The 114824-nt window shown below is 70.0% G+C and carries 95 protein-coding genes and 7 pseudogenes (1 of these 102 running past the window's edge); 59 read left to right on the top strand and 43 right to left on the bottom strand.

The genetic code is table 11. The features are described 5' to 3' along the window. Window positions 1-1158: cytochrome P450 (locus tag M8I34_RS19880; RefSeq protein WP_250050777.1), on the bottom strand; the 1158-nt coding region annotated here is incomplete at its 3' end. Window positions 1159-1374: 216 nt separating this feature from the next. On the opposite strand from M8I34_RS19880, the gene M8I34_RS19885 reads away from it, so the two are divergent. From M8I34_RS19885 to M8I34_RS19900, 4 genes and pseudogenes are all read left to right on the top strand, one after another. Continuing rightward, on the top strand, window positions 1375-1620 hold the full coding sequence (locus tag M8I34_RS19885) for a helix-turn-helix domain-containing protein (protein ID WP_250050778.1): 246 nt from the start codon (window positions 1375-1377) through the stop codon (window positions 1618-1620). Between the two features lie 76 nt (window positions 1621-1696). After that, window positions 1697-2546, top strand: a pseudogene (locus M8I34_RS19890) (IS5 family transposase). Window positions 2547-2968: 422 nt separating this feature from the next. Further along, window positions 2969-3682, top strand: a complete 714-nt coding sequence (locus M8I34_RS19895; protein WP_250050779.1) for a hypothetical protein — start codon at window positions 2969-2971, stop codon at window positions 3680-3682. A 365-nt stretch (window positions 3683-4047) separates the two neighbouring features. Further along, window positions 4048-4722, top strand: coding sequence for an IS5 family transposase (locus tag M8I34_RS19900; protein ID WP_250050780.1), 675 nt, complete (start codon window positions 4048-4050; stop codon window positions 4720-4722). 20 nt (window positions 4723-4742) lie between these two features. Here M8I34_RS19900 and M8I34_RS19905 read toward each other — a convergent pair. Next, window positions 4743-4922 (bottom strand): annotated as a pseudogene (locus M8I34_RS19905) (IS5/IS1182 family transposase); the annotation flags it as partial. Window positions 4923-4960: 38 nt separating this feature from the next. On the opposite strand from M8I34_RS19905, the gene M8I34_RS19910 reads away from it, so the two are divergent. Continuing rightward, window positions 4961-5506: a GNAT family N-acetyltransferase gene (locus M8I34_RS19910; RefSeq protein WP_250050781.1), complete on the top strand. Its 546-nt coding sequence runs from the start codon at window positions 4961-4963 to the stop codon at window positions 5504-5506. A gap of 314 nt (window positions 5507-5820) precedes the next feature. On the opposite strand, the gene M8I34_RS19915 is transcribed toward M8I34_RS19910, so the two are convergent. The 3 genes from M8I34_RS19915 to M8I34_RS19925 form a co-directional block, all read right to left on the bottom strand. After that, window positions 5821-7101: an FAD-dependent oxidoreductase gene (locus M8I34_RS19915; protein ID WP_284050551.1), complete on the bottom strand. Its 1281-nt coding sequence runs from the start codon at window positions 7099-7101 to the stop codon at window positions 5821-5823. A gap of 75 nt (window positions 7102-7176) precedes the next feature. Continuing rightward, window positions 7177-8568: an MFS transporter gene (locus M8I34_RS19920; RefSeq protein ID WP_250050782.1), complete on the bottom strand. Its 1392-nt coding sequence runs from the start codon at window positions 8566-8568 to the stop codon at window positions 7177-7179. 227 nt (window positions 8569-8795) lie between these two features. After that, window positions 8796-9737, bottom strand: coding sequence for an ornithine cyclodeaminase family protein (locus M8I34_RS19925; protein ID WP_250050783.1), 942 nt, complete (start codon window positions 9735-9737; stop codon window positions 8796-8798). Between the two features lie 241 nt (window positions 9738-9978). Here M8I34_RS19925 and M8I34_RS19930 point away from each other — a divergent pair, with 241 nt between their 5' ends. Further along, the gene (locus tag M8I34_RS19930; protein ID WP_250050784.1) at window positions 9979-10638 is read left to right on the top strand and encodes a GntR family transcriptional regulator; all 660 of its coding nucleotides are present in this window, start codon (window positions 9979-9981) and stop codon (window positions 10636-10638) included. Between the two features lie 346 nt (window positions 10639-10984). Here the strand turns inward: M8I34_RS19930 and M8I34_RS19935 are convergent, their stop codons facing one another. From M8I34_RS19935 to M8I34_RS19980, 10 genes and pseudogenes are all read right to left on the bottom strand, one after another. Next, window positions 10985-13561, bottom strand: coding sequence for an ABC transporter permease (locus tag M8I34_RS19935; RefSeq protein ID WP_250050785.1), 2577 nt, complete (start codon window positions 13559-13561; stop codon window positions 10985-10987). A 100-nt stretch (window positions 13562-13661) separates the two neighbouring features. Continuing rightward, the gene (locus M8I34_RS19940; RefSeq protein WP_250050786.1) at window positions 13662-14444 is read right to left on the bottom strand and encodes an ABC transporter ATP-binding protein; all 783 of its coding nucleotides are present in this window, start codon (window positions 14442-14444) and stop codon (window positions 13662-13664) included. Window positions 14445-14621: 177 nt separating this feature from the next. Next, a complete protein-coding gene (locus M8I34_RS19945) occupies window positions 14622-15320 on the bottom strand; it encodes a response regulator transcription factor (protein ID WP_284050552.1) in 699 nt (232 codons plus the stop codon). After that, a complete protein-coding gene (locus M8I34_RS19950) occupies window positions 15313-17025 on the bottom strand; it encodes a sensor histidine kinase (protein WP_250050787.1) in 1713 nt (570 codons plus the stop codon). Before M8I34_RS19950 ends, M8I34_RS19945 begins: the two co-directional genes overlap by 8 nt. An 11-nt stretch (window positions 17026-17036) precedes the next feature. Further along, the gene (locus M8I34_RS19955; RefSeq protein WP_250050788.1) at window positions 17037-17594 is read right to left on the bottom strand and encodes a recombinase family protein; all 558 of its coding nucleotides are present in this window, start codon (window positions 17592-17594) and stop codon (window positions 17037-17039) included. A gap of 458 nt (window positions 17595-18052) precedes the next feature. Next, window positions 18053-19140: pseudogene (locus tag M8I34_RS19960) on the bottom strand (amidohydrolase family protein). Then, window positions 19137-19385: pseudogene (locus M8I34_RS19965) on the bottom strand (2-polyprenyl-6-methoxyphenol hydroxylase); the annotation flags it as partial. The pseudogenes M8I34_RS19960 and M8I34_RS19965, both read right to left, overlap by 4 nt. Before the next feature lie 109 nt (window positions 19386-19494). Next, complete coding sequence (locus M8I34_RS19970) at window positions 19495-19818, bottom strand: hypothetical protein (protein WP_250050789.1); 324 nt, start codon at window positions 19816-19818, stop codon at window positions 19495-19497. Window positions 19819-20240: 422 nt separating this feature from the next. Continuing rightward, entirely contained in the window at window positions 20241-20681 is a 441-nt protein-coding gene (locus tag M8I34_RS19975; protein WP_250050790.1) for a hypothetical protein, read from the bottom strand. Beyond that, window positions 20678-24220 (bottom strand): ALF repeat-containing protein, encoded by a 3543-nt coding sequence (locus tag M8I34_RS19980; protein WP_308372459.1) that lies wholly within the window; start codon window positions 24218-24220, stop codon window positions 20678-20680. The genes M8I34_RS19975 and M8I34_RS19980 overlap by 4 nt, the downstream gene beginning before the upstream one ends. A 346-nt stretch (window positions 24221-24566) precedes the next feature. On the opposite strand from M8I34_RS19980, the gene M8I34_RS19985 reads away from it, so the two are divergent. After that, window positions 24567-25085: a hypothetical protein gene (locus tag M8I34_RS19985; protein WP_250050792.1), complete on the top strand. Its 519-nt coding sequence runs from the start codon at window positions 24567-24569 to the stop codon at window positions 25083-25085. A 117-nt stretch (window positions 25086-25202) separates the two neighbouring features. Here the strand turns inward: M8I34_RS19985 and M8I34_RS19990 are convergent, their stop codons facing one another. Beyond that, the gene (locus tag M8I34_RS19990) at window positions 25203-25457 is read right to left on the bottom strand and encodes a hypothetical protein (protein ID WP_250050793.1); all 255 of its coding nucleotides are present in this window, start codon (window positions 25455-25457) and stop codon (window positions 25203-25205) included. Window positions 25458-25584: 127 nt separating this feature from the next. On the opposite strand from M8I34_RS19990, the gene M8I34_RS19995 reads away from it, so the two are divergent. From M8I34_RS19995 to M8I34_RS20005, 3 genes and pseudogenes are all read left to right on the top strand, one after another. Beyond that, complete coding sequence (locus tag M8I34_RS19995) at window positions 25585-27126, top strand: FG-GAP-like repeat-containing protein (RefSeq protein WP_284050559.1); 1542 nt, start codon at window positions 25585-25587, stop codon at window positions 27124-27126. A gap of 214 nt (window positions 27127-27340) precedes the next feature. Then, window positions 27341-27505 carry a hypothetical protein gene (locus M8I34_RS20000; RefSeq protein ID WP_250050795.1) on the top strand — a complete coding sequence of 55 codons (165 nt, stop codon included), beginning with the start codon at window positions 27341-27343 and terminating at the stop codon, window positions 27503-27505. A 29-nt stretch (window positions 27506-27534) separates the two neighbouring features. Next, a pseudogene (locus tag M8I34_RS20005) lies at window positions 27535-28313 on the top strand (IS5 family transposase); the annotation flags it as partial. Here M8I34_RS20005 and M8I34_RS20010 read toward each other — a convergent pair. From M8I34_RS20010 to M8I34_RS20020, 3 genes and pseudogenes are all read right to left on the bottom strand, one after another. Then, window positions 28220-28732, bottom strand: a pseudogene (locus M8I34_RS20010) (transposase); the annotation flags it as partial. The pseudogenes M8I34_RS20005 and M8I34_RS20010 sit on opposite strands and share 94 nt — an antisense overlap. Further along, a complete protein-coding gene (locus M8I34_RS20015) occupies window positions 28663-29307 on the bottom strand; it encodes an SDR family NAD(P)-dependent oxidoreductase (protein ID WP_250050796.1) in 645 nt (214 codons plus the stop codon). The pseudogene M8I34_RS20010 and the gene M8I34_RS20015, both read right to left, overlap by 70 nt. Next, window positions 29304-30206: an NAD(P)H-binding protein gene (locus M8I34_RS20020; RefSeq protein ID WP_250050797.1), complete on the bottom strand. Its 903-nt coding sequence runs from the start codon at window positions 30204-30206 to the stop codon at window positions 29304-29306. The genes M8I34_RS20015 and M8I34_RS20020 overlap by 4 nt, the downstream gene beginning before the upstream one ends. A gap of 69 nt (window positions 30207-30275) precedes the next feature. Between M8I34_RS20020 and M8I34_RS20025 the strand changes: the two genes are divergently transcribed. Both M8I34_RS20025 and M8I34_RS20030 read left to right on the top strand, forming a co-directional pair. After that, window positions 30276-31085: a LysR family transcriptional regulator gene (locus M8I34_RS20025; RefSeq protein ID WP_168482629.1), complete on the top strand. Its 810-nt coding sequence runs from the start codon at window positions 30276-30278 to the stop codon at window positions 31083-31085. Between the two features lie 141 nt (window positions 31086-31226). Then, the gene (locus tag M8I34_RS20030; RefSeq protein WP_168482628.1) at window positions 31227-31454 is read left to right on the top strand and encodes an IPT/TIG domain-containing protein; all 228 of its coding nucleotides are present in this window, start codon (window positions 31227-31229) and stop codon (window positions 31452-31454) included. 392 nt (window positions 31455-31846) lie between these two features. Here the strand turns inward: M8I34_RS20030 and M8I34_RS20035 are convergent, their stop codons facing one another. Both M8I34_RS20035 and M8I34_RS20040 read right to left on the bottom strand, forming a co-directional pair. Beyond that, complete coding sequence (locus tag M8I34_RS20035; RefSeq protein WP_168482627.1) at window positions 31847-32065, bottom strand: hypothetical protein; 219 nt, start codon at window positions 32063-32065, stop codon at window positions 31847-31849. A 677-nt stretch (window positions 32066-32742) separates the two neighbouring features. Next, a complete protein-coding gene (locus M8I34_RS20040; protein ID WP_250050798.1) occupies window positions 32743-33348 on the bottom strand; it encodes a hypothetical protein in 606 nt (201 codons plus the stop codon). A 155-nt stretch (window positions 33349-33503) separates the two neighbouring features. Here M8I34_RS20040 and M8I34_RS41345 point away from each other — a divergent pair. The 4 genes and pseudogenes from M8I34_RS41345 to M8I34_RS41350 all read left to right on the top strand — a co-directional run. Next, a pseudogene (locus tag M8I34_RS41345) lies at window positions 33504-33716 on the top strand (protein-L-isoaspartate O-methyltransferase); the annotation flags it as partial. 233 nt (window positions 33717-33949) lie between these two features. Next, window positions 33950-34156, top strand: coding sequence for a hypothetical protein (locus M8I34_RS20045; RefSeq protein WP_250050799.1), 207 nt, complete (start codon window positions 33950-33952; stop codon window positions 34154-34156). A 170-nt stretch (window positions 34157-34326) separates the two neighbouring features. Further along, the gene (locus M8I34_RS20050) at window positions 34327-34920 is read left to right on the top strand and encodes a hypothetical protein (RefSeq protein ID WP_250050800.1); all 594 of its coding nucleotides are present in this window, start codon (window positions 34327-34329) and stop codon (window positions 34918-34920) included. A 371-nt stretch (window positions 34921-35291) separates the two neighbouring features. Beyond that, window positions 35292-35417: a hypothetical protein gene (locus tag M8I34_RS41350; RefSeq protein ID WP_258572997.1), complete on the top strand. Its 126-nt coding sequence runs from the start codon at window positions 35292-35294 to the stop codon at window positions 35415-35417. A gap of 230 nt (window positions 35418-35647) precedes the next feature. Here M8I34_RS41350 and M8I34_RS20055 read toward each other — a convergent pair whose 3' ends face one another. From M8I34_RS20055 to M8I34_RS20065, 3 genes are all read right to left on the bottom strand, one after another. Continuing rightward, entirely contained in the window at window positions 35648-36256 is a 609-nt protein-coding gene (locus M8I34_RS20055; RefSeq protein ID WP_030992798.1) for a hypothetical protein, read from the bottom strand. 602 nt (window positions 36257-36858) lie between these two features. Further along, the gene (locus M8I34_RS20060) at window positions 36859-37728 is read right to left on the bottom strand and encodes a recombinase family protein (RefSeq protein WP_250050801.1); all 870 of its coding nucleotides are present in this window, start codon (window positions 37726-37728) and stop codon (window positions 36859-36861) included. Window positions 37729-37812: 84 nt separating this feature from the next. Next, on the bottom strand, window positions 37813-38235 hold the full coding sequence (locus tag M8I34_RS20065) for a YjbQ family protein (RefSeq protein WP_250050802.1): 423 nt from the start codon (window positions 38233-38235) through the stop codon (window positions 37813-37815). A 145-nt stretch (window positions 38236-38380) separates the two neighbouring features. Between M8I34_RS20065 and M8I34_RS41940 the strand changes: the two genes are divergently transcribed. The 6 genes from M8I34_RS41940 to M8I34_RS20090 all read left to right on the top strand — a co-directional run bounded on the left by M8I34_RS41940 (window position 38381) and on the right by M8I34_RS20090 (window position 44867). Next, on the top strand, window positions 38381-38473 hold the full coding sequence (locus M8I34_RS41940) for a putative leader peptide (RefSeq protein WP_340488909.1): 93 nt from the start codon (window positions 38381-38383) through the stop codon (window positions 38471-38473). 572 nt (window positions 38474-39045) lie between these two features. Continuing rightward, on the top strand, window positions 39046-39972 hold the full coding sequence (locus tag M8I34_RS20070) for an ABC transporter permease (protein ID WP_250050803.1): 927 nt from the start codon (window positions 39046-39048) through the stop codon (window positions 39970-39972). Next, window positions 39945-40799, top strand: coding sequence for an ABC transporter ATP-binding protein (locus tag M8I34_RS20075; RefSeq protein ID WP_250050804.1), 855 nt, complete (start codon window positions 39945-39947; stop codon window positions 40797-40799). The genes M8I34_RS20070 and M8I34_RS20075 overlap by 28 nt, the downstream gene beginning before the upstream one ends. A 294-nt stretch (window positions 40800-41093) precedes the next feature. Further along, the gene (locus M8I34_RS20080; RefSeq protein ID WP_250050805.1) at window positions 41094-42140 is read left to right on the top strand and encodes an ABC transporter substrate-binding protein; all 1047 of its coding nucleotides are present in this window, start codon (window positions 41094-41096) and stop codon (window positions 42138-42140) included. Window position 42141: 1 nt separating this feature from the next. Beyond that, window positions 42142-43347: an LLM class flavin-dependent oxidoreductase gene (locus tag M8I34_RS20085; RefSeq protein ID WP_250050806.1), complete on the top strand. Its 1206-nt coding sequence runs from the start codon at window positions 42142-42144 to the stop codon at window positions 43345-43347. A gap of 281 nt (window positions 43348-43628) precedes the next feature. Further along, complete coding sequence (locus M8I34_RS20090) at window positions 43629-44867, top strand: NAD(P)-binding domain-containing protein (RefSeq protein ID WP_250050807.1); 1239 nt, start codon at window positions 43629-43631, stop codon at window positions 44865-44867. A gap of 635 nt (window positions 44868-45502) precedes the next feature. Here the strand turns inward: M8I34_RS20090 and M8I34_RS20095 are convergent. Next, the gene (locus M8I34_RS20095) at window positions 45503-46807 is read right to left on the bottom strand and encodes an MFS transporter (RefSeq protein WP_250050909.1); all 1305 of its coding nucleotides are present in this window, start codon (window positions 46805-46807) and stop codon (window positions 45503-45505) included. A 123-nt stretch (window positions 46808-46930) separates the two neighbouring features. On the opposite strand from M8I34_RS20095, the gene M8I34_RS20100 reads away from it, so the two are divergent. The 5 genes from M8I34_RS20100 (at window position 46931) to M8I34_RS20120 (ending at window position 52576) form a co-directional block, all read left to right on the top strand. After that, window positions 46931-47683: a (Fe-S)-binding protein gene (locus tag M8I34_RS20100; protein WP_250050808.1), complete on the top strand. Its 753-nt coding sequence runs from the start codon at window positions 46931-46933 to the stop codon at window positions 47681-47683. After that, window positions 47680-49260, top strand: coding sequence for a lactate utilization protein B (locus tag M8I34_RS20105; RefSeq protein WP_250050809.1), 1581 nt, complete (start codon window positions 47680-47682; stop codon window positions 49258-49260). Before M8I34_RS20100 ends, M8I34_RS20105 begins: the two co-directional genes overlap by 4 nt. Next, the gene (locus tag M8I34_RS20110) at window positions 49257-49967 is read left to right on the top strand and encodes a lactate utilization protein C (protein WP_250050810.1); all 711 of its coding nucleotides are present in this window, start codon (window positions 49257-49259) and stop codon (window positions 49965-49967) included. Before M8I34_RS20105 ends, M8I34_RS20110 begins: the two co-directional genes overlap by 4 nt. Before the next feature lie 75 nt (window positions 49968-50042). Next, window positions 50043-51500: a hypothetical protein gene (locus tag M8I34_RS20115; protein ID WP_250050811.1), complete on the top strand. Its 1458-nt coding sequence runs from the start codon at window positions 50043-50045 to the stop codon at window positions 51498-51500. A gap of 272 nt (window positions 51501-51772) precedes the next feature. After that, window positions 51773-52576: a hypothetical protein gene (locus M8I34_RS20120; RefSeq protein WP_250050812.1), complete on the top strand. Its 804-nt coding sequence runs from the start codon at window positions 51773-51775 to the stop codon at window positions 52574-52576. Here the strand turns inward: M8I34_RS20120 and M8I34_RS20125 are convergent. Next, window positions 52470-53054, bottom strand: a complete 585-nt coding sequence (locus M8I34_RS20125) for an NUDIX hydrolase (RefSeq protein ID WP_308372464.1) — start codon at window positions 53052-53054, stop codon at window positions 52470-52472. The genes M8I34_RS20120 and M8I34_RS20125 overlap by 107 nt on opposite strands. A 115-nt stretch (window positions 53055-53169) precedes the next feature. Further along, window positions 53170-53610 carry an Lrp/AsnC family transcriptional regulator gene (locus tag M8I34_RS20130; RefSeq protein WP_250050813.1) on the bottom strand — a complete coding sequence of 147 codons (441 nt, stop codon included), beginning with the start codon at window positions 53608-53610 and terminating at the stop codon, window positions 53170-53172. A gap of 77 nt (window positions 53611-53687) precedes the next feature. On the opposite strand from M8I34_RS20130, the gene M8I34_RS20135 reads away from it, so the two are divergent. From M8I34_RS20135 to M8I34_RS20145, 3 genes are all read left to right on the top strand, one after another. Further along, on the top strand, window positions 53688-54620 hold the full coding sequence (locus tag M8I34_RS20135) for an SMP-30/gluconolactonase/LRE family protein (RefSeq protein ID WP_374210945.1): 933 nt from the start codon (window positions 53688-53690) through the stop codon (window positions 54618-54620). A gap of 99 nt (window positions 54621-54719) precedes the next feature. Next, the gene (locus M8I34_RS20140) at window positions 54720-55538 is read left to right on the top strand and encodes an SDR family NAD(P)-dependent oxidoreductase (protein ID WP_250050814.1); all 819 of its coding nucleotides are present in this window, start codon (window positions 54720-54722) and stop codon (window positions 55536-55538) included. 226 nt (window positions 55539-55764) lie between these two features. Beyond that, on the top strand, window positions 55765-56955 hold the full coding sequence (locus M8I34_RS20145) for a GDSL-type esterase/lipase family protein (protein ID WP_250050815.1): 1191 nt from the start codon (window positions 55765-55767) through the stop codon (window positions 56953-56955). A gap of 71 nt (window positions 56956-57026) precedes the next feature. On the opposite strand, the gene M8I34_RS20150 is transcribed toward M8I34_RS20145, so the two are convergent. From M8I34_RS20150 to M8I34_RS20160, 3 genes are all read right to left on the bottom strand, one after another. Continuing rightward, window positions 57027-57482 carry an ASCH domain-containing protein gene (locus tag M8I34_RS20150; RefSeq protein WP_250050816.1) on the bottom strand — a complete coding sequence of 152 codons (456 nt, stop codon included), beginning with the start codon at window positions 57480-57482 and terminating at the stop codon, window positions 57027-57029. A gap of 17 nt (window positions 57483-57499) precedes the next feature. Next, a complete protein-coding gene (locus M8I34_RS20155) occupies window positions 57500-57895 on the bottom strand; it encodes a hypothetical protein (RefSeq protein ID WP_250050818.1) in 396 nt (131 codons plus the stop codon). A gap of 146 nt (window positions 57896-58041) precedes the next feature. After that, entirely contained in the window at window positions 58042-59859 is a 1818-nt protein-coding gene (locus tag M8I34_RS20160) for an ABC transporter ATP-binding protein (RefSeq protein ID WP_053210434.1), read from the bottom strand. Window positions 59860-59995: 136 nt separating this feature from the next. On the opposite strand from M8I34_RS20160, the gene M8I34_RS20165 reads away from it, so the two are divergent. Together M8I34_RS20165 and M8I34_RS20170 are read left to right on the top strand one after the other, a co-directional pair. Further along, window positions 59996-60472 (top strand): MarR family winged helix-turn-helix transcriptional regulator, encoded by a 477-nt coding sequence (locus M8I34_RS20165; protein ID WP_250050820.1) that lies wholly within the window; start codon window positions 59996-59998, stop codon window positions 60470-60472. 31 nt (window positions 60473-60503) lie between these two features. Next, window positions 60504-63467 (top strand): FAD-binding and (Fe-S)-binding domain-containing protein, encoded by a 2964-nt coding sequence (locus tag M8I34_RS20170; RefSeq protein WP_250050821.1) that lies wholly within the window; start codon window positions 60504-60506, stop codon window positions 63465-63467. Here the strand turns inward: M8I34_RS20170 and M8I34_RS20175 are convergent. Further along, entirely contained in the window at window positions 63457-64827 is a 1371-nt protein-coding gene (locus M8I34_RS20175) for an alpha-amylase family protein (RefSeq protein WP_250050823.1), read from the bottom strand. The genes M8I34_RS20170 and M8I34_RS20175 overlap by 11 nt on opposite strands. Window positions 64828-65158: 331 nt before the next feature. On the opposite strand from M8I34_RS20175, the gene M8I34_RS20180 reads away from it, so the two are divergent. Further along, window positions 65159-66592 carry a Gfo/Idh/MocA family protein gene (locus tag M8I34_RS20180; protein ID WP_250050825.1) on the top strand — a complete coding sequence of 478 codons (1434 nt, stop codon included), beginning with the start codon at window positions 65159-65161 and terminating at the stop codon, window positions 66590-66592. 55 nt (window positions 66593-66647) lie between these two features. Here the strand turns inward: M8I34_RS20180 and M8I34_RS20185 are convergent, their stop codons facing one another. Together M8I34_RS20185 and M8I34_RS20190 are read right to left on the bottom strand one after the other, a co-directional pair. Then, window positions 66648-68069 carry a cation:dicarboxylate symporter family transporter gene (locus M8I34_RS20185; RefSeq protein ID WP_250050827.1) on the bottom strand — a complete coding sequence of 474 codons (1422 nt, stop codon included), beginning with the start codon at window positions 68067-68069 and terminating at the stop codon, window positions 66648-66650. A gap of 294 nt (window positions 68070-68363) precedes the next feature. Next, entirely contained in the window at window positions 68364-69122 is a 759-nt protein-coding gene (locus M8I34_RS20190) for a hypothetical protein (protein ID WP_250050829.1), read from the bottom strand. Window positions 69123-69355: 233 nt separating this feature from the next. On the opposite strand from M8I34_RS20190, the gene M8I34_RS20195 reads away from it, so the two are divergent. Both M8I34_RS20195 and M8I34_RS20200 read left to right on the top strand, forming a co-directional pair. Next, on the top strand, window positions 69356-71158 hold the full coding sequence (locus M8I34_RS20195) for an ABC transporter ATP-binding protein (RefSeq protein WP_250050912.1): 1803 nt from the start codon (window positions 69356-69358) through the stop codon (window positions 71156-71158). Next, a complete protein-coding gene (locus M8I34_RS20200) occupies window positions 71155-72936 on the top strand; it encodes an ABC transporter ATP-binding protein (protein ID WP_250050831.1) in 1782 nt (593 codons plus the stop codon). The genes M8I34_RS20195 and M8I34_RS20200 overlap by 4 nt, the downstream gene beginning before the upstream one ends. A 222-nt stretch (window positions 72937-73158) precedes the next feature. On the opposite strand, the gene M8I34_RS20205 is transcribed toward M8I34_RS20200, so the two are convergent. After that, window positions 73159-73950, bottom strand: coding sequence for a metal-dependent hydrolase (locus tag M8I34_RS20205; protein ID WP_250050833.1), 792 nt, complete (start codon window positions 73948-73950; stop codon window positions 73159-73161). A 1004-nt stretch (window positions 73951-74954) separates the two neighbouring features. Here M8I34_RS20205 and M8I34_RS20210 point away from each other — a divergent pair. Together M8I34_RS20210 and M8I34_RS20215 are read left to right on the top strand one after the other, a co-directional pair. After that, window positions 74955-77468 carry a DEAD/DEAH box helicase gene (locus M8I34_RS20210; RefSeq protein ID WP_250050835.1) on the top strand — a complete coding sequence of 838 codons (2514 nt, stop codon included), beginning with the start codon at window positions 74955-74957 and terminating at the stop codon, window positions 77466-77468. A 52-nt stretch (window positions 77469-77520) separates the two neighbouring features. Continuing rightward, window positions 77521-78390 carry an acyl-CoA thioesterase II gene (locus tag M8I34_RS20215; RefSeq protein WP_250050838.1) on the top strand — a complete coding sequence of 290 codons (870 nt, stop codon included), beginning with the start codon at window positions 77521-77523 and terminating at the stop codon, window positions 78388-78390. Here the strand turns inward: M8I34_RS20215 and M8I34_RS20220 are convergent. Beyond that, the gene (locus M8I34_RS20220; protein WP_250050914.1) at window positions 78321-79208 is read right to left on the bottom strand and encodes a DUF6397 family protein; all 888 of its coding nucleotides are present in this window, start codon (window positions 79206-79208) and stop codon (window positions 78321-78323) included. The genes M8I34_RS20215 and M8I34_RS20220 overlap by 70 nt on opposite strands. 88 nt (window positions 79209-79296) lie before the next feature. Further along, window positions 79297-79704, bottom strand: coding sequence for a roadblock/LC7 domain-containing protein (locus tag M8I34_RS20225; RefSeq protein WP_030988108.1), 408 nt, complete (start codon window positions 79702-79704; stop codon window positions 79297-79299). A gap of 169 nt (window positions 79705-79873) precedes the next feature. On the opposite strand from M8I34_RS20225, the gene M8I34_RS20230 reads away from it, so the two are divergent. Next, window positions 79874-80302 (top strand): PPOX class F420-dependent oxidoreductase, encoded by a 429-nt coding sequence (locus tag M8I34_RS20230; RefSeq protein ID WP_250050840.1) that lies wholly within the window; start codon window positions 79874-79876, stop codon window positions 80300-80302. A 137-nt stretch (window positions 80303-80439) separates the two neighbouring features. Here M8I34_RS20230 and M8I34_RS20235 read toward each other — a convergent pair whose 3' ends face one another. Further along, window positions 80440-81054: an ATP/GTP-binding protein gene (locus M8I34_RS20235; RefSeq protein WP_244417624.1), complete on the bottom strand. Its 615-nt coding sequence runs from the start codon at window positions 81052-81054 to the stop codon at window positions 80440-80442. Window positions 81055-81362: 308 nt separating this feature from the next. Here M8I34_RS20235 and M8I34_RS20240 point away from each other — a divergent pair, with 308 nt between their 5' ends. Then, a complete protein-coding gene (locus M8I34_RS20240; RefSeq protein WP_250050842.1) occupies window positions 81363-82850 on the top strand; it encodes a cytosine permease in 1488 nt (495 codons plus the stop codon). Then, window positions 82847-83470: a class I SAM-dependent methyltransferase gene (locus M8I34_RS20245; RefSeq protein WP_250050844.1), complete on the top strand. Its 624-nt coding sequence runs from the start codon at window positions 82847-82849 to the stop codon at window positions 83468-83470. The genes M8I34_RS20240 and M8I34_RS20245 overlap by 4 nt, the downstream gene beginning before the upstream one ends. A gap of 77 nt (window positions 83471-83547) precedes the next feature. On the opposite strand, the gene M8I34_RS20250 is transcribed toward M8I34_RS20245, so the two are convergent. Beyond that, window positions 83548-84444 carry an oxygenase MpaB family protein gene (locus M8I34_RS20250; RefSeq protein WP_250050846.1) on the bottom strand — a complete coding sequence of 299 codons (897 nt, stop codon included), beginning with the start codon at window positions 84442-84444 and terminating at the stop codon, window positions 83548-83550. 142 nt (window positions 84445-84586) lie between these two features. After that, window positions 84587-85024 carry a hypothetical protein gene (locus M8I34_RS20255; RefSeq protein WP_250050848.1) on the bottom strand — a complete coding sequence of 146 codons (438 nt, stop codon included), beginning with the start codon at window positions 85022-85024 and terminating at the stop codon, window positions 84587-84589. 89 nt (window positions 85025-85113) lie between these two features. On the opposite strand from M8I34_RS20255, the gene M8I34_RS20260 reads away from it, so the two are divergent. After that, window positions 85114-85896 (top strand): hypothetical protein, encoded by a 783-nt coding sequence (locus tag M8I34_RS20260; protein WP_250050850.1) that lies wholly within the window; start codon window positions 85114-85116, stop codon window positions 85894-85896. 751 nt (window positions 85897-86647) lie between these two features. On the opposite strand, the gene M8I34_RS20265 is transcribed toward M8I34_RS20260, so the two are convergent. Then, a complete protein-coding gene (locus M8I34_RS20265) occupies window positions 86648-86830 on the bottom strand; it encodes a hypothetical protein (protein ID WP_030077786.1) in 183 nt (60 codons plus the stop codon). A gap of 148 nt (window positions 86831-86978) precedes the next feature. On the opposite strand from M8I34_RS20265, the gene M8I34_RS20270 reads away from it, so the two are divergent. Both M8I34_RS20270 and M8I34_RS20275 read left to right on the top strand, forming a co-directional pair. Further along, window positions 86979-89969, top strand: a complete 2991-nt coding sequence (locus tag M8I34_RS20270; RefSeq protein WP_250050852.1) for a DEAD/DEAH box helicase — start codon at window positions 86979-86981, stop codon at window positions 89967-89969. A 23-nt stretch (window positions 89970-89992) separates the two neighbouring features. Continuing rightward, entirely contained in the window at window positions 89993-91315 is a 1323-nt protein-coding gene (locus M8I34_RS20275; RefSeq protein ID WP_250050917.1) for an SWF or SNF family helicase, read from the top strand. 53 nt (window positions 91316-91368) lie between these two features. Here M8I34_RS20275 and M8I34_RS20280 read toward each other — a convergent pair whose 3' ends face one another. Beyond that, on the bottom strand, window positions 91369-92289 hold the full coding sequence (locus tag M8I34_RS20280; RefSeq protein WP_250050854.1) for a LysR family transcriptional regulator: 921 nt from the start codon (window positions 92287-92289) through the stop codon (window positions 91369-91371). 251 nt (window positions 92290-92540) lie between these two features. Here M8I34_RS20280 and M8I34_RS41945 point away from each other — a divergent pair, with 251 nt between their 5' ends. The 11 genes from M8I34_RS41945 (at window position 92541) to M8I34_RS20330 (ending at window position 105720) form a co-directional block, all read left to right on the top strand. Next, on the top strand, window positions 92541-92636 hold the full coding sequence (locus M8I34_RS41945) for a putative leader peptide (protein WP_324608891.1): 96 nt from the start codon (window positions 92541-92543) through the stop codon (window positions 92634-92636). Between the two features lie 364 nt (window positions 92637-93000). Then, entirely contained in the window at window positions 93001-94179 is a 1179-nt protein-coding gene (sfnG, locus tag M8I34_RS20285) for a dimethylsulfone monooxygenase SfnG (RefSeq protein ID WP_250050918.1), read from the top strand. A gap of 124 nt (window positions 94180-94303) precedes the next feature. Next, window positions 94304-95521, top strand: a complete 1218-nt coding sequence (locus tag M8I34_RS20290; protein ID WP_250050855.1) for an acyl-CoA dehydrogenase family protein — start codon at window positions 94304-94306, stop codon at window positions 95519-95521. Window positions 95522-95643: 122 nt separating this feature from the next. After that, the gene (gene ssuE / locus M8I34_RS20295) at window positions 95644-96198 is read left to right on the top strand and encodes an NADPH-dependent FMN reductase (RefSeq protein WP_250050857.1); all 555 of its coding nucleotides are present in this window, start codon (window positions 95644-95646) and stop codon (window positions 96196-96198) included. Window positions 96199-96254: 56 nt separating this feature from the next. Further along, complete coding sequence (locus M8I34_RS20300) at window positions 96255-97460, top strand: SfnB family sulfur acquisition oxidoreductase (protein ID WP_250050859.1); 1206 nt, start codon at window positions 96255-96257, stop codon at window positions 97458-97460. A gap of 93 nt (window positions 97461-97553) precedes the next feature. Next, on the top strand, window positions 97554-98717 hold the full coding sequence (locus M8I34_RS20305) for an LLM class flavin-dependent oxidoreductase (RefSeq protein ID WP_250050861.1): 1164 nt from the start codon (window positions 97554-97556) through the stop codon (window positions 98715-98717). Window positions 98718-98870: 153 nt separating this feature from the next. Continuing rightward, the gene (locus M8I34_RS20310; RefSeq protein ID WP_250050863.1) at window positions 98871-101954 is read left to right on the top strand and encodes a glycoside hydrolase family 2 TIM barrel-domain containing protein; all 3084 of its coding nucleotides are present in this window, start codon (window positions 98871-98873) and stop codon (window positions 101952-101954) included. 198 nt (window positions 101955-102152) lie between these two features. Then, a complete protein-coding gene (gene mmuM, locus M8I34_RS20315) occupies window positions 102153-103073 on the top strand; it encodes a homocysteine S-methyltransferase (protein WP_250050864.1) in 921 nt (306 codons plus the stop codon). Window positions 103074-103289: 216 nt separating this feature from the next. Then, a complete protein-coding gene (locus M8I34_RS20320; protein WP_250050866.1) occupies window positions 103290-104087 on the top strand; it encodes a transporter substrate-binding domain-containing protein in 798 nt (265 codons plus the stop codon). Window positions 104088-104098: 11 nt separating this feature from the next. After that, complete coding sequence (locus M8I34_RS20325) at window positions 104099-104884, top strand: amino acid ABC transporter permease (protein WP_250050868.1); 786 nt, start codon at window positions 104099-104101, stop codon at window positions 104882-104884. Continuing rightward, on the top strand, window positions 104881-105720 hold the full coding sequence (locus M8I34_RS20330) for an amino acid ABC transporter ATP-binding protein (protein ID WP_308372469.1): 840 nt from the start codon (window positions 104881-104883) through the stop codon (window positions 105718-105720). The genes M8I34_RS20325 and M8I34_RS20330 overlap by 4 nt, the downstream gene beginning before the upstream one ends. A gap of 187 nt (window positions 105721-105907) precedes the next feature. Here M8I34_RS20330 and M8I34_RS20335 read toward each other — a convergent pair whose 3' ends face one another. Then, a complete protein-coding gene (locus M8I34_RS20335; RefSeq protein ID WP_250050870.1) occupies window positions 105908-106759 on the bottom strand; it encodes a hypothetical protein in 852 nt (283 codons plus the stop codon). 135 nt (window positions 106760-106894) lie between these two features. On the opposite strand from M8I34_RS20335, the gene M8I34_RS20340 reads away from it, so the two are divergent. Then, a complete protein-coding gene (locus M8I34_RS20340) occupies window positions 106895-107860 on the top strand; it encodes an acetylxylan esterase (RefSeq protein WP_250050872.1) in 966 nt (321 codons plus the stop codon). 28 nt (window positions 107861-107888) lie between these two features. Here the strand turns inward: M8I34_RS20340 and xylA are convergent, their stop codons facing one another. Further along, complete coding sequence (gene xylA / locus M8I34_RS20345; RefSeq protein ID WP_250050873.1) at window positions 107889-109052, bottom strand: xylose isomerase; 1164 nt, start codon at window positions 109050-109052, stop codon at window positions 107889-107891. Between the two features lie 130 nt (window positions 109053-109182). Between xylA and xylB the strand changes: the two genes are divergently transcribed. The 4 genes from xylB to M8I34_RS20365 form a co-directional block, all read left to right on the top strand. Next, window positions 109183-110613 (top strand): xylulokinase, encoded by a 1431-nt coding sequence (xylB, locus tag M8I34_RS20350; RefSeq protein ID WP_250050874.1) that lies wholly within the window; start codon window positions 109183-109185, stop codon window positions 110611-110613. A gap of 67 nt (window positions 110614-110680) precedes the next feature. Continuing rightward, complete coding sequence (locus M8I34_RS20355; RefSeq protein WP_250050877.1) at window positions 110681-111958, top strand: ROK family protein; 1278 nt, start codon at window positions 110681-110683, stop codon at window positions 111956-111958. Between the two features lie 166 nt (window positions 111959-112124). Further along, window positions 112125-113537, top strand: a complete 1413-nt coding sequence (locus M8I34_RS20360) for a family 2B encapsulin nanocompartment shell protein (protein ID WP_250050922.1) — start codon at window positions 112125-112127, stop codon at window positions 113535-113537. A gap of 142 nt (window positions 113538-113679) precedes the next feature. Further along, window positions 113680-114824, top strand: the 5' portion of a protein-coding gene (locus M8I34_RS20365; RefSeq protein ID WP_250050879.1) for a family 2B encapsulin nanocompartment shell protein. The gene runs 271 nt beyond the window's last position; the window shows 1145 of its 1416 coding nt (coding positions 1-1145); its start codon is at window positions 113680-113682; its stop codon lies beyond the right edge, outside the window.

The raw sequence follows: 114824 nt of genomic DNA on the forward strand, positions 1-114824 counted from the left end.
TGGATTGTCGCCCCAGACCGGGTCGCGGTGCAGCATCGGCGTGAGCACCATGACCGGTTCCCCGGCCTTCAGCGGATAGCGGCCGCCGAGCAGGGTGTCCTCGCGGGCCTGCCGGAAGAAGGCGCCGGCGGTGGGCCACAGCCGCAGCGTCTCGTTGAGGACCTGCCGGGTGAACGGCAGCCGGCCGATGTCCTCGAACGAGGGGTCGGGGTCGGCCTGGTCGCCCCACAGCTCGTCGGCCTCGCGCTGGACCATGCGCAGCGCGAGCGGGTCCTTGAGCAGGTAGTAGAGGGCGAAGGAGAGCGCGCCCGAGGTGGTCTCGTGACCGGCGATCAGGAACGTGATGACCTGGTTGCGGATGTTGGCGAGGTCCAGGGCGGGTCCGTCACCCGCCGCACCGCCCTCCTGCCCCCGGGCGCCGAGCATCAGGCCCAGCAGATCGTCGTCGCCGCTCTCACCGCTCGCCGTGCGGGCGGCGATGACCTCGTCGACGACCGAGGCGAGGTAGTCGGCGTCGGTCCGGAAGGCCGCGTCCGCCGCGGAGTGGTCCGCGTCGGGGTCGCGGGAAATCTTCGTCAGGCTCCATTCGAGGCAGCGCACCATCGCCTCGACGAACGGATGCTCGGTGTCGCCGCGGGAGAAGGACTCGAAGTCGAAGCCGAACCCGGCCAGCCCGATGGTGTCCAGCGTCATCCGGGTCATGTCCTCGGCCACCTGGACGGGCGTGCCGTCGGCCACCCGCCGGTCCCAGGCGGCCATGACCCGGCGCACGGCCTTGAGCATCGCCGGGTGGTAGGTGCGCATCGAGCCGAGCGCGAAGGCCGGCATCAGGACCTCATGTGCCTTGGCCCAGTTCGGCTCGTCGTTGTAGGCGGTGAACAGACCGTCACCGGTGAACTCTCTGACGTTCTCCAGGACGACCGACTTGGCCTTGCTGAAGCGGGACTCGTCGGCGAGCTCGGTGACCAGGTCGAGCGAGGCGAGGAACAGCGTCTCGTGGTCGCCGAACTTGCGCTTGAAGACCGGGCCGTGGATCCGGGCCAGATCCATGAACTGCTGGATGGGCGTGTGGATGGGCCCGGCCTCCGTCAGGTCGGCCACCGGAATGCCGTCATCGGCGGCGCGTTCGTCGCTGTGGAGCGCGATGGTGTCGGTCATGTCTCCAGCGTGAGGGCCCCCACGTGCAGGTCACGCCCGGACAACTGCATGATTGTGCAGTGGTTTTTCGCCGCTCACGGTTGCACGCAAGCCCATGATGGGGCATGTACACAGCGCCAAGCCGACACCTCCCCCGCTTTGACACAGTGATTACTGTCCCGATGGCCTTGCGGGGTGCCTGGGTCCTGGCCTTGGCCTCTGCCCTACAACGAGAAGATGCCCCGCGCCAAGCGCCTGACCAGGGCAGAGGCCAAGGCCAGAACCCGTGAACTGCCGCTTGATGCCGCAGCCGAAACGTTCGCGAGGAAGGGCTACGACGGGGCTTCCGTTGAGGAGAACGCGGATAGCGCGGGATACTCGATCGGCGCGCTCTACTTCAACTTCGGTGGCAAGAGCAACTGTTCCTGGAGCTCCTGGGTACACGTGCCACCGGTCGCGTCGCCGAGGCAGCGCGCGGAATAAGAGGGCATCTGATCTGGGTAGCGGGTAGTTCGGGATGATTTTGTGACTGGTGGCGTTGGCGGTCGTTGCTCGGTGTGTGAGTACTCGTCGTCCGTACCGCGGTGACGTGTCCGATGCCCGCTGGGCCTTGATCGAGCCGGTCTTCACCGCCTGGCGGGAGAAACGGACCGGACCCGGCACGGCAGCCCGGGTGCACGACCTGCGGGAGATCGTCAACGCGATCCTCTACGTCAACCGCACCGGCATCCCGTGGAAGTCCTGCCGCACGACTTCCCTCCGTACAAGACCGTGTACGACTACTACGCCAAGTGGGAAGCGGATGGCACCACCGAGCTGGTCCACGAAGTATTACGGGACAAGACCCGCCGGATCCACGGCCGCGGCACGGAGCCGACCGCGGCCGTGGTGGACGCGCAGAGCGTGAAGACCTCGGGCAACGTCGCCGAGGCCAGCCAGGGCATCGACGCCGGCAAGAAGATCAAAGTACGCAAGCGGCACCTGATCACCGACACCCTCGGCCTGGCCTTGACCGTCCTCGTCACCGCCGCCTCGGTCCACGACTCCACCGGCGGCAAGCAGTTGCTGACCGAGCTGGCCGCTACCCACCCGGGCGCGAGCAAGGTCTGGGCGGACGGTGGCTACTCGGCCAGCGTCCTCCAGCATGGTGCCGACGTCGGTATCGACGTAGAGGTCGTGCAGCGGCCGCGGGTGAAGGGCTTCCAGCCGTTGCCGAAGCGCTGGGTGATGAACGGACCTTCGGCTGGCTGATGCAGCACCGCCGCCTGGTACGGGACAACGAAACGTCGCCGCAGAGGTCCCGGGCGATGATCCACTGGGCAATGGCTAACAGAACGAGCCGCGAGCTCACAGGAGAATCAACACCAACCTGGCGAATCGAAACGGACATCCCACCCACAACCACCTAGACATTGATCAGATGCCCTCTAAGAAGTCGCCTCATGCGGCGGGTCCGCGGCAGGAGATGGAGCGCCCCGCCGAGGCGGGCGTCGCGAGGGCCACCGGCAGAGCGCCTACGATCAGGGTCCGGGATGCGGCGGCAGCCGTACGACGCAGCACTCCGCCCCCGCGGTTCGTGCGCTTCTTGTCACGCATGGAGAGGGCCACCAGCCCCGGTTCCAAGAGCCCGCCGTCGAACTGCTCGATTGCCTTTCGCCTGTGACAGCTGACAGAAGGCCGCCGCCGGTGCTCGCCAGAGGGCGTCCTGCGGATCAGGCCGGCGGCGCCGCATGAGCGTGCTGTGAGCCGATCGTGAGCGACCTGGCCGAGTCTTCTCCTATGCCGGTCGCGGAGGCAGTCCGCACCTCAGGTGGAAGGTAAGGGAAGCGAAATGAACAGCGGAATACGCAGTTGGCGGGTGAAGGCGGCCGCGGTGGGATCAGCGACCGTCGTGGCGGCGCTGTGCCTGACCATCACCCCGGCGCAGGCGGACTCGGTTGGCCGTGGCGGCAGGATCATGCCGGACCCTGGGGTGGGAGTCGGAGCCGTCCCCCAGGACACCGACGACGTGAGCACTCCCGAGGGGCTCGCCAAGTACCTCTCTGGCTGCCCCGGTGATACGTGCACCTTCGTGCCCCTCGAAAAGATCGGGGAGCCGAGTTACGGTACGGCGACGAGGGTGGGGACGCCCAGCCAGAACTGCTCCACCGAACCGGCTACACAGAAGTTCGAAGAGGCTGAGACCATCGGCGAAACGACCACAGTCGGCTTGTCGATCGCAGGCTTCGGGGCGACGGCGAAGGTCGATCAGAGCTGGTTCAAGCAGAACACCGTGACCAATGCGCTCACCGGCACACTGGCCTCCCATCAAACTGGCTGGTTCGAGTCGGTCCCCGTCACCCAGAAGGCGAAGGGGACCTGGAAGATCGCGGGCGTCAGTGGGACAAACCCCTTCGCTACGACGGTGAACAAGTACACCGCCGGTGGGCCGCGCGAATTCAATGACGTCGAGTCGGACGTCACTTACAAGCTCATCAGGTTCCAGTCCAAGGACATGACTGCCGACGAAGTCAAGAATCTGTGCGGCAAGGACGGTCCGGTCTAGTTCGGCCGGCGCACGGAGTGTGGTGACCACCGAATCTCCGTGAGCGGCCCGAAACGGGACGAGGGCCTTCTGGCCCGGTGCGGATCGCGAGATCTGCAACCGGTGACCAGGAGGCCCTCACTGCCTCTCCGAACCTAAGGGACAGCCCTTAGAGGAGCTAACAGAAAGGGCTCGTTGGGCCATGTCCCGTTTCGCGGCGTCTCGTTGAACAAGCTGTGGGGGAAGGGACGGGGCCCGCCGTGGCTGGTAACGGATGACCTGTGGGTGCGGGTTGAGCCGTTGCTGCCGGTGCGGCCCCGGCGAAGTAGGAATCCGGGCCGGTTGCCGCTGGATGACCGCAAGTGCCTGCGCAGGGGATCTTGTTCGTGCTGCATACCGGCATCCAGTGGGAGTGGCTGCCGCAGGAGCTCGGCTTCGGCTCGGGAATGACCTGCTGGCGCCGGGCTGCGGGACTGGCACGAGGCCGGGGTGTGGGACCAGCTGCACCAGGTCCTGCTGACCGAGCTGCACCGGGCCGGGAAGCTCGACTGGTCGCGGGCGGTGATCGATGGCTCGCATCGCCAGGCACGTCGGGGCGGCCCAAAACCGGTCCGAGCCCGGTCGACCGCGCCAGACCGGGCTCGAAGCACCATGTGATCACTGACTCGCGCGGTACTCCGCTGGCCATCACGCTGACTGGTGGCAACCGGCACGATGTCACCCAGCTGTTGCCCCTGCTCGATGCGATACCCCGCGTCAAGGGCCGCACCGGCAGGCCGCGTCACCGGCTGCGGCAGCTGTTCGCCGACCGTGGCTACGACTACGACAAGTACCGCCGCCTGCTGTGGAAACGCGGGATCAAGCCGGTCATTGCAGGACGCGGAGTACCGCACGGTTCCGGGCTCGGAACCGTGCGCTGGGTGGTAGAGCACAGGAACGCTTGGATCCACGGCTTCCGCCGCCTGCGGATCCGCTGGGGCATCCGTGACGACATCCACGAAGCATTCCTCAAGCTGGCCTGCTGCGTGATCACCTACCGGCGCATCCGAGCATTGTGTTAGCTCCTCTAAAGGAGAAGGACACCGACGATGCGGGCACCGGCCGCATGCTGATGAGCCCGCACGATGGTGGAGTCGACCGAGGTGTCCCCATCGACCTCGCCTGCCGCGTCGGCCGCGGCCTGGACCTGGTGGAGCAGACGTTCCCGCGTTCCGTCGGCCGGCCACAGCCGGTGGCGTTCATAGACGGTCTTCCACGGACCGAGCTGGACAGACCCCAGAAGTGCGCTTGACTGCGCAGATGAACATCAGCTCGGCGGAAGTAAGGTCGTCAGAAACCGTGCAGGTCAGGCGATTCGGCACCGTTGATTCGGTGGAACAGCTGACTCTCCTGCTCCACCGCGCCTACGCAGATCACACCGCTGCCGGGCGGGTCTTCTTCGCCTCCTACCAAAGTCCGCAGGACACACAGCACCGCCTGAGCAAAGGCGAGTGCTGGGTCACGATGAACGGGAACGCACTGGTCGGCACCGTTACCGTGTCAGCTCCTCACACCACTCCGGCTGGATACCCGGCGCCGGCAGGAGGGGGCTCGTTCTGGCAACTGGCTGTCGAGCCAACACAACGAGGCACTGGCCTCGGACAGCGACTGCTGGCTCTGGCAGAGTCACGTATCGCTGCTCTCGGATCGACGCAGGTCGTCATCGATACCTCCTCACAGGCGACAGACCTCGTCGACTGGTACCGCCGACGTGGCTACGCGCCGATCGGCACTTGGCGGTGGGACGTCACCAATTACGACAGCGTCGTTCTCATGAAGAACCTGCCGACGACAGCTCCTTCGTGATCGCCCGGACAAGTCCTGGGCGATCGCCACACCACATGCCTGGCAGGCGGCAGCAGAATGCAATGCGTTCCATCTGGGCACCTCGCTGTGGAGCCACCGGCTCGGCGCGGGCGGACTGGAGGAGGTACGACACTGGCTGGGCCGGGCCTTGGTACAAGCCCTGGAGCCCAGCCCCGTGCGCGCCAAGGCGCTGTGAATCGGTGGGTTGCCGGCTCACATGCACGGCGACACCGTCGCCGCGAGGACCCGGCCGGCCGACTGCCGGGACCTCGCCGAGACGCTGGGCGACGGTCCGGCATGTCAGAGGTCAGCGGTTAGCAGACCGTTTTCCCGTGGCCTCGTCGGGCGAAGCGCTGGGGAGAGAAGGGACGTGCCGTGTTTGCGATGTCCGAATCACGCTCCTCTCCCTTTACCTGTGCGGCGATGATTTCCGCTGTCATCGGGGCCAGGGTGACCCCGAGCATGCCGTGTCCACTGGCGACGAATACGTTCTCCTTGCCTGGCAGCGGCCCGATGACGGGCAGCCCGTCAGGCGTCATCGGACGCAGTCCCGTCCAGGCGTGCTGCTGCGGTGCGGGCGGGAAGTCCGGCAGGTATTCGCCGGCGGACCGGATGATTCCGCGCACACGATGTGGTGCGACCGTGGAGTCGGAGCTGCCGAACTCCATCGTTCCGGCGAACCGGAGCCGGCCTGACAGCGGTGTGATGGCCACCTTCGCTTCGCCCAGGTACACCGAGTGCCGCAGCTTCACCGAGCCACTGGTGTCGTCGAACCCGTACCCCTTGCCCGGCTGGATGGGCAGGGGGAATCCGGCCAGCCGCGACAGCGCGCCGGAGTGCACTCCTGCTGCGAGGACGAACAGGTCCCCGCTGATCTCCTCGTCCCCCGCCAGTACGGAGGTCGTCAGGGCGCCCTCGGAACGGATGCCGGTGACATGCCTGCCGTGGAGGAAGCGCACCCCGAGGTCCCGACAGCGCTGCTCAAGGCCCTCGATCAGCGTGGCGGGGTCCACATGCCGTTCCTGGGTGCACTGGAGACCTGCCTGTACGTATGGGCCGAGCGCGGGCTCCAGATCCCGGACCTCGTCACCGGAGAGCGGGACGGCGGTGTGGCCGATCCGCTCCATCGGAGCGAAATCGGCCCGGTGCGCGTGCATGGCATCGCGAGTGCGGAAGACCAGGAGATGACCCGTGCGGTGGTATTCGAAGCGCACTCCGTCCTGCTGGTACCCGTCAAACAGGGAGATGGTTCGTTCATTGAGCGCCGCGAGAGCTTCAATGCCGTGCTGGTAATCCCTGCTATTGCAGTGACGCAGCATGCTTGCCATGAAGCGCACATGGTCAGGGCGCAAGGACGGTCGGATATGGAGGGGACTGTCCTTTCGGGCCATCCACCGCAGTGCCTTACCCACCATCCCGGGTGCGGGGACGGGAGCCGACATGACTGGAACGATCCACCCGGCATTGCGAGTTGAGGCGCCGGCTCCGCTCCGACCCGTATCCACGACCGTGACGTCCAGTCCGTCCCGGGCCAGTCGGTAGGCGGTGGCGAGTCCGACCATGCCCGCGCCGACGATCACTGCTTTCTCTGTCATCCTGCACTTCCTCGGGTCGACATCTTCGTCGGTGTGGTGACCGCTCGGGCGAGCACGGCGCCCGGCGCTGTGCTCTCAGGGTTGGGTGGGGTGGCTGGGGAAGGGCGCAGGGTGCGAAGCCGGTGCCTGGGCCGGTGTACTGCCACTGGCGTCTGCCAGTCGGCGGCCGCGGGTCTCCGGTGCCAGCGCGAAACAGACCACGAATCCGAGAACAGTGACGACGGCCATGATCAGCATGATGGGCCCCACCCCCATGCTTTCCAGGCCGATCGGCAGCAAGTAGGTCCCGATGGCCGCCCCGATGCGGCTGACCGCGGTGCCGATGCCGACCGCCGTCGCGCGTATCTCCGTCGGGAACAGCTCTGTGGGATAGATGAATTCGAGGATGCTCGGGCCGCCGGAGAAGAACGCGTAAGCGCAGAAGCACGCGAGAACCACGGCGATGGGCGCGCCGGGAGCCAGTCCCAAAATCGCGAGCGGGACGACCATGAGTGCGAACGACCAGACGATCAGCGGACGTCGGCCCCGGGTGTCGATGATGCGCAGCGCAGGAAGGCAACCGACGAGGAACAGTACGCTGATGAGCGCCGAACCGATCACCGAAGTATTGCTGTCGGCCATGCCGAAAGCGCCGAGAATCGTCGGGCCGAAGGTGTAGATCGCGAACAGCGGAACGATCTGTAGAAGCCAGAAGAGACCGACGAAAACAGTGCGCTTGAGGTAGATACCGCGGAAGACTTCGGCGAATCCCAGGCCGTGCGCGGACTCGTCGGCTCTCAGCGATTCGACCGCCTCCGGGGTGGCCTGCTCACCGTAGACGCGGGTGAGTACGGCACGCGCCTGCTCCAGGCGTCCGCGGCTGACGAGCCAGCGAGGCGACTCAGGTGTCCCGATGCGCGCGATGATGAACGCGACGGCCGGGATCGCGGCGCTGCCCAGCGCCCAGCGCCACGCCCCGGAGCCCGCGAGATTGATCAGGCCGTAGCCGACCAGGTACGCAGTCGTGGCCCCCACGAACCACATCATGATGAGCATTCCCATGACACGTCCGCGCTGAGCCGTCGGCAGCCACTCGGACAGCAAGGCGCTGCCGATGGCGTAGTCCGCGCCCAGCGCGATTCCGATGACGAACCTCAGGGCGATCAACTGCACCGGGTCGGTCACGAACATCGACCCGATGGAGGCCGCCGCGATCACGATGAAGTGGAGTGTGAACAGCAGTTGACGGCCGATGCGGTCGGTGAGGCGTCCGAAGACCAGGCCGCCGAGGAACAGGCCGATGAGTGCCGACGCACCGATCAGGCCCGCCGCGCTCGCTGACATCTCGAGGTCTTCGGATATTCCGAGTACGACTACGCCGACGATGCTGAGCAGATAGCCGTCGAGGAACTGTCCTCCGGCGGTGAGCACGAACATCTTCTTGTGGAATGGACTGAAACGAGCGTCATCAATGAGCGAGGTACTCACGTGATTCTCCTTGGTGCCGGTCGTCGGCAGCGACGATCCTGACTTCTCGGATCAGTGGACGACCTGGTGAAGTGGGCTTCCCATACCTCTATGGATTCGAAGTGGCCCTGCGACGTCAGCTGAGGGCTGCGGGGAGGGCTGTGGGCTGCGGCGATGAAACCTCGGCGGCCTGGTCATTCCCGGAACTCAGGCTGTCGCGGGCCTCCTTGACCGGTGTGCGGGCGAGTTCACGGAGCGGGGTTTCGGGTGGAGTGGTAGGCCAGCGCGGCCGCGGCCAGGTCGGCGAGACCGCTGCCGACGGACTTGAAGACGGTGATCTGGTCGCGGTCGCGCCGGGCGGCAATATCACCGCGGCACAGTCCGGGCAGGGTCCCGGCGATCGCGTTCCGGTCGAGGACGCCGGCGTCGATCGGCTGGATGAGGTCGCCGGACTCCTCCAGCGCGGCCCAGGTGTCGATGTAGACCGTGCCGCGGCGTAGGCACTCGTCGTCGGCTTCCCGCATGGTGGGGCGGAAGCTTCCGATGAGGTCGAGGTGGGTTCCCTTGCGCAGCCAGTCCCCGCGGATGAGCGGCTCGGTGGCGAGGGTGGCGCAGGTGACGATGTCGGCGGCGGCTACCGCATCCCGCAGGTCGGTGGCGACATCGGCGTCGACACCCTGCTCACGCAAGCTGTCCACCAGGCGTTGTGCGTGCGCGGGCACGTGGTCGTGCACGATCACTTTGCGGATGTCGAAGGCGCTGCGGTACGCGTCGGCAGCCAGGCTGCCGACGTGCCCCGCGCCGACCACGACGTGGACCTTGCTGTCCTTGCGTGCCAGGTAGGTGGCCGCGAGCGCCGAGGTCGCCACGGTCCTGCGCTGGGTGAGCGTGTTTCCGTCCACCACGGCGAGATGCTCGCCGGTGGTGGCACTGGCCAGGACGAAGGCGGAGGACAGTGCCGGACGTCCCAGCGAGCTGTTGCCGGGGAAGACGTTGACCAGCTTCACACCGAGGTACTCGCCGTCGGTCCAGGACGGCATGAGCAGCACGCTCGCATCGGACCCGGCGTCGACGACGTGGTGGTGCCGCTGGGGAGTGTGGGCGCCGTTTCGGAATCCGGTGCGTAGCGCGTCGATGAGTGCATCGAAGGGCAACGCCCGGATGGTGTCTTCGGCTGAGATGGTGAGCATTGGCTTGCCTCCGGGAGGGGCGTCGGGGGGCAGTCCCGGACCAACAGGGCCCGGGGTTGCCGGGCGCGTGTGGGTCGTCGCGTGTGGGGGCTCCGGCGTGGGGTACCGCCGGAGCAGGCATACCGGGCCTCTTCCCCACTTACTACTCATGGGTAATCGGTTACCGGTTACCTGTCACCGGTTGGCGAGTACCATGCCTACGGCGAAACCCAAAGTCAAGAGTCTGAGACCAGGAGGTGACGTGTCCGAGTCGGCATCCCAGCCCTTGCGGCACACGAATCTGCGTGACCAGGCACTGGAGGTGATCCGGCAGGCACTCGTATCCGGCGAGATCAAGCCCGGCGAGATCTACTCCGCGGCGGCACTGGCCACGCGGCTCGGAGTGTCCGGAAGCCCCGTACGCGAGGCCATGCTCACCCTGGTCAACCAGGGCCTGATGGAACCCGTCCGCAACCGCGGATACCGCGTCGTGCCGATGAGCGAACACGACCTCGACGAGGTCTACGAGATGCGCCTGCTCCTCGAAGTGCACGGCACGCTTCAGGCCGCGGGCAACATGAGCAAAGGCGATCTTGCCCGACTCGAATCAACCGTGGCCGACATGGAAGCCGCGGCCGGCAAAGGTGACGTGGTGCAAGTCCTCGAAGCCGACCGGCAGTTCCATCTCGGCCTCCTCACGCACTGCGGCAATAAACGCCTCGTCAACACAGTGGAGACCCTGCGCGACCAAACCCGGCTCTACGGGCTGGAGTATCTGGCCCAGCACGGCACACTCACCGACATCGTCCACGAACACCGAGACATCCTGAGCGCGATCGCAGACAGCGACATGCCCCGCCTGGAGAGCATCATCCGAGCGCACCTGCACCACGTCCGATCCGACTGGGCGGACGGGGACTAGTCCCAAGCTCAGAGCGCGGGTTCGCATCCCCGTCGCCCGCTCCACGACGAAGCCCCAGGTCGGAGACCTGGGGCTTCGTCGTTATCCGGACCGTTCGGGAGCCGCGCGCCCTACCGACGCTGTAACGGGCCGAGCATCGAGGCGAGTTGCCCCACGCACGCCCTTCCGCGGCGCGTCGGTCGGTACGTCAGAGCCGGTGGGCTCTCCCTGTGCAGCGGTAGGGCGGTGGACCGGCGTACGGCATCGGCCTCCGTGGCCACCACGGACCACCGGCTGGTGTGGTCGATGTCGCGGGCCACGGTGCAGCCGGTGCGGTGCGCCGTGGCCCGGTCTCGGGCCGCTCGGCTCAGCTCGACTGGATCGACTGGAGCATGTTCAGGCGGGCCGCCCGGCGGGCCGGCCAGATCGCTGCCAGGACACCGATCACCAGCGCCAGCGCCAGGAACATCCCCAGCTCGCCCCATGGCAGGAGGGTCTCGTACGCGTCCATCGACGACCTCACCAGGCCGCCGCCGGCCCAGGCCAGGAAGATGCCGGTGCCGATGCCGAGCGCCGCGCCGAACAGTGAGATGACCACCGACTCCAGCCGGACCATCTGCTTGATCCCGGTGCGGTCGAGGCCGATGGCCCGCAGCATTCCGATCTCGCGGGTGCGCTCGAAGACCGACATGGCCAGGGTGTTGACGACGCCGACGACCGAGATGAGGAGGGCCATACCGAGCAGCCCGTACATCATCTTGAGGACCGTGCCGATGTCCGCGCCGCCGTCCTTGATGGCCTGCTCGTGGCTTTGGACCTCCAACAGCGGGCTGTCGCCGAGTGCGGCACGGATCTTCCGCTCAAGGCCCGCAGCCTGGCCGGACTCGGCCTTGACCAGCACTTTTTCGAGCTTCTTGCTGTCGGAGTACGGGAGGGTGTCGGCGAGCGTGCCCAGTGCTTCCTCCGTGGTGGGGGTCTTGGCGTAGACGCCGACGACCTTCAGCTTCAGCTTCGCCTCCTTCTCGCCCAGGCCGGTGGTTGCGCCGACGTCGAGGGTGCTGCCGACCTTGAGCCCGGCCTTGGTGGCGAACTCGTCGGAGACCGCGATCTTCCCGGGGCCGATGTCGCGCAGCGAGCCGGCACGGAAGTCGAGATGCGCGGCCTTGCCGTAGGTCTTGGGGTCCGTGCCGGTGATCCCGATGAAGTTGAGCCCCCCGGTGCTGACCGCCGCCGTGGTGGTGGGGACGGCCGCGGCGACGCCGGGCACCCGCGCGATCTTGGCGGCCGCGTCCACTTCGAGCCCGGTGGTGATGGTGTTGGCGACCGTGTAGTCGGCGGACAGGCCCTGGGTGGCATCCGCGATCAGAGCGCGCTCGGTGGAGTGCCCGACCACGGTCAGACCGCTGACCAGGGCGAGTCCGACCATCAGGGCGGATGCGGTGGCGGCGGTGCGGCGCGGGTTGCGCAGCGCGTTCTCCTTGGCCAGCTTGCCGGTGACGCCGAAGAGGCGGGTGGTGGCCTTGCCGGCCAGGGTGATCAGCGGGCGGGAGAGCAGCGGTGCCATCACGATGATGCCGACGATGGTCAGCGCGGAGCCGAGCATCGCGATCATCAGGTAGGTCTGGTCGGTGGAATCGACCGTGTAGATGTACAGCATCAGCAGCGCCCCGGACCCGGTGAGCAGGGTGCCGAGCACATTGCGGACCACCAGGGCACGGGCGGGCGGGGCCTGGTCGATGCTGCTGAGCGCCGCCACGGGGGCGATCTTCGCGGCCTTGCGGGAGGGCAGCCAGGCGGCCAGGACGGTGATCAGGACGCCGACCACGAGCGACCAGATGACCGTCCCTTGCGAGATGACCAGCGGTCCGGCGGGCAGCCCGGCGCCGCTTGCGTTGAGGAGCGGGCGCATGACGGTGGCGATGCCGATGCCGAGGACGAATCCGACGGCGGAGGCACCGAGCCCGAGGAGGGCGGCCTCGATGAGAACGGCGCGTACGACCTGACGTCGCGAGGCGCCCACGGCCCGCATCAGCGCGATTTCCCGGCTGCGCTGAGCGATGAGCATGGTGAAGGTGTTGGCGATGATGAACGCGCCGATGAACAGCGCGATGCCGGCGAAGCCGAGCAGCGTCTTGGTGAGAAACCCGGTGTGCTCGCCGATCTGCTCGGCCTGCTCGGCGGCCAGGTCTTCGCGGCTGGTGGCCCTGGCGCCCTTGTCGGGGAGCAGTGCCCGCACCCGGTCGGTCAGCTCGCTGGAATCGGTACCGGGCTTGGCCGCGACCGCGATCTCGTGGAACTGGCCGGGGTGGAGGAAGAGCTTCTGTGCGGTCCTGGTGTCGAAGAGCGTGAGCGTGCCCCCGGCGTTGACCCGCGGATCGTCGGTGGCGACGGTGCCGACCAGCTTCTTGGCCAGGCCGGGCCCGTCGATGGCGAAGCGGACGGTGTCACCGATCCGGTAGCCGGCCTTCCATGCGGTCCTGGCATCCAGCGCCAGTTCGCCCTCGGCGGCGGGTCCGCGTCCTTCCTTCAGCGAGATGCGGCTGTCCTTGCCGGGCAGGTAGTTGGTGGCCAGGTTCAGCCGGGCCTTGTCGGTGTTCACCGGCAGGCCGTCCTTGCCGGCCACGGTGACCATGCCGTTGACGGTGGGGCGCACCGCGGCGACGCCGGGCAGCGCGCGGATCTTGTCTGCCAGCGCGGTGTCGAGCGTGCTGGACGGCGTGCCGTCCGGGCCGCCCGTTCCCGCGATGCGGGGCTGTACCTGGGACTGTACGGAGACGGCCACGCCCTTGAGGCTTGCGCCGGCGGCCGTGCGGTAGGCGTTCGCGGTGGTGTCGCCGAAGATGAGGGTGCCGGAGACGAAGGCGACGCCCAGGAGGACCGCGAGCGCGGTCATGACCAATCGGGCTTTGTGCGCAAAAACGTTGCGCAGAGCTATTCGCAGCATGTCGGTTTCAGTCCTGGAGTGGTGCGGGGGGACAGGGAGCCGTGCGGGAGGACGAGCCGTACGGGACGGCGCGTCGGAGCGGGCCGTGCGGGAGGGCGCGTCAGCTCGCCGGTCCGCCGGTGTCGAGGAGCCGCATACGGTCGAGCACGGACTCGGCGGTGGGGGCGGCCAGTTCGTCGGTGATCTGGCCGTCGGCGAGGAAGACCACGCGGTCCGCGTAGGAGGCGGCCACCGGGTCATGGGTGACCATCACGACCGTCTGCCCCAGCCCGCGAACGGACTCCTGCAGAAAGCCCAGCACCTCCGCGCCGGAACGGGAGTCGAGGTTGCCGGTCGGCTCGTCGGCGAAGATGATCTCCGGTCGGCCGGCCAGCGCGCGGGCCACCGCGACGCGCTGCTGCTGGCCGCCGGAGAGCTGCGAGGGACGATGCTGCAACCGCCCGGAGAGGCCGACGGTCCGCACGATCAGATCCAGCCACTGCCGGTCGGGCTTGCGGCCGGCGACATCCATCGGCAGCGTGATGTTCTCCATCGCGTTCAGCGTGGGCAGCAGGTTGAACGCCTGGAAGACGAAGCCGATCTTCTCCCGGCGCAGCTTGGTGAGCCGTCGGTCGTCCAGGCCGGACAGCTCGGTGTCACCGACGTGGGCAGAGCCCCCGGAGAGCGAGTCGAGCCCCGCCATGCAGTGCATCAGCGTCGACTTGCCGGAGCCTGACGGCCCCATGATCGCGGTGAACCGGCCGCGCCCGAACTCCACGCAGACCGAGTCGAGGGCGACGACGCGGGTATCGCCCTCGCCGTAGACCTTGGTCAGTCCCGTGGCGCGGGCGGCGGCACCGGAGGGGGCCCTCAGGCGGGTGGTACGGGTGGTGGACTGCGACATGGCTGCTCCTGGAAGGGGTGCGGGACTCCCGTCCATCGTGGCCGCGGCGCACCCCCCAACTCGTCGCTCCCAAGGCGGGGATGTGCCGCCTGCCGAAGGTCAGACCCGCCCCGGCCATGTCACCCTCAAGGAGCACGGCCTCTCTGACCAAAGTCAGAGTCGACGGCCGTCCGGGGCTCAGCTCATGAGCCCGGCCTGGTGCGCCAGCAACGCCGCCTGCACCCGGCTTTCGCACCCCGTCTTCCCCAGGATCGCCCCGACATGGGACTTGACCGTCCCCACCCCGATGCCGAGCCGCGAGCCGATCTCCAGGTTCGCCAGCCCCGCCCCCAGCATGACCAGCACCTCCCGCTCCCGGTCCGTCAGCCCCGCCACCCTGCTGTCCGGGGCGGCGGCCCCGGCACCCGCCGAGCCGCCTCTCAGCATCCGGCGGATGACCGACCCGGTGACGCCGGGCGAGAGCACCGCGTCCCCCACGGCCGCGGCCCGCACCGCGCTGATCAGCTCCTGCGGCCCGTCGTCCTTGAGCAGGAAGCCCGTGGCGCCCGCCCGCAAAGCCCGGATGACGTTGTCCTCGTCACCGAAGGTGGTGAGCATGACCACCTGCGGCCCGGGATCGAGGGCAACCAGCGGTCCGACGGCCGCGAGCCCGTCGAGCACCGGCATACGGACGTCGAGGAGCACCACATCGGGCCGGTGCTCGGCGGCGAGCCGCACGGCCTCGGCGCCGTTGGCCGCCTCACCCACCACCTCGATGCCGTCGGCGTGCTGGAGGATCACCCGGACACCGTGCCGGATCATCTGCTCGTCATCGGCGAGCAGCACCCGGATCACGGAATCCTCCCGGGAGCCCGCGGAGTTGGCCTGTTCAGTCATGTGTCCTGCTCCCACCGGGCGGTTCGGTCACCACCGGAACGGTAAAACGGTCGATCGCCATCAAAGAGTCGGACCGGAAGCAATAGCGGACGGCCTCCAGCCGACCACTCTTCAGCTTCTCGCCCATGTTCGTGTACATGCAGTCCGTGGCGGAACCCGGCCGCGGCGGCTCGCGCCCGGCGGCAACCGCACGCGACGTGTCGCTGTCCGATCCCACGGCACCCTCCACCTGCTTCCTGCTCATCCCCAACCGGGGCTTCTCCCCACTCGGGGGTTCGGGACTGTGCTGCGCCTGGTCCACCAGCACGAGCCCGAACATCATCAGCACGCCCACCCCCACCAGGCCGAGCAGCCCGGAGACGGCGACACCGAGGCGCCGCTGGAGGGCGGAGAGCCCACTGCCGGGGCCATCGACGGCCACCGGCCCGTGGTCGTACGCCTCCGCGTCCGCCATCTCCGCCCCGGGCCCGGGGTCGGCGGGAATGTCGGCCGCCACGGCGAAGCCCCCACCGGGCGTCCGCTCCGCCTCCAGAGCGCCACCGAGCAGCGCCACCCGCTCCCGCAGCCCGATCAGCCCCTGCCCGGAGCCGAGCCCGGTCGCGGCGGCGGGCGCGACGGGCGGCACACCGTTGCGCACCTCGACCGCCACCCGCTCGTCGGTATGGCGGACGGCGACAGTCACATGGGCCCCGGCCGCATACCGGTGAACGTTGGTGAGCGACTCGCGCACCACCCGGTGGACCGCCCGCCGCACCCGCGCCGGCCGACCGTCGAGATCGGGCCCCTCCCAGGAAAACGCGACGGGAATACCACCGCCCTGCGACTCCTCGACCAACGCCTCGACATCCGCGCGAGTGCCCGTCGCATCGGTCAGCACATCCGTACCGGTGTCCCTCTCCACCGGGCCGAGGACCCCCAGCGCCTCCCGCAGCTCCTGCATCGCATCGCGCGTGGCACTACGCACCAGCGCGGCCTCGTTTTGCAGCGCGGGCGCCTCCTTGAGCAGCGCCATCTCCAGCCCGCCCGCATGCAGGGAGACCAGGCTCAGCCGGTGCCCCACCAGATCGTGCATCTCCGCAGCGATACGCGACCGCTCACGCATACGCGACTCGCTGTCCGCCAGCCGCCGCGCCTCCTCGGCGGCGGCAGCCCGCTCCCGCAACGCCCGCAGCAGCCGGTCCTGCTGCCCCATGGAGATGCCGACCAGCCCTGGCACGACGACCGTGGTGGTGGCGAGCACCGCAGCGAGGGCAGGGCCGATCTCCCATCTGGACAGGCCCACCCACGGCGCGAACGCCACGCAGGTCACCAGCGCCGAGGCGGCCGCCGCGAGCAGCAGCCCGGCACGCCGCCGCGGCGCCTTGATCTGCCGGGCCGCGGTGTAGGCGGCCACCGCGGTCAACGGCGCCACAGCGGGCACCGCCCCCATCAGCGCCGCCAACCCGACCAGACTGGCCACCGGGATCCGGCGCCGCACCAACACCAGCACCACTGCGACGCCGATGAGCCCCAGGGCCGCCGCCCCGCCCGCCGGCCCGAGGTAGCTCACCAACCCGTCGCTCCGGCACATCAGCAGCACCAGCGCCCCGGCCAGGACCACCTCACCCGCCGCCCGCCACAGCAGCCACCGCCCTTGCTCCCCGGGCCCCGCAAAGAGGCTTCGGGCAGAACGGTTCTCGGTGACAGGCGAAGCGCTGAACGACATAACGCCGATTATCACGGTCCCGCAGCAGGGGTTCCCTGGTCCTTGAGGGCGACCCTGCCTCTACCAAAAGGCAGAGGACCTGCACGTGGTCGATCTTGCCGCCCATCACCACCCGGACGTAGCGGAAACCGTACGAGGGTCCCCTTGGGGCGTCCGGCAGCACGCGTCTTGACGGTGGCGTTTCGATTCCGGCGCTGGATAGCGCGCAGCTCCATCTGGGCACCCCACGCCTCCATGGTGAAGCGGTTCTCATCAGTGGCGTCGTCGAGGTCCCAGGGGCCGTCGTGGCCATACGTGACGAGCAGCTTTCCCTCGTCACGCATCTTGTAGCCGGTGTTCAGGCAGTCAACGACGTTGCGGCCGATCCGGTCCACCGCTGCGGCGACGAGGCCGTCATACGGCCCCCGCTCGTCACGAAGCCACGGGCCGAGCTTGGGCCGGGTAACCGCGTCCATGGCTCCCGACAACTCCCAGTCGTCGGCCCAGCCGATGATGTGCCCGCCGACAGATGCCGCGGCTGTCAGCACGTCCTCCCGTTGACGCTCCGGGGACGACGTGGCCGGCTTCATGCGGGACAGCCTCCGCACGCCGAGCAGGCACTTTCCGCATCCGTCCTTGATGCACACCGACGTGAAGTTGAGCGCGGCACTCGCCGTTCGTCAGCCGCCCGTACCGCGTGTCAGGGCCTTCCCTGCTTACCCGGCGGAAAGTCCCTGGGATCTCCCCGGGACAGACGTGAAAGTCCCTGCAGAGTCCCCGGGATGCCCCCGGCCGGCGAGGGCCTCAGGGGAAGCCATCGACCCTCTCAGCTGACCAACGCGTCAGAGTCAGCTGGGCACCTTTAGGTACGCCCCCGACGTTGCGGAGCCTCGGCGGCTGCTCCGGCCCGTACCCGTAACCCCGAACTGGTAGGTGCCCTGCTGCGACCTGACAACGCTGGTGATCAATTCAACTACCGACTCGGAAGGCATAGGGATCACATACTTCGCCACGGTCACTGCCCACCGATCGCCAAGCTCTGGCTACGTCACAGGCTGCGGGGGCAAGCCGAGGACAGGACCACGGTCGTGGTCCCCGCGCATGCGGGGTTGGTCAGGGCTGGACGGCTGGCGCGGTGGGAGCGTGAGGAGCGCGGCGGCGTTGCCGCCGCGGACTCGGTGGAGGTCGGTGTCGGACAGGCCCGCCGCGCGCAGGGCGCCGACCGGGTCCTGGGCCCCATGTCGAAGGCGAAGTCCGAGCCGAGGAGCACCCGGTCGGCGCCCGCGACCCGTACCAGCTTCCGCAGGACGTGGGGGTCGTGGGCGAGGGAGTCGAAGTACAGCCGCCGCGGGTAACTGCTGGGCGCGTGGGCGCAGTCCGCGGCGGCGTCGGTGCGGGCCCGCCACGCGTGGTCGGCCCGGCCGATGTGGGTGGGCAGGTAGCCGCCACCGTGGGCGGCGATCAGCGTGAGACCGGGGTGCCGGAACAGGACGCCGGAGAAGATCAGGTGCGACAGGGCGACCGCGTGCTCCACGGGCTGGCCGACCGAGTTGGAGAGGTACCAGCGGTCCAGCCGTTCGTCCAGCGTGCAGCCGAAGGGGTGCAGAAAGAGGAGCGCGCCGGTCTCCTCGGCCCAGGTCCAGAAGGACTCGTAGGCCGGGTCGGAGAGTTCCCGGCCAGGCGCGTGGTGGAGATCTCCGCTCCGCGGAGCCCCTGTTCCAGGGCGTGGTCCAGGGCCCGGACGGCGAGGTGCGGGTGCTGCAGCGGGACCAGTCCGAGTCCTTGCAGCCGGTCCGGTGCGGCCGAACAGTGGGCGGCGGTGGCTTCGCCCGCGAGGCGGAACACCTTCTCGGCTACCGTCTCGTCGGCCCAGTAGTGGTAGGGCGAGGGTGAGGGGCTGACCAGTTGCACATCGACGCCTTGAGCATCCATCAGGGCCAGGCGGGCGACGGTGTCGATCATGCGGGGTGCCCGTTCGCGGACCATGGGCCCGCTCACCGCCAGGGCGGCGGGGCCGTTGCGGCGGGCGTCCAGGCTCCGCGCCTCGGCCAGGCCCGGAGCTCCTTCCACCAGGGCCTCGATCTCGGGCAGCAGGACGTGGGCGTGAACGTCCACGGTGGGCGGAGAAGGGGTCACAGAAGCTCCCGGAGCATGGTCATCGTGCGGTTAATGAGGCCGGGGCTGTCCGTGTCCGGGGTGCCGTCCAGCTGCCATTGGCCGATCTGCACCGACGCTCCCACCACCGGGCGGACGCGGTTGATCCGGCGCTCGTAATACGCCTGGAGCAGGGCGTCGTCCCAGGTGTCCGCCGCGGCGAGCATGCCGGTGAGCACCCAGGCGTCCTCCAGTGAGAGGGCGGCGCCCTGGGCGAGGGTGGGCGGGCCGCTGTCCGGTCGGCCGCGTCCTGTTCCTCCTGCTGGCGCTGGCACCACTCGGCGAGCCCTTCCAGGGCGGCTTCGCGGGCGGCCCCGTCGACCGCGACCGCGGCCTTCACAGCCCTCGGATGCTGTGCCACGTAGACCGCGCCGAGCGGCTTGACACGCAGACGTTGGGCCTCCGCCTCCAGGGCTTGGCGGCGGTCTCCCTCCGGCCCCTTACGGCGTCGGCCACATCGGCATAGAACGGCACGCGGGGTGCTGCCGGGAGGATTTCGGTGCAGGCGGTCAGCTCGCCGACTCGGCCGGTGGAGGCGTCCAGGATGTGGGAGAACTCTTTGCGAACCCGTTCTGCAAGGTCCGGCACGGGCAGGGAGTGCAGGTACAAGTTCGCGGCGTCGTAGCCAGAGGGGGCGGTGCCCCAGCCCTCCCAGTCCATGAGGGTCAACTGTGGTCAGGCTCGGACGCATGCTGCCCAGCGAATCGAACGCCCGAACCGGAGCGCCCGGAACCACTCGGGAAGGTCAACCCCTTCCGAGCACTCCTCTGACCAACCAAAGAATCGCCCCGGCCGTTGAGGCCGGGGCGATTTTGCGTTGCTTCGATTACCTCAGGACACCGCAGTTCGGGCAGTCGTTCCCCGGTGCCAACCCAGCTTTTCTCAGGTGGCGCCCTGCCAGAAACCCGAAATTCCATGCTTCTTGATTGAGGTCAATGAGGGGCTGTCATTAGGCTGACAGATCCTATTGCAAGATCGAAGCCTAGTATTTCACGATTCCCTTTGCGTCACCTATGTCCAGCACGAAATCGCCGACCACTGCCCTGCATGGCGTCAGCTGAAGGCGACGGCAACGACATACGCTAGGGAGACTTCTTGAAAACGAATCTGTTCGGTGAATCCTCCTCGGATTGGATGTAGATTCCGTCCTTGGCTCCCTTACCCATGACGTAAAGGTCATCTATGAGCGCGCGGATCTTTGGACCCGTTTTGAGATCGAGAGTGATCTGCTGATCCGCCAAGGAGGTTGGCCTCTTCGGTAGGGTCCACGTCCCCTCGCCGGTGATGGAACCTACAGGTGTCTCGCCGACCAAGCCACCTGGAATCTTTACCGCCTCGGCCGTGCCGTCTTCATGCAGGGTTACCCGTGCCCCCCGAGGTCCGGACCAGGTACCTATCAGTTCGCTCCGCTTTGCGGAGGCACCAGTGAAGAACCCCGAGTCAATAACGCAGTAGATGAGAAATCCTCCACCGGCGAGCGCCAGTACGACGCAGAGCACGGAAATCATGATGACTTTTTTCATCGCAAGTTCACCTCCTCCTCCCAATAAACGGCCTGATGCTTTGTCCTGAGCGGAAGATCGAACCGATCCGCAATATAGGTGAGTGGGTTACCGACATATTTCTCAATATACTCCTTGGCGGGCCCCGGTAGGTGAGTAAAGGAGGTGATAGTGGTGTCGTTATCGATCTGGATACCTATCTTGACTTTCCCTGTCTTGGAGTCTCGCGAGATGACCTTGAATTTATAGCCGTATGAACCAACGAAGGTGGCGGTTGAGGTGCCGAACTTCCCGCCGGAGGCCCGGTTCTTGGCTGTTCCTGTCCAGCCGAGCGAGAGTACATCCGTGGCGTCCGATAGCAGGCGAGGCCAGCCCTCAAGCTTCATAACGCTATAACCGCCAAGGAAATCGTCCGGATCGCCGTTGCGGATTTTCGTGACGATCTCTGCGCGGACGTAGTCCATCGAATGATCATTGCGGATTTGCTCGGTGAACTCGTCTCCGGCGGTGAAGAAGTCCACCTTGTTTCCGGTGCCGAACAGCCATTGGAATCCGAGGTCTATGGCATCCGGCTTACGGCCTTGACCATCCTTCCAGTCAGCGACGAGCGCTTCCCGCAGGAACTGGAGCTGCTGCCGCTCCACTTCCGAAAGAGCCTGTTCTGCCTTGCGGCGCCGTTCCTCCTCCTGGCGGCGAGCCTCTTCTTCTTCGCGCTTCTTAGTGACGTAGGTGGCGAGGGTTTGCCTGTAAGCCGTAGCGGCGGCCGCTGCGTCCTTGCCGGCAGATTCTGCTGAGGCGCGTGCTGCGTTCGCAGCAGTGTAGGCGGAGTTGGCGGAGGCGTTCGCCTGCATGGCGGAGACGGAGGCGCGTGATGCCTCGTATTCGGCCTTGTCGGCATCGCGTTCGGCTGCGTTGGCTGCCGCGTCGGCGGTGCGTGCGGACTTTGCGGCGGCGGCTGCCGATTCTTCGGCTTCCGTTGCGTGCTTGCTGGCTTGCTTGGCGTATTCGTTCGCCTGGCCGGCCGCCCGCGTTGCCTCTTTGCTGTACTTTTCAGCGTCAGCTGCGGCGTTGTTGGCCTTGGCCGCGACGACCCTTGCTTCCGCTGCGTTCTTTTGCGCGGTGGCGGCCGTTCCGGCGGCTTCAGCGATGAGTTGCTGGACTATGACGACATGGATGGCGGTGAGATGGTCCCGGCGCGCGCTCGCATATTGCCCCACTTGGATGAAATCATGCAGTGCCTCGGGGGTTCCTTCGAGAGCGATCCGGGCCGCTGCCTTGGTCTCGTCACCGCCGCTACCTGCCAGCTGGGTAGCGCGGATCCGTTCGTCGAGTTCCTGGGCAGCGTACTGGCCCTCGCTTAAGAATTCGCGGAGCTTGGCGACTGAGCCATCCCTCAAAGCTGCCTGGGCGGCTTTGTTGAGCTCCGTACCCCCGCTGCCGGCGATCCGGGTGACGAGGATGCCGTAGTCGGTCTGTGCGGCCTCATCCGCGCCGGTGCGGAGGAACTCTGTGATCTGCTTTGCGTCGCCCTTGAGTGCCTCGTCGGCCGCCTTGCGAACGTCCTCGTAAGTGCTGTTGATCGCGAGGTTCTGGACTCGTGATCGCTCGTCCTGTTCTGCGGCCTGCTGCCAGCCGGTGCGCAGGTACTCCTTAACGGCGTCGTCGGAGCCTGTCAGTGCGGCCTTAGCGGCTGCCTGGCTCCAAGGTCCGCGAACCTTCATTGCCAGGACAGCGGCCCGGCGGCCCTTGGCCACCACGTCCTTGACGTCGGCATCAGACTTGGCGGCTTCAGCGACCAGGCGCCTGGCTTCGTCGTCGAGCTCCTGGGCAGTCTTGGCCTGTTTCTTTGCTTCTGCCTCCTCCAGCGTCTGGGCCTGCTGCTCGGCCCTGGCCTGCGTGATGCCGGCTTGGGTTCGGGCCTTGAGCTCCTCGGCTTCGACCTTGGTCGCGATGTTGTGGACCTTGTTAGCAGTGGCAACCGCCTCAGTTGCCTTGTCAGCAGCCTCCTTGGCTGCATCGGCATGTCCGGAGGACTCCTTGGCAGCCGTTGCTGCCTCACCCGCATGATCTGCCGCATGTTTCGCTGCGGTCGCGGCATTTCTGGCGTGCCTGGCAGCGTCACGTGCCGCCACCCGGGCGTCCTTCGCAGCGTCGGCGGCTTCATAGGCGAGGTTGCGTGCTGCGAGGGCTGCACGGCGTGATTCCCGGGCCTGGCTGCGGGCGGTTGCCGCCCACTGCTTGGCCTTGGCGAACTCGGCACTTGCCGTGCCCGCATGACGGCCGGCCTCATCAGCCGCATCGGCGGCAGCATCTGCATTGCTGCTGGCGCTGGAGGCTGCGTTTGCCGCATCACCGGCCGCTCGGGCGGCGATCTCCACCTGCGCGGCGGCTTGTTCTGACTTCTCGGCGGCAGCTGCCGCGGTGTTGGCTTGCTCGGCAGCCTTACGCGCAACCGAAGCGGTGCTGGCGTCGGTCGCTGCGTTGGCAGCTGCTTCACGGGCCCGTGAAGCAGCTGCGGCGGCTGCGGAGGCCGCCGCAGCCGCCTTTGCCGCGGCGTTCGCAGCCATCCGGGCTGCGTGGTTGGCGGCTTGTGCCGCACCAATGGCATCCTGCGCGGCTTGGGCCGCTCCTTGAGCCGCGGCGGCGGCTTTGACCCCGGCCTTGGCTGACTTAGCGGCGCTCTCGCCGGCCGCCTCGCTCTCTGCCTTGGCCTGGTCTGCCAGGTCCTTCGCGTCCCGGGCCGCCCGAACAGCACGCTCAGAAGCACTCTTGGCGGCCTCAGTCTGCTGCTTGGCCTCTTCGCCAGCTTGCTTGGCCTGTTCAGCCAGCTGGGAGACCGTGGCCCGTTCCTGGTCGCGGTTACGGGCGATGTTCTGCCCCACCGCGAGGAACTCGCGGACATCTTCGATGGAACCCCGCAGTGCGACGTTCGCGGCCTCCTTCGTGGCCGGGCCGCCAGCCGACATGATCTGCGTGGCACGGATCCGGTCATCCGTCTCCTGCGCTGGGAAGCGCTCCTGCTCAAGGAACTTGCGGACGTCCTCGATCGAGCCCCGCAGCGCAGCCTGGCCAGCCTTGTTGACCTCAGGGCCCCCCGCGGTGGTGATCTGCGTGGCAAGGATCCGCATGTCCGTCTCGGCCGGTTCCTTCCACCCATCCTTCAAGAACTTGAGCAGATCCTCTTTCGAACCGGACCGCAGCGCCTTTGAGGCAGCCTCACGTACGGTCACGCCGCCCGTGGTGAAAATCCGTGTCGCACTGATGCTGTAGTCGGTGAACTCGGCGAAATCCTTCTCACTGTCGAGGAACGTTTGGACGTCCTCATCGGTGCCCAACAGGGCAGCCTCGGCAGCTGCCTTGACCGTGGGACCACCCGTCGTCCACAGCTCCGCGACACGACCACGGGCGACAACACCGTTCTCCTGGAGGCCAGTTGCGGCCGCAGGAGGTGCATCAAGTAGTCCTGTGAGGAGCGTCAGAGGTAACAGGCACAAGCACAGCAAGCGTATGCCGAACTCCCACCTGCCCCTAATTCTCGTCAAGCAATGGTCGTCTCGCACCGGTTGCCTTTCTCTTTTCAGTTACCTATGTGACGTCTTTCGACGCCGCGAGCATAACTGTCCAGATGGGCGACCGAGCCGAGGAATAAGGAGAGGATGGCTCAATCCAAGAACGATCCGGCGAGAATGTTTCGGGCACTTAAGACGAGCCGGCTCGTGAAAGGTTGTACGCCCCGACAGAGCTGTGATCAATCTGTAACTTGACTGAGAGAACTACTAGTTGAGTTTCGCGGGTGATAGGTTCACGGCTGACCATTCGGTTCATTTTCCCTGCGGTTTCCTGTTGTTGCCGCAGCACACATGGAAGGAACTTCTGGTGATATCTCGCGCGCGAAAGGCGCTGACTGTGGGCGTCATCAGTGGCGCCGCAGCTGTCGTGGGGGTCTCCACCCTCGCTGTTGCGCAGGCCGCGCCGCAATCCGCGCATAACGCTGCCCAGCAGTCCGCGGGCGATGCGAACCCGCCGTACGCGGTGGAGACCTTTGATTACCCGAACGCGGCAAAGATTCTCAGGGAACAGGGGATCCTGCTCCGCAAGGGCGACGGCCACATCATCCTCGCCGACTGCCAGGCCCCCGATGGCCAGGACATTGAGGTCTCGACCGGCGTCAATCACCCGGGGCAGACCAAGACGGGCAGGTACTGCTTCAAGGTCACCGGAACCGGCAAGACCGGCTACCTCACACTGGAACTCCCCCAGGTCTACAACATCATGACCGGCGACGTCGCCGTTCAGGCGGACCTCACCTCGGCTGGCAAAACTCAGAGCGTCGACGTGCCCAAGAACTTCACCAAGGGTGTCGGTCCCGGAGACAACCCGCCGGCCGGTCCCACCGTTCTGGTCGAGCTCCGCGTCAAGGGTTGACCCCAGACCCCAGGCTCCCGCGCACACGCTGCCAGGCTGGCTAGTGTGGACTGTGGGCTGACCCCCGTGCGAGAGCCACGCCATTGGAGGCCGTTGCCGCCAAGCCCAATGGGACGTTCACGTCGCCGACTGGCCGGGCTTCGACTGCGACGACAGCCCAGCGCACACGGGCAGCGGAGCCGGCACATGGAAACTGGTGCCGGAAGACAAGCGCATCGGGATGGACAGCGACGTCGGATTGACCTTCAGCGGCAAGGGCTTCAAGTCTTCCTGGAGCAGCGATCGCGCTTCCCAGACCTCTAGCTTCTCAGCTGCCGGGAGCAGCCGCGCATACACCGCTCCGCTGAGGGCTTGGGCATCTGCCGTTTCCACTCAGCGCGTCCAAGTGCCGGAGCGGCACTCACTAAATGCCCCGGACGCAGATGCTGCGCACCAGCGCCACCGGTGCAGGGCTGCCGATCTCCCATCTATGAAATCGAAACCCAGACGAGGAAGACGTATGTCTGTCAGATGTTCGCGCGCGGCCCTGACCACAGGGCTTCTTGCCCCCGTCATCGCGGCCGGTGTGCTCGTTGCTGCTCCCGCGGGCGCTGTTGTTGGCCCCGCCACCAAAGACGGCTCGTACCCGTTCACGGTGAAGCTGGACATCGGTGGGCAGCGCAGCTGCTCGGCCGCATTAGTCGATCAGCAGTGGCTGGTCACGGCCGCTAGTTGCTTTGCCGACAACCCCGCGGAGAGCCTGAAGGTTCCTGCTGGGGCGCCGAAGATGAAGACCACCGCCACAGTCGGCCGCACGGACCTGACGCGCGATGGCGGCACCGTGACCACCGTGGAGAAGCTGGTTCCCCGCGATGACCGTGACCTGGTAATGGCCAAACTGGCCAAGCCCGTCACGGATATCACCCCCGTCGAAATTACTGCCAAGGCCCCACTGCCAGGCGAGGACGTCTTCGTGAGCGGCTACGGCCGCACCAAGGACGAGTGGGTCCCCGACCGCCTGCACTACGGGCGGTTCTCCGTAGGCGCTGCGAAGCAGACCTCGCTCGGCATCACTGGTAAGGACAACAGTGCCGCCGTCTGTGAGGGGGATACCGGTGCTCCTGTATGGCGTGATATCGGCGGCCGCTACGAATTGGTCGGAGTCGGTAGTCAGTCCTGGCAGGGCGGCTGCTTCGGCCATGACGATGAGACCCGCGCCGATGCCGTCGCGTCCCGCACGGACGACATAGCCAGCTGGATCCAGACGGTGCGGCTTGCGACGAAGTTCGGGGACGTCAGCGATGTGATCACCTCGGCCGACTTCAACGGCGACGGCCGCACCGACGTTGCCGCCGTCATGAACGACGGCAACCTGCACGCCTTCTACGCCAAGCCGGACGGCACCCTGCAGTACGGCCGTGAGCTGTGGACCCATGATGGCACCTGGAAGGCTTTCCAGCAGATCATCGGTGGTGACTTCAACGGCGACGGCCAGGGCGACATCATCGCGCGCCGCGACGACGGCCAGCTCTTCCTCTACGCCGGCACAGCCAACGGCACACTGAAGCCCAGCGCGGAGGTCTGGTACGACAAGTCCTGGAAGGGGATGCCCCAGATCGTGCGCTTCCGCGCCGATGGCTCCGGACAGGATGGCCTGGCAGCCGTGTGGGATGACGGCTCGCTGCACGCCTACACCACCAAGACCGACGGCACCCTCAGCGGAGCCAAGCGCGACCTGTGGTACGACAAGTCCTGGGACGGCATGCGCATCCTGTCCAGCGCTGACTTCAACACCGACGGCAGAGACGACATCGTCGCCACTGACCCCGACGGCGGCTTCCGCCTCTACACCGGCAACGCCCAGGGCACCGTCACCCGCGCCCCTGACCTCTGGGGCGACAAGTCCTGGCGCAACATGCGCGCCCTGCTCGGCGGCGACTTCAACGGGGACGGCAAGGCCGACATCGCCGCCCGCTGGAGCGACCGCAGCCTGCACCTTTACGCCGGCAACGGCAAGGGCACCCTCACCGCCGGTCCGTCCGTGTGGCCCACCGCCTTGTAGCCCACTCAAGCACGCGTACGCGGTGTGGTGAATACACGGCCCAGAGGTGGTGTACTCACCACGTGAGTGAACGGCCCTCACAGCAGTGAGGACCGTTCACTCACGTGCCTGTACAAGCAAGAAACACCCGCACAACTGCCTCACTGGTCCCATCCAGCCTGTGAGTCTCTGTGGATACAGAGCCCCCCTGACCAGGGCGCTAGGGGGATACACGATGGCCAAACGCTACTCGGGAAACAGGCTTGCCGTGCTCAACGGGCTGCGGCTGCTGGCCGCGCTGATGGTGGTCTTCTACCACTACGTCGCCCTGGCCCGACCGTGGGGCCATCCCACGGACACAATCTTTCCCACCGCCCACAAGCTTGCCCAGTACGGGTAGTTGGGCGTGGAGATCGTCTTCCTGATCAGCTGCTTCGTCATCTGCATGAGCGCCTGGGGCCGCACGGTAGGCGAGTTCGCCGTCTCCCGCCTTTCCCGGCTCTTCCCCGCCTACTGGGTGGGCATCGTGCTCACCGCCTTGGTAGTGAAGATGTGGCCGACCACTGGCTGTGCCTGGCGGCATCTGCCGCCGACGTTCGGCACGTCCCCCGCCACCGCGCATCGCCACTTCACGATATGGACCGAGGCTGGCCTATGGCGTCGGCTCCACCGGGCGGTGCTGGACGAACTCGGGGCCCGGGGCGCGGTGGACTGGACGTCGGCGACCGTCGACGCGGCCTCCGTTCGCTCCAAAAGGGGGGATCGCTGACCGGGCCGAACCCGGTCGATCGCGGCAAGAAGGGCAGCGAACTGCACGTGCTGTCCGATGCCCAGGGCGTCCCACTCACCGTCGCCGTGTCCGGCGCGAACATGCACGACAGCCTCGCCCTCAAGCCGCTCATCCTCGGCATCCCCGCCAACCGTTCTCGCCGGGGCCACGGCGACGCCGCCCCGTCAAACTCCGCGCGAACAAGGCGTACTTCTCCGCCGAACAGCTGGCCTGGCTGCGCGAGCGTGGGCTCGTCGCGCGCATCGCGCGGCCAGGCGTCGACTCCGGCAAACGCCTCGGCCGGTACCGCTGGAAGATCGAGCGGTCGATCGCTTGGCTTTTCGGCTACCGCCGCTTAACCGTCCGGTACGAACGAAAGGGCTCACGCTTCCTCGCCTTCCTCGGCCTAGCTGCTCTACTCCGCCCTAACCGTTCGTTGGACTCGATGCCCTTGCGGGCGATCCGCACTCCAATCCGCTTACCACGCAGCCATTTCCGCAGGTCGGGTCTGTCATACGCCTTGTCGGCGTGCAGGCGCTCGGGTTTGAAGTACAGGCCGCGGTGAGGGGCGTGTCTCGTTTGGTGACCCTCGACCATCGGCTTCAGTCCTTGGCTATCGTGGGTGTTCCCCCGCCGAGACGCCGACGGCCAAGGGTAGTCCGTTCGCGTCCGACAGGATGTGCATCTTGGAACCCGGCTTGCCCCTGTCCACGGGCGACGTGCCTGTGAGTTCGCCCCCTTTTGGGCCCTGATGTGGGCTGAGTCCAAGACCACGCGGGAGACGTCGATCAAGCTGGCATCGTCGAGCCGGTGCAGGATCGCCTCGTGCAGCCGGCCCCACACGCCGGCCCGCGACCAGAACGGGCTCGGCCAGCGACCGACCGACAGCCGGGGCAGATGAGCAGGAGCGTGTGCGCGGCGTCGGCGTACCGGGCGGCGTAGCTGCGCATTAGCTGGTTGAGGGCGGACTTGCTGGCTCGGTAGACGTCCTGGCCGCCGTTGGTGTTCAAGCTGATACTGCCCTGGCGCGAGGACATGACGCCGATGGTCCCGGTCTGCGCGACCAGCGAGCGGAAGGACTCGACGACGCGCATGGGGCTGAGCGCGTTCGTGACCATGACCTCGGCAAACATCTCCTCCGGGACGTCGCCGATCGGAATGTCGCCCCTCGTGATGGCGGCGTTGACGAACAGCAGGTCGAGGGTGTGCCGGGCCAGGCGCTCGCGCAGCGCGGTGACCTGTTCTGGCTTCGTCGTGTCCAGTGACTCGACCATGACCCGGCCCCTGGATGCCTCGGCCAGGTCGTGGAGAGCGGTGCGGCGACTGCCCCGGACGGTTCCGATGACGTCCCAGCCGCTTTGCACGTACTCGGTGGCGAGGCCGAGCCCGAGGTTGCGGGATGCCCCGACGATGAGAGCGGTCCTGGCGCTCATGCCTGGACCCGGACCGCGGGCTCCAGGACCTTCTCACACCATGTGCGGAAGGTGGTCGGACTCGCGGTCTGAGGGGTGCGCTGCACGCCGTCGTCGAGGCCGTTGTCCTTGGCGCGCATCATGTCGACGTAGCCTTCGACGAGCGCGTCCCCGAAGCCGTGTCCGGTGAGTTGGGCGCGGAAGTCGTCGAGCGACTGCCGCTCATAGCGGACTGGGCGGCGCAGCACGTCGGTCATGATGCGCGCCATGTCGTTCGCCGAAAGGTCCTCGGGGCCCAGCACCGGAACCTCGCCCGTCCCCGTCCATGAGCGGTCGAGCAGCAGGCCGGCGGCGGCCGCGGCGATGTCCCGGGCGGCGGCCGCCGGTGCACTGCGGTCGGCGGAGACGGTGTCGGTGAACACGCCGTCGTCGCGGATCGAAGCCACCTGCCGCAGCAGGTTGTCCATGAAAGTAGGGTTCGCGAGCGCGCGGTAGGCCACGCCTGTACTCGCGATGAGGTCGTCCATGGCCAGCGACGCCGTGACATGTCCGGCGCGACTGGCGACGGGTGTGCCACGGCCGAGCGCCGAGACGCCGACCACGTGCCCCACCGCGTGGGCCGTGAACGCCTTTGCGGCGGCGCGGGTGAACCCGGAGTACGCGGCGTCCAGACTCGGCGCCCGCGGGTCTGGCGGAGCCAGCCAGAAGACGGCGTCCGCGCCGGCGAAGGCCCGATCGATGACCTCGGGGTCGTCGTGCGAGCCGGTGACGACGTCGACGCGGGCACGGACCGCGTCGGGGAGTTTTGCGGGGTCGCGCACGATGACGCGCAGTTCTTCGCCACGAGCGGGAGCCTCATTGAGCAGGGTGTCCAGGAGCCTGCTGCCGATCCGGCTGGTGGGGGCGGTGATGACGATCATGTTTCGAGTCTCGGGGCAGCCCGCCTGCGGCGTCCAATACCCTTCCTGGGCAATTGATACCGTAAAGGCATGGATCTTGATCTGCGCAAGCTCCGCTACTTCGTCGCGGTGGCCGAGCACCGGCACTTCGGCCGGGCGGCGCAACAGCTTTACATCGCCCAGCCGGTTCTCAGCCGTCAGATCAAAGCGCTTGAGCAGGAGTTGGAGTGCGCTCTGCTTGTGCGGACCACGCGACGCGTGGAGCTGACCGCCGCCGGGGAACAGCTCCACGAGGAGGCGCAAAAGATTCTCGCGGCTGTCCCCGCAGCGGTGCAGCGCGTGCACGACGTTGATCGGGGTGCCCAACGGCTCGTTGTCGCCTTTTCTCCCGGACTGCACGTGTCGGATGCGATCCGGGCGTTCTCGTCGCGCCGCCCGGACGTCGAGACCGACGTCGTCCCGGCGCGCTGGTGGGAGCAAGACGCGCCGCTCCGGGACGGCCGGGCCCAGGTCGGGTATCTGCGGCAGCCGTTCGACGACTCGGGGTTGCACACCATCCCCATCGGCCATGAGCCCAGGGTCGCTTGCATGCCCGCGGCGCACCCGCTGGCGTGCCGCGGCAAGCTTGCCTCCGCGGACCTCGGCGGCGAGCGGCTGCTCGACGCACCGACGCGGCGGACGTCTTCACTTGAAGAGAAGTTCGAGCTCATCGCCTCCGGGCACGGCATCGCGCTCGTCCCGCTGAGTGTCGCGCGCTCCTACTCCCGCCCCGACCTCGCCCACCTCCCCGTCACGGATGCCCCGAGGATCGGGACATGCCTGGCCGTCCTCGCGGACCGGCGGGAGAAACTGCTGCGCGACTTCCTGGAGATCGCCACCGCGACGCTGCGGCACACCTGAACGATCAGCGGGCAAGACTGCGTTCCGGGTGGCTTGGCCTTCCGGCCGGCCTTCCCGGGTGACCGGGTCCGCTGCGCCCAGACCGGCATGCCGGTCGCTCCGCGCTCGCGTTCTTGTCGATCACTGCCGGGAGGCGCCTCCATGCCCATGTCCCCGAACCGGGGCCCCACCGCTGGTGGCACCCTGGTCACGATCACCGGCGCGTACCTGGCCGGCACCCGCGAAGTGCTGTTCGGCTCCAGGCCCGCCACCCACATCACCCAGGTCTCGCCGACACAGGTCACCGCGGTGTCCCCAGCCGGCAACGGCGTGGCCGGCGTAACGCTGATCACCGCGGCGGGCGTCAGCAACGCGGCGCCGTTCTACTAATTCGGCCCACCCCACCTGTGTGGCATCAGCCCTGCCTCCGGCCCGCTCGCGGGTGGAGCCACCCTCGGTCGCGGGGTGTGCCTGCTCGTACGGGGCGCCGGCGGCCGGGTTCTGGCCGTCGGTCTCGGCGAGCTGGCGCTCCGGGGCCCTGGTCGGGGCCCAACTGCTGCGGGCGGTGCGCACGCTGATCGTCCGGACGCTGCGCACGTGGGGTGTCGCCACCTGGGTCTTGGAGCCCGGCATGCAGTGCCTGACGAAAACATATTCCCCGGGCCGCCGCGGAGGCCCGGGGAATATGTTCGTTCTGCTCAGAGCCCGCCGCAATGCGATGCGGAACATTCGGGCCCGATGGGCTCCAAGAAGAGCGCAGGGGCACTCATCACGAGCCGCTTTCAGTCGTTGCCCACCTCGAGCAGCCAGCCATCGCTCTGCTCGGTGCACATGTAGCCGGCCGTGTGACCGTTGTCCGTCAGCGCTGCCCCCTTGTCCATGCACGCCTTCTGGGTGGGGAAGCCACGGTAATCCGCTGCCTGTGCCGCCCCCATGCTGATCGTGGTGGCTGCCGCTATACCGGCCAGGACGACAGCTGCCTTGCTGAGCTTCTTGCGCATATCCTCGCTCTTCCGAAGTGTTTCCGTGGACGATCACCACGCTGCCGGGCCCTGCTAATGGATCACTAAATGATCACTAACGTTCGGCGCAGGGCCCACGACGAAGGCGGCCCGCCCGAGTGATCCGCCCCGGGGCGCCGGGGGGCACACGCTGATCAAAGGCGGGAGCCAGACTGCCTGCGCCTCCGATTCGGATCGTGCTGCACGACGGCACAGGAGCTGGTCGGACGGCTGCACCGCAGCTGGCAGGGCCATACCGATATCTGGTAGGCCCACCTCAACAACGGCACAGGCCGGCCGTTCGCTGCTTGCAGGTCAGGGGCGGTACCCGCTGCGGTCCAGGTCTGCGTCGAGGACGGCCAGGTCCGGGTGGACTCGGAGCTGCTGCTCGCGCGCCCATTCGTCGAGTCGGCTTTGTGGGCGGCCTGCCCGGCCTCGATGGCGGTGTCGGCGACGGTGGCGAGAAAGTCGAAATCCTCGCGGCTCAGGGCGTGGTAACGGTTGGCGGGGCGTAGCTGAAGGCCATGCTCGCAGTGGCGCCGGCCGCGGTGAGTTCTCGAACAGCCATCGCCGGAAGGGAGTGTCCTGGGTCTCCCCGGCGGGGTCGTCGTTGTCGTACTCGGGATCGTCGTAGCCGGGGCCGACGATGGGCTGAGATCTCTTCTGAATGTCGGTGATCAGCGGTAGGGGCTCCAGCCGCCGAAGCGGGCCATCAGCTTGCGGGCAGCGTCCTCGTTCAGGCCGAGGGCCGCGGCGGCCTGTTCGGCCGTCGTGTCCTGCCGCGCATCGTGGGCCGGCCAGTACCCAACGTGTTCGGCAGTCACCTCCAGCCGGCGCGCTGCCCGTACAGCCGCCAGCGGTGAAGTCTTCGCCAGCTTCTCGATCTCCTCCTGCACTTGGGCCAGCAAGACAGTGACCGCCTCCGGCAAGGGAATGGCCGCCTGTTCGACGTCGGCGGTGTGCGTGTCCCAGTCCTCCATGCAGGTGTCCGCCGTACCGTGAGCTGCCTCGGCCAGCTTCTGCTCGCCGACCATGTCCCAGTCCAGGCGGCGTTCTGGGCCATTCCAGCCGCAGGAGCACACCGCGCGCAGTGCGGCCGCCCGCGGCCCGTGCGCGATCTGGCCGTCGTAGACGCTCCAATGCGACACCGACTGACCGTCCGCACCAGAGCCCGTATCGAAGAAGACGGAGGCCGGGACAGTGCCGTCGGCCAGGAGCACGCCGACCGCACCCTCGTGGGAAGAGCCGAACTCCTCCGTCGTCCACATCTCCCGCTCACCCATGACAATTCTCCAGCCGCTCTGCCCACACCCTTGGCGCCCCGAGCGGGCCCCGAAACGGCGATGCCGCAGCACTGACAGGCCTACTACCGGATGCACCGAACGCGTGAAGCCAGTGTTCAAACCGGTGGACCGGCCCGCGGGCTCCGTGCGCCCCGAACGACCGGCTCTTCGTCTCCTTCGCCCTCCCCTGCGTGCCGGGGGCGTTGATGGATCAACTCGCCCCAGGAGGGCGGATGCTGATGCACATTACGACGCCGACGCCGTCGTGGCCCGCGCTGGCGGTGATCTCCCGGTGCCCGGACGGGCGGGTCACCTCGCACCTGCGGGCGGTGGAGTTCGCCCACCGGGCGGGGCACGGCCGGAAGTAGATCTTCCTGTCCGCAGCGTTCCGCGAGCGCATCGCAGCGCGGTCCGCTGGTAGCGCGGAGGCTCGGGCCTTCCGATCCGCTGGGGTACCGCCGTCGGATGAGGCCCGCGGCTTCTGGCTCGCGCTGGACGCCCTGCACCCGGGCCCGGTGCGGCACAGGGGGGGCGACGACCTGGTGATCGGCGCGCCCGGCTGCGGTTCCTGGATGGTCGCCCGCCCGGACGGTGCCGGCACGTGGGCGGTCACGCCAGCGGCCCGCGGGACATCTGGGCCGAGATCCGCGAGACGACCGTCCGGTGGCGGGCCGCCGGGGAGCCGGAGGTCTATCGGCTCGATTTTGAGTCCGACGGCGAACAGCGGGTGAGCGCCGGCCGCGGGCAGGGGGCCTTGACCTGGCGGTTGCCCACGCCGCACACCGTCACCGAGGAGGCAACGCAATGACCACACCACCACGGGGAGACGAGCCAATGGGCATGAGTGCCGCCAGCCCCCTGCGGTCCGGCGGGTGCTTGTGCCGGAGGATTCGCTTCATCATCAACAGCGAGGCCGACTATCCCCACTTGTGTTTCCCTGATGATTGAGTGAGTTCAAGCGACTCACAGGGGTGGAAGTTGGACGAGTGGTGGCTGGTGTTCGTGCCGGATCCGGAGCGGTGGGGGCCGCTACCGAAGGAGGGGGTGCCGGGGGTCCGCGACCTGCCGGCCGCCTTGGACGCGGTGGGACTTCGGCCGGGCGATCCGGTCTTTGTACGGCCTGATTTCGTCGTGGACGCGGAATTGTTGCAGTTCACCCTCTCTCCAGATTTCCGCAGCCTGGAACGGGAATCGCGTCGGAATTACGCGATAGACATCCGTTTGCTGCTGTCGTGGCCTTGGCGGCGGGGTGTTCCCTGGCAGGCGGCGACCATTGCGGATTTGCGGGCGTACAAGGAATTCCGCGTCGACTCGCCGTTGAATCCGCAGCGGATCGGTGGAACGAAGTGGAACCGTGAGGCAGCCGCTCTGACCCAGCTCTACAAACACCGCATGAACGCCCGGCACGCGACCACCCTCCTGCGGGCCCTGCTCGTGCGGATGTCGTCGTATCCCAGGTCCCCTGAGGGCAGCAGCTGCCCCGTGAACCGTCTGCGCAACGCCGCAGGGAGGTCGTCGCCGTGGGACTGTCCGTGTACCGGCCGGCCCGCCGACAGTGAAACGGCACCATGACGAAACGGCCCGTGGCAGCCCGGGCCCCCTTCCAAGCCAGGGCTTCGGCGTAGTCGGCGGGCGTCCGTTTCGTGACCACTTGCAGTGAAGGGAGTGCGAGCGGACGGTTCCTGTCTCATGTCCATTGCGCCTCGGTGGCCTGCATCTCCGCGCACCGTCGGGCGGAGCCAGCCGACGGTGCCGGGGGATGACCCCTGCGTGGCTGAAGAGACGGGTGCAGATGCGGACGACGCTCGTGCATGGGATGAGCGGCTGGGCTGGGCGTTCGGGCTGATAGCAGATCATCCGGCTACGAGGGGTGCGGCACGCGCTGGCCGCCGTCCTCGACCTGACCGCGTGCGCGGTAGCGGACCGACAGCGCACCCCGCGCTATGGCGACCTGGCGCAACCTCGCGGTCGGCGCCCTGCGACTGAACGGCGCGAAGAACATCGCCTCCGGCCGTCGCCGCAATGCGCGTGACGCCCGCCGACCCCTCACGCTCCTCGGCCTCGCCTGAGCACGAAGCGGACCTCACTCGACTACGCCGAAGCCCTGAGGGCTGTCGCAGAATAACTTCAGGCTTTGATCTTGGTCAGGCGGGCTGTCTCGCGAGGTCATCGAGTGGAACGGCGCTTCAGCGTTCGTGAGTTATTTTCCGACGGCTCCCTGGGCCGCTCAGGGGTCGACCGGGGCCGGCGCATGCGTTCTCGGCGTCCTCTCAGGCCGAGACCGAGAGGTAACGCCGCCTCAGATGGTCGGGGTGTCGTCAACAATCGGCCTGTGAATCTCAACGACCGGCTTCCACCCCGCGGAGAACTCGATGAAGTCCGCACGGGTGGGGTAGGTGTCGACCGCGCGACGGTCACGCTTGGGGCTGTCGCTCCCCTTGCGCCCCCGGGGAATCTGCTCCTCGAAGATGTCGACCTTCACGTCGGGAACCTCCTTGAGTCCCTGGCGCCAGATCTGCACGACGTCGGCGCCGAAGGCCTGCCGGGCCGCAGCGTAAAGGGCCGTGAGGGCCCCCTTGTCCCCACTAGGGACGAAAAGCGCCAGGTCCAGCACGACACCGGCGGACTGGAGGACCTCGATGGTCACCGAGCCGTTCTCGTCTGCCAAGTAGATTCCGGCTTCATTCTCGTCGTCGGGAAGGCAGGAGACCTCTTCCTGGAATACGGTTCTCGCCGTGATCAAGCCGCCCTCGAAATCCTCACCGGACTTGGTCAGAAAAGCAGGGACATAGCAGTCGGGAAGCTTGAGTTCTGCCGTTTCGGCGGAAATGAAGAGCCTGTCTTTCACGCCGAGCTTCGTCACCTCTTCCAGCGAGAGGCGGCGAGCGGCGATCTTCTCCGTGTTCACGATTTCCCTTTCAGGTTGCATTGTCCCTCGAACAAGGACGCTACCACGAAACGCTGAGGTCAACTGCCCAGCAATCTTTGGATAGATGGCCTCCGATGACCTGCACGGGAGGATACCGAAGCGAGTGCCACTCGACCGGGAACACGCATCCGCCAGGTAGTGTCCCTCGTCATGCTGTTGGGGATCAACTGGCGGCTGCATTTCGGTGCGTTGGATAGCACGGAGGAACCAAAAGAGAGCTTACGGCGGATATCGCCCATATCACCTTCGGGGAGGTGGCGGCGCGGTAAGGCGATCCATTCGTCGCGCATCTCGAAGAGCGCAGCGGAAGCCAGCCGGATGGTCCGGCAACGCAACAACGGAGACCCCAACCGGCAACATCTGGATGAAGCGCGAACTGGAAGTCGCGTACTACTGCGCCCTCTTCGGTCACTTCGAAGTAGTCGGCTGACGCTCGGTTGCTGACGTCTCGTCATGTTGAGCGGGGTTCGGTACACAGCAGGCACGGACCTCCGCGATCATGGAGTTCTCTACGCTCTGTGACCTTGGACTGCCCGTGCCTGTCGACGCATCATCTCTGATCTCCCCTGCCTTTGATCAGCTCAGACCGCATCCGGAAGTGTCCAGGGGTGATCTTCCGACTCTGCTGGAACGCCTCGCGCAGGTCCCGGACCCGCGGGATCCGCGGGAGTACGGCACCCTCTCGTGACGCTCCTGGCACTGACGGCCTGCGCGGTCCTCGCCGGAGCGTAATCCCTGCTCGCGGTGAGTGAATGGGTGGCCGACGCACCGCCGGCCCTACTCGAACGGCTCGGCACGGCCGTCGACCCGCTGGTCCCGAAACGGTCCTGGCCCGCGGAATCCACGATCCGGCGACTGCTCGCCAGAATCGACGCGGACGCCCTGGACCGGGCGGTCGGAGCCTGGCTCGCGGACCGCCCATCACCACCCGGACGTAGCGGAAACCGTACGAGGGTTTCCCCTTGGGGCGTCCGGCTCGCACGCGTCTTGACGGTGGCGCTTCGATTCCGGCGCTGAATGGCGCGCAGCTCCATCTGGGCGCCCCACGCCTCCATGGTGAAGCGGTTCTCGTCAGTGGTGTCGTTGAGGTCCCAGGGGCCCTCGTGGCCATACGTGACGAGCAGCTTTCCCTCGTCACGCATCTTGTAGCCGGTGTTCAGGCAGTCAACGGCGTTGCGGCCGATCCCGTCCACCGCTGCGGCGACGAGGCCGCCATACGGCCCCCGCTCGTCACGAAGCCACGGGCCGAGCTTGGGCCGGGTAACCGCGTCCATGGCTCCCGACAACTCCCAGTCGTCAGCCCAGCCGATGATGTGCCCGCCGACAGATGCTGCGGCTGTCAGCACGTCCTCCCGTTGGCGCTCCGGGGACGACGTGGCCGGCTTCATGCGGGACAGCCGCCGCACGCCGAGCAGGCACTTTCCGCATCCGTCGTAGGGCCGTTCGATCATGTTCAGGTCCGTACCGCGCAAGGTCTCTCCGTTTCGGGCACGCAGGGTACGGAGAATTCACGGCCACCCCCAGGACGATCTTGGTCAGCCCAGGAAGCTCAGTCGAACCTGGCGGTCCGGATTGTCGACGTTCGTATCGACCAGGCAGACGGATTGCCAGGTGCCGAGCGCCATCCGGCCTCCGATGACGGGGAGGGTGGCGTGGGGTGGGACGAGGGCGGGGAGGACGTGGTCGCGGCCGTGGCCGGGGCTGCCGTGGCGGTGGCGCCAGCGGTTGTCGGCGGGGAGGAGGTCGTGCAGGGCGGACAGGAGGTCTTCGTCGCTGCCTGCGCCGGTTTCCAGTACGGCGATGCCGGCGGTGGCGTGGGGGACGAAAATATTCAGCAGGCCGTCGCGGCCGTCTGCTGCCTCTCGGAGGAAGGCGGCGCAGTCGGCGGTGAGGTCGGCGACGGTCTCGGTCGAGCCCGTGGTGATGTCAAGGGTGCGGGTGGTGAATGCGGTGCTCATGCCTTCATTTTGGTACGGACAACCTGCCCTGGTTCGCAACCCCGCGGGCGTCTCCCGCAATGCTGCCTCAATGCTCCGGCAACAAAGGTCCACCAGCCGAGATGAGGTTTGACCCCTCTCGCAGCGCACCGCTACGTTCAGCGACATGTCTACATCAGCCCTGCTCACCACGCGCGGTCACATCGACCTGCTGCGGGTGGCCTCTGCCGCGTGTCGCCGCGGCGGCTGTTGTTGTTGATGCTGCTGCCGCCTTGCTGTTGATGGCGTTGCGGCGCCGTTGTCGTTGTCGTTGCTGACTCCGTTGCTCATGCGCCGTTGCTGATGCCGTTCTAGGTTTTGTGCGCGTTGCGGCGGGGCTCTTCGTCGGTTTGATTGCGGCTCTTCGCGGCTGTTTCGAGGCTTCGGCTTTCTGGACTGGGGCTGGGTCTGCCTCTGATTCTGGTTCTGGCTGCCTTTCGGGGGTGGTTTTCAGGGACTGTCGTGGATCGATTCGGGTTTGTTCGTGGTCGGTTTGCCGGTTGTCGGTGGTCGGTTTTCTGTTGGCGATTGGCCGGGTTCTGGGATTCCGGCTTACCCGGTCGGCTTGCCTGGTTTGTCGCCTTGTCGGTCTGGTCCTTTGTCGCTTGTTGGTGCCTTTGCTGGGCGGGCCGGCTTCGCCTGTGCGCTGTGGTGTCGGGCGACCGAGCGTCCGGGCATGACATGTGGCTTGGGTTCCCCACCTCGCTTCCCCCCGGTCCCGCTGTTCCTCGTCCCCTCCCCCGCCTCCGCTGTTCTTGCGTTCTTCCTCCCTCACCTCCCCGTGGAGCATTGATGACTGTCGATCAGGCCGTGGCTCGCGACGCGCCACCCGATATCGCTGCTGGTGCAGAGCAACCGTCCCTTGTGAAAGGCGCCGTGGAGGCGGGGGTGACATCCGCGTCCGGCGCCGAGGGGCTGGAGCTTGCTCGGGTGGTTCCGGTTTCCGGGCGTCGGTGGACGGTGCCGCGGTGGTTGCGCCGTACGGTGGGGCCGCTCGCGCTGCTGGTGTTGTGGCAGGTGCTCAGTGCGGGCGGTGTACTGGAGGCCGACATTCTGGCGTCGCCCGGGACCATCGCCGCCACCGCCGGGGGCCTGGTTGCGGACGGCACGCTGCCGTCGGCGATGTTGGTTTCGCTCCAACGGGTCGCGGTAGGGCTGTTGTTGGGTGGCGTGACCGGCGTGGCGCTGGCGCTCGCGTCGGGGCTTTCGCGGCTCGGCGAGGATCTGGTCGACGCGACGGTGCAGATGCTGCGGTCCGTCCCCTGGGTGGGGGTGATTCCGCTGTTCATCATCTGGCTGGGCATCGGCGAGGCACCCAAGATTGCGTTGATCTCGTTGGGCGTTGCCTTCCATCTCTATCTGAATGTCTATGCCGGGATTCGTGGTGTGGATGCGCAGTTGGTGGAGGCGGGGAACTCGCTCGGGCTGAGCCGATGGGGTCTGATCCGCCATGTGGTGCTGCCCGGCGCGCTGCCGGGTGCCATGACCGGGCTGCGTTATTCGCTGGCCACCGCATGGCTCGCGCTGGTCTTCGGCGAGCAGGTCAACGCCGATGACGGCCTCGGCTTTCTGATGAACCAGGCCAGGGAATTCTTCCGCACCGACGTGATCGTGGTGTGCCTCGTGGTCTACGCGATCCTCGGGCTCATCGCCGACTTTCTCGTCCGTACCCTCGAAAGGCTGCTGCTGCAATGGCGACCGACGTTCACGGGTCAGTGACCGACACCCGGCACGAGGAGCGGCGGCCGGGCTCCGCGGCCCCTGCGTCCGCTGTGCAGGTGAGCGGGCTGGTACGTGCCTTCGGCGACCGGGCCGTCATCGACGATCTCCAACTGTCGATCCGGCGGGGCGAGTTCGTGGCACTGCTCGGGCGCAGCGGCTGCGGCAAGTCGACCTTGCTGCGCGTGCTGGCCGGGCTCGACCGGGAGATCGAGGGCGAGGTGCTGGTGCCGCGCCGCAAGGCCGTGGCGTTCCAGGCCCCACGGCTGATGCCCTGGAAGCGGGTCTGGCGGAATGTGCTGCTGGGGCTGCCGGGACGGCCGGAACGCGACGCCGCCGTAGAGGCGTTGGAGGAGGTCGGGCTCGGCCACCGGGCGGACGCCTGGCCCAAGACGCTCTCCGGCGGGGAAGCCCAGCGGGCGTCGCTCGCCCGTGCCCTGGTGCGTGAGCCGGATCTGCTGCTGCTCGACGAGCCGTTCGGTGCCCTCGATGCGCTGACCCGGATCAAGGCCCAGCGCCTGGTGTCCGAGCTGTGGCAGGAGCGTGGCTGCGCGGTGCTGCTGGTCACCCATGACGTGGAGGAGGCCCTGCTGCTGGCGGACCGGGCGCTGGTGATGGAGGGCGGCCGGATCGCGTACGAGACCACGGTGGACCTGCCGCGACCGCGCGATATCGCTGATCCGCGCTTCGGCGCGTTGCGTGCCCGATTGCTCGACCGGCTCGGTGTGGAGGTCGCGGACGGTGGTGGAGGTTCCGAGGTGGATGCGGAGGGCGCGCCGGTGGCCGCATCTCCCGTCGCGACCGGGGCCTCCCCCGCCGCGGCCTGACACCGCAGCGCACTGCATGGCAGTTGCCTAGCTCGGCAGCGCGTTGCGTGGCAGTGCATTGCTCGGCAGTGCGCTGCGCGGCAGTCCATAGCGCGGGCGTTGCGCGGCAGGTCGCCCGGTGCCCGGTGCCCATCTGACTACCGGCGCGCGGAACTGATAACTGACGGCCGGCATGCGCCCCTCCACATCCCCACCCAGGTCAGCCCCCGACGACAAGCCACCTACTCACCCCACCCCCCACCCCACTCCCCCAACCTCACCCCAGCCCCACCCCAAGAACGAAACGGACGCCCCATGAGAGCACGCCCTATCACCCCAGCCGCCCTGTCGCTCCCGCTCACCCTGCTGCTGGCCGCCTGCGGTGGTTCGTCGGGGGCCGCGGGGGCCGGCGGGGGTGCCGGTAGCGGGACGGACGGCAAGGGGTCGCTCACCCTCAACGTCGGTGACCAGAAGGGTGGTTACGAGGCGTTGCTGCGGGCGGCCGGCGAGCTGGACGACCTTCCGTACAAGATCAAGTGGTCTACCTTCACCTCGGGGCCGCCGCTGTTGGAGGCGGTCAATGCCGGGGCCGTGGACGTCGGTGGGGTCGGCAACACCCCGCCCGTGTTCGCCGCCGCGGCGAAGTCGAAGATCAAGGTGATCGCCGGGACGCACAGCAGCTCGGACGGCGAGGCGGTCCTGGTGAAGAAGGGCTCCCCGCTCAAGCGGCCTGCGCAGCTGAAGGGCAAGTCGATCGCCGTCGCCCAGGGCAGCTCCGCGCACTACCAGCTGATTGCCACGCTGAAGAAGGCCGGACTGACGCCGAAGGACGTCACGCTCAACTACCTTCAGCCGGCCGATGCGCTCGCCGCTTTCACCCGGGGGAAGGTGGATGCCTGGGCGGTGTGGGACCCGTACACCTCGCAGGCCGTGGACCAGGCCGATGCCCGGGTGCTGACCACCGGGCAGGGCGTCGTCAACGGACTGGGCTTCCAGGTCGCCGCGCCTGCCGCGTTGGACGACAAGAAGAAGTCGGCGGCGCTGAAGGATTACACGGACCGGGTGCGGCGGGCGCAGAACTGGGTGTTCAAGCACCCCGACGTCTGGTCGAAGGCCTGGGCGAAGGAGACCGGGCTGCCGGAAAAGGTGGCGCTGGACGCGGTCAAGCGCACCCGGGGAACGGCGGTCACGGTCGCCGTGGACAAGGGCGCCATCGCCTCCGAGCAGCAGATCGTCGATTCGTTCGCGGCGCTGAAGCTGATTCCCCGCTCCTTCGACTTCGGGGAGTTCGTCGATCCCCGTTTCAACGGTGGCCTGCCGCCTTCGAGCACGGCGCCGCGTACCTATGGAAAGGCTCAGTGAGATGTCCGTACACCTGCATTGGTTTCTTCCGACCGGCGGCGACGGGCGGACCCTCGTCGACCGGCATGCCTACACCGACGGCGGCATCCGGCGTGACCGCATCACTCCGGTCAGCGGGGTACGCGCCCCGGACATCGAATATCTGGCCCAGATCGCCAAGGCTGCCGAGCAGTTGGGGTTCGAGGCGGTGCTCACGCCGACCGGTACCTGGTGCGAGGACGCCTGGCTGACGACGGTCGCGCTCACCCAGGTCACCGAGCGGCTGAAGTTCCTGGTCGCGTTCCGGCCAGGGGTGATCTCGCCGGTGCTGGCGGCGCAGATGGCGGCCACCTATCAGCGGATCTCGCGTGGGCGGCTGCTGCTGAATGTGGTGACCGGGGGCGATTCGACCGAGCAGAAGCGGTTCGGCGATCATCTCGACCATGACCGGCGGTATGCCCGTACGGATGAGTTCCTACAGGTCGTACGGGGTGTGTGGGGCGGCAAGCCGTTCGACTTCCGGGGCGAGCACTATCAGGTGGAGGGCGGTCTGACGGCGCTGCCGCCGGACCCGCTGCCGCAGATCTTCTTCGGCGGCTCGTCCGCCGCCGCGGGCCCGGTCGCCGCCCGGAACGTGGATGTGTACCTCACCTGGGGCGAGCCGCCCGAGGAGGTCAAGCAGAAGATCGACTGGATCCGCGGGCTGGCGGAGAAGGAGGGACGTACGGTCCGGTTCGGCATCCGGCTGCACACCATCTCCCGGGACTCCTCGAAGGAGGCCTGGGCGACCGCGGACCGGCTGCTCGACGACCTCGATCCGGAGACGGTCGCGGCCGCGCAACAGGCGCTGGGCAGGAGCGAGTCGGTGGGGCAGCAGCGGATGCTGGCGCTGCACGGCGGCTCGCGCGACAAGCTGGAGATCTCGCCCAATCTGTGGGCGGGTGTCGGCCTGGTACGCGGTGGTGCCGGCACCGCGCTGGTCGGCAGCCATGCCGAGGTGGCCGACCGGATCGAGGAGTACCACTCGCTGGGCATCGAGCACTTCGTGCTCTCCGGCTATCCGCATCTGGAGGAGGCGTACTGGTTCGGCGAGGGGGTACGGCCGGAGCTCGCCGCCCGTGGGCTGCTGGATGCGGTGCCCTCTCCGCTGGACGGAGTGCCGGCCGCCCATGGCCGACCGGCGTCCGCACCGGGCGGGGCGCCGCTGCTGGTCGCCGGCGGCCGCTGAGCGGGATCCGTGCGGTGCACCCGGCAGTGGTTGCCGCCGGGCGGGATCCGTGGGGCAACCCAGCCGTCGTAGTAGGCGAGCGAGTTCTGTGGGGCGTGCCCGGCCGTCGTTGCCGGCGAGCGGGTCCGCAGGTCGGTGTGGCCGGCCTGGCCGGCCTGCCTGCGCCCCGCCGCGGCGCCCCACAGAACCGCAGCGCCGCGCTCCGCGCGTCGCGGAAGCCGGCCGCATCCCCCGGGAAGAGATCCGGGAAGAGATCCAGCCCTCCCCGAGTTAGGTGAAACATGAACTACACCGGGGTGCGCGAGGTCGATGTCGTGGTGATCGGTGCCGGGCAGGCCGGCCTGGCCGCCGCCTTTCATCTGCGGCGGGCCGGTGGGGTACCGGACCGGGACTTCGTGGTGCTCGATCACTCTCCGCGCCCCGGCGGGGCCTGGCAGTTCCGGTGGCCCACGCTGACGTACGACAAGGTGCACGGGATGCATGCGCTGCCGGGCATGGAGCTGACGGGCGCCGACCCGCAGCGCCCGTCGTCCGAAGTGATCGGCGCGTACTTCGACAGCTACGAGCAGACCTTCGGACTGCGGGTGCACCGGCCGGTGAGCGTGACGGCGGTGCGCGAGGGCGGTGAAGGTCCCCCGTGGACGGAGCCTGCCGGATGGACGGGGCCTGGTGGAGGGACGGGGCCCGTCGGATGGGCGGGGGCTGGTGGACGGTCGGAGCCTGTCGGAGCCGTTGGGAGAGGACGTCTGCTGGTCGAGACGTCGGAGGGGGACTATGCGACGCGGGCGCTGATCAATGCCACCGGGACCTGGGACCGGCCGTTCTGGCCGCGGTTTCCCGGGCAGGAGACGTTCGGCGGCCGTCAGCTGCACAGTTCCCGGTACCCGGGGCCGGAGGACTTCCGCGAGGCACGGGTCGTGGTGGTGGGCGGCGGCACGTCGGCCGTTCAGCAACTGATGGAGATCGCGCCGGTCGCGGCCGCCACGACCTGGGTGACCCGCCGGCCGCCGGTGTTCCGCGAGGGGCCGTTCGGTGAGGCGCAGGGCCGGGCCGCGGTCGCCCTGGTGGAGGAGCGGGTCAGGCGGGGGCTGCCGCCGCGGAGCGTGGTGAGCGTGACCGGGCTGCCGATGACCGAGGCGATCCGGCAGGCCCGCGAGAGCGGCGTACTGGAGCGGCTGCCGCTCTTCGAACGCATCACGCCCAGGGGCGTGGTCTGGGACGACGGACGTGTCGTCGAGGCCGATGTGATCCTCTACGCGACGGGGTTCCGCGCCGCCATCGACCATCTCGCCCCGCTGCGGCTGCGCGAGCCGGGCGGCGGTATCCGGATGGACGGCACCCGTACGCTGCGTGATGCGCGGGTCCATCTCGTCGGTTACGGACCGTCGGCGAGCACCATCGGCGCCAACCGCGCGGGCCGTGCGGCGGTCGGCGACATCCGCCGGCTGCTCACCGAAGACCCTCAACCGGCTTACGGGCAGGCGGAGTCGGCCGGGTTGGCGGGCAGCCTCGTCTCGTAGGGCGGGTCCGCGCGCTCGACCGTCCGGCGCTCCCGAAGTCCGGCAACGCCGACGGACCGTCCGCGCGGCGAGGCACCGCGAGACCCCCCGTCCACGAGTCCCCTTCGCGCCCCGTACGCAACCCGCGCGTGTCCCGTACACAGCCCGTACCCGTCCCGCAGGCAGCCCGCGCCCGTCCCGTACGCAGCCCCTGCGCACCCCGCAGGCGACTCGCCACGCGATTCGCCACGCGATTCGCCATGCGAACAAACACCCCAGGATCACCCGTTCCCCAGTAAGCATGATCGAAGAGGTGAGGGCTTCAATTGACTCATTGCGACCGGCAATGATGACGGGGCGCGAGCGGCGGAATGCAGACCGTTACCGCGTCTCCGGCCGATACCCCTTGCTGGGCCGGAGAGTTGAGTCCCCCAACTTCAAGGAGAAGATTCCGATGGACATCCTCACCGCCCTCCTCGCCCACGTACTCCACCTCGTGGGTTGGCTCGTCTGACAGACCGCACTCCGAAGGCGCCGCCCCTCCCTGTCCCGGGACGGGCGGCGCCTTCATGTGTGTCGCAGAGCCACGGGCGGCGCCTTCATGTGTTCCGCAAAGCGCGGTCCCCCGGGCCTGGTCCCCGCGCTCGTCCTCCGGGCTATTTCTCCAGCTTCTGCCGGGAGGTCTCCGGAAGCGTCAGATAGACGAGGAACGAGACGAGGCAGAGTGCGGACACGTACCAGGGGAAGAGGTCGGCGTGGCCGGCCTGCTTGAACCAGGTGCCGACGTAGGGGGCGGTGCCGCCGAAGAGGGCGACGGTGAGCGAGTACGGGAAGCCGATGCCGGCGGCACGTACCCGCGCGGGGAACACTTCGGCGTTCACCGCCGCGGCGATCGCGGTGTAGCCGGTGAGCAGCACCATGCCCGCGCACTGCACCAGCAGCAGGGAGGCGAACGAGTCGCTCACCAGGTGCAGCAGCGGTACGGCCAGGACGGCGAAGCCCAGCGAGAACCCCAGCAGCAGCGGCTTGCGGCCGATGCGGTCCGAGAGCATGCCGCCGAGCGGCTGGAGCAGGGCGAAGAAGGCGAGCGAGAGGGTGCCGACGGTGAGTGAATCACCCTTGTCGAAGCCCGCGTTGACCTGCGCGTAGGTGGGCAGGTAGGTCGTCCACGTGTAGTAGGCGATGGTGCCGCCGGCGGTGATGCCGCAGATGAGCAGGGACTGCCGGGGGTGGCGGCGCAGCGCCTCGAAGATCCCGGGGCGGTCGGCCGCCTGCTGCTCGGAACTGCGCGTCTCCTGGGCGCCGCGCCGGATCCACAGGCCCAGCAGGCTCAGCAGCGCGCCGACGAGGAACGCCACCCGCCAGCCCCACTCCCCCATCTGCTGTTCGGTGAGCAGGGACGCGAGCAGCGCCGCCGTTCCGGAGGCCAGCAGCTGGCCGGCGGTCGTGGACACGTACTGGAAGCTGGAGAACAGCCCACGCCGGCCGGGCCCCGCCGATTCGACGAGGAAGGTCGTGGAGGCCGCGAATTCGCCGCCCACCGACAGGCCCTGCACCAGGCGTGCGACGACCAGGACGAGGGGCGCCAGTACGCCGGTGGCCGCGTAGGTGGGGGTGAGTGCCACCAGCAGGCTGCCACCGCCCATCAGCAGGATGGTCAGGGTCAGTGCGGTCCGCCGGCCGCGGCGGTCGGCGACCGCGCCCATCAGCAGTCCGCCGACCGGCCGCATGAAGAAGCCGACCGCGAAGACGGCGAAGGTGGAGAGCAGCGGCACCAGGGAGTTGCCCGCGCCCTCGGGGAAGATCTGCCCGGCGAAGTAGACCGCGAGGAAGGAGTACGCGTACCAGTCGTACCACTCGACGGCGTTGCCGATGGAGGCGGCGGCCAGCTGCCGCAGCCGTGACGGCGGGCGGGCACCGTCCGGCGCCTGGTCCTTGGCTATGTGTTCGGCACTCGACATGGTCCTCCGCTCCTGGTTCTTCTCCTTGGCCTGCTGCTGAGGCAGGATGAGCCGCCAGGTGATCATGTACCGCGGAAGCGGATGGCCGCCAGAGGCCGGGGGCGGCCGAAAGGAGATGGCAACGTGCGGGTAGCACTGTTCGTCACCTGTATCAACGACTTGCTCCATCCGCGGACGGGGCAGGCGGTGGTGGCGCTGCTGGAGCGGCTGGGGGTGGAGGTCGGTTTCCCCGCCGAGCAGAGCTGCTGCGGCCAGCCACAGTTCAACACCGGCTACCGGCATGCCACCGAGCCGCTGGTGCGCCGCTTCGACCGGGCGTTCCGGGACTACGAGTACGTGGTCACGCCGTCCGGTTCCTGTGCGGCGATGGTGCGTGACAACTACTCGCGGATCGGGGCGAAGGCGGCCGCCGAGGGGCGGGGCCGGGGGCTCATCGACGCGGCGGCCGTCGCGGTGCCCAAGACGTACGAGCTCACCGAGTTTCTGGTGGATGTGCTGAAGGTGGAGGATGTCGGCGCCTATTACCCGCATACCGTCACCTATCACCCCACCTGCCACGGACTGCGGCTGCTGGGGCTGGGCGACCGGCCGCGGCGGCTGCTGGAGCACGTCAAGGGGCTGGAGCTGCGGGAACTGCCGGGCGCCGAGGAGTGCTGCGGCTTCGGCGGCACCTTCGCAGTGAAGAACCCGGCCGTCTCGGCGGCGATGGGCGCCGACAAGGTCCGCAACGTCGTCGGGACCGGCGCGGAGGCGGTCTGCGCGGTCGACAACTCCTGTCTGCTGCACATCGGCGGCACCCTCACCCGCCAGGGCTCGGCGGTCCGCCCGGTCCATATCGCCGAGATCCTGGCCAGTACGGAAGGGAGCGTGCGGTGAGCGGCACCTACCTGGGCATGCCGGCCTTTCCCCGGGCCGCCGCCATGTCCACCCGCGACACCCAGCTGCGTGCCAACCTCACCCACGCCACCCACACCATCCGTGACAAGCGGGCCAAGGCCGTGGCGGAGCTGGACGACTGGGCCCAGCTGCGGGCCGCGGGCGCCGCGGTGAAGGACCGTACGCTGCGCCATCTCGACCACTATCTGGAGCGGCTGGAGGCCGCGGTCACCGCCGCGGGCGGGCAGGTCCACTGGGCCGCGGACGCCGACGAGGCCAACCGGATCGTCACCCGGCTGGTACGGGAGACCGGCGAGACGGAAGTCGTCAAGGTCAAGTCGATGGCGACCCAGGAGATCGGGCTGAACGAGGCGCTGGCCGAGGCCGGCATCCGCGCGTACGAGACGGATCTGGCCGAGCTGATCGTGCAGCTCGGCCACGACCTCCCGTCGCACATCCTGGTCCCGGCGATCCACCGAAACCGCTCCGAGATCCGCGACATCTTCCGCCGGGAGATGGGCAGTTGGGGACGCCCGGCACCCGAGGGGCTGACCGACTCCCCCGCCGAGCTGGCCGAGGCGGCGCGGCTGCATCTGCGGGAGAAGTTCCTGACCGCGAAGGTCGGGGTCTCCGGCGCCAACTTCATGGTCGCGGAGACCGGCACCCTGGTCGTCGTGGAGTCCGAGGGCAACGGCCGGATGTGTCTGACCCTCCCCGAGACGCTGATCTCCGTCGTCGGCATCGAGAAGGTGGTGCCGAGCTGGCAGGACCTGGAGGTCTTTCTCCAGTTGCTGCCCCGTTCCTCCACCGCCGAGCGGATGAATCCGTACACCTCCATGTGGACGGGCACGACGGACGGTGACGGGCCGCGGACCTTCCATCTTGTGCTGCTCGACAACGGGCGCACCGACACCCTCGCCGACACCGTCGGGCGGCAGGCGCTGCGCTGTATCCGCTGCTCGGCCTGTCTGAACGTCTGCCCGGTGTACGAGCGGGCCGGCGGGCATGCGTACGGCTCGCCGTACCCCGGCCCGATCGGCGCCATCCTCACTCCCCAACTGCGGGGGACGGAAGGTGCGTTGGAGGCGTCACTCCCGTATGCCTCGTCACTGTGCGGGGCCTGCTACGAGGTGTGTCCGGTGGCCATCGACATCCCCGAGGTGCTGGTGCATCTGCGGGAGCGGGTCGTGGAGGGCGGGCCGGTCACCCGGGGCGGGGCGCGCACCGTCCTCAAGCCGGCCAAGGGGCACGCCGCGGAGCGGGCCGCGATGCGCGCGGCGGCCTGGGGGTTCGACCACCCGGGCGCGCTGCGCAGCGGAATGCGCCTGGCGGCCCGTACCCGTCGGCTGCATCCACGGCGTCTGCCGGGCCCGGGCCGCGCCTGGTCACGGACGCGCGATCTGCCTGCGGTGCCGGCCGAGTCCTTCCGCGACTGGTGGCAGCGCACCCGCGGGACGACGTCGGAGCACGGTACGGCTTCGGAGCGCGGGACGTCGTCGGAGCCCGGGATGCCGTCAGGGCCCGGGATGCCGTCGGAGCGTGGTTCGTCGTCGGAGCAGCGAGGAGACGCCGAGTGAGCAGCCGGGACGTGGTGTTGGCGCGGGTGCGCCGGGCGCTGGTGGATGTGCCGCGCGGGGAGGGGCCGGGCGGTGTGCCGGTGGCGCGTGACTACCACCGGGTGCACGGGTCCCGTACGAGCGCGCAGAACGTCGATCTGCTCGCGGAGAATCTCGCGGACTACCGGGCGGTCGTGCACCGCAGTGACGCCGAGGGGCTGCCGCGGCTGATCGGCCGGCTGCTGGCGGAGAGCGGGGCGCGGACGGTGCTGGTGCCGCCGGGCCTGGACGCCTCATGGACGGCCGGCAGTACGGGCGTCACCCTCGTCGAGGACCGCGCATCGAGCACTCCCCGTGAACTCGACGCCGTGGACAGTGTGCTGACGGGCTGTGCGGTGGCCATCGCGGAGACCGGCACCCTGGTCCTGGACGCCGGCCCCGACCAGGGCAGACGCCGGATCACGCTGGTGCCGGACCATCATCTCTGTGTCGTCCGCGTCCCCGGCCAGGTGGTCGGCTCGGTTCCGGAGGCGCTGCCGCGGCTGGCGCCGGACCGCCCGCTCACCTGGATCTCCGGGCCGTCCGCGACCAGCGACATCGAACTCGACCGGGTGGAGGGGGTGCACGGGCCGCGGACACTGGAGGTGATTCTGCTGGCAGCGGCGTCGGAGGCAGAGGTGGAGGCGGAGGCGGAGGCAGAAGTGGAGGCAGAGGCGGAGGCGGGCTGAGCGAAGGCGTGGGCGGGGAGTGAGTGCGACAGGTGTGCGACCCCGCTGTCAGTGGGGATTCCTACACTGATCGGGATGCCCTGCGCACACGCGGTGCGGGGGCGCGCGCCCGGGGTGGGGAGGGAGCAGATGGTGCTGCGGCAGGTCTTACCACCACGGCGTTCCGGCGCGACAGGCCGCTCGCCCGTACCGGATCCCGGACCGCCGCCCGCTGCCGACGCGCCCGCCTCCGCGCCGTCCCGGCTGCTGACCTGGCTGGGGCGGCTGGGCGTCCCGGCCGCCGCGTTCGCCGTGTTCCAGACGCTGCTGGGGATCCTGCCGCAGAACCTCGCGGGCGAGGCGGCGCGGTACTTCGTGGCGGCGACCGCCGGATGCGGGGTCGGCGCCGTGGTGTGGCTGGCTGCGGCCCTGCTGCGGACGCGCGCCGCGGCCGCGGCCGCCCTCGCCGCACCACCGCCCGGCCCCGCGCCCTCACCCGCCGGATCGCTGCCCGAGCTGATGGACGGCACATACCAGGCGCTGCGGCGCGGTCTCTCGGTGATCGAGGTGTCCGGACGCGGACCGCTCACCGGCTGGCCGCACTCCCTCGCGGAGAACGATCCGCCGGTGCATCCGACGGCGTTCGGTACGGCGTACGGGCTGCATCTGCTGCTCGACATCGCGCCGTACGACGGCCGCATACGGGCGGGGCAGGTGGCCGAGACGCTGTGGCGGCTGCGGCTTCCCGGCGGCGGGTGGGCCGCCCGCTCCCAGGGCAGCGGGGCACGGCCCGAGGTGACCGCGGTCGTGCTGGGTGCGCTGGCGCGGGCCGGTGCCGATCCGCGGCTGCTGGAGGCGGAAATACGCTCCTGCGAGGTGCTGTGGAACCCCGACCATGACGCATCGGGTCTGGCAAACACCTATGTCGTGACGAATGTGCTGCGCGGGCTGCTGCGCGCCGCGCCCGGCTCCACCGCGCTGGACGGACTGCGCGAGGTGCTGGTCAACGGCGCCACGGCCGACCCGGCGCGCGGAAATCACCGCTGCTGGGGCGCGGCGCTGGCCACCGGCCGGGGCAATCCGGCACCGTCCGCGGCGCACACCGCGCGGGCGGTGGTGGCGCTGGACCGCGCCGCACGGGTACTGGGCGAGGACGAGCGGCAGCGCACGGTGCGCGAGGAGGGGCTGCGCTGGCTGCTGGCCGGCCCCGCGACGCCGGCGGGCGGGGTGGCCGATCTACAAAACTGCCAGGAGGAGGTACGCCGGCCGGACCAAGAGGATCCACTGCATCAGGAGCTGTTGTCCGTACGGCATTTCGCGGCCGCGTGGGTGGCCCGTGCGCTGATGACGGACGGTGCCCGGAAGGTCGCCGCCGAGGGAGTGGGGCCGGCGGCGTGGGAGGCGCAGCTGACCGCCGCCGTGGCGCGGGTCCACGGCATGCAGCGGGGCGGGGTGTGGCGGTGGGACGACGGGCCCATGGGGCACCCGGTGTGGATGGCCTACCAGGGCCTGTCGGTACTGCGGCGGCATGCGCTGATGGTCTACCGGCCGTGAGGCGGACGGCAGGGTTCCGAGGGGGCGGGGGCGGGGCCAGGCCAGGTGGTGCTCCCGCCCGGTGAAGACCAGGGGCAGTTCGGATCGGGTCGGTTCGGATCGGGTCAGGGCGGGTCAGGGCGGGACGGGACGCGACGGTCAGGGGCATGGCGGCGGTCGGGGCGGATGATGAGCGCCGCTGTGATCAGCGCTGGTGTGATCAGCGCCGGGGCGGTCAGGGGCAGGGGTCAGGGTCGGGGCGGTCAGGGGGTCGGCGAAGGGAAGGCGGTCTCATGCAGGTCGAGGAAGCCCGGCGGCTGTTGGCGGAACGGCTGGGCGGCGGGCCGGGGCCGCCGTCGCCCGAGTCGGCGCGCGCGGTGACCGCCCGACTGGCCCACCCCGATACGCTCGGTCCGCTGGTGCGCCGATTATCCGCCGGTGATCTGGACCTGGCGGAGTGCACCCGTCTCTCGTACCGCCATGTGCTGGGCTTCGACAAGCTGTTGCTGCTGGCCGGCGCCCCGCGGTTCATGCTGCGGGTCCATTTCTGGCACGGCAGGACCGGCCCGGTCCCCGAGGACATTCACAACCACCGGTGCGCGATCGCCTCGGCGGTGGTGCGCGGAAGCGTCCGGATGGAGTGCTACGAGCCGGCCGCGGACGGCGTACCCGCGACCGTCTACCGGGAGACGATCGACGGCCCCGGCGGCGCCTGGCGGCTGCGGCGGGTCGGGGACGCACGCCTGCGGCTCCTGTGCACGGAGCAGTACGGCTCCGGCCGGAGCTACGGCCTGGCCGCCCGTACGCTGCACCGGGTGGTGAGCGAGGAGCCGACGGTGACGCTGTTCCTGGAGACCGCTCCACAGCGGTCGGTGACCGATGTGTACGTCAGGAACAGCAGCCACGTCACGAGCACCGAGGCCGGGCGCAGCGACTCCGCCGCGGACGGCGGCCCCGCCACGGACATCGGAGATGACCGCGGCGGCGATATTATGACCGGCGGCGCCGAGCGGGCCGGTCCGCCGCCCAAGACTCCGCTGCCGCCGGCCGTCTATCTTGCCGAACTCGACGCGCTGGCAAGGTCTTTGGGCTACTGAAGACCGGTGGCGCCGGGTAGCGGATGCGGGCCGTCATGGCGCGGAGCCCGGCCGCGTCCAGCCGGCCGCCGAGCGCCTGGCGGATCACCCCGAGGTTGTAGGCGTCCACCCCGATCCCGGCCAATTCGGCGGGCCGTGCCCACAGATAGGCCTGATCCGGGCTGGGCAGGACGACATCCAGCGTCAGCGGGCGGACGATGAAGTTCTCCTGATGGTTGTGGACGCGGCGGCCCCGATAGTCGCTCAGGAAGCTGGACGAGCCGGTGTGCGCGACGATGGTGCCGAGGATTCCGGTCTCTTCCTTCAGCTCCCGCAGGGCGCCGCTCTCGGCGGACTCCCCGCGATCGAGCTTCCCGCACGGCACGCCCCACGCGCCGGGCAGAAAGCGCTCGCGGTAGCTGCGGCGCACGATCAGCACACAGGCCTCGTGCACCACCACCGCCGCGGCCAATTGGGTATCGGCTGCAATCTGGTTCATCGGACATCTCGCAATCCGAAGAGACGGGCACAGGCCCGTGGCGGAGGTCCACCGTACCGACGATGACGCAGCTACGGGCCGGTTCCGGGGCACCCGCCGGAGCACCGTGCGGCGGCTACCCCCGCGGGGAGACCGGGCGCTCGAAGAAGGTCTCCAACGAGATGATCGCCTGGGTTCCGCTGACCCCGTCGATCGCATACAGCCTGCGCAGGACGTCCTGAAGCCCCTCGGTGGTGGCGGTTCGCACCTTCACCAGGACGGAGGCGCTGCCCGCGATCACATGTGCCTCCTGGATCTCGGGGACGGCCAGGAAGGCGGCGGCCGAATCGCCCATCCATGCCGAGGACTCGACCATGACGAACGCCAGGACTCCGCGGCCGAGGGCAGCGGGGTCCACGTCCACGGTCGTACGGCGGATCACTCCGCGCTCCCTGAGCTTGCGGACCCGCTCATGGGCGGCACCGGCCGAGAGGCCGACCGCCTTGCCGAGCGCCGCATAGGCCTGGGTGGCGTCCTGCTGGAGCAGGGCGACGAGTTCACGGTCGACGTCATCCATGCTTGCCACCATATCCTGTTCCGAGATATCACTACACTGCTGAATGTGGTTCAGGTTCTCACGCAGAGAGGCTTAACGTGTCCGATTCCCTGGCGACTTCGCCATACGAGACACTGGACGACCGCTTCCGGACCGGAAGGTGCGCGAACGGCGACGCACGCCTGGAGAAGCTGTACGAGAACTGCCGCTGGGCCGAGGGGCCGGTCTATCTGCCCGCCTGGCGTCAGTTGATCTGGAGCGACATCCCCAACGACCGGATGCTGCGCTGGGACGAACCGACCGGCACGGTCGGCGTCTTCCGTTCCCCGGCCGGACACAGCAACGGCAACACCCTCGACGGCCGGTCCCGGCTGATCAGCTGCGAACAGGGCAACCGCCGCGTCACCCGCACCGAGCACGACGGAACCCTCACGGTGCTGGCCGACCGCTTCGAAGGCAAGCGGCTCAACAGCCCGAACGATGCGGTCGTGCACTCCGACGGCACCCTCTGGTTCTCCGATCCGGACTTCGGAATCACCAGCGACTACGAGGGCCACCGCGCCGAGAGCGAGATCGGCGCCTGCCATGTCTATCGGATCGATCCGTCGACAGGCGCCGTCACCCTTGCCGCGGACGGCTTCGGCGCGCCGAACGGGCTGGTCCTCTCCCCCGACGAAGAGCAGTTGTACGTCTCGGACACCCGCGCCGGTCAGATCCGGGTCTTCGACGTGCGGGCGGACCGGTCGCTCTCGGAGGGCAAGGTCTTCGCCGAAACCACCGACGGCGAGAGCCGGTTCGACAACATCCGCTTCGATGACGAGGGCCGGCTGTGGGCGGCCGCCATGACCGGCGGGGTGCACTGCTACGCCCCGGACGGCACCCTGATCGGGCGGCTCCGCGTCCCCGAGGCGGTCTCCAACATCGCCTTCGGCGGCCCGAAGAACAACCGCCTCTTCATCACCGCGACGACCACGCTGTACTCACTGGTGATGTCGGTGACGGGGGCGCCCCGGATCCGCCGCCCGCGCTGATTCCGCGCCTCGTCGTAGAACAGCCCGAGCCTGGTGGTGACGACACCAGGCTCGGCCCGTACTCCCCAGTCACCGCCCCGTGCCGTCACGCTGGCTGTCATGAACTCACGCACCACCTTGATCACCGGCGCCACCCAGGGGCTGGGCCGCGGCCTCGCACTCGACCTCGCCGCCCGCGGCGGCACCGTCCTGCTGCACGGCCGTGACCGCAGCCGTCTGGAGCACGTGGCGGCCGAAGTGCGGGCCGCCGCCCCGCAGTCCACTGTCCGCACCTACCTTGCCGACCTGGCCGACCTCGGCCAGGTGCACGCGATGGCGGCGCGGATCCGTGCGGCGGAGCCCCGGCTCGACGGCTTGATCAACAACGCCGTCGCGGGCGGTGGCTCCGAGCCGCTCAAGCGCGAACTGAGCCACCAGGGGCACGAGTTGCGCTTCGCCGTGAACCACCTCGCCCCGTACGCCCTCACCCGCGATCTGCTGCCGCTGCTGACCGCCTCGGCGCCCGCCCGCGTGGTCAACGTCGCCTCGATCGGGCAGGAGGCCCTCGACTTCGACGACCTCATGCTGGAGCGGGACTACGAAGGACTGCGCGCCTACTGCAAGAGCAAGCTCGCCCTGATCATGGCGACCTTCCACCTGGCCGCCGAACTGGAGGGCACCGGCGTCACGGTGAACACCCTCCATCCGGCCCATCTGATGGACACCGCCGGAGTGCGCGCGTACGGCCTGACCCCGGTCACCGGCATCGACGAGGGGGTCCGCCCCACCGTCCGGCTGCTCATCGACCCGGACCTCGCCGCCACCACGGGCCGCTACTTCGACCGGTTCACCGACACCCGGGCACACGCCCAGGCGTACGACACCGAGGCCCGGGAGCGTCTGATGGAGCTGACGGACGCCCTCATCGACCAGGGCTGACCGGCCGGAGCGGGGCGGCGCGTACCTGCACGGCCCGCCGCGCCCAGGCCACCGCATCGCGCCGCGCGTGGCGCCTGTCGCCCGCAGAGCGGTGAGGCGAGAAGGGTGACCCTGGTCTTGGTAGGCATCGGATGCGTACCAAGACCAGAGGTCTGGGTAGCCCTCGCGCCCGCCCGCAGACTCGCTGTCATCGCCACCGGGCGCACGACAGAGAGGCAGCAGCATCATGAACCGCACCGTCACCGACCACGCCGACTCCCCCTTCTGGAGGGCCGGTTGGTCGGCCGCCGTACAGCGTCCCAGCGAGGGGTTCCACAAGAACTGGGCGCTGGAGGGGTTCGCCGACCAGACCGTGCGTCAGATCGTGCGGGTCACCGGCTCCGGCACCTCGGCCCGTATCAAGCTCTCCCACCGCTACGGGACCACGCCGCTGGAGGTGTCCGGTGCCACGATCGCCCGTACGGGGCAGGGGGCGGCCGAGCAGGCCGGCACGGTGCGGCGGCTCACCTTCGGCGGGGCCGATGCGGTGCGGATTCCGGCGGGCGGCGAGGTCTACAGCGACGCCGCGGAGTTGAGCGTGGCGCCGTTCGACTCGGTGACGGTGTCGCTCCACTTCGCCCGGCCGACCGGCCCCGCCTCCTTCCACGCCCAGGCGTACGCCACCACCTACCGGGCCGCGGGCGACCAGCTCGCCGCGCGCGAGCCGGCCGTGTTCAGCGAGACGACGGTGTCCTGGTACTACCTCGCCGCCGTCGAGCTGACGGACGGCACTCCGGCACGGGACGACACGGTGGTGGTCTTCGGTGACTCCCTCACGGACGGGTTCGCCTCGACCGTCGACGGCAACCACCGCTACTCGGACGCGCTGGCCGAGCGGCTGGCCGACCGGGGCACTCCGCGCCCCGTGCTCAATCAGGGCATCGGAGGGAATCTGCTGCTCAGCGACTCGGCCTGGTTCGGCGAGCGGGCGGGGGACCGTTTCCGCCGCGATGTGCTCGGCCAGCCGGGAGTGCGCTCGGCGGTGGTGCTGGTGGGCCTCAACGACATCGGCTTCAGCGAGGTCGAGCTGCCGACGTACCGGCCGAATCCGGACCGGTCCGTCGGTGAACTCATCGCCGGTTACCGCGAGTTGACCGGCATGGCGCGCGCGGCGGGTGTGCGGGTCACCGGTGGGACGATCATGCCTTTCAAGGGGGCGGAGTACCACACGCCGGCCGCCGAGGCGAAGCGCCGGGAGATCAACGAGTGGATACGCCACGCGGGCGAGTTCGACGCGGTGGCCGACTTCGCCGCGGCGCTGGCCGATCCGGCGGACCCGGACGCACTCGCGCCCGCCTACGACAGCGGCGACCACAAGCACCCCAACGATGCGGGCTACCGGGTCATGGCCGCCGCCGTCGACCTCGTCGCGCTCTGATCCCGGCAGCCGTGCGCCCGAGGCCGGGACCCAGGGCCCGGCCCCCGGCCTTCCCGGCACTCGGGTTCACGTCACCCCTCTCGCGCGGACACACTCCCCAGACGCTCCACGACCCGGAAGTCTTCGAGCACGACCAGGGTGTCGTCGTCGACGGTGAATTCCGGGTCGCCGAGCTCGTCGCGCATGTCCGGGCCGTGCCAGAAGGCCTCGTGGGCGGCCCGCCACTCGGCCACCGTCAGGTGACCCTCGCCCTCGGCCCGCGCATGCGCCCGGTCGACCTCCGCCAGGCGCAGCACCCGCACCCCGGTCACCTCGATCACGGCCACCGGCCGGCCGCCGGAGTCGGGCATGACCGACCGGTGGCCGACGGACGGCACCGGCTCGGCACAGCGCTCGTACTCGGTCAGCAGCCCGGTCGTGGCGGTCTTGGTGCCGGAGAGCACCGCGGCGACCAGCCGGTCGCGCAACGGGCCGGGGAATCCGAGGGCGAACTCCGGGAGTTCCGGGCGGTCCTGGGGTGGGGTCATACCGCGCAGCGTAGGCGCTACGGTCGCGGGGCGCCCGTGGTCCGGCGGGCCGCGTGGGCGGTGTGCAGGGCCCAGCCGATCAGTGGGAGCTGGCCGGGCAACCGCGCGTAGGCCAGGGCCTTGAGCGGCGCCGGGCGGTGCCGCCAGTCGTGCGCCATCTTGATGTTTGCCGGGAAGACGGCGGCGAACAGGCCGGCCGCCGCCAGGGCGCCGGCCCGGCGGGTGCGCGGCAGGGCGACGGCGGCGGCGACGGCGAGTTCGGCGACGCCGCTGGCGTACGTCCAGGTGCGGGGGCTGCCGGGCAGTTGCCGGGGCACGAGCGCGTCGAACGGCTTCGGGGCGAGGAAGTGGAGGGTCCCCATCCCCGCCAGCAGACGGGCCAGCGCGTGGGCGGAACGGTCGTCAGCTGTCACGGAGAGCTCCCTGATCGGACGGGCAGAGGCGGAGCAGGAAGGGCAACGGTGCCGGAACCCGCAGGCCGGGCGGCCGAGGAGTGGGTGCGGCGGCCACCCCGACCAGTGAACTGGCCGCCGCGACTCCGACCTTACCCGCGGGTCACTTACTGGGCCATCTCTTGATCGGCGGCCGGGGTGAGGTGTGCGTCACGCCGTACCAGCGCCGCATAGCGCCCGTCCGCGGCGAGCAGCTCGTCATGGGTGCCGCGCTCGGCGATCCGTCCGGCGTCCAGCACGACGATCTGGTCGGCGTCGCGGACGGTGGAGAGCCGGTGCGCGATGGTGAGGGTGGTGCGGCCCTCGGACAGCTCGTCGATGGCCTGCTGTACGGCGTGTTCGGTACGGGTGTCCAGAGCGCTGGTCGCTTCGTCCAGGACGAGGACGGGCGGATCGCGCAGGATGGTGCGGGCGAGGGCGAGGCGCTGTTTCTCGCCGCCGGAGAAGCGGTAGCCGCGCTCGCCGACGAGGGTGTCGTAGCCGTCGGGCAGGGCGGCGATGTGGTCGTGGATCTGGGCGGCTCTGGCGGCGCGTTCGATCTCGTCGTCGGTGGCGTCCGGCTTGGCGAAGCGCAGGTTGTCGGCGACCGAGGCGTGGAAGAGGTAGGTCTCCTGGGAGACCACACCGACCGAGCGGGCGAGGCTGTCGAAGTCGAGGTCGCGGACGTCCGTGCCGTCGAGGGTGACCCGGCCGCCGGTCACGTCGTAGAGCCGTGGCACGAGATAGCTCAGGGTGCTCTTGCCGCTGCCGGTCGGTCCGACGACGGCGAGGCTGCCGCCGGCGGGGACGGTCAGATCGATGCCGTCGAGGGTGGGGGCGGCCGCGGGGTCGTAGCGGAAGCGGACGTTCTCGAAGCGGATCTCGCCACGCGGCGCCGGGAGGCGGACCGGCTCGGCGGGCTCGGTGATGGCGACCGGCAGATCGAGGTATTCGAAGATGCGCTGGAAGAGCGCGAGCGAGGTCTGCATCTGGACGCCGGTGGACAGCAGGGAGACGGTGGGCCGCAGCAGGCCCTGCTGGAGCGAGACGAAGGCGACCAGGGTGCCGAGCGAGAAGACCGGGCCGCCGAGCCGGAGCACCATGCCCGCCGCCCAGTAGATCAGCGCGGGCATGGCGGCCATGACGATGCCGATGGTGGCCATCCGCCAGCGGCCGGCCATGTTGGCGCGGACCTCCAGGTCGACCAGGCGCTCGGACTCGTCGGCGAAGGTCTTGGTGAGGGAGTCGGCGCGGCCCATCGTGCGGCCGAGCAGGATGCCGCTGACCGAGAGGGATTCGGTGACGATCGCGGACATCGCGGCCATCTGCTTCTGCCGCTGGGTGGTGATCTTCTTGCGTTCGTTGCCGACCCGGCGGCTGATCCAGACGAAGAGCGGGAGCAGCAGCAGCGAGACGACGGTCAGCCGCCAGTCGAGCGCGAGCATCGCGCAGACGGTGGCGATGACGGAGGTCAGATTGGAGACCAGGGAGGTGGCGGTGGTGGTGACCGTCGCCTGCATTCCGCCGATGTCGTTGGCGATCCGGGACTGGACCTCGCCCGTGCGGGTGCGGGTGAAGAAGGCCAGCGGCATCCGCTGGAGTTTGGCGTAGACGGCGGTGCGCAGATCGTGCATGACGCGCTGGCCGACGGTGGTGGACAGCAGGGTCTGTAGTACGCCGAAGACGCTGGTGGTGACGGCGGTGACGATCATGCCGAGGGCGAGCAGGGTCAGCAGCCCCGTGCGCCGGCCGGGTATCGCCACGTCCAGGATCTCGCGGAGGAGGAAGGGGGAGGCGACCGAGACCAGCGAGGAGGCGCCGACGAGCAGGCCGACGAGGCCCAGCCGGGCGCGGTAGGGGCGGAAGAGAGCGAGGATCCGCCGCAGCTGGACCGGCTTTTCCGGGTCCTTGGGCGGTGGGGTCCACTGGGGTTCGTCGCTGCGCATGGGCTCCTTCGAGGGGTGTGACTGCGCGGGGGCAGGACAACGGACAGGCAGAGTCCGGGACAAACAACGTGGAGCCTAGCTCATTGTTACCTATGCTCACAATGAATTAAGTCCTGCCATCCGCTATCCTCGCGCCATGCCCTCCCCCGAGCCGACGGTCAGCACCACCAACCTCGCCGAGCAGCTGGTACGGCTGACCCGCCGGATGCACCGCGCCCAGAAACACCACCTGGAGCACCTGGACATCGCCTTCACCCCCGCACAGTCCCGGCTGCTGCGGATCGTCGGCCACTACCGCGACACCCCGCCGCGGATGGCCGACCTCGCCGAGCGGCTGGAGGTCGTACCCCGGGCGGTGACCACACTGGTGGACGCGCTGGAGGCACATGGCGCGGTGCGCCGGGTGCCCGATCCGGCCAACCGCCGGGTGGTACGGATCGAGCTGACCGACACCGGCCGTTCCACGCTGCGCGCGTTGCGCAGCGCGCGCCGGGCCGCGGCGGAGGAGATCCTGGCCCCACTGACCGCCGATCAGCGCGAGGTGTTCGGCGACCTGCTGTCCACCCTGGTCGACGACCCGTGCAGACCGCATCGACCGGACCGACCGCATTGAGCTGACGCGGAGTCAACCGGAGGAGTGCCGCATGCCCCTGCTGGAGCCGAACCCCCAGACCCTGCGCCCCACCGCCCCCGGCAGCCCCGCGCACGACCGGGTGGCCGGCCACCTGGCATCGGGCACCCCCGAGCCGCTGCGCGGTGACCTGATCGCGCTGCTCGGCCCGGACAAGGTGCTCCACAAGATCTCCGACCTGGTCCGCTACGCCTCCGACGCCAGCCCGTACCGCTTCGTCCCGCAGGTCGTGGTGGTGGCCGAGGACCTCGACGACATCTCCGCGGTCTTCTCCTACGCCCACGGAAAGGGCCGCCACGTCGTCTTCCGGGCCGCCGGCACCTCGCTCAACGGCCAGGCCCAGGGCGAGGACATCCTCGTCGACGTCCGCCGGCACTGGAGCGGGATCCAGGTGCTCGACAACGGTGCCCGCGCCCGGATCCGGCCGGGCACCACCGTGCTGCGCGCCAACACCACCCTGGCCCGGTACGGCCGGCTGCTCGGGCCCGATCCGGCCAGCGCGCTCGCCTGCACCCTGGGCGGCGTGGTCGCCAACAACGCCTCCGGGATGACGGCCGGCACCACCCGTAACTCCTACCGGACGCTGGCCTCGGTCACCCTCGTCCTGCCGTCGGGCACGATCGTGGACACCGCCGGACCGGACGCCGACGCGGAGCTGGCGCACGCCGAACCGGCGCTGTGCGCGGGCCTGCTGGCACTGAAGGCGGAGATCGAGGCGGATCCGGAGCTGGTGGCCAGGATCCACGCCAAATACCGGATCAAGAACACCAACGGCTACCGCCTGGACGCCTTTCTCGACGGCGCGACACCGGTACAGATCCTGCGCGGGCTGATGGTCGGCTCCGAGGGCACCCTCGGCTTCCTCGCCGAGACCGTCTTCGACACCCTGCCGCTGGACCGGCGCACCTCCAGCGCGCTGCTGTTCTTCCCGACGCTGAGTGCCACGGCCGCGGCCGTCCCGCGCTTCAACGAAGCGGGTGCACGGGCCGTGGAGCTGATGGACGGCAATACGCTGCGCGCCTCGGTGAGCGTGGCCGGGGTGCCGGCCGACTGGGCGGCGCTGCCCAAGGAGACCACCGCGCTGCTGGTGGAGTTCCGGGCACCCGACGAGGCCACCCAGGAGGCGTACGAGCGGGCCGCGGCGCAGGTGCTGACGGAGCTGGAGCTGGTCGCACCGGTCGCGTCCGTCACCAATGCCTTCACCCGCGACCCGGCAGCCATCGGCGGCTACTGGAAGGCACGCAAGGCGTTCGTGGCCGCGGTGGGCGGTACCCGGCCGTCCGGTACGACGCTGATCACGGAGGACTTCGCGGTGCCGCCGGACCGGCTCGCGGACGCCTGCACGGACCTGCTGGAACTCCAGGTGCGGCACGGCTTCGACGCGGCGGTCGCGGGTCATGCCGCCCACGGCAATCTGCATTTCCTGCTCGCCTTCGACGCGGCGAAGACGGCGGATGTGGCGCGCTATGCCGCGTTCATGGACGAGTTCTGCCGGCTGACGGTCCGGCGCTTCGACGGATCACTGAAGGCGGAGCATGCCACCGGCCGGAACATCGCACCGTTCCTGGAGCTCGAATGGGGCTCGCGGGCAACGGAGTTGATGTGGCGGATCAAGCGGCTCGTGGATCCGCACGGCATCCTCGCTCCGCGCATCCTGCTCGACCGTGATCCGCAGGCGCATCTGCGCGGGCTGAAGACCATCCCGGAGACCGAGGCCGTCGCCGACCCGTGCATCGAGTGCGGCTTCTGCGAACCGGCCTGCCCCAGCGGGGATCTGACCACCACGCCCCGCCAGCGGATCGTGCTGCGCCGGGAAATGCTGCGCCAGCCGCCGGGCTCCCCCGTCACCACCGAGCTGCTGGACTCGTACGGCTATGACGCGGTGGACACCTGCGCCGGCGACTCGCTCTGCCAACTGTCGTGCCCGGTGGGGATCGACACCGGCGCGCTGATGAAGGACTTCCGGCACCGGCGCCACTCACCGCGCGAGGAGTGGGCCGCCGCGCAGACCGCCCGGCAGTTCAAGGCCGTCGAGAAGGCGGCGCGGCTGGCGGTGGCCGCCGCCGACCGGATCGGCGACCGGCTGACGGCATCGCTGACCCGCGCCGCCCGTAGGGCCGTACGCCCCGACCTGGTGCCCGAGTGGCTGCCGCGGATTCCCGGCGCGGCGGCCCGCTCGCTGCCCGCGACGCGGCGGGCCGGGGCCGCCGCGGTCTACTACCCGGCGTGTGTGAACCGGATCTTCGGTGAGCCCGCCGGGTACCGGGGGCCGTCGCTGCCGGAGGCGGTGGTGGCGGTGTCGCAGCGGGCGGGCCGGCCGGTGTGGATCCCGTCGGACGTGGCCGGGACCTGCTGCGCCACGATCTGGCACTCCAAGGGATACCAGCACGGCACCGCGGTGATGGCCAACCGCATCGTCGAGGCGGCCTGGGGGTGGACGGCCGGCGGCACGCTGCCGCTGGTGGTGGACGCGTCGTCGTGCACCCTGGGCCTCAGCCGGGAGGTCGTGCCGTATCTGACGCCCGACAACCGCGCGCTGCACGCCGAGCTGACGGTGCTCGACTCGGTCGTCTGGGCCGCCGAGGAGCTGCTGCCGCGGCTGGAGATTCTGCGCACGGTCGGCTCGGCGGTGCTCCATCCCACCTGCTCCATGCAGCACTTGGGGGACGAGGCGCAGCTGCGCCGGGTCGCCGAGGCATGTGCGCGGGAGGTGGTGGTGCCGGACGACACGGGCTGCTGTGCCTTCGCCGGTGACCGCGGGATGCTGCACCGGCAGCTGACGGAGTCGGCCACCGCGAAGGAGGCCGCCGAGGTCACCTCGCGGCACTTCGACGCCCATCTGTCGGCGAACCGGATGTGCGAGATCGGCATGGACCATGCGACGGAGGGCCGAGGCTATTACTCGGCCCTCCTGGCGCTGGAGCGGGCCACGCGGCCTGTTCCTCGGCCTCCTTCCGGAGCGCGCCTCAACGCGTGACGTGCAGTGCCACCGCTCCCTTGGCCGGGACCGAGAGCTGCGCCTTCCCGTCGTCGCCGACGGTGACCGTGTGGCCGTCACACGAGGACGGCGCGGCCGCGACGACATTGCAGTACGTGCCGGCGGGCAGCGAGGTCGCGAAGGTCCGGTGCAGCTCGGAGTCACCGTTGTTGAGCGCCACGAATCCCTTGCCGCCCCGGCCGAAGGCGACGGCGCCGCCCCCGTTGTCCCACCAGTCCGTCAGCTCTGCCGAGCCCACCGCGTTGCGGAACCCCACCATGCCGGTGATGGCCTGCTTGGCGTGCTGGTTGGTCCAGCCGCCGCTGCCGCTGGGCGGTCCGGCGTCCTTGTCGGACCACTCGTAGCCGGAGTAGACGTTCGGTGAGCCGTAGGGCGAGGCGAGCATGAAGACGTTGGCGAGGGTGTGGGCCGCGCCGTCCTTGTAGGTCAGCGTGGAGCCGTTGCGCTCGGTGTCCCAGTTGTCGACGAAGGTGCGGGCCGTGTCGCTGCCGAGCTTGCCGTCCGCGACGGACTTGAGCTGGGCGAGGTTGCCGCCTTGGAAGGCGCTCTTGAGGTGGCTGCCGTAGCGGAATTCGTCGACATCGCCGGTGCCGGTGTACTCCTCGGGCCGGACCGCTTCGCCGGCGCCGTAGATGACCTCCTGCACCCAGTAACCCGGGTCGCGCATCTTGCCCTTGATGGCGGCGAGGTCGGTGGCGGAGACGTGCTTGGCGGCGTCCACGCGGAAGCCGTCGACGCCCAACGACCGCAGGTCGTCGAGGTACTTGGCAAGGGTGGTGCGGACGTGGTCGCTGCCGGTGTCGAGGTCGGCGAGCCCGACGAGTTCGCAGTTCTGGACGTCGTCGCGGTTGGTGTAGTCGGAGATGCTCTTGCGGCAGCCGTGGAAGTCCTGGTCCTGGTAGTAGCCCGGGTACTGGTACTTGCTGTACTGGGTGCCGCCGGTGCCCGTACCGGATCCGGCCGCCATGTGGTTGATGACGGCGTCGGCGATGACCTTGACGCCCGCGCCGTGGCAGGCCCTGACCATCGAGGCGAACGCGGTCCGGTCGCCCAGCCGTCCGGCAATCTTGTAGCTGACGGGCTGGTACGAGGTCCACCACTGGTCGCCCTGGATGTGCTCGGCGGCGGGTGAGACCTCGACATAGCCGTAGCCGGCCGGGCCCAGCTGATCGCTGCACGCCTTGGCGACATCCGCGTACTTCCACTCGAACAGCGTGGCGGTGACGGTCTTTTCACCGGGCGGGGCGGCCTGGGAGGACCACGGCGCGAAGGTGGCGAGGCCGGCCGCGGCCAGCACTCCGGCCAGCGCCCCGCCCAGCACACGGGAACGTTGCTGCATCTTGCGGCTCCTTCGTCATGGGGCACGGCAGGGCACACCGCGCCCACGAGTGCAGCCACGCGCCGGGCCGCCATGGGGGGATTCGCCTCGGAGCCTGCCGTTTACCGCGCGGACACGTCAAGACTTTCTGCAAGGCTTTTCAGCGACTTGCGAAAGGTACTGGCGGCGGCACCCTCGGTGTTGCCGTGAGCCGTCCGGCAGTGCGGCAAAGAATCCAAGAGTGCCGCATCAAGAGTCCAATCGGCCCTCTTGTGCCTCAGGCCGCCGGCCGACAGGGTCCTGACCGAGGTTCACGTATGCCCCGGCACGCCAGCGCTCCCCTGGAGGACCGATGAACGAGGCACCATCGCAGAACCACGACCACAACGAGGCGGGCCCGAGCCGCCGTTCGGTCCTGTGGACCGCCGGTGCGGCGGGCGCCGGACTGGGGCTCGGCGGCCTCGCGTCCGGGACGGCAGCGGCGGCCGCGCCCACCGCGGCCGGCTCCGCGACGGCCGCCGCCGCAGCCGCCGACACCAAGGCCAGAACCATGATCGGGGTGCCGTTCGAGCGGCGCAGCACCGTACGCGTCGGCATCGTCGGGCTCGGCAACCGCGGCGGCAGCATGATCGATCTCTTTCTCGCGATGCCGGGCGTCCGCGTCGTCGCCCTGTGCGACCCGGTGAAGGAAAAGACCGCCAAGGCCGCCAAGAAGGTCACCGCCGCGGGACAGCCCGCACCCGCCGTCTACACCAACGGCGACCACGACTTCGAGAACCTCTGCAAGCGCGGCGACATCGACTTCGTCTACGCGGCCACGCCCTGGGACTGGCACTTCGAGATGGCGAAGACGGCCATGCTCAACGGCAAGCATGTGGGCGTGGAATGCCCCCTCGCGCTGCGCCTGGACCAGCTGTGGGAGCTGGTCCATCTCTCCGAGCGCACCCGCAGACACTGTATGCAGCTGGAGAACTGCTGTTACGGCAAGAACGAGATGCGGGTGCTGCGGATGGCGCACGCGGGCCTGTTCGGCGACCTGCTGCACGGCGCCGGTGCGTACAACCACGATCTGCGCGGCCTGATGTTCGACCCCAAGTACTACGAGGGGCCATGGCGCCGGCTGTGGCACACCCGGCTGCGCGGCGACCTCTACCCCAACCACGGGTTCGGTCCGGTCGCCAACTACATGGACATCAACCGCGGCGACCGCGCCGTACGGATCTCCAGCTTCGGCACCCCCGCGCTCGGCCTCGCCGCCTACCGCAAGGAGCACATGCCGGCGAACGACCCGAGCTGGAAGGAGTCGTACATCGAGAGCGACCGGACGATCAGCCTCGTCCAGACCGCCAAGGGCCGGGTGATCCGGCTGGAGCACGATGTCTCCACCCCGCACCCCTACAGCCGTATCAACAGCCTCGGCGGCACCAAGGGCGTCTTCGAGGACTACCCCGAGCGGATCTACCTCGAGCCGGACCAGAGCAATGACGAGTGGGGCGACTTCGCCAAATACGCGGAGTGGGACCACTGGCTCTGGAAGGAGCACGCCAATCCGCCCGGCGGGCACGGCGGCATGGACTACATGCTCATCTTCCGGCTGATGCAGTGCATGCGGCTCGGCCTCGTACCGGACTTCGACGTCTATGACGCGGCGACCTGGACCGCGCCGGTGCCGCTGAGCGATCTCTCGATCAAGGCGAACGGCGCCCCGCAGGAGATTCCCGACTTCACCCGCGGGCTGTGGAAGAAGGCGCGGCCGGGGATGGATTCGCAGAAGCCGGAGGAGTAAGAGCCCCGGCGCCGCGGGGCCGGCGGGCGGCTGTGCGCCCGCCGGGCCCGTCGCGTCAGGTGTCGCGGGTGGTGACGGAGGCGGCGCCGGGCCCGGCCGCCGCCTCCCGCGGCTTCGCCGCATCCGCCGTCGCCGGCTCCGCCGCCCGCTCCTGCTCCGCCGGGCGGTCGGGCTGCGCGGTGGCCGGCAGCTCGCCGTTCAGGACCTTCTTCGCCGTCACCCGGTCCAGTGCGCCCTCCCAGCGGGACACCGCGAAGACCGCGACACAGTTGCCGAGCAGATTGGTCGCCACCCGCATCGAGTCCATGATCCGGTCGACGCCGAGCAGCAGGGCGACCGCGGCGGCCGGGATGACGCCCAGCGCGGAGGCCGTCGCGGACAGCGCGAGGAATGCCGAACCCGGCACGCCCGCCATGCCCTTGCTGGTCAGCATCAGGACCAGCACCACGGTGATCTGCTGGCCGAGCGACAGATCGACACCGATCGCCTGGGCGATGAAGAGCGTGCCGATGGAGAGGTAGATCGAGGCGCCGTCGAGGTTGAAGGAGTAGCCGGTCGGCAGCACCAGCCCCACCGCATCGTCCCGGCAGCCCGCGGCGCGCAGCTTCTGCATCATCCGCGGCATCACGGTCTCGCTGGAGCCGGTGCCGAGCGCCAGCAGCAGCTCCTCGCGGGTGTAGCGGACGAACTTCCACAGGCTCAGCCCGGTGACGGCCTTGAGCGCGCAGCCGAGCAGCAGGAGGAAGACCAGCGCGACGCCGTAACAGACCGCGATCAGCTTGCCGTATGTCGACATCGCGCCCAGGCCGTACTCCCCCACCAGGTGAGCGGTGGCACCGAGGACCGCGAGCGGGGCGAGCTTCATGAGGAAGCCGACGATGGTGAACACGACGTCCTGAGCCTGCTCGATCACCGGCAGGATCTGCGGCACCTTCTTCTGTCCGAGGTGCAGCAGCGCGGCGCCCACCAGGCAGGCCAGCACCAGGACTTGCAGCAGCGAGTTCTCGGCGAACGCGCCGACCGCGCTGTCCGGCAGCGACTCCAGGACGAACTGGGCGGCGGAGGGCAGCTGCCCGCCGCCCGTCTTGGCGTCCACCGCGCCCTTGTCCAGGGACGCCGGGTCGATATGCATCCCGGCGCCGGGCGCGAAGACATTGCCGGCCAGCAGACCGACGACGAGCGCGATGCTGGTCGCCACCTCGAACCAGATCAGGGCCTTGACCCCGATCCGGCCAAAGGCCTTGAGATCACCCGCCTTGGTGATCCCGGCGACGACGACGCAGAAGACCAGCGGCGCGATCATCGCCTTGATCAGACGGACGAAGCCGTCACCGAGCGGCTGGAGCGACGCCCCCGCCTGCGGCCACAGGCGTCCGACGAGCACACCGAGGACCAGGGCGATGAGTACCTGCGTGAACAGGCTGGTGCGCAGGAAGCGGCCTGCGCGGCGGGTGAGGCTTGCGGTGGCGTGCGGCACGGGCACTCCTCCATGGACGGATTCTGTGATGCGGAAGTGGACTTCCACGATCCGTCACTATGGTCGCTTGTTGTTCACCACGAAAGAGGTCCGTGTAACTTCCTGGGAAATCTTGGAGCTTGGTCCAAGGGGCAGCGCACGGGCCATCCGTTTTCGGGCAGGAGTGACCGCTGCGTCCACTTCCTCCTGTTTTGGCGTGCCGCGTGGAACCGCGCCCCGTACGCCCGCGCGCCCCCGTCACCCGCGTGGCCCGTGGACCCGTGCGCGCCTCGTCCGCGCGCCGCGCCCGTACGCTCAGGCCGCCAGGTGCGCCTTGTCCCCCATGACCACCACCGGGTGCCGCGCCGGGTCGAGGGCCCGCAGCAGTGCCTGCATCCCGGACTTCGGCACGCTGACACATGCGGACGTTCCGCTGCCGTGGTCCATGTGCAACCAGACCCCGCCCCCCTTGGACTGCCCCTGCGGGCGGGTCGGGTCCAGCGGGGAGGTCCCCTTGACGCGGTTGTAGTTGATCGCGACGACGTAGTCGAAGTCGTGCCGGGTGTTCTTGGACCAGTACGACGGCGGGGTGAACGCCGATGAGTGCGTATAGGGCAGCTTGGCACCGGGATCCGCCAGCACGCCGCCCGCATCGGTCAGGGGGAAGACTCCGACGGGGCTGCGCTTGTCCCCTTCGTGATGATCCACCGTCCAGCCGCGGCGACCGTTGTGCGCGCCCCAACTCCCCTTGCGGTCCCAGCCCTTGGGGCCCTTGTCGTAGAGGACGACGGTGGCGTCGGCGGAGTCCACGCCCTTGCCGTAGACGGCCACGACCTGCCGGGAGCCGGCCGGGATCCGCGAGCGCAGGGCGGTACCGACCTCGGGGATGTTCTTGAGGTGGGTGGTGGCCGACGCCCCGCGGGCCGGGCCGCCGGGGCGCTCCCCCTTGCCCGCACCGTCCCCCTTGCCGTCGCCGTTCCGGCCGCCGCTCGCACCGCCGCCGCAGCCCGCCAGAAGAACCAGCCCCGCAGCGGCCACCGCCGCCGTCCGCATCGCACCGACCGCTGTTCGCATGCCCCCATGGTCGCACCGTCCCGCTGACGACCGTTCAGCACCCGGCCACCGCCTGCCGACCGCCGCACGATTGTCCGAATCGCATGGCCGCAGCGGAAAAACCGTTTGAAATCAACCCAGGGCGCGGGCCAATCTTCCAGGACCTCCGCCGGAGACGAGACGGGCGAGAGGGGCATTTCGCCTGCCGGGACGTCCTGTTGCCGCCCACCCACCACGACTTCGCCTGGGACATCATGCACATTCGCGACCTTCCGCATCCCGACCCGGGCGTCCCGGACGTCCGTACGGCCGGCGCCTTCCTGCTGTGGCTCTACAGACAACAGCTCGGCGGACAGCTCAAGGCCCTCGCCTGGGGGCTGGTGAACGTCGGCGCCATCGCCGCCTCCCCGCTGCCGGTGGGGCTCACCGTGCAGGCCGTCGTGGACCGCGACGGCGGCCGGCTGCTCCTGGCCGGCGGCCTGATCATGGCCTTGGGCGTACTCATCGCGCTCGGCGGCACCATGCTCCACCGTGAGGCCGTCACCAACTGGATCACCGCCGTCGCCCGGATGCAGCAGCTCCTCGCCCGCAAGACCACGGAGCTGGGTTCGGCCATGACCCGACGGGTGGCGGCCGGCGAGATCGTCGCCGTCAGCACCGGCGACCTGGAGAAGATCGGCTGGTTCGTCGAGGCGGTCTCCCGGTTCGGTGCCTCCGCGGTCACCACGGTCGCCGTCGCCATCGCCGTGGCCGTCTACCAGCCGGAACTGGGAGTGCTGGTAGCCGTCGGCGTACCGGTCATGGCGCTGGCCGTGCTGCCGTTGCTTCCGCCCGCGACCCGGCGCGCCGACGCACAGCGCGATAAGGCCGGCCGGGCCACCGAGCTGGCCTCCGACACCGTCGCCGGGCTGCGCGTACTGCGCGGCATCGGCGGCGAGGAACTCTTCCTCGGCCGCTACCGCAGCGCCTCCCAGGAGGTGCGCAAGGCCGCCGTCCGCAGCGCCCGGATGTGGTCGCTGATCTCGGCCGTCCAGGTACTGCTGCCGGGCCTGCTGCTCATCGCGGTGGTCTGGTACGGCGCCCGGCTCGCCCTCGACGGCACGATCGCCGTCGGCGACCTCGTCACCCTCTACAGCGCGGTCGCCTTCCTGCTCTTCCCTCTCCGGCACTTCGAAGAGATCGCCCAGGCCTACTCCTTCGCCAAGCCGTCGGCGAAGCGCACCGCCCGCGTACTGGCACAGACCCGGCCGTCCGGCGGCCCGGCCAGGAGCCAAGGGGCGACACCCACCGGCGATCTGCACGACCCGGTCAGCGGCCTGACCCTCGCGGCCGGCCGGCTGACCGCGGTGGTCTGCGGCGACCCCGACACCGCGGGCCGGCTCGCCGAACGCCTCGGCGGACACCCGCCGCAGCACGACGACGACGGTGGTGACGGGACCGGCCCGCTGTCCGTCGTCCTCGGCGGTACCCCGCTGGACGAGCTGCCGCGCGACATCGCCCGGGAGGCCGTACTCGTCCAGGACAAGGACCCGATGCTGCTCTCGGGCACGCTCGGCGACCTGCTCGACGTACCGGCCTCCGGGCGGGTGGGCGCGACGGAGGCGCTGGCCGCGGCCCAGTGCGGCGATGTGCTGACCGCACTGGCGCAGGCGTCCGTCGACGCTGCGGGAGACCCGATGCACACCCACATCACCGAGCGCGGCCGGTCGCTGTCCGGCGGGCAGCGGCAGCGGCTGGCACTGGCCAGATCGCTGGTCACCGACCCGGAGGTGCTGGTGCTCGACGAGCCGACCAGTGCCGTCGACGCGCACACCGAGGCCCGGATCGCCGACGGCCTGCGGGAGATCAGGACGGGGCGTACGACCGTCGTGCTCACCTCCAGCCCGCTCCTGCTGGACCGGGCGGAACAGGTGGTGTTCCTCCAGGAGGGCAAGGCCGTCGCCGTGGCCACCCATCGCGAACTGCTGCACAGCCACCCCGCCTACCGCGCGGTCGTCACCCGCGAAACGGACCCCGAGCCGGCGATGTCGACCGGCCAGATCGAGGAGAGCGCATGATCGGCCTGGCGCCGCCCGAGCACGATCCGGACGCCCCGCAGATCCTCACGACCCTGCCCGTCGGCTCACCGGCAACGGTGCGCAGCTACGTCGGGGGCCTGATCCGCCGACACCGCACGGCCTTCACCCTGCTGGTCGCCGTGAACGCGGTCGCGGTGATCGCCTCCATGGCCGGCCCGTATCTGCTCGGCGGCGTCGTCGAGAAGCTTGCCGCGGGCGCCCGCGACCTCCAACTGGAGCGCACCATCGAGCTGTTCGCCGTCGCACTGGCCGCCCAGACGGTGTTCGTCCGCCTGGTCCGGCTGCGCGGGGCGATGCTCGGCGAACAGATGCTGGCGGATCTGCGCGAGGACTTCCTCGTCCGCTCCGTGGCACTGCCGCCGGGCGTCCTGGAGCGGGCCGGTACCGGCGATCTGCTGTCACGGATCACCACGGACATCGACCGGCTCTCCAGCGCGATGCGCGAGGCCGTACCGCAGCTGGCCATCGGCGTGGTGTGGGTGGCACTGCTGCTCGGCGGGCTGACCGTGACCGCGCCGCCGCTCGCGCTGTCCGCACTGGTCGCGCTGCCACTGCTGATCGTGGGCTGCCGCTGGTACTTCAAGCGGGCGCCCGGCGCCTATCGCTCGGAGGCGGCCGGTTACGCCGCGGTGTCCGCGGTGCTCACCGAGTCCGTGGACGCGGGACGTACGGTCGAGGCCCATCGGCTGGGCGCCCGCCGGATCGCCCTGTCGGAGCGCCGGATCCGCGAGTGGACCCAATGGGAGCGCTACACGCTTTTCCTGCGCTCGGTGCTCTTCCCCGTCGTCGATCTGACCCATGTGCTGCTCCTGGGCTCGGTGTTGCTGCTCGGCGGAGCGTTCGTCATCCAGGGCTGGATCACTCCGGGACAGCTGACGACGGGAGCGCTGCTGGCACAGATGATGATCGAGCCGGTCGGCATGATCCTGCGCTGGTACGACGAGTTGCAGGTGGCCCAGGTGTCCATCGCACGGCTCGTCGGCGTCCGGGAGATCGAACCGGAGGCCACCGGCACGGAGCGGCTCCCGGACGGCCGGGACGTCCACGCCGACGAGGTGAGCTTCGGCTACCGCGCCGGCGTCGACGTACTGCGGGAGGTCTCGTTGCGGGTCCCTCCGGGGACCCGGATGGCGCTCGTCGGGCCGTCCGGCGCCGGCAAATCGACACTGGGCCGGCTGCTGGCCGGAATCTACGGTCCCCGTGTGGGCACCGTCACCCTGGGCGGGGCCGAGCTCTCCGCGATGCCGGCGGAGCGGGTCCGCGAGCAGGTGGCACTGGTCAACCAGGAACACCATGTCTTCGTCGGCTCGCTCCGCGACAATCTTCTGCTGGCGCGCGGGGGTGCCGCCGATGCCGAACTGTGGGCCGCGCTCGGCGCGGTGGACGCCGATGACTGGGCGCGGGCCCTCGGCAAGGGGCTGGACACCGAGGTCGGCTCGGGCGGGCACACGCTGACGCCCGCCCAGGCCCAGCAGATCGCCCTGGCCCGGCTGGTGCTCGCCGATCCGCACACCCTGGTGCTGGATGAGGCGACGTCGCTGCTCGACCCGCGGGCGGCCCGCCATCTGGAGCGCTCACTGGGCAGGGTGCTGGACGGCCGTACGGTCGTGGCGATCGCGCACCGGCTGCACACCGCGCATGACGCCGATGTGATCGCGGTCGTCGAGGACGGCCGGATCAGCGAACTGGGCAGTCACGACGAACTGGTCGACGCGGATGGCGCTTACGCGGCGCTCTGGCGCTCCTGGCACGGCTGAGCACGGCTGACACGGCTGAGCACCGCCGACACGGCCGGCACGGAACGGGAGCGGCGGGGCTCGGGGCCGAGGAGACGGGGGTTCCGGGGCCCGGCACAGGGCCCCGGGCCCGGGCCCCGACGGTACCCTCCGGTTCGGTCCCCTGGGCCCGCCGTGCACGTCAGTTGCGCCGTGCACGTCAGATGTTCCGTGCGCGTCAGAGGTAGGCGTCAGAGGTACGCGTCAGATGTAGTTGAGCGCGCCCAGGCCGCCGATGCCGCCCAGCACCATGAAGACCGGCATCAGCACCTTCAGCTCCACCCAGCTGCCTGCCTTGAAGCGCATGCCCTTGGGCGGGCCGAGCGGATACCAGCGCTTACGGCCTATCGGTATCGGCCACAGGATGGGGCAGCCGGAGACGGTCAGGGCATCGCCGATGTCATGGACCAGCGCGCCCAGGACGACCGGCAGACCCAGCCAGAGGTACTGCTGCCCCGGCTCGGCGAACAGCCAGCTCGCCCCGTTGCCCGGCTGGTCGAGAATGCCGGCCAGGATCCAGGCCGAGGCCGCGCCCAGCAGCCACACCAGTACATCGCTGGAGACCCGTGCCGCCCGCCACAGCAGCCCTTCGATGGCGAGCACCATGTGGACGAAGAGGATGCCGAGCACCGCCCAGCGACCACCCTGCATCGCCAGCAGCGACATCCCGCCGCCGACCAGCACCGCCCATACCCAGGTGTGGGTGAGCGTGCGGTGACCTCCGTTGCGGTTCGAGTCACCGCGCATCTTGGTCGCCTTGTAGACCGCGTGCGAGATCGCGTCGACCACCTCGCACAGCAGCCGCGAGAGCGGTCCGAAGGCCCGCGAGATGGTCGCGGACTTGTGGTCGAGGTCCGGGGCGAGCGCCGCACCGGCACAGATCAGAGCTCCGCAGACGAGCACCGGCCAGGGCATCGGATGTCCGGCGGCAGCGGCTGCCGCACCTACCCCCAGCCAGGCCGCGGCCCCGGACAGCGAGTGCGCCGGTCCCATCATGGTTGTTCCCACCCCTTGTTCTCTTGCGCCGCTTGTTCTCCTGCGCGCACGGTCTGCCTCGCGCACTGCTGAGCTGCGCCTCTGACGCCCGGTCGGCGACTCAGCGTAGCGTCAGATGATCTCCCTAGGAGGAGGGGGTGAGCCAACCTCTGTGTGCGGGGCGTCGGCGGAACATCAGCAGGACCGACCACCGGAGCGACACCGGACCGCCGAAGCCAACTTCTCACTTCAGGAGGCTTCCTGGCTTTTGCCCCGGAAAGCGCCCGGGGAGCGCGCCCCGCCTGCTGCACCAACTCCACCTGCGCACACCACCCTTGGTACGGACACCCCCACTGCGACCAGCACCCTCCTCCCCCGCAGGACTGCCTGACCAGACTCGCCACCCGAGGCCACCGACCGTCGGCGGAACGATCCCGAGCCGTCTGCCTCGACTCCGGGTTTCTTGATCGCGCACCTTTGCCTGGTCTCCCGACCGGGTGCTGTGATCCCGTTTCCAGATCCCGTTCCTTGATCGGGCCTCGGGGTCGGGCCTCGTGGGCAGGTCTTGTGCCGGGTCTCTCGCTCGGGGCTCTTGAACCGGACGAGGTACGTGCTCCGCTTGCCTGCCTTGCTTGCCTTGCTTGCCTTGCTTGCCTTGCTTGCCTTGCTTGCCTTGCTTGCCGCGCACGGTGCGTAAGGTGCGTAAGGTGCGTACGGCGGGTGATCTCTGACACGTACAGGCGGCGCCGCGGCGCAGAGGGTGATCGTCGGAGAGGACAGCGCGCCCAGGAGTTTGTACGGAGGGTGATGACGCTGCACCATGCGCTCCTCGGGCCTGTGCTATCGCGGAACATGATTCCGCAGGTCAAGGCTGCCGGAGCGGCGTCTTGGGCCGACGCGGCGGGTGGGACGGCGGGGCCCGGAGGCCTGCCGGACGGGCGGGTTTCGGCATTGTCGATCTTCAGCTGATCGCCGTCCGGGTCGCCGGTTCCCTCATCCGGGCCGAAGGCAGGCAGTATGGGGGCGTGACCCTCATCGATCATCTCCCGAACGACGCCGACCCCGATGCCCTCTTCGAAGCCTTTTCGGGCTGGGCCGAGCAGCAGGGCATCTCGCTCTACCCTGCCCAGGAGGAGGCGCTGATCGAGGTGGTCTCTGGGGCGAACGTCATCCTCTCCACCCCCACCGGCTCGGGTAAGAGCCTGGTGGCGGCCGGTGCGCACTTCACCGCTCTCGCCAATGACCAGGTCACCTTCTACACCGCGCCCATCAAGGCGCTGGTCTCGGAGAAGTTCTTCGACCTGTGCAAGCTGTTCGGCACCGAGAACGTCGGCATGCTCACCGGTGACGCCTCGGTCAACGCCGATGCACCGGTCATTTGCTGCACCGCCGAGGTCCTCGCCTCGATAGCGCTGCGGGACGGCAAGGACGCCGACATCGGCCAGGTCGTGATGGACGAGTTCCATTTCTATGCCGAGCCGGACCGTGGCTGGGCCTGGCAGATTCCGCTGCTGGAACTGCCGCAGGCGCAGTTCATCCTGATGTCGGCGACGCTCGGCGACATGTCGCGCTTCGAGGAGGACCTGACCCGGCGCACGGGGAAGCCGACGTCGGTGGTGCGCTCGGCGACGCGGCCGGTGCCGCTGTCGTACGAGTACCGCACGACGGCCATGACGGAGACGCTCACCGAGCTGCTGGAGACCCGCCAGTCCCCCGTGTACATCGTGCACTTCACTCAGGCCGCCGCCGTGGAGCGGGCGCAGGCCCTGATGAGCATCAATATGTGTACACGCGCGGAGAAGGACCAGATCGCCGACCTCATCGGGAACTTCCGGTTCACCACCAAGTTCGGCCAGAACCTCTCGCGGTATGTCCGCCATGGCATCGGCGTGCACCACGCCGGCATGCTGCCGAAGTACCGCAGGCTCGTCGAGAAACTGGCGCAGGCGGGCTTGCTGAAGGTCATCTGCGGTACGGACACCCTCGGCGTGGGCGTCAATGTCCCCATCCGTACGGTGCTGTTCACCGCACTGACCAAGTACGACGGGACGCGGGTGCGGACGCTGCGGGCGCGGGAGTTCCACCAGATCGCCGGCCGGGCCGGCCGGGCCGGCTTCGACACCGCGGGCTTTGTGGTCGCGCAGGCCCCCGAGCATGTCGTGGAGAACGAGAAGGCGCTGGCCAAGGCGGGCGACGACCCCAAGAAGCGCCGGAAGGTCGTGCGCAAGAAGGCGCCGGAAGGCTTCGTCAACTGGGGTGAGAACACCTTCGAGAAGCTGATCGCTTCCGATCCGGAGCCGCTGAACTCCCGTTTCCGGGTGACGCACGCGATGCTGCTGTCCGTGATCGCCCGGCCGGGCAATGCCTTCGAGGCGATGCGCAAGCTTCTCGAGGACAACCATGAGCCGCGCAAGAATCAGCTCAGGCACATCCGGCGGGCCATCGCGATCTATCGCTCGCTGCTGGACGGCGGGATCGTCGAGCGACTGCCGGAGCCGGACGCGGAGGGCCGGATCGTCCGGCTGACCGTGGATCTTCAGCAGGACTTCGCGCTCAACCAGCCGCTGTCGACGTTCGCCCTCGCCGCGTTCGACCTGCTCGACCCCGAGTCGCCCTCCTACGCGCTGGACATGGTCTCGGTCGTGGAGTCCACGCTGGACGATCCGCGCCAGATCCTGGCCGCGCAGCAGAACAAGGCGCGGGGCGAGGCGGTCGCCCAGATGAAGGCCGACGGCGTCGAGTACGAAGACCGCATGGAACGGCTCATGGACGTCGAGTACCCCAAGCCCCTGGAGGAGCTGCTCTTCCACGCCTACGGCCTCTACCGCAAGAGTCATCCGTGGGTCGGCGACCACCCGCTGTCGCCGAAGTCGGTCATCCGCGATATGTACGAACGCGCCATGACCTTCACGGAGTTCACGTCCTTCTACGAGCTGGCGCGCACCGAGGGGATCGTGCTGCGCTACCTGGCGAGTGCGTTCAAGGCGCTGGACCACACCGTGCCGGACGATCTGAAGTCCGAGGACTTCCAGGACATCATCGCCTGGCTGGGCGAGATGGTGCGGCAGGTCGACTCCAGCCTGCTGGACGAGTGGGAACAGCTCGCCAATCCGGAGGTGGAGACGGCGGAGCAGGCCGCGGAGCGGGCGGATCAGGTCCGGCCGGTCACGTCCAATGCGCGGGCGTTCCGGGTGCTGGTGCGCAATGCGATGTTCCGGCGGGTGGAGCTCGCGGCACTGGACAAGGTCGAGGAGCTCGGCGCGATGGATGCCGAATCCGGCTGGGACGAGGACGCCTGGGGCGAGGCGATGGACGCCTACTGGGACGAATACGACGACCTGGGCACCGGTCCGGACGCGCGCGGCCCGAAGCTGCTGCAAATTCAGGAGGATGCCGAGCACGGGCTGTGGAAGGTGCGGCAGACTTTCGCCGACCCGAACGGTGATCACGACTGGGGCATCTCCGCGGAGGTGGATCTGGCCGCCTCCGACGAAGAAGGCCGCGCGGTGGTGCGGGTCACGGATGTGGGTCAGTTGTGAGGCGACGGCTTCGACCGAGGCCGCCGAAGGATCTGACGGAGGGCCACCGGTCATGACCAATCCCGCCGATAAGCTGGTCGATCTGCTCGATCTCGAGCAGATCGAGGTGAACATCTTCCGGGGCCGCAGCCCGCAGGAATCGTTGCAGCGGGTCTTCGGCGGGCAGGTCGCGGGCCAGGCGCTGGTGGCGGCCGGGCGGACCACGGAAGGTGACCGCCCGGTCCACTCGCTCCATGCGTACTTTCTGCGGCCGGGCCGGCCCGGGGTGCCGATCGTGTACCTGGTCGAGCGGGTCCGCGACGGGCGGTCCTTCACCACCCGCCGGGTCGTCGCCGTCCAGCAGGGACGCACTATCTTCAATCTGACCGCCTCCTTCCACAAGCCGGAATCCGGCTTCGATCATCAGTTGCCGTTGCGTCGGGTGGTGCCCGACCCGGAGGAGCTGCCGACGGTCGCGGAAGAGGTCCGCGAGCGCCTGCACGATCTGCCCGCATCGCTGGAGCGGATGGAACGCCGGATGCCCTTCGAGATCCGGTATGCCGACCGGCTGCGCTGGACCCCGGAGGAGATCGAGGGCGCGGAGCCCCGCAGCGCGGTGTGGATGCGCGCGGTCGGGCCGCTGGGCGACGATCCGCTCGTGCACACCTGCGCGCTGACCTACGCCAGCGATATGACGCTGCTGGACGCCGTCCGCATCCCCGTCGAGCCGCTTTGGGGTCCGCGCGGCTTCGACATGGCCTCCCTCGACCACGCGATGTGGTTCCACCGTCCGTTCCGCGCGGACGAGTGGTTCCTCTACGACCAGGAGTCGCCGATCGCCACCGGAGGCCGCGGCCTGGCCCGCGGGCGGATCTACGACCGGGAGGGCAGGCTGCTGGTCTCGGTCGTCCAGGAAGGGCTGTTCAGGAAGCTCGGGGACTGACCCGGGCGGGCGCTGGAGGGCACGGCGGCCGGGGTCCGCAGCCGCCCCGGATCTTCCCGGCGGGCCCTTTCCAGGCACCGGGAGAGATGGACGCGGTACCACAGCACTTCGTCGAACTCATCCGCCGTCAGCACCCGCTCGTAGGACTCCCGGGCGGCCGGGGTCACCGTGATCACGGACGCCAGGGTGGGCCTGAGCCGGCGCAGCAGGGACCGCTCCAGTGGTTCCTCGGCCACCGAGGCCAGCTCCTCCGGCGGCAGCACCGCGGCGATCACCGCGGCCGCTTCCCAGGGGTCGTCGGTCTGTCCCATGAGCTGGGCGACCCGTCGGCTGCGCCACTGGCGTGCCCGCCAGTCCTGTCCGCTGTCGAGCATCACCCGCATCGCCGCCGGGGTGTTGCCCCGCATCAGGTCGGGTTCGCGGTCGGCGAAGTCGGCGACCTCGGCCGCGAGATAGAGCCAGACCACCGCGCCGAAGCGGTTCACATAGAAACGGACGGGGCTGAAGCAGCCGGCCCGGGTCAGACGCCCGGCCCGGCCGGGGCCGATGCCCATGAGTGCGGCGGCCTCGGTCGTGCTGACCGCGCGGATCCGTTCGCGGAGCGCGTCCGGGAAGTCCGGCTCGGCCCGTAGCCGGGTGATCTCCTCCGCGGGGACCCGGCGCCTGCCGAGCGATCCCGTGCCGGCCGGCCGGTCGTCGGTCCCGGCCGGGACCGTCCGCACTTCTCCGAGCTGGGTGGCGAGCTCGAACTCGCCGGTCCTCAGCTCCAGTTCGCGGGCCGCCCGCCCCGTCGTGAGCGTCTGCTGCCCCTCGCACATCACTGTCATGTCGCTTCCCCCGCAACTCGGTCGATCACTGACAGTGACGACTGTAGCCGCAGGTGGTGACAGTGGGTCAAGCCCCGCCTCAGACCTGTGGATAACTCTCCGGCTGGCGGACCGCGACGCCCAGATGCTCCCCTACGCGATTGACCAGCAGCGTCATTTCGTAGGCGACCTGGCCCATGTCGGCGTCGGCGCGCGCCAGCACGCACAGACAGCTGCCGTCCCCCGCCGCCGTCACGAACAACACCCCGTCGTCGAACTCGACCATGGTCTGGCGCACCCGACCGATGCCGAAGTGGAGCGCCGACCCTTTCGCGAGGCTGTGCATTCCCGAGGCGACCGCCGCGAGGTGCTCGGCGTCGCCCCGCTCCAGTCCCTCGCTCGCCCCGGTCACCAGCCCGTCGTTGGAGAGCACCAACGCGTGCCGTACCTTCTCCACCCGTTTGGTCAGGTCGTCCAGCAGCCAGTCGAGTCCGCTGCTCAATGCCATTGCTGCTTCCTCCCCGTGTCCCCGTCCGCGCTCCTGGCCGGACGGCAGCCCGCGGCCCGTCCGCGACCTGCCGTGCCAGCCTGTCCCACCTCCGCCGTCTCGGCAAGCGGCCCCACGGACCGGCGTGCCACGCGGCGCTCGGATGTGCCGCATGGCTGAGGATGTCGGCATGGCACACAAGATGACGAAGGACGAGTGGCAGAGGTTCCTTTCCGAGGGCACCCGTACCGGGAAGCTGGCGACCGTTCGGGCCGACGGCAGCCCGCACCTCGCCCCGGTGTGGTTCCTCATGGACGGTGATGAGCTGGTGTTCAACACCGGCGAGGACACGGTCAAGGGCCGCAATGTCGCCCGCGACGGCAGGGTGGCACTGTGCGTCGACGACGAACGGCCGCCGTTCGCCTTCGTGGTCGTACAGGGGACGGCGGAGGTGAGCGACGACCTGGCGGACGTACGTCACTGGGCGACCCGGATCGCGGCCCGCTACATGGGCGAGGACCGGGCGGAGGAGTACGGCGCCCGCAACGGCGTGCCGGGCGAGCTGGTGGTACGGGTCAATATCGACAAGGCCATCGCCCTCGCGGCGGTCGCCGGCTGAGCGTGCGTGGCGCCGGCTGAGGCATGCGGGGCACCGGCTGAGGCATGCGGGGCACCGGTTGAGGCATGCGGGGCGCCGGTTGAGACATACGTGGCGCGGGCCGTCCCGACCTCCGCGCCACGTCGGCCGTACGCCGGTCAGCCCACCGAATCGAGCACCCTGGTGGAGTGCCGCCGTCCCGCGTGTTCGACGAGCCGGACCAGCACCTCCTTGCCGGAGTCGCGGTCCCTCGCGTCACAGAGCACGACCGGTGTGCCACGGTCCAGGTCCAGTGCGCGGGCCACCTCGTCGGCCCCGTAGGACCGCGCCTCCGCAAAGCAGTTGACGGCCACCAGGAACGGGATCGCACGGCGCTCGAAGTAGTCGACGGCCGGAAAGCAGTCCTGCAACCGCCGGGTATCGGCCAGCACCACGGCCCCCAGCGCGCCCTCCGACAGGTCGTCCCACAGGAACCAGAAGCGGTCCTGTCCAGGGGTGCCGAAGAGGTAGAGGGACAGGCCCTGCCTGATGGTGATGCGGCCGAAGTCCATCGCCACCGTGGTGGTGCCCTTGTCGTCCACTCCCCCGGTGTCGTCCACGGTCTCGCCCACCTCGCTGAGCCGTTCCTCCGTGCGCAGCGGGTGGATCTCGCTGACCGAGCCCACCAGGGTCGTCTTGCCCACGCCGAAGCCGCCCGCGACTAAGATCTTCAGGGTCAACTCGGCGTCGGGGTCCGGGGCTGCGTCCACCGGGGCCCCTTGTGCGGCGTTCATCAGCCGTCTCCTCCAGGATGCAGGGTCCTGCGCGTCACGGGGTATGCGGATCCATGGCTCGGCGGGGGGCGAGCCTTCGGCGGCGGAGGGCCGTCCGAAATCCATGGCGAGGACCGTACCCCCCGTAGAGGGGGATTTCCCCGGATTCACCAAAGCCGCCACGTCTTCGGATCAAGAAACCCACCCACCGCCGGATTCGTGGTAGTTGGACCTCCAGGGCGTACCGCCACGGGTTCCGGGGGCGTGGCCATAGCGGGCAGGATACGCGCGCCCGGCGGCCGGCCCGGCCCGTGCGGGATCATGAGCGCATGACGCAGCAGCAGTCACAGCAGCCGGTCGGCCCACCGGCGACGGCGGCGAACCCGTCGGCGGGGTCGGTCGAGCGCAACGGCATCAATCCGGTGCCGGATGCCGAACGGCACGGCACCCCCAGGTCGCTGTTCTGGCCGTGGGCGGCCTCCGGGCTGTCCTTGCTGTCCATCGCCTACGGCGTCTACCTCATGGGGCTCGGGCTCAGCCCCTGGCAGACGATCGTCACCGGGGCCCTCGGCTATGTGCTGTCCTTCCTCCTGGTCGGTCTGGTCCCGGTCGCCGGGGCGCGCACGGGCGCCCCCACCATGGCCCTCGGCCGGGCCGCCTTCGGGACGCAGGGCAACAAGCTGCCCACCGTGTTCAGTTACGTGTCCAACGCGGGCTGGGAGACCGTACTGGTCGCGCTCTCCTCGCTCGGCGGGTCTGCGATCCTGGCCCGGGTCGCGCCCGGCACGTTCGCCCGCGCCGACGGGGATACACCGACCACGGCGGCGCAGGCGCTGTGCTTCGTGGTGACCGCCGTCTCGGTCGTGGTCGTCGGGATCTTCGGGCACGCACTGATCATGAAGGTGCAGAAGTATCTGACCGCGGCGATCACCGCCCTGACCGTGGTGTACATGGTGCTGATGGCCGATCGCATCGATCCGTCGGCCCTCGGTAACGGCCCGTCCGGCAGCCTCGGCACCTGCATCGGGGGCGTCGTGTTCGCGATGACGCTGCTGGGCCTGGGCTGGGTCAACTGCGGTGCCGACTACAGCCGTTATCTGCCGCGTACGAGCAACGGGCGGGCGGTCACGTGGTGGACCACGCTGGGCGGGGTGCTGCCCCCTCTGGCGCTGCTGGTCTTCGGCGTGCTGCTGAACGCCGGTGATCCGAAGCTCGCCGGGGCCGCGGCCGCCGACCCCGTAGGCGCCCTCGCGGCCGAGCTGCCGACCTGGTTCCTGGTGCCCTATCTGCTTGCCGCCATCGGGGGCTTCGCCTCCGGGGCGATCATGGACATCTACAGCTCGGGCATGTCGATGCCGGCCCTGGGCATCCCCGTCCGCCGGCACCTCGCCGTCCTGGTGGACGGTGCGCTGATGGCCTTCGGCGGCTGGTACGTGCTGTTCGTCTCCCCCAGTTTCTTCGCCACCTTCCAGGCGTTCCTGTCCGTCATCGGGGTGGCGATGGCCGCCTGGACGGCCGTCTTCCTGGTGGAGCAGTGGCGCCGCCGCCACACCGGCTTCGAGCTGACGTCCCTACGAGCCCTGGGCTGGCCGGCGGTGCTCTCGCTCGCCGTCGCGACCGCGGTCGGACTCGGCCTGGTCACCTCCGGCGATCCCCATATCGCCCGGGCCGTGGGCTTTCTGCTCACCGACGGCGCCGCCCGGGGCACGCTGGGCGCCATGAACCTCGGCGTCGTGATGGCCCTTGCCGTCGCGGCGGCCCTGTACGCCTGCACGGCCTCCCTCGCCGGCCGTCCCACCTCCGGAGGAACCCGATGACCGACCACCACGCCGACCACCACGCCGACCGGCCGCACGAGGTCCGTGCGTTCTTCGCGTCACGCGCCGCCGACTGGGACACGAAGTTCCCGGACGACGGTCCCGCCTATGCCGCGGGCGTCGCCGAACTGGGCCTCCAGGAGGGCGACCGGGTCCTGGACGCCGGCTGCGGTACGGGGCGCGCGCTGCCCGCGCTGCGGGCGGCCGTGGGACCGCGCGGGACGGTGCTGGGCGCGGACCTCACGCCCGAGATGCTCCAGGCCGCCGTGCGGGCCGGGCGCGACCGTGACGCGGCGCTGCTGCTCGCGGACGTGACGCGGCTGCCGCTGCCCGACGCCGCACTGGACGCGGTCTTCGCCGCCGGGCTCCTCTCGCACCTGCCGGACTCGGCGGGCGGCCTCGCCGAACTCGCCAGGACCGTACGCCCCGGTGGCCGGCTGGCTCTCTTCCATCCCATCGGGCGGGCCGCCCTCGCCGCCCGCAAGGGCCGCCCGCTCACCCCCGGCGACCTGCGGGCGGAGCCGAATCTGCGGCCCCTCCTGGACAACTGCGGCTGGGACCTGATCCGGTACGAGGACGAAGACTCCCGCTACCTGGCGCTGGCGGTCCGCCGGGCCTGACCGGGACGCCGGGCCTGACCGGGTCGGAGGGCCTGACCGGGTCGGAGGGCCTGACCCGGCCGGCGGCGTGCGGGGTTTCAGGACGCCGCCGGGCCCTCCACGTGGGGCACCGGGCAGCTGCCCGTGCGGCGGGAGGTGGGGAAGGTACCGAGTTCGGCCACCTTGAAGCCGTTCGGATAGCCCTTGATCTCGGGGTTCTGGCGGGCGTAGTGGGGCGTGCGACGGGGCGGCAGCAGCCGCACGGCCCTGGCACGCAGCTTCAGGGCGGTGCGTACCGTCTTCTGGACCACCGGCCGGGGCCGCTCGTACCGGAACGCCGCCAGCAGCGAGTCGTCCAGGAGGGCCATGCTCGCGCCGCGCACCACCGGAGCGAGCGGGCCGTACCACCCCGCCATCAGGTCCAGCGTGGCGTCCGACACCCTGCGCGCACCCTCGTCCCAGCCGAAGTGCGCCTCCTCGTAGGCATCGAGGCACCGCTCGAAGTCCTCGTAGGTCTGCGGGAGTTCGGTGATGCCCATATGACGGCCGAGGGTGCGGTAATAGACAGCGACGGCCTGCTGTTCCTGCGCGGTCAGGCGCCGCCAGCCGTACGCGTCGAGCCAGCGCTTGGGCACCACCACGAACGTGCACAGGACATAGCGCATGTCCTCGTTGCTGATGTCATAGCTGCGGTGCATCTGGTTGATCCGGCGGATCGCCGTCCGGCCGTCCTCGCCGTCGAAGCCGTGCTCGACGACGGCGTCCAGGAGGAGAGCGGTGTCGTCATAGCGCTTTTGCGTACGGCCCGTCAGCTCGGCGGTCTCGGCGAGCAGCCGGCCGATGCTCGGCACCGCGTAGGTGCGGTAGAGCGCCAGCTCCAGGGCTCGGGTGATGTCCCAGGGGAATTCATGGGTGGCGATGATGCGGTAGATCCGCAGGAAGTCGCGCTCCGGGTCGAGCCGCCGGATCTCCCTCAACCAGTCGTAGCGCCGCACGTGACGTCCGTCCCTTCGTTCGCCGACGTGCCGATTTTAAGGGGGCGGAGGGGAGTTGGAGGGGGTGGCGGGCGTCAGATCGGGCCGTGTGGTGGCCGGATTCCGTAGTGTCAGGGCTCCGTAGTGTCAGGATTCCGTAGTGTCAGGCGGTCTTCGGTGAGCGCTGGGGCACGCCGGTCGCGCGCCGTGCGGTGCGGGTGCCGCGGCCTGGGGTGCGTGCGGCGGCGCCATAGCGGTCCGTGAGCGTCGGATCCACTACGGCCAGCGCCTTCTTGACGGGCATGCCGGTGCGGCCGGCGAGCGCCAGCCGCTCCTGGACCTCGCGCGGGGTGCGCGGACGGTAGCCGGGGCCCGTACCGCAGCAGCCGCCGTGGAAGGTCAGGCCCGCGCGGAGTACGGCCTCCAGGGCGCGCCAGCCGGCTTCGTCGCGCCTCTTGGGGACCGCCAGATCGGCGCCCGCGTTGATCAGCTCGGCGCGGCACTGCGGGCAGCGGACCGGGTCCTGCGAGGTCGGTGTCTTCTTCCACGCGGCCCGGCAGGCCAGGCACACGAAGTGCATGCGGCGGCTGTAAAAACACATCTGCGCAGCGTACGGCTGGTGACAAGCCCCTCCCAAGCCAATTAAGGTGCGCCGACGTACTCCGCGACGGATTGGATGGGGAGGCCCGCGTGCCCACGACCGAGAGCGCCGACAACGACCAGTTGTTCGTGCTGACGGCGGTGCTGCTGACGCCCGCGCAGTTCCCGAGCGTGCTCGGCGACGACTACCCCGAGGTGTGTGCGGGCCTCGGCCTCGAACCGTATGCGGAGGGCTACGGGCTGGTCCTCGGTCAGGACAGTGAGGGCGCGCGCTGGACCGTGGCGACGGAGGATGTGTCGCTGGTCGCGTGTGCGATCGCGGCCTGGGACTGCGGGATGGAGTACGACCTCTCCCCCGGCGAGGGCAGCATCGTCGGGGCGATGCCCGGCTGGCCGCTCGCGCTCGCCGTCGCGGCGCCGGGGGTGCCGCAGCCGCACGATCCGGAACCGCAGGAAGGCGACCCGGCGCCGCTCGCGCCGCCGGACGCCGAGGAGTGGGGGCCGGCGCAACGGCGGCTGGGCGCGGACGAGATCGCCATGCAGTGGGCGGCGTGGCGCGAGCAGGTGGATGACGACGACAGCTTTGCCGAGCCGGGGGATCATGCGCATAAGGGGGTGCGGCGGGTGCTGGAGGAGGCGCGCGGGTATGTGAACGAGCCGCCGCCGCCGGGGCGGGTGCGGTCGTCGTTCGCGGCCGGTGAGGCGCGGACACTGCGGGTTGACGGGCCCGGCTGGAGCTTGGTTGCTCGTACCGATGACATTGCGTTCGTGCTGCTGGATGACGAGCCGGGTGAGGTGCATCCGGTGGGGCGGGGGCCTGCGCTTCCCGGGCTGTTGTCGTCGCTTGATGAGTTGGCGGCGCGGCCGGTCTGAGGCGGGGGCTTGGGCGGGCGGTCTTGGGCGGGTCGGTCTTGGGCGGGCGGTTTTCAGCGGGTCGGCATGAGACGGGTTGGCCTGAGGCCTGAGGCGGGCGTTCGTGGGGGTGTTGGCGGGGTTCGCGGGTGGCGGGCGCGGTGGGCGGTGGGCGGTGGGTTGGTGCCTTGGCTGTGCGGGGCGTGGCGGGCGTGCGGGTGGTCGGCTGGCGCCCTGCCGTGCGTTGCGTGGCACGCGTGCGGGTGGTGGGGGCTGGCTGCGCGGTTCGTGGCAGACGTGGGGCCGGTGGGGGCTGGCGGCTTTCGGGGTTCATGGTTGCCGCGGGGGCCGGAGGGGACGCACCGGGGCCCTCCCCCAGCCTTCGGCCGGGAGGTGCCCCCACGGCGCGGGCGCATCTGGTCCATGGGATTGCGTACCCCGGCGTGTGCTCCGGTCCTGCGGGCGGTCCCCGGTACATCCCCTCCGACCTACGCCCGTTCCCGGCTGCGGCCCGGCGGTGCTGTCCGTCACCGATCCCACGCCGGGTTACGGTGCCGGCCGTGCCCGTTCCAGGGATGGCCGAGTTACCCGAGTTACGTGGCCGGGTGGTGGCCAAAGGCCCGCCTGCCCGGCCAATGCCCACCCGTAGCCCCGGCTCGCTCGGACCGAGCGTGGGGCGGGAGAGCCAGCCGTCGGTACGTGCGGGTGGTGGCCCGTACAGCGCGCGGGCCAGGCGAGGGCGTGGGCTCGGGTGGGGCGGGTGTTTGCTCGGTCAGCGGCCGATTTGTTTGCGGCTGACGCGGCGCAGTCGGCGTCGTTGGGAGGAGTCGAGCGTCAGATACGCGACGGCCGGGACCCCGACCATGACCAAGAGGGCCGCCCAGAAGGGCAGCAGCCACAGCAGGATCACTCCCACCGCGACGCCGCCGACCGCGACCTTCGCCTGTGTGGACATCCTTCACTCCCCTTCCGCGGCGTGCGCCGCGCTCTGTGTACTCCATTGAACGCCGTTTTCGTGCCGCAGGTTCCAGGAAAGCGCGTGCTGTCCTGTACTCTCGGGCGCTCCAGGCGCCAGTAGTCAAACTTGAGGAGATCGGGAAGCAGTGACATCCCTTGCCGTGGTCACGCCCGCTCAGCTGTCCGCGCTCTCCCGCTGTGCAGCGGTTTTTCTGCCGTCGGATCCGCCACGAGCGGGGCGGGTCGCCTTCTGGCGGCCTGATGGCGAGCCCGTGGGAGAGGTGCTCGGCGCGGAGGGTCCGAGGGGTGGGGCCGGGGAGGCGACGGAGCGGCTGGAGGTGGCTCTGCCGGATGGGGACGGTGCGGTTTCGCTGTGCGAGGTTCCGGCGCTGGTTCTGACGGTTGCTGAGGCAGTGCCCGTGATCACCCGTGCGCGGGCCGCGCGGGGTACCCATCCGGCTGCCGCTTTCTGGGGGGCCGCGGCCGTACTGGCGCTACAGCTCGCGGCTCGTGGCCGGATGCTGCCCGGGGTGAGTCCCGCCGGATATGACGCCTGGCGGATGGGGCCGCTCGACCCGGCGGACGTCGAGCGGTTGCGCGATCTCGCCGCGGCGATGCCCCCGTACGCGCATGCCGCCCCGCTCCCGGATTCCGACCCGTTGGCGCTGCCGGAGCCCGAGGGGCAGGTACGGGCCTTTCTCGACGCGGTGGCGGACGGGCTGCCGCGCTCCCCCGGTGCGGCGCTGGTCACCGGGGCGCCGGCGTTTGCGGTGCCCGCGCCGCAGCACATCCCCGAGCAGCGTGTCTGGGCCACGGAGGTGGCCGCGGGGCATGACGCGGGTGTGCGGATCTCGCTGCGGGTCGAGGTGCACGGCATGGAGGGGGAGGGAATCGGTCGCCAGGGGGGCGATGATGTCGGGGCGATGCCTTCGGGTGCCCGCATCGGCTTCGCTGCCGTGCTCCAGTTGCACAGCCTCACCGATCCGACGCTGGTCGCGGATGCCGCCGAGGTGTGGGCGGGGACTTCGCCCGTGGGGCAGGCCTTCGGGGCGCGGGCGCGGAGGGACACGCTGCTGACGTTGCGCCGTGCGGCGGCTGCCTGGGCACCGCTCGCCCCGTTGCTGTCCGCGGCGGTGCCCGGGGCGCTGGACCTCGCCGATGAGGAAATCGCCGAGCTGCTCGGTCCGGCCGGGCGGGCGCTGGCCGCCGCCGGGGTGCAGGTGCACTGGCCCAAGGAGCTGGCTCGTACGCTGACCAGCCGGGCCGTGGTGGGACCGCCCGATGCCGGGGGCGCCGACGGGTGGGACGGGGCGGAGTCGGGGCTGCCTTCGCTGTTGTCCGCGGATGCCCTGCTCTCCTTCACCTGGCGGTTCGCGGTGGGCGGCCAGGAGGTGGACCGGAGGGAGCTGGACCGGCTTGCCGAGGCGGGGCGGCCGCTGGTGCGGCTGCACGACCAGTGGGTGCTGATCGACCCGGAGGCGTTGCGGGCGGCCCGGGACCGTCAGGACCGTAAGATCACGCCGCTCGATGCGCTCGGCGCCGCGCTCACCGGCAGCGCCGAGGACCGGGACGGCAGCCGGGTGGAAGTGGAGGCCTCCGGGCCGCTCGCCCGGCTGCGTGACCGGCTCGCCGACCCGGAAGGCGGCGGCGCCGTACCCGTCCGGCAGCCGGCGGCGCTCGCCGCCACGCTGCGCGACTACCAGGTGCGCGGGCTCGGCTGGCTGCACCGGATGACGTCGCTGGGGCTGGGCGCCTGTCTCGCCGACGACATGGGGCTGGGGAAGACGATCACGCTCATCTCCCTGCATCTGCACCGGCAGAACTGTCCCGGGTCCGCCGGCCCCACGCTGGTCGTCTGCCCCACCTCTCTCATGGGCAACTGGCAGCGCGAGATCGAGAAGTTCGCTCCGGGCACGCCGGTGCGCCGCTTCCACGCCGGGCGGCGCAGCCTGACGGAGCTGGCGGACGGCGAGTTCGTCCTCACCACCTACGGGACGATGCGGCTCGATGCCGGGAAGCTGGCGGAGGTGGGCTGGGGTCTGGTCGTCGCCGACGAGGCACAGCACATCAAGAACCCTTTCTCCGCGACCGCCAGGGCGCTGCGGACCCTCCCCGCCGAGGCCCGGGTGGCACTGACCGGCACCCCGGTGGAGAACAACCTGTCGGAGCTGTGGGCGATCCTGGACTGGACGACGCCGGGGCTGCTGGGGCCGCTGGGCCGGTTCCGTACGCGCTATGCGCAGGCCATCGAGGGCGGCGCGGCGGCGTCCCCCGAGGCGGGCGCGGCGGCCGAGCGACTGGCCCGGCTGGTGCGGCCGTTCCTGTTGCGCCGCCGTAAGTCCGATCCGGGGATCGCGCCGGAGCTGCCGCCCAAGACGGAGACCGACCGTGCGGTGGCGCTGACCAAGGAACAGGCCGGGCTGTACGAGGCCGTGGTGCGCGAGGGGCTCGACGAGATCGCCGGGACCGACGGATTCGCCCGGCGGGGGCTGGTGGTCAAGCTGCTCACGTCGCTCAAGCAGATCTGCAACCACCCTGCGCAGTACCTGAAGGAGAACGACCGGGCGGCGGGCGACCGGGCGGCGGGAGCGGTGCGGGTCGCGGGGCGTTCGGGGAAGGTCGAGCTGCTGGACGAGCTGCTGGACACCCTCCTGGCCGAGGGCGCGAGCGTGCTGGTGTTCACGCAGTACGTGCAGATGGCGCGGCTGCTGGAGGGGCATCTGGCGGCGCGCGGGGTGCCCACGCAGTTCCTGCACGGCGGGACCCCGGTGGCCCGGCGCGAGGAGATGGTGCGGCGCTTCCAGGACGGCGCGGCGCCGGTGTTCCTGCTGTCGTTGAAGGCGGCTGGTACCGGTCTGAACCTCACCCGGGCGTCGCACGTCGTGCACTTCGACCGCTGGTGGAATCCGGCCGTCGAGGCACAGGCCACCGACCGGGCCTACCGCATCGGGCAGACCCTGCCGGTGCAGGTCCACCGGTTCATCACGGAGGGCACGATCGAGGACCGGATCGCCGAAATGCTCTCCCGTAAGCAGCAGTTGGCCGATGCGGTGCTGGGGTCCGGCGAGGCCGCACTGACCGAACTCACCGACGCCGAGCTGGCGGACCTGGTCGCACTGCGAGGGAGTGAGCGATGAGCATGCCCGGAGGGGGAGAACCGATGCATCCGGAGCGGGACGAGCAGGACGGTTCGAGGTGTCCGGACGAGGGGGGCCCGGCGGATGGCGAGCGGACGTTCGGTGCCCTGCCGGTGGCGCGTGGGCGTGCCTTTGCGCGGAGTTGGTGGGGGCAGGCGTGGCTCAAGGCGCTGGAGGACACCGCGCTGGACGGTGAGCAGCTGAGGCTGGGCCGGCGGCATGCGCGGGGCGGTGCGGTCGGTGCGGTGTCCGTGCGCCCCGGCCGGATCACGGCGGTCGTCCAGGACCGCGACCATACGCGGCACCGGTCCGATGTCCTGCTACAGCAGTTGAGCGCGGCGGACTGGGGCCGTTTCCTGGACATGATCGCGGACCGGGCCGGGCACATCGCCGCACTGCTGGACCGGGACATGCCGCCGGTGCTCGTCGAGGACGCGGCCGCCGCCGGGATCGAGCTGCTGCCCGGCATCGGCGACCTGGAGCCGGAGTGCGGCTGCGGCGCGTGGGACCACTGCGCGCATTCGGCCGCGCTGTGCTACCAGTTGGCGCGGCTGCTGGACCAGGACCCGTTCGTCCTGCTGTTGTTGCGCGGCCGGGGCGAGCGGGAGCTGCTCGACGAGTTGCAGGCGCGCAGCGCGGCGCGTGCGATGGGGCCGGCGGACGCGGACGTGGCGGCGGAACGGTCCGGCGCGGGGGTGCCGGCGGCCGAGGCGTATGCGGCGCGCGACATTCTGCCGCCGCTGCCCGCGGCACCGCCGCCGGTCGACGCGCCGGGTGCCCCGCCGGTGCTCGGTGGCGGTACCCCGCCCGCGCCCGGGGTGGACGTGGCCGCGCTGGAGTTCCTGATCGCGGACACGGCGGCGCGCGCCCAGCGGCTGCTGGCGGATGCGCTCTCCGCCTGGCACCCGGGCAGTCCGCCGCCGGCGGTGCTGACTCCCGCCCAGGATGCGGTGCGGCTGGCGGCCGCCGGCCCCGGGGAGGTCATATCAGCGCGGCTGGCGGCCGGTTCGGGCCGGGAGGCACGGGGTCTGGCGGCGGCCGTACGGGCCTGGGAGCTGGGCGGCACGGCTGGGCTCGCGGTCCTGGAGGAGGACTGGACGCCCGGGCCGGAGGCGCTGGCACGGGCAACCGGCAAGCTCGCGGCCGCCTGGGAGGACGACGAGGCCCGGCCGCGGCTGCGGGCCACCCGCAACCGCTGGACGGTGATCGGCGGCGCCGCCCAGTTGCGCTACGGGCGGGACGGCCGCTGGTGGCCGTATCGCAGGGAGGGCGGGCGGTGGGTGCCCGCCGGTCCGGCCACGGACGATCCGGCGGGGGCGTTGGCGGGCCTGCCCGCGAAGGGGTGAGGGGCAGGGGGCAAGGGGCAGGGTGACGGGGTGGGGTGACGGGGTGGGGCGGGTCAGCTTCCGCCTTCGGCCGCGGCCGGGTGTGCGGCTGCTCGTCGTACGAAGAGGTCGTGCAGATCGCGGGCGGCTTTCGGGACCGACCCGGAGCGGCGGCGCTGGATCACCATCAGGACGTCGGTGGGGTCGGCCGCCAGCGGGCGGTAGGTGATGGTGCCGCTGCGCTCCAGCGGGTCGCCGATGATGCTGAAGTCGGGCAGGACCGTGGCGCCCAGGCCCTCGGCGACCATCAGCTTGCCCATTTCAGCGCCGTCGGTGGAGTACGAGAAGGAGGGCGTACGTCCTTCGAGGAGCCGGTGGACGAAGCGGTGCATGACATAGCCGGAGCGCATCACGATCAGCGGCTGGGCGAGCAGTTCGGTCACCGAGACCTCGGTGAGTCCGGCCAGCGGGCTGTCCGGCCGGATGCACACCACCGGGCGGCCCCGCAGGAGTTCGGTGGTGTGGACGTCCGGTGGGAGGTCGTCGCCGCGTAGGTAGTTGACGAGGCCGAGGTCGAGGCTGCCTTCCAGCAGCGCGCGGTGGATCTCGGCCTGCTGGGCGCCGATCACCTCGACCTGGGTCAGCGGATGCCCGGTCCGGAACTCGCGGATGGCCGGGACCAGCAGCGGAACCGTGGCGGCGTTGACCGTGCCCAGGCGTACCATCCGGCTGATGTGGTGCTGGTCGTCCGCGGCCCGGCGCAGTTTGTCGACCGCGTCGAGCACTCCGATGATGTGCGGCAGCAGCTCCCGGCCGTCCTCGCTGATCTTCGCTCCGGAGCGCTTGCGGTCGAGGACGTCCACACCGAGTTCGCGTTCCAGATTGCGGACGGTTTCGCTCAATGCGGGCTGGGACAGATGGAGTTCCTCGGCGGCTCTGCGCAGGGAGCCGAGGCGGGTGACGGTCGCTAGGTATTCGAGTTGTTCGATCCGCACGGAATACGCACCCCGGTGAGCCGATACCGATGGTGAACCCCGGTGGATTCACTCGCCTTTGAGGCCTTCTCGATGGGGAGATCACCTCCGGTTCAAGGGGAACCCTATCACCACTTCACCTATGCCGTATCGACGCTTCGCAGTTCGATCGCTAAACTCGGCAGGGCGGCGGCCACATGGACCGGATAAGGCCGCAGAGTCGTCGCCCATGGGCCGGCGCGGAGCAATTGTTGCGAGGAGGTGACACGTTCATGAAGCAGCAACAAAAGCAGCTCACCCGACGGCGTCACGTCGATCTCGCACGGATCTCCAGTTCGCTGTGTCGCGGTGTCGGACGGCAGCGCTGACGAGTCCTGGTGCTGACGGGTGTGATCGCCGAAGAGTGCTGGCGCTGAAGAGTGCTGCGCTGACGGCTGGGAGCGCCTGCGCCGGTCGTTGTTTTCCCTTCCGGAATGACATTTCCGCGGCGATCGCAGCCTCGCCGACCGTGCGCTTCTGACCATTCAGCACCTGTATTCAGCACTCGAAATCAGCAGCTGCTCGCGCCATTCCGCGCGGAAGGGGCGCGCGCTCACTTCGATGCGCCTTCTTGCGCGGATTCTCGCGCGATCTTATGACGCCCGCCTTCCCGCACGCGGTTCCTGCACGCGGTTCCTGCACGCGGTTCCTGCACGCGGCTTTCCTCACCTTCTGGAGATCCTGATGTCCGACCTGCCCGCCCCCGGCCCCGCACGCTTCGCCTATTGGGTGCCCAATGTCAGTGGCGGCCTGGTGACCAGCACCATCGAGCAGCGCACCGATTGGGGGTACGACTACAACCGCAAGCTGGCGGTGCTGGCCGAGAACAACGGTTTTGAGTATGCGCTGAGCCAGGTCCGTTATATGGCCAGCTACGGCGCCGAATTCCAGCACGAGTCCACGAGTTTCAGCCTCGCGCTGCTGCTCGCCACCGAGCGGCTGAAGGTGATCGCGGCCGTGCATCCGGGGCTGTGGCACCCGGGTGTGCTGGCGAAGCTCGGTGCCACCGCCGATCAGCTCTCCGGCGGCCGGTTCGCGGTGAATGTGGTCAGCGGATGGTTCAAGGGCGAGTTCAGCGCGCTCGGGGAACCGTGGCTGGAGCACGACGAGCGCTACCGGCGAGCGGAGGAGTTCATCCGGGCGCTGCGCACCATCTGGACCGAGGACCATGCCGAACTGGCCGGAGATTTCTACCGGATCCGGGACTTCTCACTCAAGCCGAAGCCGCTCAACACCGCCGAGCGCCCGCATCCGGAGATCTTCCAGGGCGGCAATTCCACCGCGGCGCGGGCGATGGCCGGCCGGGTGTCCGACTGGTACTTCAGCAACGGCAAGGACTTCGACGGCGTCACCGAGCAGCTCGCGGACGTGCGGGCGTCGGCCGCCGCCGCGGGCCGGCCGGCCCCCCGCTTCGGACTGAACGGATTTCTGATCGCCCGGGACACCGAGGCCGAGGCCCGCGACGTGCTGCGGGAGATCATCGCCAAGGCGGACACCGAGGCGGTGCACGGCTTCGGCTCGGCGGTCAAGCAGGCCGGACAGTCCACGGCCGACGGCACGGGCATGTGGCAGGACTCCTCGTTCGAGGACCTGGTCCAGTACAACGACGGCTTCCGTACGGGCCTGATCGGCACACCGGAGCAGATCGCCGAGCGGATCGTGGCCTACAAGCGGCTGGGCGTTGATCTGTTCCTGCTCGGGTTCCTCCACTACCTGGAGGAGGTCGAGTACTTCGGCGAGCGGGTGCTGCCGCTGGTGCGCGCGCTGGAGGCACAGCAGGAGGGCGCGCAGGAGGAGGGTGCGCAGGCACCGTCCCGGGGAGCGGGCGCGGCGCCGCGGTCCGGCCCGGTTCCGGCGGCCGCCCGGCCCTGAGCACGTGAGCGCCTGAGCACGTGAGTGCCTGAGCGCATAAGCGCCTGCACCCGAGCGCCCTGGTGTCCGGGCGCCTGAACGCCCGAGCGCCCCCCTATCACCCCACCATCCAGGGAGACTAGATATGAGCACCGTCGCTCCGACCGACTGGGCCACCCGGCCCACACCCGAAGGCCCGCAGGGCTGGATCGAGCGCGCCGCGGAGGTCGCCGCCGTCCTCGCCACCGACGCGGTCGCCCGTGACCGCGCGGGCGCCACCCCGTATGCCGAGGTCCAACTGCTCAAGGACTCCGGCCTGGTCACCCTTCTCGGGCCCACCGCGCACGGGGGCGCCGGCCAGGACTGGCCGACCGCGTACCGGGTGATCCGGGAGGTCGCCAAGGCGGACGGGTCCGTCGGCCAGCTGCTCGGCTACCACTATCTGTGGAACTGGGCCGCGCGGCTGGTCGGCACCCGCGAGCAGTGGGAACACGTGGAGGCCGAGGCCGCCCGGCAACGATGGTTCTTCGGCGGCGCGGTCAACCCGCGCGACAAGGACGTGGTGGTACGGGACGAGGGCGAGTCCCTGGTCTTCACCGGCCGGAAGTCGTTCTCCACCGGAAGCAAGGTCTCGGACGTCACCGTGCTGGAAGGGGGCCTGGAAGGCACCGACGACCATGTCTTCGCCATCGTGCCGTCCGACAGCGCCGGGCTGACGTTCCACGACGACTGGGACAACATCGGGCAGCGGCTCACCGAGAGCGGCGGCGTCACCCTGGACGGGGTGCGGGCACCGTGGTCCGCGGCCGCCGGATACGTCGACAAGGCGTTTCGGCCACGTGTCTACAACACCCTCAACGTACCGACCATCCAGCTGGTCTTCGCCCACTTCTACCTCGGTATCGCGGCGGGCGCCCTGGAGACGGCAGCGGTCTACACCCGTACCAAGGCGCGCTCCTGGCTGCACGGCGGCCATGAGCGGGCGGCCGACGAGCCGTACGTCATCGACATCTACGGCGATCTGACGGGCAAGCTGTGGGCCGCCGAGGCGCTGGCCGACCGGGTGTCCGAGGAGGGGCAGCGGCTGCACGACGATCCGGACGCGGTGACGGAGCAGGGCCGTGGTGAGTTCGAGGTCAGGGTCGCCGCCGTCAAGGCGCGCGCCACGGAGGTGGCCCTGGAGGTCACCCAGCGGATCTTCGAGGTGACCGGGGCCCGGTCCACCGCCTCCGTCGAGGGCCTGGACCGCTTCTGGCGCAACATCCGCACGCACACCCTGCACGACCCGGTGGCCTACAAGCGCCGTGAGGTCGGCCGTTTCGTGCTCGACGGCGCACTCCCCGAGCCGACTTGGTACTCCTGACGACCGGATCCGCTCCCTACGCTCCGCCCCGTCCCGTCCCGCCCCCGGCGCTCATCGCCTCCCTCTCCCCTCTCCCTCTCTCTTCTCCCTTCCCTCCCCCTGCACTTCGAGGTGATCCCTTCATGGCCACCGTTCTGTCCGTCTCCGGAAGCCCCTCCGAGACCTCGCGTACCGCCCGTCTACTGCGTCAGCTGGACGCCCGGCTCGCCGACGAGGGGCACCACGTCATTCCGCTGGACGTCCGCAAGCTGCCCGCCGAGGCCCTGCTGGGGGCCGATTTCGGCCATCCGGCGATTGTCGAGGCCACCGAACTGTTCGCCCGTGCCGACGGCGTCATCGTCGGCACGCCCGTCTACAAGGCCGCCTACTCCGGTCTGCTCAAGTCGCTGCTGGATCTGCTGCCGCAGTACGCGCTGACGGGCAAGACCGTGCTGCCGCTGGCGACCGGCGGCAGCACCGCCCATGTCCTGGCGATCGACTACGCGCTGCGGCCGGTGCTGTCATCCATGGGCGCCGCGCACATCGTCCAGGGCTGGTTCGTCCTCGACCGGCATCTGGTCGTACGGGAGGACGGCTCGCTGGCCGTCGATCCCGGTGCGCGGGAAGGGCTCGACCACGTTCTGGACCAGTTCTCCGGGGCGCTCGGGCGCAGCCCGTTGCTGTCCGTCGCGAGCTGACGCCGCCTCCCCCGCCACCGCCCCGCCCTTTCGACGCTCCCCCTGGAGGCAGCACCGTGACCGCTACCGCGCGGCCCGCCACCGCCCATGTGATCTCCGATGACGCCGAGGCCCTGGCGGTCGCGGCCGAATTGGCCGAGGCGTTCCGGGCCGGTGCCGCGGAGCGGGACGCCGTTCGCCGACTGCCGCACGCCGAGCTGGCGCGGCTGTCGGCGAGCGGACTGCTGGGCATCACCGTGCCGCGCTCCCACGGGGGCGCACAGGTGCGGACCGAGACGCTCGCCGAGGTCGTACGCCTGCTGGCGACCGGGGACGCCAGTCTGTCCCAGATCCCGCAGAGCCACTTCGTGTACCTCAATGTGCTGCGCCGTCAGGGCACCGCCGGACAGCAGGCCTTCTTCTTCGGTGAGGTGCTGGCGGGGCGGCGGCTGGGCAATGCGCAGTCGGAGGCGGGGACGCGGCATGTGCAGGACATCCGTACCCGGCTGGTGTCCGCGGCGGACGGTTCGTATGTGCTGAGCGGGGTGAAGCACTACGCGACCGGTGCACTGTTCGCCGACTGGATCCCGGTGCTGGCGCGCGGCCGGGACGAAGCGCTTTATGTGGCGTATGTGCCACGGGAGGCGCCGGGGGTACGGATCGTCGACGACTGGGACGGGATGGGGCAGCGGACCACGGCCAGTGGGACGGTGCACCTGGAGGACGTGACGGTGCCGGCCGACCGGGTCGTCCCGCATCACCTCACCTTTCGCGGCCCCCAACTGCATGGTGCGGTCGCCCAGTTGCTGCATGCCGCGATCGACACCGGGATCGCCTGCGGCGCACTGGCCGAGGCCGCCTCCTTTGTCCGCACCAAGAGCCGGCCGTGGTTCGAGAGCGGTCTCGACAGCGCGGCCGAGGATCCCCTGCTGATCCAGCGGTTCGGGGAGCTGGCGGTACGGGTGCGGGCCGCCGAGTCGCTGCTGGTGTCGGCGGCGCGGACGGTGGATGCCGCGGCGCTCGCGCTGACCGACGACTCCGCCGCCGAGGCGTCGATCGCGGTGGCCGCGGCGAAGGTGGTGGCGGCGGAGGCGGCGGTGGAGACCGGCAGCGCGCTGTTCGAGGTGGCCGGGACCCGGTCCGCTCTGGACGGGCTGAATCTTCACCGGCACTGGCGGGACGCGCGCACCCACACCCTGCACGACCCGGTCCGCTGGAAGGTGCAGCACATCGGCCGGTACGTCCTCAACGGCACCCGGCCGCCCCGGCACGGTCTGCTCTGACGCCCGGCCCCGCCCCGCCCCGGTCTGCCCTGACGACCGGCATCGCCCCGCCCCCCACCCCTCCTCTTCCCTCTCTTCCCCTTCGGAGCCCGCATGTCCTCCCTCACCTTCCACTGGTTCCTGCCCACCTACGGCGACAGCCGGCATGTCGTCGGCGGTGGCCATGGCGTGCCCACCGGGTCCGCCGGCGGGGAGCGGCCCGCCACCCTCGGCTATCTGACGCAGATCGCCCGCGCCGCCGAGGACCTGGGCTTCGATGGGGCGCTCACCCCCACCGGAGCGTGGTGCGAGGACGCCTGGCTCACCACGGCCATGCTGGCCCGCGAGACCGAACGGCTGAAGTTCCTGGTGGCGTTCCGGCCGGGGATCGTCGCGCCGACCCTGGCCGCCCAGATGGCCGCCACCTTCCAGCGGCACTCCGGCGGACGGCTGCTGCTGAATGTCGTCACCGGTGGCGAGAGCCATGAACAGCGCGCCTACGGGGACTTCCTGGACAAGGACGACCGTTACGCCCGCACCGGCGAATTCCTGGAGATCGTCAAGGAATTGTGGGACGGGAAGACGGTCGATTTCACCGGGGAGCAGCTGCGGGTGGCGGGCGCCCGGCTGGCCCGGGTGCCCGATCCGGTGCCGCCGGTGTACTTCGGCGGGTCCTCCCCGGCCGCCGGAGAGGTGGCCGCGCGCGCCGCCGATGTCTATCTGACCTGGGGCGAGCCGCCGGCCGAGGTCGAGCGGAAGATCGCCTGGATCCGGGAGCTGGCCGGCCGCGCCGGGCGCCGGGTGCGGTTCGGCATCCGGCTGCATGTGATCACCCGGGACACCGCGGAGGCGGCCTGGGCGGAGGCACAGCGGCTGCTGGACGGCTTCGGCCCGGAGGCGATACGTGCGGTGCAGGCGGGGCTGGCCCGCAGCGAGTCCGAGGGGCAGCGCCGGATGCTGGCACTGCACGGCGGCCGCACCGACGGGCTGGAGATCGCGCCGAACCTGTGGGCCGGCATCGGGCTCGTACGGGGCGGGGCGGGCACCGCGCTGGTCGGCAGTCACACGGAGGTGGCGGAGCGGATCGTGGAGTACCAGCGGCTGGGCATCGAGGAGTTCATCCTCTCCGGGCACCCCCATGTCGAGGAGGCGTACTGGTTCGGGGAGGGGGTGCTGCCGGTGCTGCGGGACGCCGGGCTGTGGCGGCATCCGGCGGCGCGGACGGACGATTCCCCGGCCGCCGCGCAGGTCCCGTTCGCCGCCGGGGTGGGCCGCTGAAGCAGGGACCGGGTGGGCCGTTGATCCATGGGCCGGTCGGCCCGCCGCGATGGTCCGGCCCAATCCTCCCCATCCGGCTGCGCCGTGCCGCCGCACATGATTCGCTGAACTGATCCCCCACCGCCAGGCACCCCGCCCGCAGCAGGAGGACCAGTGACCGGCACCTCGCAGCACGCGCCGCACCACCTCTCGTCCGTACAGCCCCCGCGGACCGCCGACGGGACGGACAGCGCACCGCACCACCCCGGCCGCCCCCGGAACCCCCCGTACTACGAGGACCGCTCGCCGGGAAGCGGGGTCCTGCCGCCGCGCGCCTGGTTCCCGAGGTCGGATGCCGCCCGGCTGTCCCTGCACGGCCGTTGGCGGTTCCGGCTCTCGGCGAGCGCCACCGCCGTGGATGAGTCGTTCGCCCGGCCCGACTTCGACGATGCGCAGTGGGAGGAGCTACGGGTGCCCGGCCACTGGGCGCTCCAGGGACGCTTTGCTTCCGAAGGCTCCTACGAGGGCAACGGGACGGCGCAGCCGAGCGGGGCGCCCGCTTACACCAACACCGCCTACCCCTTCCCGGTCGATCCGCCACGGGTGCCGGACGAGAACCCGACGGGCGATCACCGGCAGGTCTTCGATCTGCCCGAGGGGTGGGGTGAGGGGCCCGCGGTGCTGCACTTCGCCGGGGTGGAGTCCTGCGCCCGGGTCTGGCTCAACGGGCAGGAGCTGGGCCACTTCAAGGGCAGCAGGCTGCCGCACGAGTTCGAGGTGGGAGCGCTGCTGCGGCCGCGCGGCAATGTGCTGGCGGTACGTGTCCACCAGTGGTCGTCGGGCAGCTATCTGGAGGACCAGGACCAGTGGTGGCTGCCCGGTATCTTCCGGGAGGTCGCGGTCCACCGCCGTCCCGAGGGTGCGGTCGCCGACCACTTCGTCCACGCCGGGTTCGATCATGTCACCGGCCACGGCACCCTGCGGGTGGAGTGCGCACCGGCCGGCCGGGTGACCGTCCCGGCGCTCGGCCTCGATCTGGCGACCGGCGAGAGCGCCACCGTTCCGGTGCGCCCCTGGACGGCCGAGCAGCCGCATCTCTATGACGGGGAGCTGGTGACCTCCGGTGAGCGGATCCCGCTGCGGATCGGGTTCCGTACGGTCCGCGTCGAGGACGGGCTGCTGAAGGTCAACGGCCGCCGGATCCTGCTGCGCGGCGTCAACCGCCATGAGTTCCATCCGCGCTACGGACGCGCCCTGGACCCCGGGACGATGCGCCGCGATCTGCTGCTGATGAAGCAGCACAACATCAACGCGGTACGCACCAGCCACTATCCGCCGCACCCCGCCTTCCTCGACCTCTGTGACGAGTTGGGCCTGTGGGTCGTCGACGAGTGCGATCTGGAGACCCACGGGTTCGGCGGGCAGGGCTGGCGGGACAATCCGGTCGATGATCCGCGCTGGGAGCCGGCGCTGCTCGACCGGGCCCGGCGGATGGTCGAGCGGGACAAGAACCACCCCAGCATCGTGCTGTGGTCACTGGGCAACGAGTGCGGCACGGGGCGCGGGCTGTCCGCCATGGCCGCCTGGATGCGCGAGCGCGACCCGTCGCGGCCGCTGCACTACGAGGGCGACCCCAGCTGCGCCGACACCGATGTCTACTCCCGGATGTATGCCGACCACGCCGAGGTGGAGCGCATCGGGCAGCGCACCGAGGCGCCGCTGTCCGACCCGGAACTGGACGCCCGGCGGCGCCGACTCCCCTTCCTCCTCTGCGAGTACGCACATGCGATGGGCAACGGTCCGGGCGGGCTGAGCGAGTACCAGCGGCTGTTCGAGCGCTATGAGCGCTGCCAGGGCGGTTTCGTCTGGGAGTGGATCGACCACGGGCTGCGGCAGCAGACCCCCGCCGACGAGGTCTTCCACGCCTACGGCGGCGACTTCGGCGAGGAGCTGCACGACGGGAACTTCGTCTGCGACGGCCTGGTATTCCCCGACCGGGCGCCCTCCCCGGGCCTGCTGGAGTTCAAGAAGGTCGTCGAACCGGTGCGGATCGAGGCCGAGGCCGAGACGGAGAAGGAGAAGGAGACCGACGAGGGCGGCACGGCGGGCGCGGTCCGGATCACCAATCTGTACGACTTCGTAGGCCTCGGCCATCTCGGCTTCCGCTGGATCTACGAGGTGGACGGTGAGCTGCGCGGGCACGGCCGGCTGGAGGTGCCGCCGCTGGCGCCCGGTGAGTCGGCCGTGGTGCGGTTGCCGACGCCGCCGGTCGAGCCGGGCGACGACGGGGAGGCGCTGTGGACGGTCCGGGCCGTGCTGGACGAGGACAGCGCATGGGCTGCGGCCGGGCACGAGGTCGCCTGGGGCCAGCTGCCGGCCGCACCGCGCCCCGTCGTCGCTCCCCCGGCGGCCACCGCCGCACCGCGCCGCGGTGAGGGCAATGTGATCGTCCTCGGCCCGGGGACCTTCGACGCCGGCACGGGGGCGCTGGCCTATCTGGACGGCGTCCGGATCGGCGGCCCCCGGCTGGACGTCTGGCGCGCACCGACCGACAACGACGAGGCCGCTCCCTGGCAGCCGGGGCCGCGGCCGGCCACCGAGTGGCGGCGGATCGGCCTGCACCGGATGCGGCACCGCGTCGATGCCGTCGAGACCGGGCCGGACACTGTGGTGGTACGGTCCCGGGTCGCCCCGGCCGGGTCGCCGCTGGCGCTGCGCACCGTCTACCGCTGGACGGCACAACGGGACCTGCTGCGACTGGAGTTGAGCGTCGGTCCCGAGGGCGACTGGCCGGTTCCGCTGCCACGGCTCGGGGTGCGGATGCGGGTGTGCGGAAGCCTGGGGCTGGCGAAGTGGTTCGGCGGCGGGCCGGGCGAGGGCTATCCGGACACCCGGGCGGCCGCACGGGTCGGCCGCTGGTCGATGCCGGTGGACGCGTTGCAGACGCCGTACGTGCGGCCACAGGAGAACGGTGCGCGGCCCGGTGTGCGCTGGGCGGAGCTGACCCGTACGGACGGCTCGGGTCTGCGGATCGAGGGCGATCCGGACTTCTTCCTCACCGCCCGCCGGTGGTCGGCCGAGGAGCTGACCGCGGCCCGCCACACCACGGATCTGCGGCCCGGCGACGACCTGTGGCTGCATCTCGACCATGCGCAGCACGGCATCGGCAGCCAGTCGTGCGGGCCAGGGGTACTGCCGCAGCACCGGCTGGAGGTGGCACCGGCGCGGTTCTCGTTCGTGTTCGCGTCGCTGCACTGAATCCCGCGCCGTATCGGCCGCCGGCCGCCGGCCGCCGGGTCAGGCCGACCGGTGCACGGTGCTGTACCTCGCGCCGTGCCGTACCTCGCCCCCGTGCCTGCCCACCCCTCCGGCCAGGGGTTTTGTCACCTGCGGCGATACGATCCGGGGTGAGGCGTGCGCACCCACGCGTCCCACACCACCGAGAGGCTTCGCACCATGGTCAGCACCTCCCCGCCGCTCGCCGACGCCCTCGCCACGGGGCCGGTCGTCCTCGACGGCGGGCTGTCCAACCAGCTGGAGGCCGCCGGGCACGACCTCAGCGACGCACTGTGGTCGGCCCGGCTGCTGGCCGAGGAGCCGGAGGCGGTGGTGCAGGCGCATCTGGCGTACTACGAGGCAGGGGCGCAGGTCGCGATCACGTCCAGCTATCAGGCGACGTTCGAGGGGTTCGCGCGGCGCGGTATCGGCGAGGAGCAGGCCGCGGCGCTGCTCGGCCGGAGTGTGGAGCTGGCCCGCGAGGCGGCCGGGCGGGCGTCGGCCGGCGGGGTCGCCGGGCCGCTGTATGTGGCCGCTTCGGCGGGTCCGTACGGGGCGATGCTGGCGGACGGCTCCGAGTACCGCGGCCGCTACGGCCTGTCGGTGGACAAGCTGGAGCGGTTCCACCGGCCGCGTCTGGAGGTGCTGGCCGCGGCGGGCCCCGATGTGCTGGCGCTGGAGACGGTGCCGGACGCCGAGGAGGCGCGTGCGCTGCTGCGGGCGGTGCGCGGGCTGGGTGTACCGGCCTATCTGTCGTACAGCGTCGCGGGCGGCCGCACCCGGGCCGGGCAGCCGCTGGCGGAGGCGTTCGCGGTGGCGGCGGACGTGGACGAGGTGATCGCGGTGGGGATCAACTGCTGCGCGCCGGACGATGCGGACCGGGCGGTGCGGCTGGCGGCGCAGGTCACCGGCAAGCCGGTGGTGGTCTACCCCAACAGCGGGGAGAGCTGGAACGCCGCGGCGCGGGCCTGGTGCGGCAGCCCGGCGTTCGGCGCGGACCGGGTCGCCGCCTGGGCCGCGGACGGCGCCCGGCTCATCGGCGGCTGCTGCCGGGTGGGCCCGGACGCCATCGCCGAGCTGGCGGCCGGTCTCGGCCGCTGACGGGACGGCCCGGGAGCGGGAGCCCGGCGGGCCGCCACGGACACGGCGGCCGCCCCGGGAGCGGAGCCGGCGGTCGCCACGGGCCCGGATGCGGGCCGAAGGCGTTACACAGACGCAACCGAAGCAGCGGCGACAGAGCCCCGGGCCGATGGCAGTATGCAGCCACATCGCAGCACGCACGGCTTGGTTGATGTTCATCCTGCCCCTGGAGGGCCTGTGTCCGCTCGCTCCGCGTTGCCTGTCATAGCCGCTGCCGCGGCCATCGTCGTTCTGGCGGGGTGCAGCAGCACCAAGTCCGACGGGAAGAAGGGCTCCGGTGGCCTGGAGCTGGTCTCCTCCGGGACCTTGAAGACCTGCACCCACCTGCCCTACGCGCCGTTCCAGGTGAAGAAGGACGGCAAGGTCGTCGGATTCGATGTGGATCTCGTGGATCTGGTCGCCAAGGACCTGGGCGTCAAGCAGGAGATCGTCAATACGCCCTTCGAAGGCATCGAGACCGGCCAGGACTTCACCATCCGCAAATGCGATCTTGCCGCGGCCGGCATGACGATCACGTCCGCGCGGGACAAGGTCATGGATTTCTCCGACCCGTATTTCAATGCCACGCAGGCGCTGCTGACGAAGAAGGGCAAGCCCTTCAAGAAGGTCGAGGACCTCAAGGGCAAGAAGCTCGGATACCAGAAGGCCACCACCGGCGGGATCTACGCCAAGAAGCACGGCAAGGGCGTCGAGCTGGTGGAGTTCGAGGATCTGGGGCTGCTGCTTACCGCCGTGAAGTCCGGGCAGGTCGCTGCCGGCATCAATGACAACGGCGTGCTCTTCGACTATGTGAAGCAGAACGCGGACACCGAGGTCACCGCGGAATTCAACACCGGTGAGCACTACGGCATCGGTGTACGCACCGGAAATGACGCGCTGCGCAAGAAGATCAACGCGGTCATCAAGAAGGCGAAATCCGACGGGAGTTACGACCGGATCTACAAGAAGTGGTTCGGCACCACCCCGCAGAGCTGAGGCCGGCCGTCATGTCACTGTCCAAACGACAGCGCGCGCGGGCGATCCGCGGCGTGCAGTACGGCGTGCTGGTCGCCGCCGTGGTGGCCTTTGCGCTGGTCGCCGACTGGCACCAGCTGCGGATGGCGTTCTTCGACGTGGAGGTCGCCAAGGCGCTCTTCCCGGAGATCATCACCACGGCTCTGGTCAACACCGTCCTCTACACCCTGCTCGGCTTCGGTTTCGGTCTGGCGCTCGGCCTGGTGCTCGCACTGATGCGGCTCTCCTCCGTGCCGCCCTACCGCTGGATAGCCGTCACCTATATCGAGTTCTTCCGCGGGATCCCCTGTCTGCTGGTGTTCATCGCGCTCGGCTTCGGTGTGCCGCTGGCCTTCGAGGTCGCGCTCGATATGAACATCACGGTGATGCTGTCGCTCGGGCTGGTGGGCGCTGCCTATATGGCGGAGACCATCCGGGCCGGTATTCAGGCGGTCCCCAAGGGGCAGACCGAGGCGGCGCGTTCCCTGGGGATGTCGCACGGCCGGGCCATGCTCTCGATCGTCATTCCCCAGGCGTTCCGTATCGTGCTGCCGCCGCTGACCAATGAATTGATCCTGCTGACCAAGGACTCCTCGCTGGTGTATCTGCTGGGTCTCTCCCTCACCCAGTTCGAGCTGGCCAACTTCGGCCGGGACGCCCTCAATGAGCACAAGAGCCTGACCCCGATCCTGATCGCCGGGCTGCTCTACCTCGTGATCACCCTCCCCCTCGGCCAGCTGGTCCGTCGGCTGGAGGCCCGTACGGCGAAGGCCAGGTGAGCGGCGTGACGACCGACCAGGCGGCACCGGAGACGGCGGATGCGAAGGCCATCGACGTACAGGGCCTGCGCAAGGCGTTCGGTGAGCTGGAGGTGCTGCGCGGGATCGACTTCTCGGTGGCGCGCGGCGAGGTGGTGTGTGTCATCGGGCCCTCGGGGTCGGGGAAGTCGACCCTGTTGCGCTGTGTGAATCTGCTGGAGGAGCCGAGCGCGGGGCGGGTCGTGGTGGCCGGCACCGAGGTCACCGACCCGGACGTGGACATCGACCGGGTCCGGCGGCGGATCGGGATGGTCTTCCAGGCCTTCAACCTCTTTCCGCATCTGACCGCGCTGGAGAATCTGACGATCGCCCAGCGGCGGGTGCTGCGCCGCGACCGCGGCGAGGCGGAGCGGATCGCCCGCGCCAATCTCGAACGGGTCGGGCTGAGCGACAAGGCGGGGTCCTATCCCGCGCAGTTGTCGGGCGGGCAGCAGCAGCGGGTGGCCATCGCCCGTGCGCTGTCCATGGAACCGGAGCTGATGCTCTTCGACGAGCCGACCTCGGCGCTGGACCCCGAGCTGGTCGGCGATGTGCTGGCGGTGATGCGGGCGCTGGCGCAGGAAGGCATGACGATGCTCGTCGTCACCCACGAGATGAGCTTTGCCCGGGAGGTCGCCGACCGGGTGGTGTTCATGGACGGCGGGGTGATCGTCGAGGAGGGCACGCCGGAGCAGGTGGTGGGCGCCCCGCAGCACGAGCGGACCCGGACCTTTCTGGCGCGGGTGCTGGACCCGGCGGCCGCCGAGGTCGGGGAGGTCACGGACACCGGCGCGGCGGGCAAACGGGTCGACCGCTGACCGGTCGAGGGCGTCACGGCCGGCGGGCGGCGTACCCGCCCGCTCGTCGACGACCACGGCTTCGGCAGGACGGACGGCCCCGTTGCGTTCGACGCTCAGGGCCGTCTCGTCGACGGCGTCTCGTGGACGGCGCGCTGCCGACGACGGCGGTGCCCGTCGGTGCCGACAACGGCGGTGACCGTCCGGCTCAGGAAAGCGGCCTGGTCAGCTTCTTGGTGGCGGTGCTGTTGCCCGCCAGGCTACAGCTGACTGTCTTGATGCCGATCTTGTAGCCGTCGAGGGTGGGGTACTGGATGTAGGTGCCCTCGGCGGTCCCCCTGGGCTGCCGGGCCGCCTTGCTCTGCAACTCGTTGCGGCACAGCGAGGACGCCTTGGCCCGGATCTCGGTCTCGGTCGTCAGGCCGGATGCGAGGCGGTGGATGGTGACGACCTCGGCGTCGTGCGGGCCGTTGCAGGAGGCCTTGTCGTTGTTGCCGCCACCGCCCGCCGGACGGTCGTAGCAGTCGCCGGCCTTCATCAGATAGAAGGGGATCTTGTCGCCGTCGGGCGTCGGCGTGCTGCTCTCGAAGTCGCTGCCGGTGGGCGTCCCGGTGGGGGTGGCGTCGTAGGAGGGCGTCGCGGACGGTGTGGCGCTGGTGCTCGAAGCGGGCGTCCGGGCACGGTTGTTGCTGCCGCCGCCGTCGCTGTTGTTGATCACGATGACGGTGATGACGGCGGCCAGCACGACCACACCACCGCCGATGATCGCCGCGATGGTCTTGCCGTTGCCGCCACCGCCGGGCGGGCCGGGCGGCTGCTGCCAACCGCCGGGGCCCCCGGGGCCACCCGGGCCGGGAGGGCCGTAGCCGCCGCCCGCGGGCGGTCCGAAACCGCCGGGGGGCTGGTTGCCGCCCGCGGGCGGGCCGTAGCCACCCGGGCCAAAACCGCCCTGCCCCTGACCGCTCGGACCGTAGCCACCGGCCGGCGGGCCATAGCCGCCCGGGGTGCCCTGAGGCGGCTGAGGCGGCTGGTTCGGCGGCGGAGGCGGAGGAAAGCTCATGGTGGAAATGATCGCTTCTTTACTCGGTTTTCAGGGACTCGGTGACCAACCTGGAACATTTCAGGTCTGAAATGTCCGGCCCATGGGCACCGTTGGCGACAGGCAGCAAGCCACCCTACGGCTCGGAGGTTTTTCGTGTTCACCGACCTGCCCCTGGACGAGCTGCACACCTACCGCCCGCCGCGCTCCGAGCCGGCCGGCTTCGACGCGTTCTGGCGGCGCACCCTCGACGAGGCCGGTGCCCACGACCTCGACGCGCGTTTCACCGAGGTCGATGCGGGGCTGACCCTGCTGCACACCTATGACGTGACGTTCTCCGGCTTCGGCGGGCACCGTATCCGCGGCTGGTTCCTGTTCCCGCGGGCGGCCGACGGGCCGCTGCCGTGCATCGTGCAGTACCTCGGCTACGGCGGCGGCCGGGGGATGGTGCACGACTGGCTGCTGTGGCCGTCCGCGGGGTACGCCACCCTCGTCATGGACACCCGTGGACAGAGCGGCCCCAACCGGCCCGGTGACACCCCCGATCCGGTCGGCTCCGGCAATCCGGGCGTACCCGGCAAGATGACCCAGGGTCTGCTCGATCCCGATGACTACTACTACCGGCGGCTGTTCACCGACGCGGTACGGGCCGTTGAGGTCGCACGCGGACACCAGGCGGTGGACGCCGGCCGGACCGTGGTCGCCGGCGGCAGCCAGGGCGGTGCCGCGGCCCTGGCGGTGACGGGCCTGGTCCCCGGCCTGGCGGGCGCGTTGATCGACGTCCCGTTCCTGACCCACATCCGCCGCGCGGTCGAGATCACCGACACCGGGCCGTACGGCGAACTCACCCGCTACTTCGCGGGTGCGCGCGGCCACATCGACACCGCGCTGCACACCCTGGACCACTTCGACGGCCTCCATTTCGCGGCCCGGGCCTCCGCCCCCGCCCTCTTCGGCACGGCGCTGCGCGACGATGTGGTCCCGCCCTCGACCGGCTTCGCCGCGTACCACCACTACGGGGGCGAGAAGGAGCTGAAGGTGTGGCGGTTCAACGCCCACGAGGGGGGCGGCGGCGAGCAGCGGGCAGCCGAAATAGCCTTCGTGCGCGCGCTGTTCGGCTGAGCGGCACCCGCCTTCCGGGCGGCACCCCTCAGACGGCCCCCAGCAGGTGTTCCAGCGCCAGCTGGTCCAGATGCTCGAAGGCCATCCCGCGGGCGGCCGCCGCCTCGACGTCGAAGGTCTCGTAGGCGGTGCCGTCGGCGAGCAGTCCGGCCAGGCCGTCCTCGGCGGTGGGCCGGGCCAGCTGGTCCAGGCGCGCGGCGCGCAGCGCGTCCTGGACGGCCGGGTCGGCGCGGAAGGCCGCGGCGCGCTCCTTGAGGAGCAGATAGTTGCGCATACAGCCGGCCGCCGACGTCCAGACGCCGTCCAGGTCCTCGGTGCGCGGCGGCTTGAAGTCGAAGTGCCGCGGTCCGTCATAACCGGCCGTCTCCAGCAGGTCGACCAGCCAGAACGCGGACCGCAGGTCACCCGCGCCGAAGCGCAGGTCCTGGTCGTACTTGATCCCGCTCTGGCCGTTGAGGTCGATGTGGAAGAGCTTGCCGGCCCACAGCGCCTGGGCGATGCCGTGCGGGAAGTTCAGCCCGGCCATCTGCTCGTGCCCGACCTCGGGGTTGACGCCGTAGAGCTCGGGGCGCTCCAGCCGCTCGATGAAGGCGAGGGCGTGGCCGACGGTGGGCAGCAGAATGTCGCCGCGCGGCTCGTTGGGCTTGGGCTCGATGGCGAACTTCAGGTCGTAGCCCTGCTCGACGACGTACTGGCCGAGGAGGTCGAAGGCCTCCTTCATCCGGTCCAGGGCGGCCCGTACGTCCTTGGCCGCCCCGGACTCCGCGCCTTCTCGTCCGCCCCAGGCCACAAAGGTGCGGGCGCCCAGCTCGGCGGCCAGGTCGATGTTGCGGAGGGTCTTGCGCAGTGCGTAGCGGCGGATGCCACGGTCGTTGGCGGTGAAGGCGCCGTCCTTGAAGACGGGGTGGGTGAAGAGGTTGGTGGTCACCATCGGGGCGATCAGGCCGGTGGCGTCCAGTGCCTGCCGGAAGCGTTTGACGGCCGTCTCGCGCTCGATGTCCCCGGCGCCGAACGGGATCAGATCGTCGTCGTGGAAGGTGACGCCGTACGCGCCGAGGTCGGCGAGGCGGTGGACCGACTCGACGGGGTCCAGCACCCGGCGGGTGGCGTCCCCGAAGGGGTCACGGCCCTGCCAGCCGACGGTCCACAGGCCGAAGCTGAACTTGTCCCCGGGCACGGGCTGACGGCTCATGGTGACTCCCTCGATCATTTCGTCAACGCACTTTACAAATTCCGCCGCGGCCAAACTAATATGCGACAGCACACCGGGGAACCCCCTGGACCGACACCATGGGATACGGGCCGCCGAGGGAGAGTGCACGATGGGCGCACAGTCAGCCGGACCGCTGGTCGTCGGGGTGGACAGCTCGACGCAGTCCACCAAGGCACTGGTCGTGGATGCGACGACCGGCGTGGTCATCGCCCGGGGCCAGGCCCCGCACACGGTCAGCGGCGGCGACGCCAAGGAGAGCGACCCCGGCCGGTGGTGGCAGGCACTGGGCGAGGCGCTGGCACAGTGCGGCGACGCGGCGCGGCAGGCCTCGGCGCTGTCCGTCGGCGGTCAGCAGCACGGGCTGGTCGCGCTGGACGCGGCCGGTGAGCCGGTGCGCCCCGCCCTGCTGTGGAACGACGTGCGCCCGGCGCCGCAGAGCGAGCGGCTGATCGCGGAGCTGGGGGGCGCGAAGGCCTGGGCCCAGCGGGTGGGCAGCGTGCCGGGCCCGGCGTTCACGGTGGCCAAGTGGGCCTGGCTGCGGGCGAACGAGCCGGCCGCGGCCGCCGCCACCGCCGCGGTGCGCCTGCCGCACGACTACCTCACCGAGCGTCTGACCGGCGAGTCCGTCACCGATCGCGGCGACGCGTCCGGGACCGGGTGGTGGGCGTCGTCCACCGAGTCCTACGACGCGGAGATCCTGGAGCATGTCGGGCTGTCCCCCGAGGCGCTGCCGCGGGTGGCGCTCCCGGGTGAGGCCGCCGGGACCGTACACGCCGATGATCTGCCGCTGCCCCATGGTGCGTTGGTGGCCGCCGGGACGGGGGACAACATGGCGGCCGCGCTCGGGCTGGGCCTGCGTCCCGGGCAGCCGGTGCTGAGCCTGGGCACCTCGGGGACGGTCTATGCGGTCTCCGCCCACCGGCCCGCCGATCCGACCGGCACCGTGGCGGGCTTCGCCGATGCCCGCGGTGACTGGCTGCCGCTGGCCTGCACCCTGAACTGCACGCTCGCCGTGGACCGGGTGGCGGCGCTGCTGGGGCGTGACCGGGAGGCCGTGGAGGCGGGCGGTGAGGTGGCGATGCTGCCGTTCCTCGACGGCGAGCGCACCCCGAACCTGCCCGGCGCCTCCGGCCTGGTCCACGGGCTGCGGCATGACACCAGCGCCGGTCAGCTGCTCCAGGCCGCCTACGACGGCGCGGTGTTCGCGCTGCTCCAGGCCCTGGACCGGGTGCTGGACGCGGATGCCGCGCCCGATACGCCGCTGCTGCTGATCGGCGGCGGCGCGAAGGGCCGGGCCTGGCGGGAGACGGTACGCCGGCTGTCGGGCCGCCCGGTGGTGGTGCCCGAGGCACACGAACTGGTGGCGCTCGGCGCGGCGGCGCAGGCGGCCGGACTGCTGCTGGAGGAGGACCCGGCGGCGGTGGCCCGTCGTTGGGGCACGGCGCGCGGCGCGGAGTACGAGGGGCAGCCGCGGGACGTCGCCGCCTGGGACCGGCTGGCGACGACGCTCGCCGACGGCGAGACGCTGCTGCGACGGTGACCGCAGCGCCGCAGCCGTCCACCAGGAGGGACCTCACCCCCCTCGCCCGCACCCCGAGGAGAACCCTGTGACCGCGCCAGGCGGCGACACCCAGCACGGCATCCGGCGGCGCAATCTGGCCCGGGTGCTCCGGACCGTGGCCGCGCAGGGTCCGCTCTCCCGGCCGGCGGTCGCGGCGCGGATCGGGCTGACCCGGGCGGGTGTGGCCCCGCTGGCCGACGAGCTGCTGCGGGCCGGACTGCTGGTCGAGACGGCGCGGGCGGCGACCGGCGGCCGCGGGCGGCCGGGCAGTGAACTGGCGGTCAGCGACCGTGGCCCGGCCGGGATCGGGGCCGAGATAGGCGTCGACCATCTGGCGGTGTGCGCGGTCGATCTGCGTGGGCGGGTCCGGGCCAGGGCGGCGGTCGGTGCGGCGAACCGGCACAGCGCTCCGGGGCCGGTGCTGCGGCGGCTGTCCGCGCTGCTCGCGGAGGTGACCGAGGAGATCGCCGCCGAGGGGCTGCGGCCGGCCGGGCTGGCGGTGGCCGTGCCCGGTCTGGTGGCCCGCGGTTCGACGACCGTGGTGCACGCACCCAACCTCGGCTGGCGGGCGGCCGATCTGGCCCCGGGGCTCGCCGGAGCCACGGCCCCGGGCGACGGCTCCCGCACCCTGCCCCTCACCGTCGAGAACGAGGCCAACCTCGGCGCGCTGGCCGAACTCCGGCTGGGCCGGGACGACGGACGGACGGCCCCGCCGCCGGACTTCGTGCATGTGTCGGCCGAGATCGGTATCGGTGCCGCGGTCGTCGTGGACGGTCAACTGCTGCGGGGGGCACGGGGGTTCGCGGGGGAGCTGGGACATGTGCCGGTGTATCCGGACGGCCCGGCGTGCGACTGCGGCGGCCGGGGCTGTCTGGAGCGGTACGCGGGGGAAGAGGCCGTGCTGCGCGCGGGCGGGCTCACCCCCGAGCGGGCGGCGGCCGCACATCCGGGTCCGGGTGCCCGTATCGGCCTGCTGGCGCGACGTGCCGCCGACGGGGACGCGGCCGTCGTGCGGGCGCTGCACGAGGCGGGGACGGCGCTCGGGATCGCGCTCGCCGGGGCGGTGAATCTGCTCGATCCGCAGGCCGTGGTCCTCGGGGGTGCGCTCGCCGGGCTGGCGCCCTGGATCCTGCCGTCCCTGGAACGGGAGTTGGCGCTGCGGACAACCGTCGCGGCGGATTCCGGGCGGGCCGGCGGGCCGTTGGTGACGGTCTCCCGGCTGGGCGCGGACGGGCCGCTGCTCGGGGCGGCGCACGCGGCGCTCCAGGCCGTACTGGACGATCCCCTCCACTCCGGCGCCCCGGCACACTCTCCCCGGAATTGAACCCGCTAAACCTTTCCAGGGAACGAGAATTCCATGCCACCCCATCGAGCGATTGTGCCGATAAAAACAGCACCACTACCTTCGGTTCGGCGGGTTGCCACGGAACGGCCTTGAAAAGGGGGGTTCCTGGGCGGTCCGCATAGCACCCTCCGAAGAGACAGGTGGCATTGTGACGATTGCCGACGAATCGCTGCACGGCAGTGCGGAAGACGCCCAGAATTCCAGTCTGAGTACCACCGCCGCGCGGAATCTGGCGACGACCACCAAGACCGCGCCGCAGATGCAGGGCATCACTTCCCGCTGGCTGCTGCGACTGCTGCCCTGGGTGCAGGTGTCCGGCGGCACCTACCGGGTGAACCGCCGGCTGACGTACACGCTCGGCGACGGGCGCATCGATTTCCATACCAGCGGCGGCGATGTCGAGATCATCCCCGAGGAGCTGCGCGAGCTGCCCGCGCTGCGGGAATTCACCGATACCGAGGTGCTGTCCGCGCTCGGCGAGCGGTTCACCCAGCAGGAATACGCGCCCGGTGAACTCATCGCCGAAGCCGGCACGCCGGGCGACCGGCTGGTGCTGATCGCGCACGGCCGGGTGGACCGTATCGGCACCGGCAAATACGGCGAAGAGGCAGTGCTCGAAGCGCTGGCGGGCGGCGACCACCTGGGGGACGCGCCGCTCACCGACCCCGACGGGACCTGGCAGTTCAGCTATCGCGCGGTGACCCGGGTGACGGTCATGGCGCTGCCCCGGCAGGCCGCACAGGAGATCGCCGACCGCTCCCCCGGGCTGCGCGAGCATCTGGCGGCGGCCGGGCAGGACGCCGGGCAGCCGACGAACGCCAGCGGGGAGTCGGCGGTCTCCGTCGCCTCGGGGCACCATGGCGAGCCGCCCCTCCCCAGCACCTTCGTCGACTACGACCTGGCGCCGCGGGAGTACGAACTCAGCGTCGCGCAGACGGTGCTGCGCGCCCACAGCCGGGTCGGCGACCTCTACAGCGACCCGATGAACCAGGTCGAGGAGCAGCTGAAGCTGACCGTCCAGGCGCTGCGGGAGCGCCAGGAACACGAGATGATCAACAACCCCGGGTTCGGCCTGCTGCACAACGCCGACCTCAAGCAGCGCATCCACACCCGCACCGGCCCGCCCACCCCCGACGACCTCGACGACCTGCTGGCGACGGTCTGGAAGGACCCGGGCTTCCTGCTCGCCCATCCCCTCACGATCGCCGCGATCGGCCGGGAGTGCAGTGCCCGCGGGCTGTATCCGACCGCGGTCGATTTCATGGGGCATTCGCTGCCTTCCTGGCGCGGGGTGCCGATTTTTCCGTGCAACAAGATTCCGGTGACACCGGAACGGACGAGTTCGATTCTTCTGCTGCGCACCGGCGAGGAAAAGCAGGGCGTCGTCGGACTGCACCAGACCGGAATTCCTGATGAATACGAGCCGAGCCTCTCGGTGCGTTATATGGGTCTCGACGACCGGGCCGTCCTCAAATATCTCGTGAGCGCCTACTATTCGGCGGCCATTCTCGTGCCCGATGCGCTGGGCGTTCTCGACGACGTACAGATCGGCCACTGAACGGCCCGTGGAAGGACCCGGCGCGCCCGGCGAACGGCCGCGTCCCTCCGCCCGCCCTGCCGCGCCGACCGTACGCACATGCAGGCGCCGCACCCACAGCACAGCACAGCACAGCACCGACCAGAACAGGTGAGCCTTCTTCATGACCACATCGGTGGATCCGACGTCCGGACCGCAGCAGTCCGCGATCGAGCAGAGCCGGTCCAGCCTGGACACCGCGGCCGCCCGCAAGCTGGCGACCACGACCAAGACCGTGCCGCAGATGCAGGGGATCTCGTCCCGCTGGCTGCTGCGCATCCTGCCCTGGACGCAGGTCTCCGGCGGTACGTACCGCGTCAACCGCCGGCTTACCCACACCCTCGGTGACGGGCGGGTGGATTTCGTCTCGACCGGCTCCGAAGTCCGGGTGATTCCGGCGGAGTTGCGGGAGCTGGCGCCGCTGCGCGGCTACACCGACGCCGGGACGCTGGAGGCGCTGGCGGACCGCTTCGTCCAGCGGGAGTTCGCACCGGGCGATGTGCTGGCCCGTGCGGGCGGGCCGGCGGACCGGGTCATCCTGATCGCCCACGGCAAGCTCGACCGCCTCGGCACCGGCAAGTACGGCGACGAAACCGTACTGGGGGTGCTGGCCGACGGTGACGCCCTCGGCGCCACGGTGCTGCTGACGGCGGACGCGGAGTGGGAGCACTCCGTGCGGGCGGTGACCCGGGTGACCGCACTGACCCTGTACCGCAGCGACCTCGAAGAGGTGCTGGGCCGGTCGGAGTCGCTGCGCACCCATCTGGAGGAGTTCCGAGGGGCGTTGGCGCCGTCGCAGAACAAGCACGGTGAGGCGGCCATCGAGCTGGCGGCCGGCCATGTCGGCGAGCCGGCCCTGCCGGGCACCTTCGCCGACTACGAGCTGGCGCCGCGGGAGTACGAACTCGGCGTCGCCCAGACCGTGTTGAAGGTGCACTCACGGGTCGCGGACCTCTACAACGACCCGATGAACCAGCTGGACCAGCAGCTGCGGCTGACCGTGGAGGCGCTGCGCGAGCGCCAGGAACACGAGATGATCAACAACCCCGAGTTCGGGCTGCTGCACAACGCCGACCTCAAGCAGCGCCTCCACACCCGCAGCGGGCCGCCCACCCCCGACGACCTGGACGAGCTGATCTCCCGGCGTCGTAAGACCCAGTTCCTGCTGGCGCATCCGCGCACCATCGCGGCGATCGGGCGGGAGTGGAACGCCCGGGGGATCTACCCCACCACCGCGGAGTTCGAGGGCACGGCGGTCCGCGCCTGGCG

It is taken from the genome of Streptomyces sp. MCA2, assembly GCF_023544705.1.
GTDB classification, from domain to species: domain Bacteria; phylum Actinomycetota; class Actinomycetes; order Streptomycetales; family Streptomycetaceae; genus Streptomyces; species Streptomyces decoyicus.

Coding starts and splice junctions, on each gene's coding strand:
- M8I34_RS19885 (WP_250050778.1), top strand. CDS start 1,375: ATGCCCCGCGCCAAGCGCCTGACCAGGGCAGAGGCCAAGGCCAGAACC.
- M8I34_RS19895 (WP_250050779.1), top strand. CDS start 2,969: ATGAACAGCGGAATACGCAGTTGGCGGGTGAAGGCGGCCGCGGTGGGA.
- M8I34_RS19910 (WP_250050781.1), top strand. CDS start 4,961: ATGAACATCAGCTCGGCGGAAGTAAGGTCGTCAGAAACCGTGCAGGTC.
- M8I34_RS19915 (WP_284050551.1), bottom strand. CDS start 7,101: ATGACAGAGAAAGCAGTGATCGTCGGCGCGGGCATGGTCGGACTCGCC.
- M8I34_RS19925 (WP_250050783.1), bottom strand. CDS start 9,737: ATGCTCACCATCTCAGCCGAAGACACCATCCGGGCGTTGCCCTTCGAT.
- M8I34_RS19935 (WP_250050785.1), bottom strand. CDS start 13,561: ATGCTGCGAATAGCTCTGCGCAACGTTTTTGCGCACAAAGCCCGATTG.
- M8I34_RS19940 (WP_250050786.1), bottom strand. CDS start 14,444: ATGTCGCAGTCCACCACCCGTACCACCCGCCTGAGGGCCCCCTCCGGT.
- M8I34_RS19945 (WP_284050552.1), bottom strand. CDS start 15,320: ATGACTGAACAGGCCAACTCCGCGGGCTCCCGGGAGGATTCCGTGATC.
- M8I34_RS19950 (WP_250050787.1), bottom strand. CDS start 17,025: ATGTCGTTCAGCGCTTCGCCTGTCACCGAGAACCGTTCTGCCCGAAGC.
- M8I34_RS19955 (WP_250050788.1), bottom strand. CDS start 17,594: ATGAAGCCGGCCACGTCGTCCCCGGAGCGTCAACGGGAGGACGTGCTG.
- M8I34_RS19970 (WP_250050789.1), bottom strand. CDS start 19,818: ATGGACTGGGAGGGCTGGGGCACCGCCCCCTCTGGCTACGACGCCGCG.
- M8I34_RS19975 (WP_250050790.1), bottom strand. CDS start 20,681: ATGAAAAAAGTCATCATGATTTCCGTGCTCTGCGTCGTACTGGCGCTC.
- M8I34_RS19995 (WP_284050559.1), top strand. CDS start 25,585: ATGTCTGTCAGATGTTCGCGCGCGGCCCTGACCACAGGGCTTCTTGCC.
- M8I34_RS20000 (WP_250050795.1), top strand. CDS start 27,341: ATGGCCAAACGCTACTCGGGAAACAGGCTTGCCGTGCTCAACGGGCTG.
- M8I34_RS20015 (WP_250050796.1), bottom strand. CDS start 29,307: ATGAGCGCCAGGACCGCTCTCATCGTCGGGGCATCCCGCAACCTCGGG.
- M8I34_RS20020 (WP_250050797.1), bottom strand. CDS start 30,206: ATGATCGTCATCACCGCCCCCACCAGCCGGATCGGCAGCAGGCTCCTG.
- M8I34_RS20025 (WP_168482629.1), top strand. CDS start 30,276: ATGGATCTTGATCTGCGCAAGCTCCGCTACTTCGTCGCGGTGGCCGAG.
- M8I34_RS20030 (WP_168482628.1), top strand. CDS start 31,227: ATGCCCATGTCCCCGAACCGGGGCCCCACCGCTGGTGGCACCCTGGTC.
- M8I34_RS20035 (WP_168482627.1), bottom strand. CDS start 32,065: ATGCGCAAGAAGCTCAGCAAGGCAGCTGTCGTCCTGGCCGGTATAGCG.
- M8I34_RS20040 (WP_250050798.1), bottom strand. CDS start 33,348: ATGGGTGAGCGGGAGATGTGGACGACGGAGGAGTTCGGCTCTTCCCAC.
- M8I34_RS41350 (WP_258572997.1), top strand. CDS start 35,292: ATGGCGACCTGGCGCAACCTCGCGGTCGGCGCCCTGCGACTGAACGGC.
- M8I34_RS20060 (WP_250050801.1), bottom strand. CDS start 37,728: ATGATCGAACGGCCCTACGACGGATGCGGAAAGTGCCTGCTCGGCGTG.
- M8I34_RS20065 (WP_250050802.1), bottom strand. CDS start 38,235: ATGAGCACCGCATTCACCACCCGCACCCTTGACATCACCACGGGCTCG.
- M8I34_RS41940 (WP_340488909.1), top strand. CDS start 38,381: ATGTCTACATCAGCCCTGCTCACCACGCGCGGTCACATCGACCTGCTG.
- M8I34_RS20070 (WP_250050803.1), top strand. CDS start 39,046: ATGACTGTCGATCAGGCCGTGGCTCGCGACGCGCCACCCGATATCGCT.
- M8I34_RS20075 (WP_250050804.1), top strand. CDS start 39,945: ATGGCGACCGACGTTCACGGGTCAGTGACCGACACCCGGCACGAGGAG.
- M8I34_RS20080 (WP_250050805.1), top strand. CDS start 41,094: ATGAGAGCACGCCCTATCACCCCAGCCGCCCTGTCGCTCCCGCTCACC.
- M8I34_RS20085 (WP_250050806.1), top strand. CDS start 42,142: ATGTCCGTACACCTGCATTGGTTTCTTCCGACCGGCGGCGACGGGCGG.
- M8I34_RS20090 (WP_250050807.1), top strand. CDS start 43,629: ATGAACTACACCGGGGTGCGCGAGGTCGATGTCGTGGTGATCGGTGCC.
- M8I34_RS20095 (WP_250050909.1), bottom strand. CDS start 46,807: ATGTCGAGTGCCGAACACATAGCCAAGGACCAGGCGCCGGACGGTGCC.
- M8I34_RS20115 (WP_250050811.1), top strand. CDS start 50,043: ATGCCCTGCGCACACGCGGTGCGGGGGCGCGCGCCCGGGGTGGGGAGG.
- M8I34_RS20120 (WP_250050812.1), top strand. CDS start 51,773: ATGCAGGTCGAGGAAGCCCGGCGGCTGTTGGCGGAACGGCTGGGCGGC.
- M8I34_RS20125 (WP_308372464.1), bottom strand. CDS start 53,054: ATGAACCAGATTGCAGCCGATACCCAATTGGCCGCGGCGGTGGTGGTG.
- M8I34_RS20130 (WP_250050813.1), bottom strand. CDS start 53,610: ATGGATGACGTCGACCGTGAACTCGTCGCCCTGCTCCAGCAGGACGCC.
- M8I34_RS20140 (WP_250050814.1), top strand. CDS start 54,720: ATGAACTCACGCACCACCTTGATCACCGGCGCCACCCAGGGGCTGGGC.
- M8I34_RS20145 (WP_250050815.1), top strand. CDS start 55,765: ATGAACCGCACCGTCACCGACCACGCCGACTCCCCCTTCTGGAGGGCC.
- M8I34_RS20150 (WP_250050816.1), bottom strand. CDS start 57,482: ATGACCCCACCCCAGGACCGCCCGGAACTCCCGGAGTTCGCCCTCGGA.
- M8I34_RS20160 (WP_053210434.1), bottom strand. CDS start 59,859: ATGCGCAGCGACGAACCCCAGTGGACCCCACCGCCCAAGGACCCGGAA.
- M8I34_RS20165 (WP_250050820.1), top strand. CDS start 59,996: ATGCCCTCCCCCGAGCCGACGGTCAGCACCACCAACCTCGCCGAGCAG.
- M8I34_RS20170 (WP_250050821.1), top strand. CDS start 60,504: ATGCCCCTGCTGGAGCCGAACCCCCAGACCCTGCGCCCCACCGCCCCC.
- M8I34_RS20175 (WP_250050823.1), bottom strand. CDS start 64,827: ATGCAGCAACGTTCCCGTGTGCTGGGCGGGGCGCTGGCCGGAGTGCTG.
- M8I34_RS20180 (WP_250050825.1), top strand. CDS start 65,159: ATGAACGAGGCACCATCGCAGAACCACGACCACAACGAGGCGGGCCCG.
- M8I34_RS20190 (WP_250050829.1), bottom strand. CDS start 69,122: ATGCGAACAGCGGTCGGTGCGATGCGGACGGCGGCGGTGGCCGCTGCG.
- M8I34_RS20195 (WP_250050912.1), top strand. CDS start 69,356: ATGCACATTCGCGACCTTCCGCATCCCGACCCGGGCGTCCCGGACGTC.
- M8I34_RS20200 (WP_250050831.1), top strand. CDS start 71,155: ATGATCGGCCTGGCGCCGCCCGAGCACGATCCGGACGCCCCGCAGATC.
- M8I34_RS20205 (WP_250050833.1), bottom strand. CDS start 73,950: ATGATGGGACCGGCGCACTCGCTGTCCGGGGCCGCGGCCTGGCTGGGG.
- M8I34_RS20215 (WP_250050838.1), top strand. CDS start 77,521: ATGACCAATCCCGCCGATAAGCTGGTCGATCTGCTCGATCTCGAGCAG.
- M8I34_RS20220 (WP_250050914.1), bottom strand. CDS start 79,208: ATGTGCGAGGGGCAGCAGACGCTCACGACGGGGCGGGCGGCCCGCGAA.
- M8I34_RS20225 (WP_030988108.1), bottom strand. CDS start 79,704: ATGGCATTGAGCAGCGGACTCGACTGGCTGCTGGACGACCTGACCAAA.
- M8I34_RS20230 (WP_250050840.1), top strand. CDS start 79,874: ATGGCACACAAGATGACGAAGGACGAGTGGCAGAGGTTCCTTTCCGAG.
- M8I34_RS20235 (WP_244417624.1), bottom strand. CDS start 81,054: ATGAACGCCGCACAAGGGGCCCCGGTGGACGCAGCCCCGGACCCCGAC.
- M8I34_RS20240 (WP_250050842.1), top strand. CDS start 81,363: ATGACGCAGCAGCAGTCACAGCAGCCGGTCGGCCCACCGGCGACGGCG.
- M8I34_RS20245 (WP_250050844.1), top strand. CDS start 82,847: ATGACCGACCACCACGCCGACCACCACGCCGACCGGCCGCACGAGGTC.
- M8I34_RS20255 (WP_250050848.1), bottom strand. CDS start 85,024: ATGTGTTTTTACAGCCGCCGCATGCACTTCGTGTGCCTGGCCTGCCGG.
- M8I34_RS20265 (WP_030077786.1), bottom strand. CDS start 86,830: ATGTCCACACAGGCGAAGGTCGCGGTCGGCGGCGTCGCGGTGGGAGTG.
- M8I34_RS20275 (WP_250050917.1), top strand. CDS start 89,993: ATGCATCCGGAGCGGGACGAGCAGGACGGTTCGAGGTGTCCGGACGAG.
- M8I34_RS41945 (WP_324608891.1), top strand. CDS start 92,541: ATGAAGCAGCAACAAAAGCAGCTCACCCGACGGCGTCACGTCGATCTC.
- M8I34_RS20290 (WP_250050855.1), top strand. CDS start 94,304: ATGAGCACCGTCGCTCCGACCGACTGGGCCACCCGGCCCACACCCGAA.
- ssuE (WP_250050857.1), top strand. CDS start 95,644: ATGGCCACCGTTCTGTCCGTCTCCGGAAGCCCCTCCGAGACCTCGCGT.
- M8I34_RS20305 (WP_250050861.1), top strand. CDS start 97,554: ATGTCCTCCCTCACCTTCCACTGGTTCCTGCCCACCTACGGCGACAGC.
- mmuM (WP_250050864.1), top strand. CDS start 102,153: ATGGTCAGCACCTCCCCGCCGCTCGCCGACGCCCTCGCCACGGGGCCG.
- M8I34_RS20325 (WP_250050868.1), top strand. CDS start 104,099: ATGTCACTGTCCAAACGACAGCGCGCGCGGGCGATCCGCGGCGTGCAG.
- M8I34_RS20335 (WP_250050870.1), bottom strand. CDS start 106,759: ATGAGCTTTCCTCCGCCTCCGCCGCCGAACCAGCCGCCTCAGCCGCCT.
- xylA (WP_250050873.1), bottom strand. CDS start 109,052: ATGAGCCGTCAGCCCGTGCCCGGGGACAAGTTCAGCTTCGGCCTGTGG.
- xylB (WP_250050874.1), top strand. CDS start 109,183: ATGGGCGCACAGTCAGCCGGACCGCTGGTCGTCGGGGTGGACAGCTCG.